Annotated in this window: 105 protein-coding genes and 2 pseudogenes (2 of these 107 only partly in view); 64 read left to right on the top strand and 43 right to left on the bottom strand. The window is 71.3% G+C overall.

The annotated features are described in order from the left end of the window. Window positions 1–632, top strand: partial view of a GNAT family N-acetyltransferase gene (locus ACZ60E_RS00635; protein ID WP_469436574.1) — the 3' portion only. 490 nt of this gene lie to the left of the window's left edge; 632 of the gene's 1,122 nt are visible here — the last part of the coding sequence; its start codon lies off the left edge, out of view; its stop codon occupies window positions 630–632. 75 nt (window positions 633–707) lie between these two features. Here the strand turns inward: ACZ60E_RS00635 and ACZ60E_RS00640 are convergent, their stop codons facing one another. Both ACZ60E_RS00640 and ACZ60E_RS00645 read right to left on the bottom strand, forming a co-directional pair. Further along, complete coding sequence (locus tag ACZ60E_RS00640; RefSeq protein WP_469436577.1) at window positions 708–1,172, bottom strand: hypothetical protein; 465 nt, start codon at window positions 1,170–1,172, stop codon at window positions 708–710. Window positions 1,173–1,250: 78 nt separating this feature from the next. Continuing rightward, window positions 1,251–2,123 carry a SigB/SigF/SigG family RNA polymerase sigma factor gene (locus ACZ60E_RS00645; RefSeq protein ID WP_469436580.1) on the bottom strand — a complete coding sequence of 291 codons (873 nt, stop codon included), beginning with the start codon at window positions 2,121–2,123 and terminating at the stop codon, window positions 1,251–1,253. A gap of 199 nt (window positions 2,124–2,322) precedes the next feature. Between ACZ60E_RS00645 and ACZ60E_RS00650 the strand changes: the two genes are divergently transcribed. Further along, window positions 2,323–3,600, top strand: coding sequence for a phospholipase D-like domain-containing protein (locus tag ACZ60E_RS00650; protein WP_384802916.1), 1,278 nt, complete (start codon window positions 2,323–2,325; stop codon window positions 3,598–3,600). A 135-nt stretch (window positions 3,601–3,735) separates the two neighbouring features. Here the strand turns inward: ACZ60E_RS00650 and ACZ60E_RS00655 are convergent, their stop codons facing one another. After that, the gene (locus tag ACZ60E_RS00655) at window positions 3,736–4,440 is read right to left on the bottom strand and encodes a GAF and ANTAR domain-containing protein (RefSeq protein WP_384802913.1); all 705 of its coding nucleotides are present in this window, start codon (window positions 4,438–4,440) and stop codon (window positions 3,736–3,738) included. Between the two features lie 241 nt (window positions 4,441–4,681). Here ACZ60E_RS00655 and ACZ60E_RS00660 point away from each other — a divergent pair, with 241 nt between their 5' ends. From ACZ60E_RS00660 to ACZ60E_RS00675, 4 genes are all read left to right on the top strand, one after another. Then, on the top strand, window positions 4,682–4,942 hold the full coding sequence (locus ACZ60E_RS00660; protein ID WP_469436586.1) for a WhiB family transcriptional regulator: 261 nt from the start codon (window positions 4,682–4,684) through the stop codon (window positions 4,940–4,942). A 214-nt stretch (window positions 4,943–5,156) separates the two neighbouring features. Continuing rightward, window positions 5,157–5,507: a hypothetical protein gene (locus ACZ60E_RS00665; RefSeq protein WP_469436588.1), complete on the top strand. Its 351-nt coding sequence runs from the start codon at window positions 5,157–5,159 to the stop codon at window positions 5,505–5,507. Between the two features lie 136 nt (window positions 5,508–5,643). Next, complete coding sequence (locus ACZ60E_RS00670; protein WP_469436591.1) at window positions 5,644–6,117, top strand: hypothetical protein; 474 nt, start codon at window positions 5,644–5,646, stop codon at window positions 6,115–6,117. Between the two features lie 121 nt (window positions 6,118–6,238). Further along, window positions 6,239–6,730, top strand: coding sequence for a hemerythrin domain-containing protein (locus ACZ60E_RS00675; protein WP_469436593.1), 492 nt, complete (start codon window positions 6,239–6,241; stop codon window positions 6,728–6,730). A 188-nt stretch (window positions 6,731–6,918) separates the two neighbouring features. Here the strand turns inward: ACZ60E_RS00675 and ACZ60E_RS00680 are convergent, their stop codons facing one another. Both ACZ60E_RS00680 and ACZ60E_RS00685 read right to left on the bottom strand, forming a co-directional pair. Continuing rightward, window positions 6,919–7,374: an ATP-binding protein gene (locus ACZ60E_RS00680; RefSeq protein WP_453792144.1), complete on the bottom strand. Its 456-nt coding sequence runs from the start codon at window positions 7,372–7,374 to the stop codon at window positions 6,919–6,921. Window positions 7,375–7,449: 75 nt separating this feature from the next. Continuing rightward, window positions 7,450–7,623: a CsbD family protein gene (locus ACZ60E_RS00685; RefSeq protein WP_469436596.1), complete on the bottom strand. Its 174-nt coding sequence runs from the start codon at window positions 7,621–7,623 to the stop codon at window positions 7,450–7,452. Window positions 7,624–7,969: 346 nt separating this feature from the next. Here ACZ60E_RS00685 and ACZ60E_RS00690 point away from each other — a divergent pair, with 346 nt between their 5' ends. From ACZ60E_RS00690 to ACZ60E_RS00700, 3 genes are all read left to right on the top strand, one after another. After that, on the top strand, window positions 7,970–8,947 hold the full coding sequence (locus ACZ60E_RS00690) for an ABC transporter substrate-binding protein (RefSeq protein WP_384802896.1): 978 nt from the start codon (window positions 7,970–7,972) through the stop codon (window positions 8,945–8,947). A gap of 408 nt (window positions 8,948–9,355) precedes the next feature. Beyond that, window positions 9,356–11,176: a glycoside hydrolase family 15 protein gene (locus ACZ60E_RS00695; RefSeq protein ID WP_469436598.1), complete on the top strand. Its 1,821-nt coding sequence runs from the start codon at window positions 9,356–9,358 to the stop codon at window positions 11,174–11,176. Between the two features lie 142 nt (window positions 11,177–11,318). Beyond that, a complete protein-coding gene (locus ACZ60E_RS00700; RefSeq protein WP_384802890.1) occupies window positions 11,319–11,840 on the top strand; it encodes a hypothetical protein in 522 nt (173 codons plus the stop codon). Window positions 11,841–11,892: 52 nt separating this feature from the next. On the opposite strand, the gene ACZ60E_RS00705 is transcribed toward ACZ60E_RS00700, so the two are convergent. After that, window positions 11,893–13,302, bottom strand: a complete 1,410-nt coding sequence (locus ACZ60E_RS00705) for a DUF2252 domain-containing protein (protein WP_469436600.1) — start codon at window positions 13,300–13,302, stop codon at window positions 11,893–11,895. A gap of 310 nt (window positions 13,303–13,612) precedes the next feature. Here ACZ60E_RS00705 and ACZ60E_RS00710 point away from each other — a divergent pair, with 310 nt between their 5' ends. The 7 genes from ACZ60E_RS00710 (at window position 13,613) to ACZ60E_RS00740 (ending at window position 20,268) form a co-directional block, all read left to right on the top strand. Continuing rightward, window positions 13,613–14,374: an HdeD family acid-resistance protein gene (locus tag ACZ60E_RS00710; RefSeq protein ID WP_469436602.1), complete on the top strand. Its 762-nt coding sequence runs from the start codon at window positions 13,613–13,615 to the stop codon at window positions 14,372–14,374. 133 nt (window positions 14,375–14,507) lie between these two features. Beyond that, entirely contained in the window at window positions 14,508–15,875 is a 1,368-nt protein-coding gene (locus ACZ60E_RS00715; RefSeq protein WP_469436605.1) for a hypothetical protein, read from the top strand. A 147-nt stretch (window positions 15,876–16,022) separates the two neighbouring features. Then, entirely contained in the window at window positions 16,023–16,478 is a 456-nt protein-coding gene (locus ACZ60E_RS00720; protein ID WP_469436607.1) for an SHOCT domain-containing protein, read from the top strand. Window positions 16,479–16,512: 34 nt separating this feature from the next. Next, window positions 16,513–16,965 (top strand): DUF7144 family membrane protein, encoded by a 453-nt coding sequence (locus tag ACZ60E_RS00725; protein ID WP_469436609.1) that lies wholly within the window; start codon window positions 16,513–16,515, stop codon window positions 16,963–16,965. Window positions 16,966–17,135: 170 nt separating this feature from the next. After that, a complete protein-coding gene (locus tag ACZ60E_RS00730) occupies window positions 17,136–17,825 on the top strand; it encodes a TetR/AcrR family transcriptional regulator (protein ID WP_469436612.1) in 690 nt (229 codons plus the stop codon). Then, on the top strand, window positions 17,822–18,889 hold the full coding sequence (locus tag ACZ60E_RS00735; protein WP_469436616.1) for a threonine aldolase family protein: 1,068 nt from the start codon (window positions 17,822–17,824) through the stop codon (window positions 18,887–18,889). Before ACZ60E_RS00730 ends, ACZ60E_RS00735 begins: the two co-directional genes overlap by 4 nt. A gap of 413 nt (window positions 18,890–19,302) precedes the next feature. Continuing rightward, window positions 19,303–20,268 carry a YihY/virulence factor BrkB family protein gene (locus tag ACZ60E_RS00740; protein WP_384802867.1) on the top strand — a complete coding sequence of 322 codons (966 nt, stop codon included), beginning with the start codon at window positions 19,303–19,305 and terminating at the stop codon, window positions 20,266–20,268. 50 nt (window positions 20,269–20,318) lie between these two features. Here ACZ60E_RS00740 and ACZ60E_RS00745 read toward each other — a convergent pair whose 3' ends face one another. Further along, the gene (locus ACZ60E_RS00745; protein WP_469436620.1) at window positions 20,319–20,681 is read right to left on the bottom strand and encodes a hypothetical protein; all 363 of its coding nucleotides are present in this window, start codon (window positions 20,679–20,681) and stop codon (window positions 20,319–20,321) included. Between the two features lie 160 nt (window positions 20,682–20,841). Here ACZ60E_RS00745 and ACZ60E_RS00750 point away from each other — a divergent pair, with 160 nt between their 5' ends. Beyond that, window positions 20,842–22,125: a PucR family transcriptional regulator gene (locus ACZ60E_RS00750; protein WP_469436622.1), complete on the top strand. Its 1,284-nt coding sequence runs from the start codon at window positions 20,842–20,844 to the stop codon at window positions 22,123–22,125. A gap of 136 nt (window positions 22,126–22,261) precedes the next feature. Next, window positions 22,262–23,905, top strand: coding sequence for a GMC oxidoreductase (locus ACZ60E_RS00755; protein ID WP_384802858.1), 1,644 nt, complete (start codon window positions 22,262–22,264; stop codon window positions 23,903–23,905). A gap of 60 nt (window positions 23,906–23,965) precedes the next feature. Here the strand turns inward: ACZ60E_RS00755 and ACZ60E_RS00760 are convergent, their stop codons facing one another. Both ACZ60E_RS00760 and ACZ60E_RS00765 read right to left on the bottom strand, forming a co-directional pair. Further along, complete coding sequence (locus ACZ60E_RS00760; protein ID WP_384802855.1) at window positions 23,966–24,445, bottom strand: carboxymuconolactone decarboxylase family protein; 480 nt, start codon at window positions 24,443–24,445, stop codon at window positions 23,966–23,968. A 25-nt stretch (window positions 24,446–24,470) separates the two neighbouring features. After that, window positions 24,471–25,544 carry an NAD(P)H-dependent amine dehydrogenase family protein gene (locus ACZ60E_RS00765; protein ID WP_469436627.1) on the bottom strand — a complete coding sequence of 358 codons (1,074 nt, stop codon included), beginning with the start codon at window positions 25,542–25,544 and terminating at the stop codon, window positions 24,471–24,473. Between the two features lie 339 nt (window positions 25,545–25,883). Between ACZ60E_RS00765 and ACZ60E_RS00770 the strand changes: the two genes are divergently transcribed. The 4 genes from ACZ60E_RS00770 to ACZ60E_RS00785 all read left to right on the top strand — a co-directional run bounded on the left by ACZ60E_RS00770 (window position 25,884) and on the right by ACZ60E_RS00785 (window position 29,343). After that, window positions 25,884–26,087 carry a cold-shock protein gene (locus ACZ60E_RS00770; protein WP_107014974.1) on the top strand — a complete coding sequence of 68 codons (204 nt, stop codon included), beginning with the start codon at window positions 25,884–25,886 and terminating at the stop codon, window positions 26,085–26,087. Between the two features lie 316 nt (window positions 26,088–26,403). Further along, window positions 26,404–27,933 carry a DEAD/DEAH box helicase gene (locus ACZ60E_RS00775; RefSeq protein WP_469436632.1) on the top strand — a complete coding sequence of 510 codons (1,530 nt, stop codon included), beginning with the start codon at window positions 26,404–26,406 and terminating at the stop codon, window positions 27,931–27,933. A gap of 122 nt (window positions 27,934–28,055) precedes the next feature. Further along, a complete protein-coding gene (locus ACZ60E_RS00780) occupies window positions 28,056–28,487 on the top strand; it encodes a hypothetical protein (RefSeq protein WP_384802846.1) in 432 nt (143 codons plus the stop codon). 97 nt (window positions 28,488–28,584) lie between these two features. Beyond that, window positions 28,585–29,343: a YqjF family protein gene (locus ACZ60E_RS00785; protein ID WP_469436635.1), complete on the top strand. Its 759-nt coding sequence runs from the start codon at window positions 28,585–28,587 to the stop codon at window positions 29,341–29,343. Window positions 29,344–29,399: 56 nt separating this feature from the next. Here the strand turns inward: ACZ60E_RS00785 and ACZ60E_RS00790 are convergent, their stop codons facing one another. Next, entirely contained in the window at window positions 29,400–31,958 is a 2,559-nt protein-coding gene (locus ACZ60E_RS00790; protein ID WP_469436637.1) for a SpoIIE family protein phosphatase, read from the bottom strand. 463 nt (window positions 31,959–32,421) lie between these two features. Between ACZ60E_RS00790 and ACZ60E_RS00795 the strand changes: the two genes are divergently transcribed. The 5 genes and pseudogenes from ACZ60E_RS00795 (at window position 32,422) to ACZ60E_RS00815 (ending at window position 37,783) form a co-directional block, all read left to right on the top strand. After that, window positions 32,422–32,739 (top strand): hypothetical protein, encoded by a 318-nt coding sequence (locus ACZ60E_RS00795; RefSeq protein WP_384802839.1) that lies wholly within the window; start codon window positions 32,422–32,424, stop codon window positions 32,737–32,739. Between the two features lie 216 nt (window positions 32,740–32,955). Then, window positions 32,956–34,673 (top strand): annotated as a pseudogene (locus ACZ60E_RS00800) (hypothetical protein). A gap of 92 nt (window positions 34,674–34,765) precedes the next feature. Then, the gene (locus tag ACZ60E_RS00805) at window positions 34,766–36,322 is read left to right on the top strand and encodes a hypothetical protein (RefSeq protein ID WP_469436642.1); all 1,557 of its coding nucleotides are present in this window, start codon (window positions 34,766–34,768) and stop codon (window positions 36,320–36,322) included. Between the two features lie 232 nt (window positions 36,323–36,554). Continuing rightward, on the top strand, window positions 36,555–37,217 hold the full coding sequence (locus ACZ60E_RS00810; protein WP_384802830.1) for a YceI family protein: 663 nt from the start codon (window positions 36,555–36,557) through the stop codon (window positions 37,215–37,217). Window positions 37,218–37,336: 119 nt separating this feature from the next. Next, the gene (locus ACZ60E_RS00815) at window positions 37,337–37,783 is read left to right on the top strand and encodes an ATP-binding protein (protein WP_469436645.1); all 447 of its coding nucleotides are present in this window, start codon (window positions 37,337–37,339) and stop codon (window positions 37,781–37,783) included. A gap of 27 nt (window positions 37,784–37,810) precedes the next feature. Here the strand turns inward: ACZ60E_RS00815 and ACZ60E_RS00820 are convergent, their stop codons facing one another. The 6 genes from ACZ60E_RS00820 to ACZ60E_RS00845 form a co-directional block, all read right to left on the bottom strand. Further along, window positions 37,811–39,049: a GDSL-type esterase/lipase family protein gene (locus ACZ60E_RS00820; RefSeq protein ID WP_469436648.1), complete on the bottom strand. Its 1,239-nt coding sequence runs from the start codon at window positions 39,047–39,049 to the stop codon at window positions 37,811–37,813. A 45-nt stretch (window positions 39,050–39,094) separates the two neighbouring features. Continuing rightward, entirely contained in the window at window positions 39,095–39,664 is a 570-nt protein-coding gene (locus ACZ60E_RS00825; protein ID WP_469436650.1) for a TetR/AcrR family transcriptional regulator, read from the bottom strand. A gap of 213 nt (window positions 39,665–39,877) precedes the next feature. Further along, a complete protein-coding gene (gene hemC, locus ACZ60E_RS00830) occupies window positions 39,878–40,813 on the bottom strand; it encodes a hydroxymethylbilane synthase (protein ID WP_469436653.1) in 936 nt (311 codons plus the stop codon). Window positions 40,814–40,867: 54 nt separating this feature from the next. Next, window positions 40,868–41,089 carry a hypothetical protein gene (locus tag ACZ60E_RS00835; protein ID WP_384802817.1) on the bottom strand — a complete coding sequence of 74 codons (222 nt, stop codon included), beginning with the start codon at window positions 41,087–41,089 and terminating at the stop codon, window positions 40,868–40,870. Window positions 41,090–41,374: 285 nt separating this feature from the next. Further along, window positions 41,375–42,034: a fasciclin domain-containing protein gene (locus ACZ60E_RS00840; protein WP_384802814.1), complete on the bottom strand. Its 660-nt coding sequence runs from the start codon at window positions 42,032–42,034 to the stop codon at window positions 41,375–41,377. A 98-nt stretch (window positions 42,035–42,132) separates the two neighbouring features. After that, window positions 42,133–43,749, bottom strand: a complete 1,617-nt coding sequence (locus tag ACZ60E_RS00845; RefSeq protein ID WP_469436659.1) for a sulfite oxidase — start codon at window positions 43,747–43,749, stop codon at window positions 42,133–42,135. A gap of 143 nt (window positions 43,750–43,892) precedes the next feature. Between ACZ60E_RS00845 and ACZ60E_RS00850 the strand changes: the two genes are divergently transcribed. Next, a complete protein-coding gene (locus tag ACZ60E_RS00850) occupies window positions 43,893–44,270 on the top strand; it encodes a DUF952 domain-containing protein (RefSeq protein WP_469436661.1) in 378 nt (125 codons plus the stop codon). Here ACZ60E_RS00850 and ACZ60E_RS00855 read toward each other — a convergent pair. Further along, window positions 44,240–44,845: a CGNR zinc finger domain-containing protein gene (locus ACZ60E_RS00855; RefSeq protein WP_469436664.1), complete on the bottom strand. Its 606-nt coding sequence runs from the start codon at window positions 44,843–44,845 to the stop codon at window positions 44,240–44,242. The two genes, ACZ60E_RS00850 and ACZ60E_RS00855, sit on opposite strands and share 31 nt — an antisense overlap. Before the next feature lie 49 nt (window positions 44,846–44,894). Between ACZ60E_RS00855 and ACZ60E_RS00860 the strand changes: the two genes are divergently transcribed. From ACZ60E_RS00860 to ACZ60E_RS00875, 4 genes are all read left to right on the top strand, one after another. Then, entirely contained in the window at window positions 44,895–45,725 is an 831-nt protein-coding gene (locus ACZ60E_RS00860) for an AzlC family ABC transporter permease (RefSeq protein ID WP_469436666.1), read from the top strand. Continuing rightward, entirely contained in the window at window positions 45,722–46,039 is a 318-nt protein-coding gene (locus ACZ60E_RS00865; protein WP_469436669.1) for an AzlD domain-containing protein, read from the top strand. Before ACZ60E_RS00860 ends, ACZ60E_RS00865 begins: the two co-directional genes overlap by 4 nt. Window positions 46,040–46,135: 96 nt before the next feature. Then, window positions 46,136–47,107 (top strand): pyridoxal-phosphate dependent enzyme, encoded by a 972-nt coding sequence (locus ACZ60E_RS00870; protein WP_469436672.1) that lies wholly within the window; start codon window positions 46,136–46,138, stop codon window positions 47,105–47,107. A 60-nt stretch (window positions 47,108–47,167) separates the two neighbouring features. After that, window positions 47,168–48,712 (top strand): CYTH and CHAD domain-containing protein, encoded by a 1,545-nt coding sequence (locus tag ACZ60E_RS00875; protein WP_469436675.1) that lies wholly within the window; start codon window positions 47,168–47,170, stop codon window positions 48,710–48,712. A gap of 41 nt (window positions 48,713–48,753) precedes the next feature. Here ACZ60E_RS00875 and ACZ60E_RS00880 read toward each other — a convergent pair whose 3' ends face one another. The 6 genes from ACZ60E_RS00880 to ACZ60E_RS00905 form a co-directional block, all read right to left on the bottom strand. Beyond that, a complete protein-coding gene (locus ACZ60E_RS00880; protein WP_469436677.1) occupies window positions 48,754–51,687 on the bottom strand; it encodes a SpoIIE family protein phosphatase in 2,934 nt (977 codons plus the stop codon). A gap of 176 nt (window positions 51,688–51,863) precedes the next feature. After that, window positions 51,864–54,332: a CBM35 domain-containing protein gene (locus ACZ60E_RS00885; protein ID WP_469436679.1), complete on the bottom strand. Its 2,469-nt coding sequence runs from the start codon at window positions 54,330–54,332 to the stop codon at window positions 51,864–51,866. 124 nt (window positions 54,333–54,456) lie between these two features. After that, on the bottom strand, window positions 54,457–55,323 hold the full coding sequence (locus ACZ60E_RS00890) for a carbohydrate ABC transporter permease (protein WP_469436682.1): 867 nt from the start codon (window positions 55,321–55,323) through the stop codon (window positions 54,457–54,459). Then, entirely contained in the window at window positions 55,320–56,258 is a 939-nt protein-coding gene (locus tag ACZ60E_RS00895; RefSeq protein ID WP_453792118.1) for a carbohydrate ABC transporter permease, read from the bottom strand. Before ACZ60E_RS00895 ends, ACZ60E_RS00890 begins: the two co-directional genes overlap by 4 nt. Window positions 56,259–56,277: 19 nt before the next feature. Beyond that, entirely contained in the window at window positions 56,278–57,630 is a 1,353-nt protein-coding gene (locus tag ACZ60E_RS00900) for an ABC transporter substrate-binding protein (RefSeq protein ID WP_469436685.1), read from the bottom strand. A gap of 68 nt (window positions 57,631–57,698) precedes the next feature. Further along, window positions 57,699–58,745: a LacI family DNA-binding transcriptional regulator gene (locus ACZ60E_RS00905; protein WP_469436687.1), complete on the bottom strand. Its 1,047-nt coding sequence runs from the start codon at window positions 58,743–58,745 to the stop codon at window positions 57,699–57,701. An 89-nt stretch (window positions 58,746–58,834) separates the two neighbouring features. Between ACZ60E_RS00905 and ACZ60E_RS00910 the strand changes: the two genes are divergently transcribed. The 5 genes from ACZ60E_RS00910 to ACZ60E_RS00930 all read left to right on the top strand — a co-directional run bounded on the left by ACZ60E_RS00910 (window position 58,835) and on the right by ACZ60E_RS00930 (window position 62,699). Continuing rightward, the gene (locus ACZ60E_RS00910) at window positions 58,835–61,159 is read left to right on the top strand and encodes a glycoside hydrolase family 36 protein (RefSeq protein WP_469438280.1); all 2,325 of its coding nucleotides are present in this window, start codon (window positions 58,835–58,837) and stop codon (window positions 61,157–61,159) included. 122 nt (window positions 61,160–61,281) lie between these two features. Beyond that, window positions 61,282–61,446, top strand: coding sequence for a 50S ribosomal protein L33 (gene rpmG, locus ACZ60E_RS00915; RefSeq protein ID WP_469436689.1), 165 nt, complete (start codon window positions 61,282–61,284; stop codon window positions 61,444–61,446). Between the two features lie 46 nt (window positions 61,447–61,492). Then, entirely contained in the window at window positions 61,493–61,753 is a 261-nt protein-coding gene (locus tag ACZ60E_RS00920; protein ID WP_469436691.1) for a type B 50S ribosomal protein L31, read from the top strand. Window positions 61,754–61,782: 29 nt separating this feature from the next. Further along, complete coding sequence (gene ykgO / locus ACZ60E_RS00925) at window positions 61,783–61,905, top strand: type B 50S ribosomal protein L36 (RefSeq protein ID WP_107014949.1); 123 nt, start codon at window positions 61,783–61,785, stop codon at window positions 61,903–61,905. Window positions 61,906–62,132: 227 nt separating this feature from the next. Continuing rightward, on the top strand, window positions 62,133–62,699 hold the full coding sequence (locus ACZ60E_RS00930; protein ID WP_469436693.1) for a snapalysin family zinc-dependent metalloprotease: 567 nt from the start codon (window positions 62,133–62,135) through the stop codon (window positions 62,697–62,699). A 140-nt stretch (window positions 62,700–62,839) separates the two neighbouring features. Here the strand turns inward: ACZ60E_RS00930 and ACZ60E_RS00935 are convergent, their stop codons facing one another. After that, a complete protein-coding gene (locus ACZ60E_RS00935; protein WP_469436695.1) occupies window positions 62,840–63,322 on the bottom strand; it encodes an ATP-binding protein in 483 nt (160 codons plus the stop codon). A gap of 464 nt (window positions 63,323–63,786) precedes the next feature. Between ACZ60E_RS00935 and ACZ60E_RS00940 the strand changes: the two genes are divergently transcribed. Further along, a complete protein-coding gene (locus ACZ60E_RS00940; RefSeq protein ID WP_469436697.1) occupies window positions 63,787–65,427 on the top strand; it encodes a protein kinase domain-containing protein in 1,641 nt (546 codons plus the stop codon). A 30-nt stretch (window positions 65,428–65,457) separates the two neighbouring features. On the opposite strand, the gene ACZ60E_RS00945 is transcribed toward ACZ60E_RS00940, so the two are convergent. From ACZ60E_RS00945 to ppk2, 3 genes are all read right to left on the bottom strand, one after another. Further along, the gene (locus ACZ60E_RS00945) at window positions 65,458–66,825 is read right to left on the bottom strand and encodes an MFS transporter (RefSeq protein WP_469436698.1); all 1,368 of its coding nucleotides are present in this window, start codon (window positions 66,823–66,825) and stop codon (window positions 65,458–65,460) included. Then, complete coding sequence (locus ACZ60E_RS00950; RefSeq protein ID WP_469436700.1) at window positions 66,822–67,559, bottom strand: ArsR/SmtB family transcription factor; 738 nt, start codon at window positions 67,557–67,559, stop codon at window positions 66,822–66,824. Before ACZ60E_RS00950 ends, ACZ60E_RS00945 begins: the two co-directional genes overlap by 4 nt. 111 nt (window positions 67,560–67,670) lie before the next feature. Further along, entirely contained in the window at window positions 67,671–68,657 is a 987-nt protein-coding gene (gene ppk2 / locus ACZ60E_RS00955; RefSeq protein ID WP_469436702.1) for a polyphosphate kinase 2, read from the bottom strand. A gap of 374 nt (window positions 68,658–69,031) precedes the next feature. On the opposite strand from ppk2, the gene ACZ60E_RS00960 reads away from it, so the two are divergent. Further along, window positions 69,032–70,042 carry an ArsR/SmtB family transcription factor gene (locus ACZ60E_RS00960; RefSeq protein ID WP_384802753.1) on the top strand — a complete coding sequence of 337 codons (1,011 nt, stop codon included), beginning with the start codon at window positions 69,032–69,034 and terminating at the stop codon, window positions 70,040–70,042. A gap of 122 nt (window positions 70,043–70,164) precedes the next feature. Here ACZ60E_RS00960 and ACZ60E_RS00965 read toward each other — a convergent pair whose 3' ends face one another. Beyond that, window positions 70,165–71,349 (bottom strand): PP2C family protein-serine/threonine phosphatase, encoded by a 1,185-nt coding sequence (locus ACZ60E_RS00965; RefSeq protein ID WP_469436705.1) that lies wholly within the window; start codon window positions 71,347–71,349, stop codon window positions 70,165–70,167. Between the two features lie 130 nt (window positions 71,350–71,479). Here ACZ60E_RS00965 and ACZ60E_RS00970 point away from each other — a divergent pair, with 130 nt between their 5' ends. Beyond that, a complete protein-coding gene (locus ACZ60E_RS00970) occupies window positions 71,480–72,559 on the top strand; it encodes a protein kinase family protein (protein ID WP_469436707.1) in 1,080 nt (359 codons plus the stop codon). A 4-nt stretch (window positions 72,560–72,563) separates the two neighbouring features. Here ACZ60E_RS00970 and ACZ60E_RS00975 read toward each other — a convergent pair whose 3' ends face one another. Further along, window positions 72,564–73,175 (bottom strand): hypothetical protein, encoded by a 612-nt coding sequence (locus ACZ60E_RS00975; protein WP_469436709.1) that lies wholly within the window; start codon window positions 73,173–73,175, stop codon window positions 72,564–72,566. A gap of 101 nt (window positions 73,176–73,276) precedes the next feature. Here ACZ60E_RS00975 and ACZ60E_RS00980 point away from each other — a divergent pair, with 101 nt between their 5' ends. The 5 genes from ACZ60E_RS00980 to ACZ60E_RS01000 all read left to right on the top strand — a co-directional run bounded on the left by ACZ60E_RS00980 (window position 73,277) and on the right by ACZ60E_RS01000 (window position 77,796). Next, the gene (locus ACZ60E_RS00980) at window positions 73,277–74,062 is read left to right on the top strand and encodes a cyclase family protein (RefSeq protein ID WP_469436711.1); all 786 of its coding nucleotides are present in this window, start codon (window positions 73,277–73,279) and stop codon (window positions 74,060–74,062) included. Beyond that, window positions 74,059–74,562 (top strand): thiamine pyrophosphate-binding protein, encoded by a 504-nt coding sequence (locus tag ACZ60E_RS00985; protein WP_469436714.1) that lies wholly within the window; start codon window positions 74,059–74,061, stop codon window positions 74,560–74,562. The genes ACZ60E_RS00980 and ACZ60E_RS00985 overlap by 4 nt, the downstream gene beginning before the upstream one ends. A 27-nt stretch (window positions 74,563–74,589) precedes the next feature. Further along, a complete protein-coding gene (locus ACZ60E_RS00990) occupies window positions 74,590–75,702 on the top strand; it encodes a thiamine pyrophosphate-binding protein (RefSeq protein ID WP_469436716.1) in 1,113 nt (370 codons plus the stop codon). A gap of 70 nt (window positions 75,703–75,772) precedes the next feature. Continuing rightward, window positions 75,773–77,095 (top strand): HEAT repeat domain-containing protein, encoded by a 1,323-nt coding sequence (locus ACZ60E_RS00995; protein WP_469436718.1) that lies wholly within the window; start codon window positions 75,773–75,775, stop codon window positions 77,093–77,095. Window positions 77,096–77,148: 53 nt separating this feature from the next. Further along, complete coding sequence (locus ACZ60E_RS01000; protein ID WP_384802726.1) at window positions 77,149–77,796, top strand: CatB-related O-acetyltransferase; 648 nt, start codon at window positions 77,149–77,151, stop codon at window positions 77,794–77,796. Between the two features lie 5 nt (window positions 77,797–77,801). Here the strand turns inward: ACZ60E_RS01000 and ACZ60E_RS01005 are convergent, their stop codons facing one another. Then, window positions 77,802–78,344: a hypothetical protein gene (locus tag ACZ60E_RS01005; protein ID WP_469436719.1), complete on the bottom strand. Its 543-nt coding sequence runs from the start codon at window positions 78,342–78,344 to the stop codon at window positions 77,802–77,804. Window positions 78,345–78,712: 368 nt separating this feature from the next. On the opposite strand from ACZ60E_RS01005, the gene ACZ60E_RS01010 reads away from it, so the two are divergent. Then, window positions 78,713–80,377, top strand: a complete 1,665-nt coding sequence (locus tag ACZ60E_RS01010) for an alkaline phosphatase D family protein (RefSeq protein WP_469436721.1) — start codon at window positions 78,713–78,715, stop codon at window positions 80,375–80,377. A 207-nt stretch (window positions 80,378–80,584) separates the two neighbouring features. Then, window positions 80,585–81,946: a carbohydrate-binding protein gene (locus ACZ60E_RS01015; RefSeq protein WP_469436722.1), complete on the top strand. Its 1,362-nt coding sequence runs from the start codon at window positions 80,585–80,587 to the stop codon at window positions 81,944–81,946. Between the two features lie 135 nt (window positions 81,947–82,081). Here ACZ60E_RS01015 and ACZ60E_RS01020 read toward each other — a convergent pair whose 3' ends face one another. From ACZ60E_RS01020 to ACZ60E_RS01040, 5 genes are read right to left on the bottom strand one after another with little or no spacing between them, the layout of a single operon-like run. Continuing rightward, window positions 82,082–83,191: a serine hydrolase domain-containing protein gene (locus ACZ60E_RS01020; RefSeq protein WP_469436725.1), complete on the bottom strand. Its 1,110-nt coding sequence runs from the start codon at window positions 83,189–83,191 to the stop codon at window positions 82,082–82,084. Further along, window positions 83,188–84,108: a DUF6895 family protein gene (locus ACZ60E_RS01025; protein ID WP_469436728.1), complete on the bottom strand. Its 921-nt coding sequence runs from the start codon at window positions 84,106–84,108 to the stop codon at window positions 83,188–83,190. The genes ACZ60E_RS01020 and ACZ60E_RS01025 overlap by 4 nt, the downstream gene beginning before the upstream one ends. Further along, window positions 84,105–85,154: a DUF6895 family protein gene (locus ACZ60E_RS01030; protein WP_469436730.1), complete on the bottom strand. Its 1,050-nt coding sequence runs from the start codon at window positions 85,152–85,154 to the stop codon at window positions 84,105–84,107. Before ACZ60E_RS01030 ends, ACZ60E_RS01025 begins: the two co-directional genes overlap by 4 nt. Next, entirely contained in the window at window positions 85,151–85,870 is a 720-nt protein-coding gene (locus ACZ60E_RS01035) for a hypothetical protein (RefSeq protein WP_469436733.1), read from the bottom strand. The genes ACZ60E_RS01030 and ACZ60E_RS01035 overlap by 4 nt, the downstream gene beginning before the upstream one ends. A 12-nt stretch (window positions 85,871–85,882) precedes the next feature. Then, window positions 85,883–86,071: a hypothetical protein gene (locus tag ACZ60E_RS01040; protein ID WP_384802703.1), complete on the bottom strand. Its 189-nt coding sequence runs from the start codon at window positions 86,069–86,071 to the stop codon at window positions 85,883–85,885. A 229-nt stretch (window positions 86,072–86,300) separates the two neighbouring features. Here ACZ60E_RS01040 and ACZ60E_RS01045 point away from each other — a divergent pair, with 229 nt between their 5' ends. The 7 genes from ACZ60E_RS01045 to ACZ60E_RS01075 all read left to right on the top strand — a co-directional run bounded on the left by ACZ60E_RS01045 (window position 86,301) and on the right by ACZ60E_RS01075 (window position 94,162). Beyond that, window positions 86,301–87,401, top strand: coding sequence for a hypothetical protein (locus ACZ60E_RS01045; RefSeq protein ID WP_469436736.1), 1,101 nt, complete (start codon window positions 86,301–86,303; stop codon window positions 87,399–87,401). Between the two features lie 107 nt (window positions 87,402–87,508). Next, window positions 87,509–87,934, top strand: coding sequence for a DUF6003 family protein (locus ACZ60E_RS01050; protein ID WP_384802697.1), 426 nt, complete (start codon window positions 87,509–87,511; stop codon window positions 87,932–87,934). A gap of 177 nt (window positions 87,935–88,111) precedes the next feature. Beyond that, window positions 88,112–88,846 carry a (2Fe-2S)-binding protein gene (locus tag ACZ60E_RS01055; RefSeq protein WP_469436740.1) on the top strand — a complete coding sequence of 245 codons (735 nt, stop codon included), beginning with the start codon at window positions 88,112–88,114 and terminating at the stop codon, window positions 88,844–88,846. Further along, the gene (locus tag ACZ60E_RS01060) at window positions 88,843–89,838 is read left to right on the top strand and encodes an FAD binding domain-containing protein (protein WP_469436743.1); all 996 of its coding nucleotides are present in this window, start codon (window positions 88,843–88,845) and stop codon (window positions 89,836–89,838) included. The genes ACZ60E_RS01055 and ACZ60E_RS01060 overlap by 4 nt, the downstream gene beginning before the upstream one ends. Window positions 89,839–89,864: 26 nt before the next feature. Then, window positions 89,865–91,958, top strand: coding sequence for a xanthine dehydrogenase family protein molybdopterin-binding subunit (locus ACZ60E_RS01065; protein ID WP_469436745.1), 2,094 nt, complete (start codon window positions 89,865–89,867; stop codon window positions 91,956–91,958). A gap of 90 nt (window positions 91,959–92,048) precedes the next feature. Continuing rightward, window positions 92,049–92,969: a helix-turn-helix domain-containing protein gene (locus ACZ60E_RS01070; RefSeq protein ID WP_469436747.1), complete on the top strand. Its 921-nt coding sequence runs from the start codon at window positions 92,049–92,051 to the stop codon at window positions 92,967–92,969. 194 nt (window positions 92,970–93,163) lie between these two features. After that, window positions 93,164–94,162: an SMP-30/gluconolactonase/LRE family protein gene (locus ACZ60E_RS01075; protein ID WP_469438282.1), complete on the top strand. Its 999-nt coding sequence runs from the start codon at window positions 93,164–93,166 to the stop codon at window positions 94,160–94,162. Window positions 94,163–94,199: 37 nt separating this feature from the next. Here the strand turns inward: ACZ60E_RS01075 and ACZ60E_RS01080 are convergent, their stop codons facing one another. Then, window positions 94,200–95,930: a PucR family transcriptional regulator gene (locus ACZ60E_RS01080; protein WP_469436750.1), complete on the bottom strand. Its 1,731-nt coding sequence runs from the start codon at window positions 95,928–95,930 to the stop codon at window positions 94,200–94,202. Window positions 95,931–96,102: 172 nt separating this feature from the next. On the opposite strand from ACZ60E_RS01080, the gene ACZ60E_RS01085 reads away from it, so the two are divergent. From ACZ60E_RS01085 to ACZ60E_RS01095, 3 genes are all read left to right on the top strand, one after another. Beyond that, on the top strand, window positions 96,103–97,362 hold the full coding sequence (locus ACZ60E_RS01085; protein WP_469436753.1) for an aspartate aminotransferase family protein: 1,260 nt from the start codon (window positions 96,103–96,105) through the stop codon (window positions 97,360–97,362). A 98-nt stretch (window positions 97,363–97,460) separates the two neighbouring features. Then, a complete protein-coding gene (locus ACZ60E_RS01090; RefSeq protein ID WP_469436755.1) occupies window positions 97,461–98,912 on the top strand; it encodes an NAD-dependent succinate-semialdehyde dehydrogenase in 1,452 nt (483 codons plus the stop codon). Window positions 98,913–99,065: 153 nt separating this feature from the next. Then, window positions 99,066–99,575: a DUF5990 family protein gene (locus ACZ60E_RS01095; RefSeq protein ID WP_469436757.1), complete on the top strand. Its 510-nt coding sequence runs from the start codon at window positions 99,066–99,068 to the stop codon at window positions 99,573–99,575. Between the two features lie 67 nt (window positions 99,576–99,642). On the opposite strand, the gene ACZ60E_RS01100 is transcribed toward ACZ60E_RS01095, so the two are convergent. Further along, window positions 99,643–100,512, bottom strand: coding sequence for a class I SAM-dependent methyltransferase (locus ACZ60E_RS01100; RefSeq protein ID WP_469436759.1), 870 nt, complete (start codon window positions 100,510–100,512; stop codon window positions 99,643–99,645). A 73-nt stretch (window positions 100,513–100,585) separates the two neighbouring features. On the opposite strand from ACZ60E_RS01100, the gene ACZ60E_RS01105 reads away from it, so the two are divergent. After that, a complete protein-coding gene (locus ACZ60E_RS01105; protein ID WP_469436761.1) occupies window positions 100,586–101,065 on the top strand; it encodes a helix-turn-helix domain-containing protein in 480 nt (159 codons plus the stop codon). 114 nt (window positions 101,066–101,179) lie between these two features. Next, entirely contained in the window at window positions 101,180–101,599 is a 420-nt protein-coding gene (locus ACZ60E_RS01110) for an STAS domain-containing protein (protein WP_384802663.1), read from the top strand. A gap of 200 nt (window positions 101,600–101,799) precedes the next feature. Here ACZ60E_RS01110 and ACZ60E_RS01115 read toward each other — a convergent pair whose 3' ends face one another. Beyond that, a complete protein-coding gene (locus ACZ60E_RS01115) occupies window positions 101,800–103,299 on the bottom strand; it encodes a hypothetical protein (RefSeq protein WP_469438285.1) in 1,500 nt (499 codons plus the stop codon). Between the two features lie 167 nt (window positions 103,300–103,466). On the opposite strand from ACZ60E_RS01115, the gene ACZ60E_RS01120 reads away from it, so the two are divergent. Then, a complete protein-coding gene (locus ACZ60E_RS01120; protein ID WP_469436764.1) occupies window positions 103,467–104,717 on the top strand; it encodes a molybdopterin-dependent oxidoreductase in 1,251 nt (416 codons plus the stop codon). After that, window positions 104,684–105,181, top strand: coding sequence for a hypothetical protein (locus tag ACZ60E_RS01125; protein ID WP_469436767.1), 498 nt, complete (start codon window positions 104,684–104,686; stop codon window positions 105,179–105,181). Before ACZ60E_RS01120 ends, ACZ60E_RS01125 begins: the two co-directional genes overlap by 34 nt. A 155-nt stretch (window positions 105,182–105,336) precedes the next feature. On the opposite strand, the pseudogene ACZ60E_RS01130 reads toward ACZ60E_RS01125, so the two are convergent. From ACZ60E_RS01130 to ACZ60E_RS01140, 3 genes and pseudogenes are all read right to left on the bottom strand, one after another. Beyond that, window positions 105,337–105,921 (bottom strand): annotated as a pseudogene (locus ACZ60E_RS01130) (class I SAM-dependent methyltransferase); the annotation flags it as partial. After that, a complete protein-coding gene (locus ACZ60E_RS01135) occupies window positions 105,918–106,535 on the bottom strand; it encodes a TIGR04282 family arsenosugar biosynthesis glycosyltransferase (RefSeq protein WP_469436769.1) in 618 nt (205 codons plus the stop codon). The gene ACZ60E_RS01135 and the pseudogene ACZ60E_RS01130, both read right to left, overlap by 4 nt. Next, entirely contained in the window at window positions 106,532–107,326 is a 795-nt protein-coding gene (locus tag ACZ60E_RS01140) for a glycosyltransferase family 2 protein (RefSeq protein ID WP_469436771.1), read from the bottom strand. The genes ACZ60E_RS01135 and ACZ60E_RS01140 overlap by 4 nt, the downstream gene beginning before the upstream one ends. A gap of 103 nt (window positions 107,327–107,429) precedes the next feature. Here ACZ60E_RS01140 and ACZ60E_RS01145 point away from each other — a divergent pair, with 103 nt between their 5' ends. Further along, window positions 107,430–108,230, top strand: a complete 801-nt coding sequence (locus ACZ60E_RS01145; protein WP_469436774.1) for a response regulator transcription factor — start codon at window positions 107,430–107,432, stop codon at window positions 108,228–108,230. Beyond that, window positions 108,223–109,338 (top strand): sensor histidine kinase, encoded by a 1,116-nt coding sequence (locus ACZ60E_RS01150; RefSeq protein WP_384802645.1) that lies wholly within the window; start codon window positions 108,223–108,225, stop codon window positions 109,336–109,338. The genes ACZ60E_RS01145 and ACZ60E_RS01150 overlap by 8 nt, the downstream gene beginning before the upstream one ends. A gap of 87 nt (window positions 109,339–109,425) precedes the next feature. Here ACZ60E_RS01150 and ACZ60E_RS01155 read toward each other — a convergent pair whose 3' ends face one another. Both ACZ60E_RS01155 and ACZ60E_RS01160 read right to left on the bottom strand, forming a co-directional pair. Beyond that, window positions 109,426–110,436 carry an NAD-dependent epimerase/dehydratase family protein gene (locus ACZ60E_RS01155; RefSeq protein WP_469436776.1) on the bottom strand — a complete coding sequence of 337 codons (1,011 nt, stop codon included), beginning with the start codon at window positions 110,434–110,436 and terminating at the stop codon, window positions 109,426–109,428. Window positions 110,437–110,489: 53 nt separating this feature from the next. Further along, window positions 110,490–111,494, bottom strand: coding sequence for a helix-turn-helix transcriptional regulator (locus tag ACZ60E_RS01160; protein WP_469436780.1), 1,005 nt, complete (start codon window positions 111,492–111,494; stop codon window positions 110,490–110,492). 118 nt (window positions 111,495–111,612) lie between these two features. Between ACZ60E_RS01160 and ACZ60E_RS01165 the strand changes: the two genes are divergently transcribed. Beyond that, window positions 111,613–112,178: the 5' portion of a DinB family protein gene (locus tag ACZ60E_RS01165; protein WP_384803074.1), read on the top strand. 22 nt of this gene lie beyond the right edge of the window; the window shows 566 of its 588 coding nt (coding positions 1–566); its start codon is at window positions 111,613–111,615; the stop codon falls past the right edge of the window.

Below are 112,178 nucleotides of genomic sequence, written 5' to 3' on the forward strand. Positions count from 1 at the left end.
TGAAGAAGGAACGCCGCCTGGGGCGCGACCTGGGCGAGCTGCGGTTCGTCTTCGACGAGCGCGACCCCGCGCTGCTGCGCACGCTCATGGGGTGGAAGTCCGCCCAGTACCGCAGGACCTCACGGATGGACCGCTTCGCGCGCCCCTGGATCGTGAACGCGGTGGAGCACCTGTTCCGGGTCCGTGAGGAGCACTTCACCGGCGTCCTCTCCGTGGTGTACACCGGCGACCGGCCGGTGGCGGCGCACTTCGGTCCCAGGTCGCGCACGGTGTTCGCGGCCTGGTTCACCGCGTACGACCCCGAACTGCGCTACTACTCACCCGGCCTGATCATGCACCTCAGGATGGCGGAGGCCGCGGGCCGCGAGGGCATACGGGTCCTGGACCTGGGTCGTGGCGACAAGGAGTACAAGGACTGGCTCAAGACCCGGGAGCTGCGGGTGGGGGAGGGGTTCGCGACGCGTCCGCACCCGGTGGCGACGGCACACCGGCTCTGGCGCAGACCGGTGCGCGGCCTGCGGAACACGGTGCTGGCCCATCAGGGGCTGAGGGAGCCCGCGGACCGGCTGCTGAAGACGGTCGGCGCGCTGCGTACCTCGGGCTCGGGGCACCTGCGAAGAAACGACGGCTGAGGACCGGGGACCTGCCTGTTCGGTCCCTGAACGTTCCCTGCGCGTCCCGTCGTACGTCTCGTACGTCCGCCCACGTCAGAGGCGGATGTCCTCTGTTTCGCCGAGGGAGCTGTCGGGCTTGCCCAGGGACCAGCCGGAGACGTCCGTGAGCCGCCCTCGCCACAGGGGCATCACGACGGGGCCGCCCGCCGCGACGACACTGGTGGCGTCGCGCAGATGGATCCACTGCGGCAGCCGCTGCGGGACCGGACGCCCCTGCTTGTCGGAGACCGCCTCGTCCACCTGCTCGGGAAACCGCTCAAGCAGCTGAGCGCCGGGTCCGTCGACACCGCGCAGACTGCGCGCCCAGTCGGTCTTCCACGCCTTGTGCGAGATGAGGTCGCCGTAGAGGAGACCACCCCCGATGAGCAAGGTGACCGGCAGCGCCGCCTGCGGGTCCTGACCGACCAGCCGTACCAACATCTGCAGCTGGAGGTCCGGCACGGGCTCGGTCACGATCGGCGCGGCCGATTCCCGGAGCGGATCCTGCTCGTCACTCACGGCCTTGCGTGTCCTTTCGATCCATCACAGATGTCGTTCTTGTCACATGTGTCGAGCCTGTCACCCGTGTCGATCCTGTCAGGCGGCGAGCAGGCCGGCGCGGAGCCGACTCAGCGTGCGCGTCAGCAGACGGGAGATGTGCATCTGGGAGAGGTTCAGCTCGCGGCCGATCTCCGCCTGGGTCATCTCCCGGCCGAAGCGCATCTCGATGATGGTCCGCTCCCGGTCGTCGAGCTGCTGGAGCAGGGGCGCGAGCGTGTGCAGGTCCTCGAAGAGGTCCATCGCCGGGTCTTCCTCGCCCAGGGTGTCCGCGTACTTCGGGCCGCCGTCGCTGGAGTCGTCGTCGCCACCGGGGGTGTCGATGGAACCGGCCACGTAACCGTTGGCGGCGACCAGGCCCTCTATGACCTCTTCCTCGCTGAGGTCCAGGTGGTCGGCGAGTTCCTTGACCGTCGGCGGGCGGTTCAGCGTGGCGGCGAGGGCTTCCTTGCTCTTGGCGAGCGAGACACGCAGCTCCTGAAGGCGCCGCGGGACGTGCACGGCCCAGGTGGTGTCCCGGAAGAAGCGCTTGATCTCACCGACGATGTAGGGGATCGCGAAGGAGGTGAACTCGACCTCGCGCGACAGGTCGAAGCGGTCGATCGCCTTGATCAGGCCGATCGTGCCGACCTGGATGACGTCCTCCATGTCGCCGCTGCCCCGGTTGCGGAACCGGCGGGCCGCGAAGCTGACCAGGGACAGGTTCATCTCGATCAGGGTGTTGCGCGCGTACTGGTATGCGTGGGTGCCCTCTTCCAGCTCCTGCAGCCGGTCGAGGAACAGCCGGGACAGCACCCGCGCGTCCTTGGGGGCGACCTTGCCCCCGTCCTCGATCCACGGCAGGTCGCCCGCGGCCTCCTGCACGCCCGTGCTGCAGTCAGATGCCTCGCGGGTGTTCACGGAGGAAGTCACGGTGCCGCCTTAACTAGAAAGCAAGTTGGTCGTCTCCTGCCCGGCATCCTCAAGAGCATGTCTGCTCAACCCCGGTCAATTACGAAGGCGCCCGTCCATGAGCACCCGGGCTGCCGGAGTACAGTCTGCTCGCCGCGCCCGTGCCGGACCGGGCAGCGCGCACCCTACTGTCTCCTCCCCGTGCCGGCCGGGTGATGCCATGACCAGTACGCAGGACCAGCCGGATACGCGGAACCAGCCCGACACGCGGGACCAGCCGGATACGCAGGGCGAGTCCCGGACGGGGACCCGCACGTCCGGGACCTGGTCGTCGCCGGAGTACGCGCAACGCGCGGAACGGATACGGCGCCGGCTGGAGAGACTCATCGGCATCGCGGCGACCGAGGGCAACTCCCTCACCGCGCTGCGCAACGGAGACGCGATCTTCGCCGCGATGCTGGCGGGGATCCGGTCCGCCGAGCACACCGTCGACATGATGACCTTCGTGTACTGGAAGGGCGACATCGCCCGCGAGTTCGCGCAGGCACTCGCGGAACGGGCCCGGGACGGTGTGCGGGTCCGCCTGCTGCTGGACGGGTTCGGCAGCAGGCTGATCGAGAAGGACCTGCTGGCGGCCATGGAACAGGCCGGGGTGCAGGTGGCGTGGTTCCGCAAGCCGCTCGCCCTCTCCCCGCTCAAGCAGAACCACCGCTGCCACCGCAAGGTTCTCGTCGTCGACGAACGGACCGCGTTCACCGGCGGGGTGGGCATCGCGGAGGAGTGGTGCGGCGACGCGCGCAACGAGCGCGAGTGGCGCGACACCCATGCCGAGGTCCGCGGGCCTGCCGTGGACGGTATCGCCGCCGCGTTCGCGCAGAACTGGGCCGAGTGCCACGAGGAACTCTTCGACGACCACGACCGGTTCGTCGCGCACACCCCCGAGGGCGGGGCCGTGGTCCAGGTGGTGCGCGGCTCGGCCAGCTTCGGCTGGCAGGACATGCAGACCCTGCTCCGGGTGATGCTGGAGTCGGCCGAGGAACGCTTCCGGCTGGCCACCGCCTACTTCTCGCCGGACGCGTTCTTCGTCGAGCTGCTGTGCGCCGCCGCCCGCCGGGGCGTGGAGGTGGAGATCCTGCTGCCCGGCCCGCACACGGACAAGCGGGTCTGCCAGCTGGCCGGCCAGCACTACTACGAGGACCTCACCGCCTGCGGCGTGAAGATCTACCAGTACCAGCCGACGATGATGCACGCCAAGGTCATCACCGTGGACAGGGTCGCCTCGCTGGTCGGCTCGACCAACTTCAACCGCCGCTCGCTCGACCACGACGAGGAGATCATGCTCGCCGTGCTGGACGAGGAGTTCACGTCGACGCTCGACGCCCACTTCGACGAGGACCTGACCGCCAGCACCCTGATCGAGAAGGGCCGCTGGAAGCGGCGCTCCGTCGTGCAGCGGGCCCGGGAGGCGGCCGTCATCCCCATCCGCCGCTTCCTGTGACGGACGGGGATGACAGGGCGGGCAGATCGGACGGCTGTGCCGGATCAGCCGGATCGGGTGGTGTGACCGGACCGGACGGGTCAGCCGGATCGGAGTGGGCGGCCGGGGCGGGCGGATCGCCGGTTCGGCCCGGCGTCAGGCGGGCTTCTCGCCGGTCCGGCAGATCTGGCGGGCGATCTCGCGCAGCTTGACGTTGCGGTCCTGCGACGTCTTCTTGAGCACCTTGAACGCCGAGTCCTCGGTCAGCCCGTAGCGCTCCATCAGGATGCCCATGGCCTCGCCGATCTCGTGCCGCGTCTCCATGGCATGGCTCAGCTGCTGATGCGTACGCGCCGCGGAGAACGCCACGGCCGCGTGGGAGGCGAGGATCCAGCCCGCGCGCCGGGCGGTCTCGTCGAAGACGCCCGGCTTGCGCGAGTACACGTTCAGGGCGCCGAGGTTGTCCTCCTCGGTGAAGAGGAGGAAGCCCATCATGCTTCCCATGCCGAGCTTCCTCAGCTCGGGGGCGAAGCGGGGCCACTTCTTGTTCGGCTCCCGCAGGTCCTCGATGGCGTAGATCTGCTGACGGTCCGTCACCGCGTCGAAGCAGGGGCCCTCCTGCAGGTCCTGCTGGAACCGGTCCGACCGGCGGACCACGTCGCTCGTGGCCGCCAGCGCGTGCACCTCGCCCTGCCGGACCGTGAGAATGCCGGCCTCGTCGCACCCGTCGATCAGGACCTTCGCATGCTCGGCGACGCGGTCGAGGGTGCCCTGGGCGGAGTCCTGCGCCAGCAGATCCCGCGCCATCTCCGCCACGGCGATCGCGAACTGTTCCCAGACTTCCCCCGGCACCTCTGACATGCGTCACCTGCTCTTTTCGTGAAGCATCCCTGGATGCCTCGTGAAGGCCCATCCTGCCATCCGGGCGTCCCCGTCGCGCCGGGCCAGGCCTTTCGGGAGGTCCGGTACGTGATCGCCGGCGTCGTGCGGGGGTCCGGGCAGCACTGTCCCACAAGACTCCTTGTTTCACGGGGGCGGTCAGTGGTGACCCGAAGGGGGACCGACCCCGTGAACAACATCACTGCGACCGAAGGAGGCCCCCATGGAGGGCTGGCGCGAGTCCGCGGAATGCCGCACCGTCGATCCCGACCTCTTCTTCCCCATCGGCAGCACAGGTCCCGCGCTTGTGCAGATCGAGGACGCGAAGTCCGTCTGCCGACGCTGCCCCGTGCGCCAGGAGTGTCTGGACTGGGCGCTCGACACGGGCCAGAGCATCGGTGTCTGGGGCGGAAAGAGCGAAGCCGAACGACGCACGCTGCGGCGCCGCATCCGAAGCCGCACCTCGCGGGACAGCAGCGCGTAGCGAGGGTGATGCACAGGGTGACGCCCTTGGTGTACGTGGTGTACAGGGTGATGTCCGTGGCGCGTGGTGCACGTGGGTCTCATCGACCCAGGACCGACCGCGGGAACCCTCGGAGGTAACTAATCGTCATTACTGACAGGTGTTGCCTGCCGTGACGGGGGCAGATGGGAATGCGGAAGGCAGTTTTCCGCGCCGTACCCAGCGAGGTGAAGCAGTGGGCCCGCAGCAGGACCGAGTACCCGGTCTCGTCGACGACACGAGCGACGAGGTGGTGGAGCCGTCCCAGGACGAGCGCGCCGCCTGGGAGCGGGTACGGCGATCCGCACAGGGAATGCGGCACCACGAAGCGAAGACCGCGTGGGAGGCCGCCCGCAAGGCGGCCGAGGACGGTTCGCGCACCGACAGGGACGCATTGACCGCGCAGGCGGAGGCCGACGAGTGGGAGCGCATCACCGAAGCGCTCTTCGATCACGCCGGGGCGTACGAAAGCGCCGACGACCCCTTCGTCCAGGGCGAGCTGGAAGGCCGCGCACACCATGCGCCCCCGCCGCCCGTCCGCCGGTGAGGAACGGCCCGGGGGAGTGGCCCCGAGCGTCTCCGACCCGCGATGTCAGTGCCCTGAGGAAGAATGCCGAACAGCGAGAACGTCATCGCTCCAGGCGATACGTGATCGAACCCGTCCGTCGAAAGGCCGCCCGCACATGACGCCCACCCCCCGCCTCCGTGCCGTGCCGCGAGCCTCGGACGGAGCGCCGCTGACCCTGCTGCGGCCCGTCCCGCGCACGCCCGCACCCGCGCCGCTCGGCGCCGGCGGTTCCGAGGTGCTGCGGCTGATCACGGTGCAGCGTGTCCCCGTCTGCCTGACCGTGCACGCCAACGGCCGCCGCCGGTACGGATACTGGCAGGCGGCCACGGCGGGCTCCGGGTTCGGAGGCTGTTACGTGGCCCTGCCGACGGAGGAGTGCGACGCGCTGCACGCGGCGGGCCGGCTCGTGCTGGGCGACCCGGTGGTCGACCCCTCGAAGACGACGTATCCGGTGCGTCCCGTTGCCCGTCCTACGACCCGCCCCGCGGTCCGCTCCGTGGTGCGTGCCCCGGCGATGGCCCCGTTGACCGCTCCGGCGGCTACGGCGGCAGCGTCGGTGGAGGTGCCTCGCCGGGCACTCACCGCCTGACGCCGGGTGCGCCGGGCAGGGTGCGTTTCCTCCGGTGCTTTTCTTCCTCGATCGCTGGGGCACACGTGTCGCTGGACTGTATTTCCAGCGAGATTTCCAGCGAGGAAGGCCCACCGCACCCATGCCTGAGACACAAGACGTCGTCGAACTCATACTCGCGGACCACCGGAGGATGGAGGACCTCTTCCGGCAGCTGCGCAGTGTCGAGGCGGACCGGGCGTCCGCGCTGAAGGAGTTCGCCGACCTCCTGATCGCCCACGCGCTCGCGGAGGAGACCAAGGTCTACCCCGCCCTCAAGCGGTACAAGGACATCGACGACGAGGAAGTGGAGCACGGCGAGGAGGAGCACGAGGAGGGCCACAAGGCGCTGCTCGCCCTCCTGGAGGTCGACGAGATCGGCTCCGACGACTGGGACGAGAAGCTCGAAGAGCTGGTGGAAGCCATCGCGCACCACACCGACGAGGAGGAGCGGACCATCCTCAACGGGGCGCGGGAGAACGTCGCCATGGAGCGCCGCGAAGAGCTGGGCGCGGACTTCCTCAAGGAGCGGGTGCACCGGTTGCCGTCCGGCTGTGGGTCCGTCGACAACGTACGCGGCATCCTGAAAAAGTGACTCCTGCGGACGGTTTTCCGTCGGCGGACGGCGGACGGCGGTCGACATCCGACGGTATCCGTCGGCAGTCGGCGTCCGAAGCGTGAAGGGCTGAGCCCTGCGAGCGGCTTTCCGCCTGTATCCGAGGACCGGCTGTACCTGTGGGTGCAGCCGGTTCGACGTGCCTGCCGGACAGGCCCGGCCGGGTTCTACCGGCGCCTGAGCGGGACCACGGCAGTGATGCACTTACCGCCGGTCCGGAGTGCCGAGATGGTGACGTCGCGGGCGAGACGGCAGACGATCGGCCAGCCATGGCCGCCGGGCCGCATGAAGCCCCGCTCGTCGCCGTGCTGCGCCGGCCTGGGGAACTCCTCGCTGCGGTCGCTCACCGACAGCCGCACCTCCTGGTCGTCCAGCGTCACCTCGAACCCGGTGACACCGCCGCCGTGCAGCATCGCGTTGGTCGTCAGCTCCGAGGCGACGAGCAGGGCGTCGCCGATGACCTCGTCACCGTCGAGGGCCTCGCGCCGCCGGGACCGACGGGCCTCCGCGAGCGCGTACCTCACCGCTTCGCGCACCTCGGCCGGACTGCGGGGTCCGGAGGGGGTGGGCCGGGACGGGACGGCCGCCGCGCCGGCGACGGACATCCGGTGCTCCCTGAGCATTTCTCGCTCCTTCGCCTGAAAAAGAAGCAGGCCCGCCGCAAGAGCATGCGACGGGCCCTCCGCATTAGGTGATCCTCAATGCCGGAATGCGTCCTTGGTCTTTTCCTTGGCCTGGCGAGCGTCTCCCTTGGACTGCTCCGCCTTGCCCTCGGCGGTCAGACGCTCGTTGCCGACAGTCTTGCCCAGGGTCTCCTTGACCTTGCCCTTGACCTGCTCGGTCTTCGCCTTCGCCTTCTCGTTCTCGGCCACTGCGGTTCACGTCCTCACTTGTGCTTCGTCGTGCGATCTACTGTTACGGCTGACCGGAGAGAGCCGGTCCAAACGCGGCCGTTCGAGAATTCGACGGCGTACCTCCGAACGGCCGGATCACACGCGTCGAAAGAAGTGGACAGTGAAATCAAGATGCGGTGATCGCGTGAAATCGAAGGGGGCGCGTAAAAGATCTTCGGCGCCCGCCGTCCTGTCGGTGTACTCCGGTCCACGAGGCCGCCCTTGTCCTGAGTGCTGACAGCGCGAAACTAGGCCTGTAGATTCCTGCCGTCACGAAAATGCACAACATAGGCCGAGCCGTAGCACCGAGCTGCAGGAGGAGCCCATGCGAAGGCGCGTTCTCGGGCTGGTCGCCGTGCTGACCACGATCGTCGCCGCGGCCGGGTGCGGCTCTTCCGACTCGGGGGCGGGCGGTTCCTCGTCCTCCGGCGGGAACAAGACCACACGGGTCAAGGTCGGCATCATTCCGATCGTGGACGTGGCCCCGCTCTATCTGGGCCAGAAGAAGGGGTTCTTCGGCAGCCGCGGCATCGAGCTGGACATGGTGAGCGCCCAGGGCGGCGCGGCGATCATCCCCGGAGTGGTGAGCGGCCAGTTCCAGTTCGGGTTCAGCAACACCACGTCGCTGATGGTCGCCCAGGTCAAGGGAGTCCCGGTCAGATCCGTGGTGAACGGCGCGGCCTCCAACGGCAAGGTCGGGGCCGACGTCACCGGGGTGGGTGTCAGCAAGGACAGTCCGATCAAGTCGGCCGCGGACCTCGCCGGGCACACGGTCGCGGTGAACACCCTGCAGAACATCGGGGACACCACAGTCCGTGAATCTGTGCGCGTGGCCGGCGGTGACCCGTCCGAGGTCGAGTTCGTGGAGATTCCGTTCGATCAGATGCCGGCCGCGCTGGACGGCGGGCGGGTGGACGCCGCGTGGATGGGTGAGCCCGCGATGACCATCGCCAAGGGGCAGGGTGCGCGGGTGGTGGCGTCGCCGTTCGCGGAGACGGATCCGAAGCTGACCGTGGCCACGTACTTCACTTCGGCCGAGGTGGTGAAGCGGGATCCGGGGCTGGTGAAGAGGTTCAGCGAGGCGATGGCCGAGTCGCTGAAGTACGCGACGGGTCATCCCGATGAGGCCCGTCAGGTTCTCACGACGTACACCAAGATCGATGGGGATGTTCTGGCGAAGCTCACGTTGCCCGCGTGGCCGGAGGATGTTGACATGCCCTCCTTGGAGAAGTTGGCGGCGCTGGGTGAGGAGGATGGGCTGTTCGGTGACAATAAGCCGGATCTGGAGGCCTTGTTCTCTTGAGCGACCTGGCCTCCCGCTGTTGATCCGGGGGCTCTGCCCCCGGGCCCCCGGGGTGTGTTTCCGCGGCTCGGGGGGGGGGGCTTCCGTCACTGCCTCGGGGGCTCCGCCCCCGGACCCCCGTTGCGCAGTTCCCCGCGCCCCTGAATACCTCGGGTCCGTTGCGCAGTTCCCCGCGCCGCTGAGGTGCCTCGGGCTCCTGGTGCGTAGTTCGCCGCGCCCCGTGCGCCCCGCGCCCCGAAAGGCCCTGCCCCCCGTTGCACAGGTCCCGCGTCCGCGTGATCGGCGAGCTCACCCGTCGTGGGGGAGGCTCGGGTGGTGTTGCGGGGCGATGTTGGCAGGCGCGGGGGCGTGACAAGGTGCCGGGGCATGGGACGCCCGGGGGCGCTCCTGCCGAAGGGAGCTCCGACCATGCGACGCTATCCCCCCATCGCCGACCACGGACTGGTCGGTGATCTGCAGACCGCCGCACTGGTCTCCTCCGACGGCACGGTCGACTGGCTGTGCGCGCCCCGGTTCGACTCGCCCAGTGTGTTCGCCTCGCTCCTCGACCACGACCGCGGTGGTCACTTCACCGTGTCCGCCGACACCGCGCAGCCACCGGTGCAGATCTACCTCCAGGACACCGCGATCCTGGTGACCCGTTTCCTGACGGAGTCGGGCGTGGGCGAAGTGGTCGACTTCATGCCGGTGGAGCGGCCCGAGCGTGCCGTGGGCCGGCACCGGCTCGTCAGGATCCTGCGGGTGACCCGCGGCCGGGTCCGGTTCTCGCTGGAGTGCCGGCCCCGCTTCGACTACGGCCGTGCCGGGCACCGCGTCGGCCTCGGCGAGGACACCGTGCGCTTCGACGCCCCCGGCGCCCAGGCCGTCGTACAGATCGTCGGTCCGGTGCGGTGGAGCGGGGACGGCGACGACGTCCGCGGCGAACTGGCCATGGAGGAGGGGGACTTCGCCGCACTCGTCCTGACGGTGGGCGACGCCGAGGACACCCCCGTACCGCCAGTCACGGCCCCGGACGTCATGGCACTGTTCGAGGGCACCCGGGACTTCTGGCACGCGTGGGTGCGCCGCAGCCGCTACCGCGGACGCTGGCAGGACATGGTGAACAGGGCGGCCATCACCCTGAAGCTGCTCACGTACGCGCCGACCGGGGCGCCCGTCGCGGCACCCACCATGGGACTGCCCGAACAGATCGGCGGCGGACGCAACTGGGACTACCGCTACACCTGGGTGCGGGACGGATCGATGTCGGTCGGCGCCCTGCTGGGCCTCGGCCATGTCGAGGAGGCCCTCGCGTTCCGCGGCTGGCTCGGCGACCGGGTGAAGTCGGGCCGCACGGTCAGCGGCGAACCCCTGCAGATCATGTACCGCGTCGACGGCGACCCCGAGCTGGCGGAGGTGGCCCTCGACCACTTCGAGGGCTACCGGGGATCTGCACCGGTGTACGCGGGCAACGGCGCCGCGGGACAGCTCCAGCTCGACATCTACGGAGAGGCCGTCCTCGCCCTCTCGCACACCGTGCAGGGCACCGGCAACGCACCCCCGTACGACGGCTGGCAGGCACTGTCCGGGGTGCTGGACTGGCTGGTCAAGGCCTGGGACCGGCCCGACGAGGGGATCTGGGAGACACGCGGCGGGCAGAAGGACTTCACCTACAGCCGTCTCATGTGCTGGGTCGCCTTCGACCGGGGCATCCGGATGGCACGCGACTTCGCCCGGCCCGCCGACATCCCGGAGTGGACCACGGCACGCGACGGCATCCTGCGTCAGGTGATGGAACGCGGCTGGAGCACCCGCCGCCAGTCGTTCGTCCAGAACTACGAGGACACCACCCTCGACGCGTCCCTGCTCCTCATGCCCTCCGTGGGCTTCATCGCGCCGAAGGATCCGCGCTGGCTGTCGACCCTGGACGCGATGGAACGGGAACTCGTCTCCGACAGCCTCGTCCAGCGCTACGACCCGCAGGCCTCCCCGGACGGACTGCGCGGCAGCGAGGGCACGTTCTCCCTGTGCAGCTTCCTGTACGTCGACGCGCTGGCGCAGGCGGGACAGCTCGGCCCGGCCAGGTACGCCTTCGACAAGATGCTCACCTACGCCAACCCTGTCGGCCTGTTCGCCGAGGAGATCGGCTCGACAGGGGAGCAACTCGGCAACTTCCCGCAGGCGTTCACACACCTGGCACTCATCACGGCCGCCCTCTCGCTCGACAAGGAGATGGACGCCCTGGGCTGAGCAGGGGGTGGCGTTCGGGTGCCCGGCTGCCGGGGTCGCCCTTGGCGGGTGAGGCGTCGTCCGGGTCCGTCACGTGCCATGGGACAGGACGGCCGGTACGGGCATCCGGGCGGACGCGGTCGTCGCCCGAAAGGAGAGCGAGATGTCCGGTACCGGACACGCCACGCCCCGGGCGGTGCGCAACGCGGAGCGCCGGGCCCGGGCCGACTGCACCGGGGGCGTCTACGGCTCCATGCTCGCCGCCTCCGTGATCATCGGGGCCGGCGCACTCGGGTCGTTCCCGCGTCTTGAGCTGGTGCTGTTGTTGCTGCTCACAGGTGTGGCGTTCTGGGTCGCGCACGTGCACGCCCAGGTGTTCGGGGCGCGGCTGACACAGCGGAGGCTGGACCTCCAGGCCGTTCTGGGGGTGTGCCGCGACGAGTGGCCGATCGTCAAGGCGGCCGTCCCGCCGGCCGCCGCCGTGGCCGTCAGTCCCCTGCTGGGGCTGGGCATCGAAGCCACCGTGTGGTTCGCGCTCGCCGTCGCCGTGGCCGGACAGGTGGGCTGGTCCACCACCGCGGCACGGCGGGGCGGCGCCTCCCGCTCTCTGATGGCCGTCACCGCCGGGGTCAACCTGGTGCTCGGCCTGCTGATCATCTCGTTCAAGCTCTTCCTGACCCATTGATCACACCTCATGGGCGTCCCGGCGCCGTACGACGGCTCCCGCACGCGCGCTCTCAGAGACTTTCGGCGCGGACGCGGCCGGAGCGGACGGCGGCGCCCAGCGCCTCGAAGTCCCGCTCGTTCTGGTCGGCGTAGGCCTGCGCGAACCCGGTGAGCGCGCGGTCGAAGCGATCGGTCCCGCCCAGATAGGCGGCGATGGCCACGGGATCGCCGGAACGGGCGTGCGCCCGCGCCAGACAGGCACCGCACAGCTGCCCGAACAGGCGCAGCAGCCCGGGGTCCATGGTCTCCGGCCGGGCGATGCCCTTCCAGTCCCGCAGCTGCCGTACGTAGAAGTCCCGGCTTCTGCCGTCGAGCCCCACGACGTTCGTCCAGCCCAGGAAGATGTCACTGGTCGTCTGGATCAGGCGCTGTCCCGCCACCACCCGGCGGCCCTGGTTGTCGTAGTGGTTGCCGTTCGTGTGGGCGGCGAGCACCGACTCCTGTGCCTCTTTGGCCTGCAGCAGCAGGGGGTCACCGTCGTCCCTGCCGAGCATCAGCAGGATCCAGCAGCGGGTGCCGACGCTGCCGACGCCCACCACCTTCCGGGCCATGTCCACGAGCCGGTAGTGGCGCAGCAGGTGCCTGCGTTCGGAGGACAGGGTCCGCGCGTACCCCTCCACGACGGTCCGCAGCTCCTTCTCCTCGTCGGCCTCGGAGGTGTCCGTGAGCAGATCCCGCAGCGGAGTGATCAGCGGCGGGTCCGGGGTGATCCGCCTGCCCTCGGCCGTGACCCGGGTGAGCTTCTCGAAGGCCTGGAGGTGGGTGCGTGTCCTGGCCCGCGCCGACGCGTCGGCGGTACGGTGCCTGGCCCGCTTGTCCATCGAGGAGGCCAGCAGCTTCCGCATCCGGTCGACGTCGTCCTGCGCGTACCAGATGTCGAGCGTGGCCATGCCGGCGAACTGGCGCATCCGGTCCCGGTAGGCCCGTACACAGGCCCGTACGACGAGGTCCTGCTTCGTGACGGAGAATCCGTTGGCCCGGGCGGCGATCGCGAAGCTGGCCGCCAGCCGCTTGACGTCCCATTCGAAGGGTCCGGCCAGCGTCTCGTCGAAGTCGTTGATGTCGAAGACCAGATGCCGCTCCGGCGAGGCGAGCAGCCGGAAGTTGAGCAGATGGGCGTCTCCGCAGAGCTGCACGGTCAGGCCGGAGTTCGGTACGGGCCCGAGGTCCGCGGCCATGATCGAGGCGGCGCCCCGGTAGAAGCGGAACGGGGACTCCAGCATGCGTCCGTAGCGGATCGGCACCAGCTCGGTCAGCCGTGAGCGCGACTGGCGCTCTATCACCTCGACGGGGTCGGGCCGTTCCTGCTCGGCCTCGAACCAGCCGTGACACGAACGGGAGGCCCGCTTGCGCGCGTCCCTGCCGTACGCCGCCCTCTCGGCGGGGGGCAGGGAGGCCGTGAAGGCGATCGGTATGGCCATGGCGCGAACCTCCTGAACCGTTCGGACGGTGCTCGGGAGCACCCGTGCCACACGCACCTGTACCGAGCGCCTCCCCCGAGCGCCCGTACCGGGCACCCGTGCCGTCCGTTCCGCCGCACACCGGCGTACGTCCGCGCCCTCCACCTCATCGTCTCCCCGATGGGGCGGGATCACCCGCCGGGGGTGAGCCCGCCCCGCCGGGAGGGCGCGACGCTGACGGTCGCTCCACTGCGCACCGCCCGGGCGGCGGTCCGTCCGCGGCGCTGTCCGACCGCGCGAGAGGGAGCCGAGGAGCCGAGGAGGAGAGGCCATGACCGAGTCGCGTGGTCCGGCATCGCGTTCCGGACCGGCTCACCGCTCCGACGGGGCGGCCCCGGGGACGTCCGCCGATCCGGCGGAGGTGCTGGCGAAACTCGGGCACTCCTGGACCTGGATCCTCGGTTCGGCGGTCGCCACACTCGTGCCGGGCATTCTCGTCCTGGTCTGGCCGGACGAGACGCTGCACGTCCTCGCTGTCCTGATCGGGCTCTACCTGCTGGTGACCGGGGGCTTCCGGTTCGTGGCGTCCTTCGCCCGCGACGACCTGGGCGAACGGCTGCCCGGACTGCTCCTGGCGGTGCTGTACGTCCTCGCCGGGGTGCTCTGCCTGCGGAACCCGCTGCAGACGATCGCCGCGCTCTCGCTGATCGTCGGGGTCGTCTGGCTGGTGTCCGGCATCCTCACCCTCTACACGGCCATCGTCGCCAAGGGCCTGCCCCACCGAGGCTTCCTCTTCGGCGCCGCCGTGATCGGCATCCTCGCCGGAATCGTGGTGCTGGCGCTGCCCACCGAGTCGGCCCGGGCGCTGACCCGGCTGCTCGGCCTGTGGCTCGTCCTGCTCGGACTGGTGGAGGTGGTGATCGCCTTCGCCTGGCGGGCCACCTTCGGCAAGGAGCGCGCCACGCGTACGCGGGCCCCGGCCGGCCGGGCCGAACCGGCGAACCCCACCGGACCCACGGCCTACACGGGCCCGGCGAGCCCCGCAGATCCCGCGAGCCCCGCAGGCCCCGGGAAACCCGCCGGGAGCGACTGACACCTCCCTGCCCTCCTTCGGCGCCGGCCCGCCGCAGCGCCCGTAACCAGGTGCGGCCTCCCCGGCCCGCCGCAGCCTCCGTAACCCGTCGGCAGCGCGTCGCTGCCGGGGCGCACACCTCCGAGGAGGAGCCATGGCCCCCGACGTCCCGGACGGCAACGCCGTACCGTCCCCCTCCGGCGGAGCGGAGGACACCGGTCGTGTCCTGAGCGCCGAGGAACGCTCGGAGTACGAGCGGCTGCGCCGGTCCGCGACCCTGCGTCACCGGCGGACACGCCGGCTGGGCGCGTCGATCCTTCTCCTGGTGGCGCTCCTGCTCGCGCCCCTGGCGGTCGTCTCGGCCTGGGTGCACGACACGGTCTCCGACACCGACCGGTACGTGGAGACCGTCGCCCCGCTGGCCTCGGACCCCGCCGTGCAGAAGGTGGTCATCAACCGGCTGACCGCCCGTGTGGTGGAGCAGGTGGACGTCGAGGCGGTGACGGCCTCGCTCACGAAGGTGCTCGCGGACGCCGACGCCCCACCGCGCGTGGTGGCGGGCTCCGAGGCCCTCACCGGCCCGCTGACCTCGGCGGTACGGACCGTCGTGCGCCGCAACGTCGAACGCGTGGTCACGAGCGACCTCTTCCAGCAGGTGTGGGAGGGCGCGAACCGGCGGGCGCACGCCGCCGTGCTGCGCATGCTCACCGGGGAACGCAAGGGTGCCCTGCGGGCCTCGGGGGACGCCATCGAGCTGGACATCGGATCCGTGGTGGACCAGGTGCGCCAACGCCTCGTCGACCAGGGCTTCGAGCGGGCCGCCCTCATCCCCGACAGCGACCGGACCGTGACCCTGTTCCGGACCGCCGAGCTGGCCAGGGCGCAGGACGCGATGCGGGTGCTGGACATCGTCGGCACGTGGCTGCCCGTGCTCACCATCGCCCTCGCGGCGCTGGCCGTGTGGACCGCTCCCGGACACCGGCTGATGCTGCTGATCACGGCGGTCGGCATCGGTCTGATGATGGTGGCGCTGCTCATCGCCCTGCTGGCCGTGCGCCGGGTGTACCTGGACGCGGTCCCGGTCGCCACGCTGTCTCCGGACGCCGCCGCGGCGATCTTCGACACCTTCGTGCGCTTCCTGCGCGACAGCACGCGCACGCTGATCGTCGTCGCGCTTGCCACGGCACTGGCCGCGTATCTGTACGGCCCCGGGCGGGCGGCCGTCGCCCTGCGCAGCGGGGTCCGGCGCGGCGCGGGTGCCGCGGGGCGGGGGCTCGGCCGGGCGGGTGTGCGCGTCGGTCCCGTGGGGCGCCGGCTGGCCGCCCGCCGCTCGTGGGCCACCGGCATCGTCATCGGGGCGGGTGCCCTGGCCCTCATCCTGTGGAACCACCCGACGGTGGGCTCCGTGGTGCTCGTCCTGGTCCTGGTCCTGGTGGCCCTGGCCGCGGTGGCGGTGCTCGTCGCCGTCGCGGCCTCCGCCCCGCCCAGGGAGGGTGCGGCTTCCGGTCACGCCGCCCCGTGAACCGTGGCCGGAACGCCCCGCCGCCCCTCCCGATCCGTACGTGGCCCGGCCTCTCACCCGCTCCGGGTGAGGCCGTTGGCGCTTTGACCCGGGCACGCTGAAAATGGTGGAAAACGGCTGGGCAAACGCCCAGGACGGAGGAAAGTCATGTACCTCGCCTACGACTATCCGCTCATGAGCGTCTTCTGGTCCATGCTGGTCTTCTTCCTGTGGATCATGTGGTTCGTCCTGCTGTTCCGGATCGTCGTCGACATCTTCCGGGACGACGACATGAGCGGCTGGGCCAAAGCCGGCTGGCTGGTGTTCGTGGTCTTCCTGCCGTTCCTCGGCGTCTTCGTCTACGTGATCGCACGGGGCAAGAACATGGGGCACCGCGAGGTGGCGCAGGCGCGTGCGCAGCAGCAGGCCTTCGACTCGTACGTCCGGCAGACCGCCCGCAGCGCGGACCGGCCGAGCAGCGTCGACGAACTCGCCAGGCTGTCGGAGATCAAGGCCCGCGGCGACATCACGGAGGAAGAGTTCCACCGGGCGAAGGAGCTGGTGCTGAGCGGCTCCGGCACCTCGGGAGGGACGGGCACCACGCATTCGGCGGCCGGTCGCTGACGGCATCGCACGACACTGAGACGAGGTATTCGGTATGACTGCGACACACACCGGTCACACACACGCGCACTCGGGCAAACGGCACTGGGCCGAAGGCCTGACGGTCTTCGCGGCGATCATGCTCATGATCGCGGGTGTGCTCGACATGCTCCGGGGGATCATGGCGGTCGCCGAGGACGACCTGTTCATCAACACCCCCAACTACATCTTCGAGTTCGACCTGACGTCATGGGGCTGGATCCATCTCGGCCTGGGTGCCGTGGCCGTGATCGTCAGCATCGGACTCTTCCAGGCGTCGACCTGGGCGAGGGTCGCCGGCATGGCCATCGGCGGCCTCATCATCATCGGCAACTTCCTCTCCATGCCGTACTACCCGGTCTGGTCCATCGTGATGATCGCCTTCTCGGGCTTCATCATCTGGGCCCTGAGCGTGGTCCGGGAAGAGGACTTCGACGAATCGTTCACCACGCCTCCCCGGAATCTGTGAACGATTTCCGGCACGGGCGGTGAACCGCACGGCCCGGCCCGTGCCGGCGTGGTGCAGCGCTCCCGTGCGCCGTGACCCGGTCGCCCCTGGGGGGAGGCGGCCGGGTCACGTGCGTGCGGGGTGACGCTCCAGGCGGCGCCTCCGATACGGCGTACCGTACACTGACACGCATGCCACGGAACTCCCCGTCCCTGGACCGCGCGACCCCCGACCGGATCGCCGAGGCCGCATTGCGGCTGGTCGACGAGTCCGGCCCCCACGCGCTGACCTTCCGCGCGCTGGCCGCCCGGCTGGGCATCTCCCTCGCCTCCCTCCAGCGCCGCTGCACCGATCTGGCCGGACTGCTGGACCTGTGCACCGACCATCTGGCCGCCCGGCTGCCCGTGATCGAACCGGGCACCGACTGGGCCGAGGCCACCGAGACGCGGTTCGGCGCCCTGTACCGCCTGCTGTCGGCGCACCCGGGCCTGGTCGCGCTGCGGGGCGCCCGCCCCTGGCTCGGCCCGCACCTGCTGGCCCGGCTCGTCGAGCCGCAGCTCGCCGACAGCCTCGCGGCCGGGATGACCCACCGGGAGGCGATCACCGTCTACCGGCGGATCTACCTGCTCACCCTCGGCAGCGCGAGTTTCGTGGACCACCGCGATCCCAAGGCCACCCAGGCGCTCACCCGCACCGCCCTCGCCTCCCTCGACCCGGCGGACCACCCGGCGCTGACCGGCGACGTGGCGGCGATCCTGCCCGTCCTGACCGACCACGAGGTCTATTACGGGGCCCTGCGCCAGCTCGTCACCGCCGCCGACCCGGCGCGGGCGCCCCACCCCAGCACACGACTCACCGGAAAGTCAGGACCCACGGCATGAGCAACAGCACGACCGCCGCCACCGCCACCGCCGCGCGTACCTTCAGCAGCGACAACGCGGCCGGCGCCTCCCCGGAGATAGTCGACGCGGTGGTCCGGGCCGCCGCGGGCCCGGCCTCGCCCTACGGCTCCGACGGCATCACGGCCGGTGTCCGCGGCAAGCTGTCCGAGATCTTCGAACGCGACGTCGACATCCTCGTCGTCTCCACCGGCTCCGCCGCGAACGCGCTGAGCCTGGCCGCGCTCACCCCGCCCTGGGGCAGCGTCCTGTGCCACCGCGACAGCCACATCAACAACGACGAGTGCGGGGCGCCCGAGTTCTACACCGCGGGCGCGAAGCTCGTACCCCTCGGCGGCGACGACGCGAAGATCGACGCGGACGAACTCCGTGCGGCCGTCCGCAACAAGGCCGGTGACGTGCACAGCGTGGAACCCTCCGTGGTGAGCGTCACGCAGTCCACCGAGACCGGCTCCGTCTACTCCCTCGACGAACTGCGCACCCTCGGCTCGATCACCAAGGAGCCGGGCCTGCGGTTCCACATGGACGGCGCCCGGTTCGCGGGAGCCGTCGCGGCCCTCGGTGCCACCCCGGCCGACCTGACCTGGCGGGCCGGGGTCGACCTGCTGTCGTTCGGGGCCACCAAGAACGGCACGATGACCGCCGAGGCGATCGTCGTCTTCGACCGCTCCCTCACCGCCGAACTGAGCTTCCGCGCCAAGCGGGCCGGCCAGCTCGCCTCCAAGATGCGCTTCCACGCCGCCCAGCTCGACGCGTACCTGACGGACGGCCTGTGGCTGCGCAACGCGACCCACGCCAACGCCATGGCCGCCCGCCTCCAGGACGGCGTCAAGGCCATACCGGAGGTGGACCTCCTCGGCGCCGCCGAGGCCAACATCCTCTTCTGCCGACTGCCCCAGCAGGTCATCGAGGGGCTGCTGGCCGACGGCTACGCCTTCTACCACGACCGCTGGGCGCCCGGCGTCGTCCGCTTCGTCACCTCCTTCGCGACGACCCCGCAGAGCATCGACGACCTCCTCAAGGACATCCGCCGCCACTCCGCCTGACCCGGCGGCAGACCGCATCGGAGACGGCGGGAGGCGTCGCTCGGCCTCAGTCGCCGCGGTGACGCCAGTACCAGAAGCCGGCGGCGACGAAGGCGCAGAAGAAGGCGACGGGCAGCACCAGCCCGGGAATGCGGGCCGCGTTCACGAGGCCGCCGCCGAGCGGGCGCGGGGCGATGCGTCGATGGTTCCCATGCGTGTGCGACTCCGCTGTGGTGGGGGTACTGGGTGTGCCGGAGCGCTGTGCGGCGTGCCGGGAACGCGGGAGCCGGCTGGGTTCCGCGCCCGGACGGCGTCGGCCCCATGATGGCGGAACCGACCGGGATCCGGCCCGTTCCGGACGTGGCCGGATGTGTGTGCGATGATCTCCCGTTCGGCTCGGGTCGCCGGACGGACGACTTGAGGAGACATACGCGATGGGTACCGCCGTGCACGTCCCGCAGACCCGGGACATGATCGGGGAGGAACTCTCCGGCGACGAGGCACTCGCCGCGCTGCGCCGCTACGGAGGCCGGCGCCTCCTGGTGGACGCGTTCTCCCGCTTCCGCTACGCCGACGGCTTCACCAACGCGCGCTCCCTCGCCTTCCAGGTGGTCGTCGGCATGGTGCCGTTCACCATCGCCCTGGTGGGGGTCGCCACGACCGTCCACACCGAGAGCATCGGACGGATCATCGAGCTGACCCTCGGCCGGATCGTGCCCGGCGCCAGTGCCGACCTGGTGGAGGAGGCCCTGGACAAGACCGCCCGCAGCGCGGGATCCGGCATCTGGGGCGCCCTCGCGATGTGGCTGGGCCTGGCCTTCGCCGTGCTCAACCTGACCTCGGCGATGGGCCAGGTCGAGCGGGGCGCCAACCGGATATACGGCATCGAGCGCGATCGCCCGTTCCTGGTCAAGTACGGCCGGTCGCTGCTCCTCGCCCTCACCGCGGGCATGCCCTTGGTTCTGGGGTTCCTCGTCCTGGTCGCCGGTGACGCGGTGGGGCAGTCGGTGGTGGAGGCACTCGGCTGGTCCCGGGACGTGCTCGACTGGTGGGGCCCGCTCGAAGTGCCCCTGGGCGTGGTGCTGGTGTGGGTCGCCTCCGCGGTGATCTTCCGCTGGGCTCCGCGCCGGGACCAGCCCGGCTACACCTGGCTGGCCTTCGGCTCGGCGGTCCATCTGGTGCTGTGGGTCGCGGCCACCTGGCTGCTGGCGCTGTACGTCGCCGAGAGCGGGTCGTTCGGTGCCGTCTACGGTCCTCTCACCGCGTTCGTGGCCCTGCTGCTGTGGGCCAACCTCACCGGTGTCGCGCTGTTCCTCGGAGTGGCCTTCGCCGCCCAGCTCGAAGCCGCCCGCGCCGGCATCACCGACGCCGTGGAACCGGACCCGGGCCCCGGCCCCTGAGCCGCGGACGGTGAAGGGCCCCCTGCGGGGCGACGGCGGCCCACCGCACGTCAGCGCCGCTGAGCCGCCGGATTCTCGGTCCGGTGGTCGTAGTACGCCCACACGGAGACCGCCACGACCGCGGTGACCGTGATCGCCACCACCCGCACCACGCCCAAGGTGGCGAAGGCGACCAGACCGGTCGCGGCCGCTCCGCACAGCATGATCGTGCGGCTCTCGAAACGCTGCCGGGGCGTCTGCGGCTCCTCGCGGTCCTTGAGGTCGTGCAGGGCGTCATGGGCCGGATGCCCGGAGCCGCGCCGGGCGCGCGCCCGGTACGCCAGTGCGTAGCTGATCAGCGCGTACAGAGTGAGGGCGCCCAGGGCCCAGAGCAGGCCCTCGGGGTCCGCGCCGCCACCACGTGCCAGATACATGACACATCTCCTCCCGTTCGGCTTCCGGATTCCCCTGAAACCCCGGGGCACGCAGGGTGCGTGTCACGGGCCGATGGAAAAGAACGACGCACAACCCTAGGGACCGACTGGACGGTATGTCATTCTACGGAGCAGCCGAGCCGACGCCCCGGGAGATGTGATGCAGCAAGCCGTACGGTCCCGAGCCGAGCTGGGTCACGGACCGCCGTCCGCCGCGCCGTCACGTGGCCCGAGGGTCCGTTCGCTGATCGACGCCGACGCCCTTCGTGTGCTGCACCGGTCGGCCCGCGTTCTCCTGAACAACCTCCCGGAGCTGACCGACCGGCTGGTGGCGGCGCTGCGGGAACGGGAACCCGCCTACCGCAGCACCCTGGAGAGCGACCCCGCGGGCACCTGGCAGGAGGTGCACCGCTCACTGAGGCACAGCGTCAGCTCGCTCCTCGACCCGAGGAACGCCCGCGACGCCGCACTGCGCTGCTCGTGGAAGATCGGTGCCTCCCGTGCCGAACAGGGGCTGCCGCTGGACGCGTTGCTGCACGCCTTCCGGCTCGGCGGATCGCTGATCTGGCAGGCGCTGGTCGAGGAGACCTCACGGACCGCCCCCGAGGACGTCCGTCTGCTCGTCCATGTGGCGGCCGACGTATGGAACTTCGTGGACGAGCACTGCACCCTCGTGGCGGACGTCTACCGCAAGGTGGAGCGCCAGCACGCCTGGCGCCAGGAGCACCGGGTGCGGCTGCTGACCGCCGCCCTGCTCGACGGTACGAGCCGGATCGCGGACGTCGCCGAGACGGCCGAGGCGCTGGACCTGCCGGAACAGGGCCGGTACGCCGTGATCGCCGTCGCGGGTGGCCGCCAGGCGGGCCGCACCTCCGTGCCCGGCGCCGTCGTCCCGGCCGGGGCCCGCGTGTACTGGCACACGGGGGTGGAGGTCGACCACTGCATCGTCCTGGTGGGCGACGGTGACGGTGACGGAGATCAGGACGAGCTGGCGGTGGGGCTGACCGCGCCCGCCGGCACGAGGGTCGGTGTCGGCCCCGTCGTGGCGGGCCTCGCCGCGGTGGGCGACGCCCGCAGGCTGGCGGACATGGCCCTGAGCATGTGCGCGGACGACGGCGGCACCGTACGGCTGACCGAGCAGTTGCCCGCCGCCCTCGTGATGTCGTGCCCGGAGCTGGGCGGCGCGCTGGCCGAGCGGGTCCTGGGACCGCTGCTGCGTCTGGAGCCGTCCGACCGCGACATCCTGCTGGACACGCTGGCCGCGTGGCTGGACTGCGACGGCTCGGCGCAGCGGGCGAGCGCCCGGCTGTACTGCCATCGCAACACCGTCCTCAACCGGCTGAAGCGGTGCGAGCAGTTGACCGGACGGTCGCTCGCCCGCCCGGCGGACATGGTCGAGTTCAGCCTCGCGCTGACCGCCAGGCGGCTGCTGCGCGATATGTGACGCCCCGTCAAGTACGGGACGTGCGATACGTGATGCCCACTATGTGATCGTTTGAAAGTTACCTCAGGGTATGGCGTGACTTCTCACGGGGGTGCCAGTAGAACCCGTTTCACTCTATGAGAGTGAGGAGCCGCGCATGAACGACGATTCCCCACGTGGGACGGGCCTGAGGGGTGTGTCCCGGCGAAGATTCATCACTGGAACTGGTTCTTTTCTTGGCTCGGCCGCGCTCGCCGGGCAACTGACCCCGGCGCACGCCGCCACCTCGGCCGCGGCGGCGGTGATCGAACCGGGGGCGCATGTGCCCGCCCTCGTGATCGGCACCGGATACGGCGGCTCGGTGGCCGCCCTGCGCCTGGCCCAGGCGGGCGTCGACGTCCACATGATCGAGATGGGTATGGCCTGGGACACCCCCGGCTCCGACGGCAAGATCTTCGCCAACACGACCAGCCCCGACTACCGGTCCTACTGGCTGCGCACCAGGACGAAGCAGCCGCTCAGCAACTTCCTCGGCTTCCCCATCGACAAGGACATCCCCCGCTACACCGGCATCCTGGACGCCGAGGAGATGGGCGGCATCATCGTCTACCAGGGCCGCGGTGTCGGCGGTGGTTCGCTGGTCAACGGAGGCATGGCGGTCACTCCGAAGCGGGAGAACTTCGCCGCCGTCCTGCCGTCGGTCGACGCCGCCCAGATGTACTCCGTCTACTACCCGCGCGCCAACGCCGGCCTCGGGGTCGCCACGGTCGACCCGACCTGGTTCGAGACCGCCGACTGCTACCAGTACGCGCGGGTCGGCCGTAAGCACGCGGAGCGTTCGGGCTTCCCGTTCGTCTTCGTGCCCGACGTGTACGACTGGGACTACATGGAGCAGGAGGCGGCCGGGACCGTACCGAAGTCCGCGCTCGCGGGCGAGATCCTCTATGGCAACAACTACGGCAAGAAGTCCCTGCAGAAGACCTATCTGGCCAGGGCGAAGGCGACCGGACGGGTCGCCGTCTCACCCCTCCACAAGGTCACTTCGGTCGCCCCGGCCTCCGGTGGCGGCTACACGGTCGTCATCGACCAGCTCAACACCACCGGCGGCACCACGGCCACCAAGACCGTCACCGCCGACCGGGTGTTCTTCGCGGCCGGCAGCGTCGGCACCAGCAAGCTCCTGGTCAGGCTGAAGGCAACCGGCGCCCTGCCCGGCCTCAACAGCGAGGTGGGCAAGGGCTGGGGCGACAACGGCAACGTGATGTGCGGCCGCGCCAACCATCTGTGGGACCCCACCGGCGCCGTGCAGTCGTCCATCCCGTGCTCCGGCATCGACAACTGGGCCGCGGGCGGCGCGTTCGCCGAGGTGGCCCCGCTGCCCACCGGCATCGAGACCTATGCCTCGTTCTATCTGTCGATCACCAAGAACCCCAACCGCGCCCAGTTCTCGTACAACGCGGGGACGGGCAATGTCGACCTCAACTGGCAGACGGCCTGGAAGCAGCCGTCCATCGACATGGCCAAGACGATCTTCGACAAGATCAACGCCAAGGAGGGCACGATCTACCGGACCGACCTGTTCGGCACCTACAAGATCTGGGGCGACCACCTCACGTACCACCCCCTCGGGGGAGCGGTGCTCAACAAGGCGACCGACAACTACGGCCGCCTGCAGGGACATCCGGGCCTGTACGTCATCGACGGCTCCCTCATCCCGGGCAACACCAGCGTCAACCCGTTCGTCACCATCACGGCGCTCGCCGAACGCAACATCGAAGCGATCATCGCCGCGGACCTGTAACGACGTCCGGGGTGAGCGGCCGGGGCCGCCCGGACCACCGGACGGCCCCGGACCGCCGGCTCAGTGCCCCGGCAGGACGCACATGGCGTCGAGCCCCAGCACGCGGTTGAGCCGTCCGAACGCCAGCCACGATCCGAGACTCATGGTGAGTTCCACGATCTCGGCCTGGCTGTAGTGCGCGGTCATCCGGTCCCAGAACTCCTCGTCGAGGCCGTGATGGTCCAGGGTGTACCGCTCCGCGTACTCGGCGGCGAGGCGGGTGCGCTCGTCGAAGGCGTCGGTCGTACGCCACTTCGCCACCGCGTCGGCGAACTCCTCCTCGACCTTGAGCCCGTCCCGCTCGGTCCGCCAGTCGAGGCAGAAGAGGCAGCCGTTGATCTGCGCGATCCGCAGCCGCGCGGCCTCGAACTCGCGCAGCCCCAGGGTCGTATGGGCGTAGACGGCCAGCGAGAAGTTCGCGGCGGCGGGCCCGATACCGGGGACGAGGTCGCCCCACACGTACTCGATCGCGTTCCTGCCCTCGGGAATGTCGACGTTCATCCGGGACTCCTTCGCGTGCGCGGTGTCACTTCCTGCCGAGCCTTCCGGCCGCCGGAAGCAGCGGGACGTCGAGCGCGTCGTACAGTCCTGGCTCCGCGGCCACGAGCCACTCGATGGCGCCCACCAGCCGGCCGACCGCCGTGGCGTTCCCGCCCGCGGACCGGTTCTCGCCCTCGTCGGTCGCCTCGACGGTGATCTCGATCCGCGGGCGGCCCTCGATGATCACGCGATGGGCCCCGTCGCCGTTCGGCGGAACCGGCCAGTCCGGCGCGCAGGACGGATGGATCCGGGTGACGTGCTCGATCACGATCCGGGGCTCGCCCCCGACGATCCCCTGCACCTCGAAGCGCACCGCGCCCTGGGTGCCGGCCTCGAACTCGCCCATCGTCCGGGTGCTCACGGTGGTGTCGAGCGGGCGGCGCTGCAGGGTCTCGCGGATCTCGTCGATCTCGACGCCGAGCGCGCGGGCCATCAGCCGTATCTGCCCGCCCCACACCATGGTCGGGATCGACGGGGCGAGCATCAGCGGCTCGTAGTCCATCGGCTGCCCCATCCCGACCAGGAACCGCACCGACTCCTCCTGCTCGTACGTGGAGTAGTCGAAGACCTCCTGGCAGCGGATGCCGTCGACGGCCGTGCCGAGACCGCTCATCAGCAGGGGCAGGACGTCGTTGCCCCAGCCGGGGTCGACGCCGGAGACGAACAGCGACCCGCCGCCGTCCGCGACGGCGGCCAGTACGGGGTCACGGAACTCGGGCGGGGCGTTGCGCTGGTCGTAGAGCGGATAGAGGGACGGTGTGACGACCACGGCGCCGCCGCGGATCGCCCTGCCGATGTCGGCCAGCGCCTCGTCGGGCCGGATGTCGCCCGAGGCCGCGTACACGACGGCCCCGGGGGCCGCGGCCAGTACGGCCTCGATGTCGTCGGTCGCCGCGACCCCGAGTCCCCGGCCGAGACCGCCGAGCTCGCCCGCGTCGCGTCCGACCTTGTCGGGGCTGTGGACGAGCACGGCCGCGAGATCGAGCGCCGGATGGGCCTCGACCGCACGGATCGCGGCGCGGCCGACATTGCCGGTACCCCAGACCACCGTGGGAATCATGCGCGGAGCGTAACCTGACGAGTCGTCAGTTTCCATAGTCCTGCACGGACCTCGCCCGCCACTTCGCGCGGCGCGCTCCCGCGAGGGCTTCACGGGTGCCGGATGTCCGTAGGTAACGGTTTTCCGGCGGTGCCGCCGTGCCGTTGCCTGACGGGCCCTCCGTGATAGTCTTGATCGAGTTGCAGTTGTAGTTCCCGCACACTTCAAGTGCCGCAGGCGAATTCGTATTCGTCGGGCACTTTTGTATTTCCGGCGTTCCATTCCGGACGGGGTCAATTGCGGCGTCACAGGGGTCCACACAGTGCGGGCCCCCGGGTACTGCCCCGAAAGGGATATGACATGGCTAGTGGAACCGTGAAGTGGTTCAACTCGGAAAAGGGCTTCGGCTTTATCGAGCAGGACGGCGGCGGCCCCGACGTCTTCGCCCACTACTCGAACATCGCCACCCAGGGCTTCCGCGAGCTCCAGGAAGGCCAGAAGGTGACCTTCGACGTCACGCAGGGCCAGAAGGGCCCGCAGGCGGAGAACATCGTTCCTGCCTGATGTTGTAGCGCACAAGGCAGCTGGGGTCCCACTTAGCGTGGGGCCCCAGCTTGTTGCTTTTTCAAAGGCCTGGGGGACCGCCCCGCGGGCCCACCGACGGCCGGTCCGGTCCACGCGTTCTCCGCACCCCCGATCCGGCCCTTTGATCCGCCCCGTTCTCCATTCCGGGGATTCCCGCCGCCCGACACCGTCTCCCGGTGTGCCGAGTCGGCTGGGCAGGCCTGCTTTTATCTTGCATCCGGCTCGTTCTTGCAATTCGTTCGGCTCGTACACGCCGAGAATTCCTCGATACGTGCCATATCGAGGAAGGTTCTTCATGAACCGCTCAGCTCGTACGAATGATCGTTTCTCAAACAACCGCAAGGACGGCTTCGGCGGCTCCGACCGCGGTGGCCGGTCCCGCTCGCAGAGCCAGGGGCGCCCCGTCGGCCGCTCCGGCGGCAGCGGACGGCGGCCCGCCGCGTTGCAGGGGGAGTTCGCGCCGCCGGCCACCCTCACCCCCGCTCTCCCGGCGGTGTCGACCTTCGCCGAACTGGGCCTGCCCGCCGAGCTGCTGGAGACGCTCACCGGCCTCGGCGTGGTGGAGCCCTTCCCGATCCAGGCCGCCACGCTGCCCAACTCCCTCGCGGGCCGCGACGTGTTGGGCCGTGGCCGCACCGGCTCGGGCAAGACGCTCGCCTTCGGCCTGGCCCTTCTCGTCCGCACGGCCGGACGGCGTGCCGAGCCGAAGAAGCCGCTCGCCCTGGTCCTCGTCCCCACCCGTGAGCTGGCCCAGCAGGTCACCGACGCGCTCACGCCGTACGCCAGGGCGCTGAAGCTGCGGATGGCCACCGTGGTCGGCGGTATGTCGATCGGCCGGCAGGCCGGTGCGCTGCGTTCCGGCGCCGAGGTCGTCGTCGCGACCCCCGGCCGTCTCACGGACCTCGTCGAGCGCAAGGACTGCCGTCTGGACCGGGTCGGCATCACGGTCCTGGACGAGGCGGACCAGATGGCCGACATGGGCTTCATGCCCCAGGTCACCGCCCTCCTCGACATGGTGAAGCCGGAGGGGCAGCGGATGCTGTTCTCCGCGACGCTGGACCGCAACATCGACCTCCTGGTCCGCGGCTACCTCCACGACCCGGTGGTCCACTCGGTCGACCCGTCGGCCGGTGCCGTCACCACGATGGAGCACCACGTGCTGTACGTGCACGGGGCGGACAAGTACGCCACCGCCACGGAGATCGCCGCCCGCGACGGACGCGTCCTGATGTTCCTCGACACCAAGCACGCCGTCGACCAGTTCACCAAGCACCTGCTCGGCAGCGGTGTGAAGGCCGGGGCCCTGCACGGCGGCAAGTCGCAGCCCCAGCGCAACCGCACCCTGGCCCAGTTCAAGAGCGGCGCGGTCACCGTGCTGGTGGCGACCAACGTCGCGGCCCGCGGCATCCACGTCGACGATCTCGACCTCGTCGTCAACGTCGACCCGCCCGCCGACCACAAGGACTACCTGCACCGCGGCGGCCGTACGGCCCGCGCGGGCGAGTCCGGCAGCGTCGTCACGCTGGTCATGCCCAATCAGCGCCGCGACATGACCCGCCTGATGTCCGACGCCTGTATCCGCCCGCAGGTCACCCAGGTCCGCTCCGGCGAGGCCGAGCTGAGCCTTATCACCGGCGCGCAGAAGCCCTCCGGTGTCCCCGTCGCCGGGAGCGGGCAGACCGCGGAGCGTCCCCCGCGCGGCGGCGCCCCCTTCCGGGGCATGGGCACCCGCCCGGGCCGTGCCGGTGGCGAGTCCCGCAGGACGGCCGAGGCACGTCAGACGGCGGAGGCCCGCAAGGCCGCCCGGATCCGCCGGGGCGCGTGAACCTGGCGGTCGAAACGCACGTTTGTACGAGGGGCGGGCGCTTCGAGCGGCGGCGAGCGCGGAGATCCACCATTCTGGACGCAGATGCGATCACATTGCCCACATTGGGGAAGTCGAGTCCCATGACTGAATCAGAGTTTCCGCCGGAAAGCCGCCCCGTGGACCTGTACCTCGATCTGCTGCGTGTCCGTATGAACCCGACGGACTACGCGATGCTGCTGCGCATGGTCGAACCCGTCCTCGAAGCGATGCAGGAGCAACGCGCCGGACCCATCGAGCTGAGCCTCGACGGCGAGGAGGGCTCCAAGGTCTCGCAGGAGGTCCGTGACGAGGCGTCCCTCGTCGTGGCGGTCGCCGTCACCGGGCGCATGGACAACCAGATCGTCGAGATCGAGACCGAGGAGGGCGGACCCGTCAGGGTCGTGACCGACTCGGGTACCGCGGCCGATCCCGCCCGGTGCCAGGAGATCGCCGACTTCATCGGGGAGCGCCAGCGTCAGGACGAGGAACTGCGCGGCATCGCCGAGGTGAGCGGTCTGCCCACCGACGTCTGACGTCGGCTGTCCCGCACCGCACCCGTCCCGTGCCAGACGCGTCACACGGCACGGGTTCTCGCCGTGCGCGGAGCACGGCCCTGCGATGCTGGCGCCCGTGTCGATCACTTCGTCAGCGCCGGAACCCATCACGCCCGACGCCCCGGTCCTCCTGCGCCGCCCCCTGCTCACCCAGGAGTGGCTGGACCTGACCTTCGTGCACTGGGCCGTGGATCCGGCGGCCGTGGCGGGCCTGCTGTCGGCCGGAACCGTCCCTGACACCTTCGACGGCGTCACCTACGTCGGTCTGGTCGCCTTCCGTATGCACCGGGTGGGCTGGCTGAGACTGCCCGGCGTGCCCTACTTCGGCTCCTTCCCGGAGACCAACGTGCGGCTGTACTCGGTCGACGCGTACGGGCGGCGCGGTGTGGTCTTCCGGTCCATGGACGCCTCCCGGCTCGTACCGGTGCTCATGGGCCGCCTCGGCTTCCGCCTGCCGTACGTGTGGTCCCGCATGTCCGTGCGGACCGGCGAGGACACGGTCGCCTACGCCAGCGCGCGGCGCCTGCCGGGCCCGCGGGGCGCCTACAGCCGCCTGGTCGTCAGGCCGGGGGAGCGGATAGCGGAACCCACCGGCCTCGAACACTTCCTCACCGCCCGGTGGGGTATGCACAAGCCGTTCTTCGGCGACGCCGGATTCCTTCCGAACGACCATCCGCGCTGGCCGCTGCACCGCGCGACGCTGGTCGAGTGCGAGGAGAACCTCATCGGCTCGGCCGGTCTGCCGGCTCCGACGGGCGAGCCGGTGAGCGTGCTGTACTCACCGGGAGTGCCCGTACGCCTCGGCCGCGCGACGACGGCCCCGCCACGCCGATGAGGGCCGGTCCCGGAGCGGATGACCGGGCGGTCAGCGGCGAACGGGCGGGCGGGCGGTCAGCGGTGGCGGTCGGGCTTCGCGCGGCGGGCGGCCAGCAGGAGCGCTATGTCGTCCGGGCGGTTGGCCACGTGGCGGGCCTTCGCGGTGAGCCGGTCGGCGACCCCCGCGAGCGAGCGGCCCCCGGGGCGGCCGGCGGGGGAGCCCGCCCGGGCCAGGGCCACGCGCAGCGCGGTGATCCCCTCGTCGATGTCGACGCCGGGCGTCTCGACCAGGCCGTCCGTGTAGAGCGCGAGGATCGCGCCCGGCTCCAGGTGCAGTTCCGTCACCGGGTACTGGGCCTGCGGATCCACCCCGAGGACGACACCGCCGGGGATCTCCAGGACATGCGTGCGGCCGTCCGGGAAGCGCAGGATCGGCGGCGGATGACCGGCTCTCGCCACCCGGGCCTGACCGGTGAGCGGATCGAGACGGATGTAGCAGCAGCTGGCGAACAGACCGGGGTCGAGGTCGATCAGCAGATGGTTGGTGCCGCTCATGACCTCGTCCGGCGGCCGGTCACCGAGCGCGAAGGCCCGTACGGCGCTGCGCAGTTGACCCATCGTGGCGGCGGCCTGGACACCGTGCCCCTGGACGTCGCCGATGACCAGCGCGAGCCCGTCGCCCGACTCGACGACGTCGTACCAGTCCCCTCCCACCTCCATCCCCTGCGTGCCCGGCAGATAGCGCCCGACGGTCTCCACCCGCGGATGGGCGGAGAGGCGGCGGGGGAGAAGCGCCTGCTGAAGCCCGCGGGCGAGGGCGGCCTCGGTGTCGTAGCGCTGGGCCTTCTCCATGGCGTGCGCGATCAGCCCGGCCAAGGCCGTGAGCACCGTACGTTCCTCGGTGCTGAAGCCGCGGGGGCGGTCGAAGCCCAGGATGCAGGAGCCGACCGGACGCCCGGAGGCGATCAGGGGCAGGAAGGCACGGGAGCCCTCGGTCGCGTCGAGGGGGACGCCCGGGTAGGCGGTCGCGAGCTGCTGCATCGACTCGAAGAAGAGCGGGCGGCCACTGGTGAGGGTCTCCACCCCCGGCAGCCGCGCGTCGAGGCCGACGCCTTCGAACGGCGCGAGGAACCCCTGGGGGAAGCCCGTCTCCCAGGCCAGGTAGAGGTGCCGGTCCTGGAGCAGATAGATGGCGAGCCGGCCGCCCCCGAAGGCGGGCAGCAGCTCCTGCATCACGACCGCGGACACCTGGCGCGCGGTGACCGCCTCGGTCAGCGCGATCGCGAGGACGATCGGGCGGTACAGCGGCGCCATGGAGGTGACCTTGGCGGCGGCCCCGTCGGGCAGGGGCACACCGGCCGCCGCGGACCCCTCGGACGGCGGCGCGAGTCCGGGAACCGGGTCGGCCATCCGGTTGGCGGGTACGACGGTGCAGGTCAGGATGTCGGGCCCGGGATAGACGGAGACCGCGAGCCAGTCACCGCCCCCGTGGAACTCCGGGGCCGGGTCCTCGCCGTACCGCAGGGGACGTACGACGTGGAAGTGCACCGGCTCCAGCGACAGCAGCGCCTCGCGCAGATGGTCCTCGTAGGCGGAGCGCTCCAGCCACGGCACCTCCTCGCCCAGGGGACGGCCCAGGAGCCGCGTCCGCGGGCGGCCCAGGAGCCGGGCCGCCTGCTCGTTCGCGTAGACGATGAGCCCCAGCCGGTCGAGGCAGAACACCCCCTCGGGGAGCAGATCGGCCGCTCCGTCCGCCGCCGACCCGATGTCCGGGTCGAGGACGAGGCCGCGGACCGCGCACGGCCCGGGCGAGACGGCCGTGTCCTCCGGATTCCACAGTTCCAGCAGCCGCAGGCTGCCGTCGGACGCGTGCACCGGCAGGGGGAGGGGTGGTGGTCGGCCCGCGGCGGTCTCCCGTAAGGCGGTCAGCATCTGAGGGGAGTCGGCGGCGGCCACGGCGTCCGCGAGCGCCTGCGGGGTGTCCGTGCATCTGCCCGGCGCCACACCGAGCAGGGCGTGCAGACGGCTGTCCGCGGTCACGACGTCGGACACCGGGTCCCAGGTGAACCGTCCGATGCGCCCGGAGGGAGGATGCGTGGCCGGTGGCCGTACGCAGAGCGGTTCGCCGTCCCAGGCGATGTCCGTCTCACCGTCCTCCTCCAGCTTCCACAGGGCCTGGCCCAGGTCTTCGGCCAGCTGCGCCATGCGGTCACGGTCGGGCAGGACCTCGGTGGCGTCCGAGGCGGAGGGCCGCAGGATGGTCAGTACGCCGTACGTCGTCGACCTGCCCACGACCGGTACGTACAGGGAGCCGAACTGGAACGGCAGGCTCGCCGCGAACTGGGGATAGCGGCGCATCGTTTCTGTCGCGTCCGGAAGCACCACCTGGACGCCCAGCCGGAAGGCGTCCGCCACGGGGAACCTGCGGTCCACGTGCAGCCGCCACCAGGGGCGGAACAGCGGTCCCGGCAGCCCGGAGAGCACGGCGAGCCGCAGCAGGCCCGGTGTGCCGGAGCGCAGGTACACACCGCCCGCGAAGCCGCCGGCCGCGCTGATCGCCTCCGTGGTGATCCCGGTGAGCAGCGGGTCCAGGCGTCCGGGGATCCGGGTCTCGTGCTCGGCTCTCCCAGTCATCGGCCCTACCTCGTCCGTGCGCCGCCCGGGTGGCTGACACAGCAAGAATGCGCCACGAGGCCCCCCGCCTGCACCCGGGAGAGGCACTGTGCGCGTGAATTCGATGAGGCTACCGGGGTGTACGCGAACCGTGGGCGTCCGGTGGGGACTGCTGTTCCCCGATTCACCCGGCCCTGGCACCGGACCACACGAGGTACGGGCAAAAGAGGCTGGTCGGGTGCCTTGTCGGCCCGCCGCGCGGAACAGTCCGCATTTCCCGCCGAAGGAGGGGAACGTGGAACGTGGATCACATACGAGCCGGGAGAGGTGGACCGGAACAGCTCATGGAGCAGAACACGGAGCGGATCCGGTCGAGGGAGCGACCACATGGGATCAGGACAACCGCGGAGTTCGTCGCGGACTGCCTGCCCCGTGCGGCCCGAACCCGCCCTCGACGACCCGGCGCAGCCTCGTAAGGAGTCCCATGACCACGTACGTCATCACCGTCCCCGGCACGTTCGTCAACGGCGTCGAGGACGCCGCGCGCGCCGACATCGAGCGCAGGCTCCGTCCCAGGGACCCGAAGAACACGGACCTGGGGGAGAGCGAGGAGCTGAGCCTGCTGACGGTCGAGGAGGGCGGCATGTTCTCCGCCCGGATCGAGGTCGAGGCGGCGGACCAGGCGAGCGCCGAGGCCGAAGCGGTCCAGCTGATCTCGCGGGCCCTGCGCGACAGCGGCTTCCCCGAGAAGGACGCTCCGCTGGGCCCGGCCTTCGTGACCGGCATCGACCGCGAGTTCTGAGCTTGCGCGTTCTGAGACCGCGAGTCCTGAGGGCAGGAGTCTTGAAGGCGGGACAGCCGGTTCCGGTCCGTCCCCGGCACGACGGGGGACGGGCCGACGGGGGACGGACCGACCGCGGCACTCACCGGGAAGCGGGACAAATGCGCGCGCATCACCTCTAGGCTCGGAGCCACACAATCTTCGGGGGCTTCGGCCGCGCACGCGCAGGAGTTGCGGATGGACTACTACGACCTCGGTACCCACGGCCGCATGGTGAGCACCGAGTCCTCTCAGGCCCAGCTGTGGTTCGACCGCGGGCTGGTCTGGTCGTACGCCTTCCACCACGAGGAAGCCGTCGCCTGCTTCGAGGCCGCCGCGGCGGCGGACCCCGACTGCGCCATGGCCCACTGGGGCATCGCCTACGCCCTCGGCCCGAACTACAACAAACCCTGGGAGTTCTTCGACGGCGAGGACCTGGTCCGTACCGTCGACCGTACGCACGCCGCCGTGGAGCTCGCCCAGGAGAAGGCGGCCGGCGCCACCCCCGTCGAACAGGCCCTGATCGGCGCGCTGCGCGCCCGCTATCCGCAGGCGAAGGCCGTCGAGGACTGCTCGGTGTGGAACGAGCCCTACGCGGACAGCATGCGCGCCGTGTACGCACTCGCCCCGGACGACCTGGACGTCGCCACGCTCTACGCCGACGCGCTGATGAACCTCACCCCCTGGCAGCTGTGGGACCTGCGCACGGGCGAGCCGGCCGACGGCTCGCGCGCGGCGGCGGCCAAGGAGGTGTGCTGGAGCGGGCGCTCGCCACCGACGCGGGAGTACGGCACCCGGGGCTGCTGCACCTGTACATCCACCTGATGGAGATGTCCTCGGTCCCCGAGACCGCGCTGCCCGCGGCGGACCGGCTGCGCGGTCTGGTGCCCGACGCCGGCCACCTCCAGCACATGCCCACCCATCTGGACGTGCTGTGCGGCGACTACCGGCGCGTGGTGGCCGACAACGGCACGGCGATCGCCGCCGACGAGAAGTACCTCGCACGGTCCGGGGCGATGAACTTCTACACGCTGTACCGCTCGCACAACTACCACTTCAGGATCTACGGGGCCATGTTCCTCGGGCAGTCGAGGACCGCACTGGAGACCGCCGCCCAGCTCGAAGCCTCCATTCCGGAAGAGCTGCTGCGGGTGCAGAGCCCGCCCATGGCGGACTGGCTGGAGGGCTTCCTCGCCATGCGGGTGCACGTCCTGATCCGGTTCGGCCGCTGGGCCGACATCCTGGAACTGCCGCTGCCCGCCGACCCGTTGCTGTACTGCGTGACGACCGCGATGCGCCACTACGCCCGCGGGGTCGCGTACTCGGCCACCGGCCGGATCGCCGGGGCCGAGACCGAGCGCGCGCTGTTCAGGGAGACGGTCACACGCGTTCCGGAGACCCGGATGCTGTTCAACAACACCTGCGCCGACATCCTCGCGGTCGCGTCGGCGATGCTCGACGGCGAACTGGAGTACCGCAAGGGGAACTTCGAGGCCGCCTTCGCCGCCCTGGAACGGTCGATCGAGCTGGACGACAACCTTCCGTACGACGAGCCCTGGGGGTGGATGCAGCCGACCCGGCACGCGTACGGCGCCCTCCTCCTCGACCAGGGACGCGTCGCCGAGGCGGAGGCGGTCTACCGGGCCGACCTGGGACTCGACGACACACTGCCCCGCGCTCTGCACCACCCCGGCAACGTCTGGGCCCTGCACGGATTCCACGAGTGCCTCGTCCGGCTGGGCAGGGCGGGGGAGGCGCGGATCGTGGCCCAGCAACTGAAGATCGCCGCGGCCGTGGCGGACGTACCGGTCGAGGCGTCGTGCTTCTGCCGCCTCGCCGCCGACGCGCCCTCCGTCGACGCGCCCTTCGGGACCGCAGAACCCGTCAACGGGGCTCCTGGCGCGGGTTGTTGCTGACGGGTCGCCGCTTCCTCTTGTCGCCATCTTATGGCTGACCGTACGCTGACAAGTCATAGAACTTCGGACGTGATTGACCGGGGGAAACCGTCATGTCCTGGCAGCACCATGACTTCAGCGACGGATTCGTCGTACCGCCGATGCCGACCGCGCCACCGCCCGCGCCCGCGGACGGCTGGAGAGCCGCCGGAGTGGCGCTCCTGAACCTCAGCGGAATGGGCCTCGGGTACGCGCTGGTGCGCCGCTGGTGGCTGATGGCCGCCTGCTGGGTCGCGACCGCGCTCCTGCTCCTGGTGGCGCTGCCCGCGGACCCGGACGGTGTGCCCGGCGGAGCCCTCGTCGCGTACGTCGTCCTTCTCGCGCTCGCGGCCGTCCACGGTGCGGTCGTGGGGCTGCGGACCCGGCTGATGTGGCCGCCGGCGGCCTGGGTCGCCGTCGTCCTCGGCATCGTGCTCCTCGCCGTGCCCGCAGGAGGTGTCGCCCTGTACGGCGGCGCACGCGACGAAGCCACCGAACAGATGCTCCTGGACCGCCTGGAGCGCGCGGACAAACTGGTCCGGGCGGCAGGAAGGCAGCAGTTCGGGAACGCGGAGTCCGACTACCGCAGGGCCCTGACCGTCTACAGCGGTCTGCGCAGCGACCACCCCGGCTCGCGGGCGGCCGAGCGGGTCCCCGACCGGCTCAAGACCTACTACACCACCGTCGCCTCCGCCTACGGGGAGAAGAACTACTGCACCGCGGTGGCGCCCCTGAAGTACCTGCGCACGGTCCCGCGCACCATGGACGAGAAGGACCTCGGCACACTGGCGAAATGGCCCGACGACCGGCTGGCCACCTCGCTCTACGAGTGCGGCGCGCAGTCCCTGTCCGGCGGATCCGCGGACTGGGCGACGCACTACGGCGAACTGCTCAGGACCTTCCCGCAGTCCGAACAGAGCGCGAAGGTGGGCCCCTCGGTCGGGACGGCCGTCGACAAGGCCGTGAAGGACGTGCGCGGAGACGAGCCCTGCAAGGCCGTCGAGCGCCTCGAATCCCTCAACTCCCAGATCGTCGGACTGCCGGGAGAGGACGCCGGACAGACCCAGGCCCTCACCAAGAACGCCGACCGCGCGGAGAAGAGCGCGGAGGCGGGTACGTACGACTGCGGAGTGGACCAGTACAAGGACGGCAGTTTCGCCGAGGCCGTCACCACCATGAACGACTTCGTCAAGAACGCCGGTGGGCACAAGAACGTGGCCCGCGCCAAGAAGATCGTCATCGCCGCCGAGGTCGCCCAGACCGTGCCCGCCGCGGGCAAGCGCCTGCCGACCACGGCGTCCGGTGGCAACATCTCCGTCACCGTCAAGAACGACAGTCCCGACGACATCACCGTGCTGTACACGGGCCCGGTGACAGGCAGCTTCACTCTCAGGGCCTGCGGGAAGTGCACCTCCTACTCCCTGACCAGCACGATCACGCTGGGCTTCAAGCCGTGCAGCGACAGCGGCAAGAACTACCCCCAGCGGACCATCCGGCTGCCCGTCGGTACGACGTACTTCGTGCACAAATCGAAGAGCGGTCTCGGAAAGTCCCCGGCCTCGGACACCGCCAAACTGTCGTCCGGCTACATCTACACCGAATGCGCGTACACGACGAAGTACGGCTACTGACCCGACATCAGAAGGGCGATATGCGCTGGGCGCCTGAATTGCGCTGATCCCGGGGCGGATCCGTGCGGGCCAGGCACTCAGTGCCTTCTGCGGGCCTGGTGACAGGTGTGTGGATTCTGTGACCCATTGGCCGGGCGAGGATGCCGGGCCAATCGGCGGGTACGAATCCGGTAAACTCGTGGATCTTGGTTTGGCTTGCATACATATCTATTGCGCAATAGCTGGGTGAGTCATGAATCTTTTTAATCGAGGTGCCTCTCCGCGTCGCTCGGCCACCCTCGTCGAACCGCAACGGCCCGACGGGCCACCCGATTTCCCCCCGGTCGGCCAGTCGGAACCGGACCTGAGAACCCTGACCGGTAACTGGGTCATCGACCCCGCGCACAGCCGGATCGGCTTCTCCGTCCGGCACGCCATGGTCACGACCGTGCGGGGCGCCTTCACGGACTACCAGAGCCGCCTCTTCTTCGACGGCCGCGACCCGTCCCGCTCGGGTGCCGAGATCATCCTGTCCACCGCCAGCGTCGACACGGGCGTGGACCAGCGCGACAGCCATGTGTCCGGCCGTGACTTCCTGGACTCCGGCGCCTATCCGCACATGCGCTTCCTCAGCACCGCCGTGAAACTGGCGGCCCCCGACGTCTACCGGATGACCGGCGACCTCACCATCAAGGACATGACGCGTCCCGTCGTCCTCGAACTCACCTACATCGGGTACGTCACCGACCCGTTCGGCTACGAGCGCGTCGGCTTCGACGGCACCACCACCATCAACCGCTCCGAGTGGGGCCTGACCTACAACACCAGGCTGGCCGAGGGCGGCGCCATGGTGAGCGACAAGGTCCGCCTCCAGCTGGACATCGCGGCCATCCGCACCACCCCGCAGCCCGGCTGAACATCCGACGGACGCCCTCGCGCGGCCCCTCGATGCCTGGTTGCATGCCTGGTTGCGTGCCTGCCGGGTACCTGGTTCGTGGACATGCAGGTACGGACCGCGGGAACAGGAGTGATTCGGTGGGGGTCAAGGCGATGGGCTGGGCGCATTCGTTTCCGGTGTCGGGCGGTGTGCGCGCCGGACGGGAGTGGACGCGGGAGCATCTGGAGTCCCTGCAGTGGACCGCGGACGAGCCGGACACGGTGGACGCCGTCGTGCTGACCGTCTCCGAACTGCTCACCAACGCCCACATCCACGCGCGCAGCGACGCGCATCTGGTACTCACCTGGGACGGCGACTGCCTCCATGTGAGCGTCCACGACGAGGACCCGACGCTGCCGCGACAGCGGGACCCGGAGTCCGGTGACGTGTCCGGCCGAGGGGTGGGGATCGTACGGATGCTCGCCGACGAGTGGGAGATGCGCTGCCAGCGGCACGGCAAGGTCGTGACCGCCTGCTTCCGCCCGGCCGGTGCCGACGCGGGGGACGAGCATCTGTGGGGTGACCGCGCGGGCGAGGACCGCTGAGGTCTCGGCGACGGCCGTTGCCGGGTGTCAGGCCTCGTGCGGCGCGAAGGCGCCTTCGGCGGTGAAGACCTCTGCCGCGAAGCGTTCGCCGATACGGCGATGGGTGGCCGCGTCCGGGTGGAGCGCGTCGGGCAGCGGCAGTTCGGCGAAGTCGGCCTCGCCGTAGAGGCGGAGCCCGTCCAGGTGGTGGAGGTTCGGGTCCTCCTTCGACCGCTGGGCCACGATCCTGGCCAGCTCGTCCCGGATGACGCGCAGCGTCAGTTTCCCGGCCGCCGTCTCCGCCGGATCACCCATGGCCACGAACTTCAACAGGCCCTCACTCATGTGGGCCAGGTCCGGGGCGCTCGGACCGGGAGTGTCCTCGTGGATGGGGCACAGGATCGGCGAGACGACCAACAGCGGTGTGTCCGGGTGGCCTTCGCGGATCGTGTCGAGGAAACCGTGCACGGCCGGGGTGAACGCCCGCATGCGCATCGCGTCGGCGTTGACCACGTTGATGCCGATCTTGACGCTGATCAGGTCGGCGGGGGTGTCCCGGAGCGTGCGGGCGGTGAACGGGTCGAGCATCGCGCTGCCGCCGAGGCCCAAGTTGATCAGCTCCACACCGCCGAGGGAGGCGGCGAGGGCCGGCCAGATCGAGGTCGGCCCGGCGGCGTCGGAACCGTGGCTGATGGAGCTGCCGTGGTGCAGCCACACCCTGCGTCCCCGGTCGGTCGCGGGCTCGACCGGGGCGTCGGTGCGCAGGGCGACCAGCTCGGTGGTCTCGTTGTGCGGCAGCCAGATCTCGATGTCCTTGGCGTCGCCGCTGTTGCCCTTGGGCAGGTCGGTGAAGCGGACGGTGCCCACCGGGCCGGTCCGCAGTTCGGCGCTGCCCGTGGTCATGTCGACGGTCAGGGTGTTGCCGTCCCGCACACTGCCCCGGTCGGCCAGGACCCCGTCGACGAGCAGTTCGTACACGCCGTCCGGGCGGGGCGGGGCGCCCGTGTAGACGCGCTTGGTGGGCAGCGTGTCCAGTTCGACGGTGGTGGCCCGGGTGCGGAAGGCCAGCCGTACGCCCGAGGGCTGGGACTCGGCCATGGCCAGCTGGCCGTCGGCGTACTGGGCGCGGACCCAGGCGGGCAGCCGGTGCGGCAGCACGCCGTGCTCGGTGCGTTCCAGGTCGAGGGCGCCTCGGAGGAGGTCCGCGGTGATGGGCGTGGTGATCCAGTCGGCTGAGCCGTCAGGTGTGCTGTCGGTCGGGGTGGCTGAGGTGTTCTCGCTGCGCATGGCTTCGACCTTGTCGATTCGGGGGGGCTTGCCGGGCGGGACTGCCTACTGGGCGGGCCAGTTCCGCAGGAGTGCGTCGAGGGCGTCGAGGATCCTGGTCCAGGTCTCCTGGGAGTCCGGGGCGCTGTGGCTGAATCCGCCGCTCAGCTCCAGGCTGACGTAACCGTGGAAGACACTGCCCAGGAGGCGGACCGCGTGGGTCTGGTCCGGTTCCGTGAGGTCGTAACCGCGCAGGATGGCCCGGGTCATCTGCGCGTGCCTGCCTCCGGCGCTGGCGGCGGCGGCCTCGGGGGTGAGCTTGAGCTGGGCGGCGGCGTAGCGGCCGGGATGCTCTCTCGCGTAGTCGCGGTAGACGTCCGCCAGGGCGATCAGGGCGTCCTTGCCGGCGCGTCCGGCCAGGGCGGTGGCGCCTCGGTCTGCGAGCTCTTCCAGGGCGAGCAGGGCGATGCCGGTCTTGAGGTCCTGGGAGTTCTTCAGGTGCGAGTAGAGGCTGGCCACCTTTACGTCGAATCTTCTGGCCAGGGCGGAGACTGTGACCTGGTCGAAGCCGGCTTCGTCTGCGAGGTCTGCGCCTGCTTGGATCAGGCGCTTTGTCGTCAGGCCTGCGCGGGCCATGGGGGTCCTCCCGTTTGTAGGGCTCGATTATGCATTTACCTAAAAGGTTTAGGCAAATGGTCGAGCCCTACAGGGAGGGGGTGCCTCCGGCGGGGGTGTTGTCGGGTGCGGGTCGGTGGGGGCTGAGCGCGCAGTTCCCCGCGCCCCTAAATGCTGAAAGCCACAAGATTGCGCCGTTCCCCGCGCCCCTGGCCGGTCGGCTGCCCCCGCTTGTCAGTGGGGGATCGTGTCGATCAGGTCTCGGGCGCCCTGGCGTAGGAGGGCTACTGCCACTGAGGTGCCCAGGGTGGCGGGGTCCAGGCGGCCGGCCCATTCGTGGGCGTTGAGTTGGGTCTTGCCGTCCGGGGTGAACACGCAGGCGCGCAGGGACAGTTCACCGCGCGGCTCCGCCGTTGCGAAACCGGCGATCGGCGAGTTGCAGTGGCCCTGGAGGACGTGCAGGAACATGCGTTCGGCGGTGGCCTCGCGATGGGTGGCCGGGTCGCCGAGCGCACTGACGGCGTCGATGACCGTGGTGTCGTCCTTCCTGCACTGGAGGGCCAGGATGCCCGCGCCGATCGGCGGCATCATCGTCTCGGGGGAGAGGATCTCGGTGATCACATCGGTGCGTTCGATGCGCTCAAGGCCCGAGACCGCGAGCAGCAGCGCGTCCGCCTCACCGGCGGCGAGCTTCGCCAGGCGCCGGTTCGCGTTGCCCCGGAACGGCACGCACTGCAGGTGCGGACGGGAGGCGGCGAGCTGCGCGACACGGCGTACGGAGGAGGTCCCGATCCGTGTGCCGGGCGGGAGTTCGTCGAGGGTGAGCCCGCCCGGGTGGATCAGCGCGTCCCGGATGTCGTCCCGCTTGAGGAACGCGGCGAACATCGTGCCCGCCGGAAGCGGGCGGTCGGCGGGTACGTCCTTGACGCAGTGCACCGCCAGATCGGCCTCGCCCGCGAGGAGCGCGGCGTCGACCTCCTTGGTGAACGCCCCCTTGCCCTCGACCTGGGAGAGGTCGCCCATCCACTTGTCGCCGGTCGTCTTCACGGGGACGACCTCGGTACGCGTTCCGGGGTGGAGCGCGGCCAGTTCGGCCCGTACGCGCGCCACCTGCGCCAGGGCCATGGGCGAGTCGCGGGAGACGATGCGGATCAGCTCGGGAGCGTGCATACGCCCCACGATAGACCGTGCGGCACACGGGAAGTGCGCCTTGCCCGTACGGGCTCAGCGGCCGGGATGATCCGGGTCGTCCTCGGCCGACGGCAGGACGTTGGAGCCCTCGGCCCAGTGGTTGACCCAGCCGCAGTACGAGCACGCGTAGCGGTTGTTGAGGCCGCTCACCTTGGCACCGCACTGGCGGCAGTCCGTCGTGGTGATCTCCGCGCCGGGCGACGCGGCCGTGGCGGCGTCGCGTGGCCCGGATTCCGGAGACCGCTCCTGCGTCATGCAGGCAGAGTACCCGCGGGTGCCGGATCCACCGGAAGGGTCATCACACCGGGCGGCACGTCGGTCATCACAACGGACACCGGGCAGGGGTGGGGGGGGCGCGGGGGGGCGCCCCCCCCCCCCCCCGCCCCCCCCCCCCCCCGCCCCCGGCCCCCCCCCACGCCCCCCGCCCCGGGGGGGGGGGGGCGCCCCCCTCCGGCCCCCCCCACCCCTGTCTCCTCCCCGTCACGGGAGAGCCCGGCGGCCGGCCGCCGTCCCCAAAGGGCGGCCGGCTGGGAAGGTCCGTCAGCTGGTGGGCATCAGGACCGTGTCGATGATGTAGACGTTGGCGTTGGCGGTCTTCACGTTGCCGCAGACGACCTTCGCGGAGTCGTTCACCTTGTAGGACTCGCCCGAACCGGAGGTCGTCAGCTTCGACTTCTCCAGCGTCGGGAAGGAGCCGTTCTCCAGGTCCTTCGGAGCGAGCTTCTGACCCACGACGTGGTACGTGAGGATCTTCGTCAGCATGGCCTTGTCGGCGAGGACCTTGTCCAGGTCGGCCTTCGGGATCTTCGCGAAGGCGTCGTTGGTCGGCGCGAACACCGTGATGTCCTTGGCGTTGTTGAGGGTGTCGACCAGACCGGCCTTCTTCACGGCCGTCACCAGGGTGGACAGGGCCGGGTTGTTGGAGGCGGCCGTGGCGACCGGGTCCTGGGCCATGCCGTCGAACGAACCGGAACCGCTCTTCGGGACCGTGGCACAGCCCGGACCGAACGGCTCGTCCTTCGAAGCGGTGTCGCCCGAACCGGCCATGCTGTCGTCGGACTCGGTGGCGGCGGCCGACGCCTTGCTGGAGGAGTCCGACTTGGCGGAGTCGCTGCCGCTGTCGGAGCAGGCGCTGAGGGACAGCGGGAGAACGGTGGCCGCGGCCACGATCACGGCGATACGGCTGATGCGAGTGTTCATGGTGTTTCTCCTATGAGTTGACACAGCCGTGGCTGCGTTCATTCGGGGGTGGGAAATGTGGCTAGGGGCGGGGGGACGGGGGGAGTTGGCTCTGGGTGTCACTCGACGGTCACCACGACCGAGTGCCGGCCGCTCGCGCCGTCGGGGACGGTTCCTGTGCGCTTCTCGGTCTGCACCGTGCCGGTGCGGTCCGTGGCCCGGACGGTGAGGGTGTGACCGCCCTCGGTGGCCGGCCAGTCGTAGGACCACTGACGCCAGGTGTCGCGGGAGTCCTCGGCGGCGAGCCGGGCCTCCTGCCAGGGGCCGTCGTCGACCCGGACCTCGACCTTGTCGATGCCGCGGTGCTGTGCCCAGGCGACCCCCGCGACCATGACCGAACCGGCCTTGGGGCGGGCGAACGGCTTGGGGGTGTCGATCCGGGACTGGGTCTTGATGGGTGCCTGCCGCGCCCAGTCCCGCTTGACCCAGTAGGCGTCGTAGTCGTCGAACGAGGTGAGTTCGATGTCCTTGATCCACTTGCAGGCCGAGACGTAACCGAACAGGCCGGGCACCAGCATCCGGACCGGGAAGCCGTGGGCGAAGGGGAGCGGTTCCCCGTTCATCCCGACCGCGAGGAGTGCGTCGCGGCCGTCCATGACGTCCTCGACCGGGCTGCCGATCGTCATGCCGTCGACGGAACGGGACACCAGCTGGTCGGCACGGCCACCCTTGGAGGGCGGTTTCACCCCGCACTCGGCCAGCAGGTCGGCGAGCCGTACGCCGATCCAGCGGGCGTTGCCCACGTACGGGCCGCCGACCTCGTTCGACACGCAGGTGAGCGTGATGTCGCGCTCGATCAGTTCGCGCCGCAGCAGGTCGTCGAAGGTGAGGGTGACCGGTCGGGTGACCCCCTTGCCGTGGATCCGCAGCTTCCAGGTGGTCGCGTCCACCTTGGGCACCACGAGTGCGGTGTCCACACGGTAGAAGTCCTTGTTCGGGGTGGTGAAAGGACTCACGTCACGGATCCGCAGCTGCGCGCCCTTGGGAATCGCGTCCGCGCGGGAGGCCGGGGCGGGCAGTACGACGTCCGCCCGTGAGGCCGCCGCTTCGCGGCTCTTGGAACCGCTCAGGGCGCGGCCCAGCAGTCCGGTACCGGCCGACGCGGCGGCGGCAGCGGTCGCCAGGATCACGAAGCCCCGGCGGTCCCAGCCGTCGTCACGGGACGAGTCGTCCCGCGCCGATCCGGTCTCGTCGGGCGCCCGGCCCCGGATCTGGAGCCTGCCGATCAGGAAGTACAGCAGCGCCGCCGCGACCACCGCGCCCACCACGGAGGGCAGCGCGTCGGTGATGCCGGTCGAGTCGGGCCGGCTGAGCGCCGCCGCCGCCCCGACCACACCGAAAAGCAGAACTCCGGCGGCACCGGTCCGCCGGTACCGCAGAGCGAATACACCCAGTGCGATCGCGAACAGCACCAGTGCGGCAAGAATCCCGAGCTGCAGGACCAGTTTGTCGTTGGTGCCGAAATTCCGGATCGCCCAGTCCTTCACGGGCGTGGGAGTGCGGTCGATCGCCGCACCACCGACCGCGATGACGGGACCGGCCTGCGGGCGCACCCCCGCGGCCACCAGTTCGGCGACGGCGAGCGCGGCGAAACCCGCCAGCAGGCCGCTGAGCGCACCGAGCGCCGGCCGCACCAGCCTGCGGGTAATTCGCGTTTGCTTCTTGTCGTCCGTCACGTGGGGAATCCGGTCCTGAATGCTGCGCGGATTGGTCGATCACCCGATCCGGCGCACTTCTTTTTCAGACCAATCCGCGGGCTCCCCGGCTACGGATTAAGCAAATTTAGGTCTGCGGATTTCCGCTGTTGTATAACCGGATCATGATCTATCACGTAGTGCCGCTCGGTGAGTGGAGCGCCCGCCCCGAGGCCCCGTACGCGCCCGCTTCCCTTGCCCGGGACGGTTTCATCCACTGCGCTCCCGACGAGGAGACCGCGCTGGCCGTCGTGAACGCCTTCTACCGGGCCTCGCCCAGGCCGCTGCTCGCGCTGGTCCTCGACGAGGCCCGGCTCACGGCACGGCTGGAGTTCGAAGCGGCGGACCCCACCCCGCCGCCCGGCGTCGGCGGGGACGTCCTGTTCCCCCATCTGTTCGGTCCCGTGAACCGGGACGCCGTCGAGCGCGTCCTGGAGATCCGGTGGGACGACGACGGCCGGGCGGTGGGCCTTCAGCCCCGGGAGCCGCGCGAGCGTTCGTAGTGCCGCCGCACCCGCTCACGGTTGCCGCAGTCGCCGGACCGGCACCACCGCCGGGTGTGACTGCGGCTGCGGTCGAGGAAGAACCACCCGCAGCCCGGCCCCTGGCACCGCCGGATCGGGGCCGGCGGCCCGGACAGCAGCTCCGTGGCCTCCAGCGTCAGTAGCCGTACGGCGTCCATCGGGCCCGTGACGTCCAGCTCGGGGCGCAGGGGCAGGGCCGACGTGAACTCCGCCCGCTGCCAGGCGTCCAGGAAGAAGCCGCGCACCACGGCCAGGTCCTCACGGCGGGGCGGGCGGTCGTCCACCGCGGAGTCGAGCAGTCGGTGCAGAGCCGTCCTCAACCGCCGAGCCGCCCGCAGCGCGTCCGCGGCGGAGTCCGGGTCCTCCGCGGCGGCGGCCAGGAGCGCGTCGACCCGGTCGGCGGTCAGCAGGCCGCTCGCGCCCGCCCAGGTGAGGAGCGCCGCGGGATCGGACACGTGGTCGGCCGTACGCCGTTCGTCGAGCCGCCACGCGATCGTGTTGGCGAAGTCCAGCACCACGTGACCGCCGATCAGTGCCGACGCGGTCGTTTCCATGCCACGCATTCTAATACCCATAGATGCTGATGACTGTTAGCCTCGTGATATGGACCGGTCACCTCCGCAAGCCAAGGGCTCCGAACCGGCGCCGACAGCGACGGCGTCGGTCCAGGGGACGGCCGGTGACTCCCGTCGGGAGGGTTTCGTCGCGGGCATCAAGGTCGGTACGGGCCTGGCCGCGGCCGCTTTCGTCCTGGCCGTCACCTTCGGAGCGTTCGCCCGCACGGAGGGCTGGGGAGTCCTCGCCCCCATCGTCTGCTCCCTCGTCGTGTTCTCCGGGTCCGCCCAGTTCGCCCTCGCCACCGCGCTGGCGGGCGGCGGTGGAGTGCCGACGGCCATCGCGGCGGCGGCGCTGATCAACGGCCGCTTCATCCCGATGGGCGTGGCCGTGGCCAAGGACCTGCGCGGTGGCCGCATCCGCCGGGCACTGGAGGGCCAGGCCGTCGTGGACGGCTCCTGGGTGGCCGCCCATCTGGGCGGTGGCCGCTTCGACCGCTGGAAACTGTTCGGCGCCACCGCCGTGCAGTGGCCCGCATGGGTGGCGGGCACCGCCCTGGGCGTCGTCATGGCCCCACCGGAGAGCCTGGTGGAGTCGCTCGGCCTCGATCTCGTCTTCCCGGCCTTCTTCCTGCTGCTCCTGCTCGACGAGCTAAGGGGGTCACAGGCGGCACGCGGGGCAGCGGCGCTGGGCGCGTGCCTCGCCGCCGTGCTGGTCATCTGGGTACCGGCCGGTCTCGCGCTGCTGGGGGCGAGCGCGGCGGCCCTGCTCGGGTTGCGCAAGGGCCTCGTACCGCGGGACACGCGGGATGCGAGGGATACGCGCGGCACTCGCGACTCGCACGGCTCTCGCGACACGAAGGAGGCGGGCGGATCGTGAACCAGTGGCATCTGTGGTCGGCCATCATCTGCGTCGCGCTGATCAGTTTCGCGTTCAAGGCGGCGGGGCCCGCGGTCCTCGGCGACCGGCAGTTGCCCGCGGCGGCGCGCGGTGTCATCGCGCTGCTCGCGCCGGTGCTGCTCGCCGGACTCCTCGTCGTCGACGTGGCGGGCCCGCGGTGGACGGCGCTGGACGGACCGCTGCTCCTCGGACTCGCCACGGTGGTGGTCGCACGGCTGTCACGGGCACCGATGCTGCTCGCGATCCTCGCCGGCATGGCCGCCACGGCGCTCATCAGACTGGTGTGGGGCTGACGGACCGCCCCGACGGACCGCCCCCGACCGTAGAACTCTCCCTGTATCAACACCTATCGACGTATCAACACCTATCGACATCACGGAGCCGCCGGCATGTCCGAACCGATCACCCCGCTCTCGCTCGGCACCTGGCCCACCCCGGTCGAGCCGATGCCCAGGCTGGCGGCCGCACTCGGTCTCGGGCGGGACGACCTGTTCATCAAGAGGGACGACCTCACGGGACTCGGTGGCGGCGGCAACAAGATCCGCAAGCTGGAATGGACGGTCGCCGAAGCGCTCGCGAACGGCGCCGACACGCTCGTCACCACCGGTGCTCCGCAGAGCAACCACGCCCGGCTCACCGCCGCTGCCGCCGCCCGCCTCGGTCTGCGCGCCGTGCTGGTGTTCCCGGGCGAACGGGGGACGGCCCGCTCCGGCAATCTCGTACTGGACGCGTTCCTCGGTGCCGAGATCGTGTTCAGCGGGGTGACGGGACAGGAGGCGCTGGCGGACGCCGCCTCGCGGGTCTGCGACCGGCTGCGTTCGGAGGGGGCACGCCCGGCGCTGCTCCCGTTCGGCGGTTCGAGCGCGCTGTCGGCCCGCGGTTACGTGCGCTGCGGCGAGGAGTTGATGTCCCAGGTCCCCGGTCTGCGGACCGCCGTCGTCGCCCTGGGGTCCGGGGCCACGATGGCCGGCCTCGTCGCGAGCCTGGGCGTGGAGCGCACCCTCGGCGTCGACGTGGGAGCCGTGGACGACGCCCGCCTGCGGGTCGAGTCGTTCGCCGTCCCGCACGCCCCGGACGTCCGCGCCGACGATCTGCGCATCGACCGCGGTCACATCGGCGCCGGCTACGCGAGCCTCGGCAGGAGCGTCGAGGAGGCGATGACACTGAGCGCCCGACTGGAGGGAGTCGTCCTCGACCCCACGTACACCGGGCGTGCGATGGCGGGACTCGTCGCGGCGGCCCGGCGCGGCGAGATCGTTCCGGGTGACCGGACCGTCTTCCTCCACACCGGCGGGCTCCCCGGGCTGTTCGGGCACGCGGAGGCGCTGGCGTTCGCCGACGACATGCACCGGACCGGCTGAATACGGGGTGGCTTGTCCCGAGTCGTGTTTCGTTCGGCGGATTGTGTCTACCGGTACTACATGGTCCAGTCGATGCGAGAGACAGAACGAAAGTACGAGGTTCCTTCACCCGCGGACACCTCCTGGCTGCCCGAGTTGGAGCGTGTGGACGGGGTCGCGGCCGTCGTCGACCGCAGCCCCGAGGAGTTGGACGCGGTCTACTACGACACCGACGATCTCCGCCTGTCCGGTTCCTCGGCCGTGCTGCGCCGCAGGACCGGTGGCACCGACGCCGGTTGGCATCTCAAGCTGCCGCTGTCGGGCGACAGCCGCGAGGAGATCCGCTCGGCCCTCACCGACACCGTCCCGGACGCCCTGCTCGACCTGACCAGGTCCCGCACCCGCGGGGCGGAGCTGACCCCGGTGGTCCGTATCCGCTCAACACGCGAGGTACGCCACCTCGTTGACGCCGACGGCACGACGCGTGCCGAGCTGTGCGTCGACTCGGTCCGCGCGGAGTCCCTGCGCGCCGACGGCAGGCATGCGGCGTGGAACGAGCTGGAGGTCGAGCTGGCCGAGGACGCCGACCCCGCCCTCCTCGACGCCGTGGAGAAGAAGCTGCGCAAGAAGGGGATCGCGCGGGCGCACTCCCCGTCCAAGCTGGTCCGGGCCCTGGACGAGACCGTGACCACCACGGCCGAAGCAGCCGCCGCACCCCACGGGTCCGCCGGCCCGGACGACGATTCTGCGGGCGCCCAGGTCCTCGCGTACGTGCGGGAGCAGATCCGCGCCCTGACCGCCCTCGACCCGGCCGTGCGACGCAACAGGCCCGACTCGGTGCACAGGATGCGGGTCGCCTGCCGTCGTCTGCGCAGCTGTCTGCGGTCCTACCGGTCCGTCCTCGACCGCGACGTCACCGACGTGGTCCGCGGCGAACTGAAGTGGCTGGCCGGCGAACTGGGCGCCGAACGCGACCAGGAAGTACTGATGGAGCGGCTCAGCGGCGAGATCGAGGCCCTGCCGGAGGAACTGGTCCTCGGCCCCGTCGGAGCACGGCTGCGGGTGTGGAACGTCGTCGACAGCACGGAGTCCCATCTGCGCAGCCTCGACGCGCTGGGCTCGCGACGCTACCTCGACCTGCTCGACTCCCTCGCCGTGCTGCTGGAGCACCCGCCGCTGCGGGCCAAGGCCGCCAAGGACGCCGAGCAGGTCATGGCCAAGGCCGTCCTCAAGGAGTACGGGCGACTGGACGCGCGCATGACCGACGCCCTGGAGCTGTCGCCCGGCCCCGAACGCGATGTGGCCCTCCACGAGGCCCGCAAGGCGGCCAAGAAGGTCCGCTACGCGACGGAGGTGGCCCGTCCGGCCCTGGGGAAACCGGCGAAGAGCCTGGGTAAGCGGGTCAAGGCGGTGCAGAAGGTCCTCGGCGACCATCAGGACAGCGTGGTGGCCCGGGTTGCTCTCAGGGACCTCGCCGTCACCGCCCAGACCGCGGGCGAGGCCGGCTTCACCTGGGGCCTGCTGTACGGCACCGAGCAGGCCCGCGCGGAGAACAGGGAACGGGAGCTGCCCGCGGTCTGGGAACTGGCTTCGGATCCCGTCACGCGCGAGAAGATCGGCCGATAGGAAACCCCGACAGCGGAACCCGCGGCAGAGCCCCCGTGCCGCTACGGGCCCGTGCCCCCGGCGGAGGTGCCGGAATCCCCGGACAGCAGGGCGTCCAGATCGTCCACGAACAGGTCCGGGTCGAACGTCAGGCCCTGGGCGTCGGGCGCCGGGTCCGCGTCGCCGTCCGGGCCGAGCAGCCCCTGCTCGGTCCAGATGCACTTGCCCGTCCGCGTGTACCGCACCCCCCAGCGCTCGGAGAGCGCCGTGACCAGCTGCAGTCCGCGCCCTCCCTCGTCGCTCTCGGAAGCGCGGCGGATCCGCGGCATGGTCAGGCTGCCGTCGAAGACCTCGCAGATCAGCTCGGCGCCGTACAACAGCCGTAGCCGCACGGGTCCCTTGGCGTGGCGGACGACATTGCCCACCAGCTCGCTGACCAGGAGTTCCGTGGCCGGTACGAGGTCGTCCAGGCCCCAGTCGGCCAGTTGTCCGCGGACATGGCGGCGGGCCTGGCCGGCCGCCTTCGGGTCCTTGGGGAGCGGCCAGGCCGCCATCCTGTCCTCGGGCAGCGCGTGCAGACGGGCGACGAGGAACGCCGCGTCGTCGGCCGCCTGCTGGTCGGCCGGCAGCAGACCGGCCGTCAGCGTGTCGCAGAGGCGCTCCAGATCCGCGTCGGTGCCGTCCTCGTGGGTGGTGTGCAGGAGCCGCGCCAGGTCGGCCATCCCCGCGTCGATGTCCCGCTTCGCCGACTCGACCAGGCCGTCGGTGTAGAGCACCAGCAGACTGCCCTCGGGCACCGTGATCTCGACCGTCTCGAACGGCGGCTTCGCCGCGCCCAGCGGCGGATCGGCGGCCGGCTCCGGGAAGTGGACGCTGCCGTCGGGGTGCACCAGGGCCGGCGGCGGATGGCCCGCACGGGCGATGGAACAGGTCCGGGTGGTGGAGTCGTAGAGCGCGTACAGACAGGTGGCGTACGACTCCTCGTTCATGCCGCCGACGATGTCGTTCAGGTGGCTCATGATCTCGTCGGGGGGCAGTTCGAGGTCGGCCAGGGTGTGCACGGCGGTGCGCAGCCGGCCCATGGTGGCGGCCTCGGGCAGGCCGTGGCCCATGACGTCGCCGACGACGAGGGCGACCTGGCCGCCGGAGAGCGGGATGATGTCGTACCAGTCGCCGCCCACGTCCATGCCCTGGCCCGCGGGGAGATAGCGGGCGGCGGCCGTGCACGCGGCCAGTTCGGGCAGCCCCTGGGGGAGCAGGCTGCGCTGGAGTTCGCGGGACCGGGCGTGTTCGGCGTCGTACAGCCGCGCCCGTTCCAGGGCCTGGGCGACGAGGGCGCTGATCGTGGTCAGCAGGGTGCGTTCCTCGTCGGTGAGCAGGCGCGGCCGGTCGAAGGAGATGACGCATACGCCGAACGTGTGCCCGGACGCGGCCAGCGGCAGGAACGCCCAGGCCTGTTTGCCGGCCCGGGTGGGCATGTCGACGCGGGTCGGCGAGTGCGCGGCGAACTCCGCCGCGGAGGACAGGAACAGCGGGGTGCCGGACATGATCGGCTCCCAGGCCGGGTCGCCGGGGCCGCGGGGGCGGCTGTCCAGCTGGGCCAGGAACTCGTCCGGGTAGCCGACGGATCCGACGTGGTGGAGCCGGTCGCCCTCGACGACCTGCATCAGCAGCCCGGTGGCGGCGAACGGCGGCAGCACGCGCCGGGCGACCGCCTCCACCACGTCCTGGGTGGTCGTCGCCTTGGCGAGATCCGTGGTCAGCTCAGCGATCCGGGCCGCCCGTTCGGCCGTGGCGAGCTCGGCCGACCGGCGTTCCTCGGCCTGGCGCCGTTTGTCGGTCACGTCGGTGAAGTAGAGGGTGCGGCCGTCGGGTCCCGGGACCAGCCGCAGGTGGTAGAGGGTCCCGGTGTCGGGCGTGCGGACGTCGAAGCCGACGGGCGTCTCCTGGGCCGCGGCCTCCCGGCAGCGCGCCTCAAGGCCGGGGATCCGCCGGGCGGAGGGGAGGTCCCACAGGACGCGCCCGAACAGCTCCTCCTCGGAGAAGCCCAGGGTGCGTTCGGCCTCCAGGTTGGCGAAGGTGATCCGCCACCGCTCGTCCACGGACAGGAAGCCGTCGCTCATATGGCGCAGGGCCCGGCTGAGGGCGTCACGGGCGGTGCGGGACTCGTTGCTCTCCCAGCCCACGCCGATCATCCGCAGGGCCTCGCCCCCGTCGTCGTACGTGGCCCGGCCACGGGCCCGGGTCCAGCCGTACGAGCCGTCCAGCCGCCGTACCCGGTACTCGGCCTCGAACACGGTGTGGTCGCGGATCGCCCGCTGCGCCGCCGCGAGCGTGAAAGGCAGGTCGTCGGGGTGGACGATCCGCATCCAGTTCTCGATCCGCCCGGTGAAGTCGGCGGGCCTGGTGCCGTACAGCTCCAGGGCCGCCTCGTCCCAGATCAGCTCGCCGGTACGGATGTCCCAGTCCCACGAACCGACGCTGACCTCCTTGAGCGCCTGCCGCAGACGTTCCCCGTGCAGCTCGGTGTGGACGGGCCCGGACGGCATCGGCGCCTGGAGGATGCGCTCCTCGGCCCAGCCGACGACGGCCCGCAGGAAGTCCCACTGCTCGGGGGTGGGTTCGCCCCGGTCGCCCGTCAGCAGGGTGAGCGCGCCGATGCGGCGGTTCTCGCTGGACACCGGCAGGGCGGCGAGACCGGACCCGGTCCGGAAGGCGTCGCCGGAGCCCCTTGGGACCCACACGCCGTTGCCCTGGTGGAGTGCCAGGGCCGGGGCGGACGGCCCCTCCTGGTCGACGATCTCCCATGAACGGGTGAGGGCGGACGGCAGGCCGACCGCCGACACCAGCCGCAGGGCGGACATGGGCCCGCGCAGGTGGATCGCCCCACCCAGCGCGCCCAGCTCTCCCATCGCGTGCTGGAGCGCCAGCCGGAAGACCTCGCTTTCCGTGGCACCGGGGGCCACCGTGCCGAGAAGATCCAGCCGTGCGTTCATATTGCGAACCTTAACGCTCCGACCTCACCTGAAACCTTGCTTCGCAGGTCTCTTACGCCGGCCCCCGGCAGGACAGCCCCGAGGGTGCCCTGAAGGGGCGCGGGTAACGGTGTGACAAGCCACGACGCACCCGCGCCCAAGGAGCCGGCCTCCCGGTGGAGCCACACGCGGAGCGCTCAGCCGACGACGCGGCCCAGTTCGATCCGGTCGATGTCCGGTGCCCAGGCGCTCGCGTTCGCGAAGGTCACCTTGTTGGAGCCCTTCCTCAGGTCCACGGGGATGCTCAGCGTCCAGTAGTCGTGCCATCCCCAGGTGTTCTTGAAGGTGGCTCTGACGGGAGCGGCGGTGCCCACCGTGATGTCGGCCGTACGGGACATGATGTCCGTGTTGTAGGCGTGGCCGTTGTCGCGCCGGTCGTTGTGCGCGTAGTGGACGACCAGGACATGGCGGCCGGCCTTCGGGGCGTCCACGGTGAACTCGGCGGTGCTGGACGCGCTGTTGCCGAGGTCGCCGATGTACGAACCGGCGGAGGCGTACGCGGAGTCGACGAGCCTGGCCCCGCCCGCCAGGGTCGCCGAGGCACCCTCGTAGGAGAGCGTGCCGATCGTCGAACCGGCCCCGGAGACGTCGAGCGAGCGGACGGCGGCCTGGTGGGCCGTGGCCCGGACGCGGTTGTTGCCCGCCACGAGATACAGCCGCAGTGGCTGTCCGGGCGCAGCCGTCACCGTCTCCCCGTGCAGGTCGAGCCGGACCGCCGCCGAGGCCTGCGGGACCACCGTGTAGTACCCGTCGCGGGGTGCGTAGACGTCGAAGACGGCCTGGTCGCCCGCGCGCAGGATCAGGGCGCCCGTGCCGACACCGGCGGAGGAGGAGTAGTCGAAGGACGGCTTCCCGCCGAGGTCCGCCAGCGTGGCCTCGTACGAGGCGGACGGCTCGGCGGCGGTACGGGCGGTCAGGTCGACGCGGTCGAGGGTGACCTCGGCGTCGCCCTTGGCCAGGGTCAGGACATGGGTGCCGGCGGACAGCTCGACGGTCAGGTCCTTCTTGGCGCGGTAGGTCCAGTTCTCGGTGGAGGGATAGCTGACCGTGACCGGGTCCCGGCCGTCGACCGACAGTTTCTGCGTGGCCGGTGTCCCGGACTGGTTGCCGTACAGGATCGCCAGGTCGTACGTCCCCGCCTTCGGGACCGTCACCGTGAAGTCGACCTTGCTGGTGGCCGTGTTGAGCGAACCGACGTCCTTCGTCCCGGAAGCCGCGTAACCGTTGGCGTTGCCGACCGTGCCCTGGGTGTACACCTGACCGCCGGTGATGGCCGCGTCCTCGGCCTCGTACGAGCCGGTCCACGGGACGACGGGGGTGGACGGGGTGTCCGAGCCGCCCGGCGTCAGGACGATCCGGTAGGCGGACATCTTGTGCAGGCCGCGCAGCGGGACGGTCACCGAGCCGTCGGCCGCCACCTGGACCTTCGTCCGTGCGAGCACGCGCGGCGCCGCGTGCCGGCCCTCGTAACCGGACCAGGCGGCCTCGGCGACGGTCGCGGTGACCGTGCCGCCGAAGACGGACCGCGAGACGTTCCGGACCACGACGTCGGAGTCACCGGCGGAACCGCCGAGCAGGACCTGCGCCTGACGCCTCGTCGTGTCGTACGAGGCCAGGCCCTGAAGGGTGTCGATCGTGTTGGCCTGCGGAGGGGTCACCTTGACGGTGTCGCCGGTGAGTCCCGCGTACCAACGGAAGAACCACCAGCCGCCGTTGGGGATGTTCGAGCGCACCACGTTGCCGTCGAGGTTGCCGGCCGCGTCCCAGTAGGCCTGGTTGGCGTACACCTTGTTCCGTTCGAACATCGATACCCACTGGGCGAGTTGCCCGGGCACCGACAGGTCGCGGCGGTTGGCGTACTCGTCGATATTGATCTTCAGCGGTGCGATGCCGAGGCCGCGTTCGACGGAGCGGTAGGTGTCGTAGTGCCCCTGGAAGTCCCGGAGGGAGCCGGAACCCAGCTCGTGCCAGGTCATGACCTGGGGGAGCACGTTCTCCCGTTTCGCGAAGGCGAGGAAGTCGGTCAACAGGCGTGTGTGGTACGCGGATTCGTTCGGTCCGGCGATCCTCGCATCGGGGTCGACCGCGCGTATTCGCCGGTACACCGTCTTCCAGTCCTTGAAGAACCGGTCGCGGTTGGTCTCGTACTGGGCCTGGTCGGAGGTGCCGAGGTTGTACCAGATCTGGTCGGGTTCGTTGAAGGGGATGTAGACGAACCGCTCGCTGTTGGGGTCCGCCGCCACCTCCTTCACGATCTTGTCGACCTTGGGCAGATAGTCGTCGATGCCGAGATCCTCGTACGGCCACTTGGCATAGATGTCCTGCATCATCACGTTGATCTCGCCGCCGCCGTTGCGGAAGAACGACCTGGAGACCGTGAGCGCGTCCCCGTTGGGATGCTGGGCGCCGCCCTCCGGCTTCTGCGAGATGCTGGTGATCTTCAGGGGTGCCAGCGCGGCGTCACTGGGCACGCCGTCGTCGCTGAGCCCGTACAGCGTGCCGTTGGCGCCGCGCATCACCGGGCCCTCGGAGGCGGTCAGATCGACGGTGACGCGCTGCGGCGCGGCGGCGGCCGTGGCCCCCGACGCGGGAAGGGTGCCTGCCATGGTGCTGACTCCAAGTACGGCGGTGAGCAGGGCGATCCGGGTGCGGGACCCGCTGCGGGATCTCGTACGAAGGGGAGTGGGGGAGGGGGTGCGGGTGGGGGTGATCACGCGGTCGGACCTCCGGTCATTTGACGGCTCCACTGGTGATTCCGGACACGATGCTTCGCTGCGCCACCAGGAAGATGGCGACCATGGGCAGGCTCATCACCACGACGTACGCGAAGACGAGATGCCAGTTGTTGAGGTAGAGCTGCGCGCTGGCGACCTTGTAGAGGTTGAGCGGCAGGGGCGCCCGCTCTCCGCCGCCGAGGACGAAGAAGGCGTAGAAGATGTCGCTCCAGGCGTAGAGCGTCACCATGATCGTGGCGGTGGCGATGACCGGTCTGAGCAGCGGCAGCACGATCCGCAGGAAGATCCGCAGCGGCTTCGCGCCGTCCATCCGCGCGGCCTCCTCCAGCTCCGGCGGGACGGCCCGGATGAAGCCGGTCATGAAGAAGATCGACGTGGAGAGGTACATCCCGGTGTAGACGGCGATCATGCCGGGCCGGGTGCCCGCGAGACCGAGCTGCCGCAGCTCCATCACGACGGTGATGACGGCGGGCGGCAGCAGCAGCCCGCTGATGCACAGCGCGTACGCAGCCGACACCAGCTTGGACTCGCGGCGCGCGAAGACCCAGGCCGCGCCGGCGCCGAGAACCAGCACGAGGACGACCGAAGGCACCACGACCAGAAGGGAGTTGAGGAAACCACGCAGCATCTCGCCCTGGCCGACGGCGTCTTCGTAGTTGGCCGCGGGCTGCCACTGCCGGGGCAGGTCCAGGTTCGGCCGGACGGCCTCGGCCTGCGGCTTGGCGGAGGTGACGGCGACCAGCCACAGCGGTACGCCGACGGCGAGGGCGGCGAGCAGCAGGACGAGCGCGGGACGGCCGTAGCGCCACACGGGACGCGTGGCGGACGGACGCCTGACGGCATGAACCACCCCGGTGCTCACAGCAGTTGCTCCCTTCGGCGCAGTCCGACGACGAGCGGGATCGCGACGGCGACCACGACCAGGAAGAGGACGAGACTCATCGCGGAGGCCTGGGCGTAGAGGCCCTGTCCGAAGATCCGGAACATGTAGATGTTGAAGACCTCGGTGGAGGCGGCCGGGCCGCCGCCCGTGGTGGCCTGCACGATGTCGAAGGTGTTCATCGAGCCGATCAGCGCCGTGGTGACGTTGAAGGTGACGGCGGGTGCCAGCATCGGCCAGCGGACCGACCGGAAGGTCCGCCACGGCCCGGCGCCGTCACACTTCGCCGCTTCCAGCATCTCGCCGGGGATGCCCTTGAGTCCGGCCAGATAGATCAGCATGGACAGGCCCATCCACTTCCAGCCGTGGATGACGGTGACCAGGACGAGCGTCCAGGTCGTCGAGCCCAGCCAGGGGATGTCGGTGCCGAGGACGCCGTTGACCGCGCCGTCCTGGTCCAGCAGGGCCTGGAAGACATAGCCGGTCGCGAGCGCCGAGATCAGCACGGGCAGGAAGAAGACGGCCCGGAAGAACCGGTTGAAGCGGCTGTCCGCCTCCAGCAGCAGCGCAAGGGCCAGCCCGAAGCCGTTCTGGAAGAGCGCGGCCAGGACGGCGTACAGGAGGGTCGTGCGGATCGCCCGCAGCAGGGAGCCGTCGTCGGCGATGGTCCTGAAGTTGTCGAGGCCCGTGAAGGCGATGTCCGGGTGGTACGAGGACCAATCGGTGAACGGGTAGTAGAAGTTGAGCAGGTTCGGCACCAGGAAGAAGGCCGTGAAGACGGCGATCGCGGGGAGGGCGAACCACCACGGATGGTGGACGGCGTTGCGGGACAGCCGCCCCGCTCTCCTCTCCCCGCTCTTCCCGGCGGGCGCCGGATGTCGCGCGCGCCCACGTGTGCGTACAGCCGTGTCCGCCATCAGAAGCCCCTCAGCGTCGTCAGCGTCCCTGGGATCTCTGGAAGCCGGGTGCGCCCTGGGCCTTGGCCACCTGGGTGAACTGGTCCTGGATCGCCTGGGCGACCTGCCGCGGGTTCTTCTTCCCGTAGATCATGTCGGCGAGGTACAGATGGGTGTCGGGGGCGACGATCGCCTTGGCCTGGAAGACGCCGATGGCCGTGGGCAGCGCCTCGACCTGGGCCGTCGAGGCCTGGGGGAGGCCCGCGGGGGTCGGCACGGACGGCTGGACCGAGGGGATCTTCATCGCCTTGATGTAGTCGGCGTAGTCGGGGCCCAGCCAGAAGGCCATGAACTGCCGGGAGGCGTTCTGCCGCTTCTCGTCACCGGTCCTGAACGCCACGACACCGTTGGTCTGGTCGGGCGAGTACATGCCGGTGGCGGAGGAGTTGGCGATCGGGAACCAGCCGATCCTCTCGTCGATCTCGGCCGTGGAGTACTTGGCCTGCAACTGGCTCTGGAAGGACGTGACGTTGAGGACCATGCCGGACTCACCCTTCCAGAGGGAGTCGGCCTGCCCGGTGAAGGTGCCGGTCCGGTAGTTCTTCTGCGCGAGCCCCGCGTCGAGCAGCTTCTCCTTGTACTTCTTGATGGCGCCGACCACCACCGGGTCGGTCCACTTCTCCTTGTTCTCGTTGAGGCCGGCCCACCACTCCTTGTCGAGATCGGTGAGCTGGACCTGCATCTGCCACTGCATGGGCCACTTGTCGCCGCCCGCCTCGTAGAAGCCGGCCGCGTCGGTCCTGTCCCTGACGGTCCGGCCGAGCGCGAGCAGTTCGTCGTACGACTTCGGGAAGTCCTTCTCGGAGAGCCCGGCCTCCTTGAAGACGTCCTTGTTGTAGTAGACGCCGAGCATGGCGGGACTGGTGACGATCGCCGCGTACCGCTTGCCGTCGATGACACCCAATGACTGCTCCGTGTCGCCGAGTTCGGAGACCCACTCCTCGCCGTCGAGGGGGAGCAGGTTCTGCTTCGGCTGGATGAACGGCAGCGTGGAGACGGACGGCTGCCAGAACATCAGGTCCGGCTTGTCGCCCGAGGCGAGCTTGGTCGGCACGTTCTGCTCGTACAGGTCCGGGACGGCCTGTGTCCCGACCTGGGCGCCGGTGGCCTTCTCGAAGGCGTCGACGACCTGCTTGGGCGCGTTGAGCGTGTTCTGCGCGGTCCACATGGTCAGCTTCACGCCGTCCAGACGGGCCGTCGGGTCGACCTTCGCCTGCTTGCCGTCCGGACCGGCCGGGGAACCGGAGTCCCCGGCGGTGGGGTCACTGCACGCGGTGGCGGACAGGGCGGCGGCGCATATCAACGCCAGCGCGGGCAGGGCTCTTCTCTTCATGACGTGCCTTTCGCGAACGGGGCTCGGGTAGGGGCATCAGGAAGCGGTCCGGCGCGGGCGGCACACGGTCATGGGCGCCCGGGCGGCGGCCCCGAGCTCTCCCGCACCACCAGCTCCGGTACGGAGACGGGGTGCGGGCCGACCTGCGCGGACTCCTCCAGCACGGAGTGCAGGAGACCGAACGCGGACCGCCCGAGGCCGGTGAAGTCCAGGCGTACGGTCGTCAGCGACGGGGTGAGGAAGGCGGAGTGCGGCGCGTCGTCGAAGCCGGCCACGCTCACGTTGCCGGGCACCGACCGGCCCTTCTCGTGGAGGGCGCGGATCACGCCGAGCGCGAGGTCGTCGTTCCCGCACAGGATCGCGGTGACGGCAGGGTCCCCGGCGAACTTCCGGCCCGCCGCATGGCCGCCCGCCGGGCCCCAACTCCCCTGTACGGCACGGGGTTGCGGGGCTCCGGCCTCCTTCAGTGCCTGTTGCCAGCCGGAGGTACGGGCGCTGGTGCGCCGGGTGCTGGAGGGGATGGCGACGTAGTGCACGGTCTCGTGGCCGAGGGAGAGCAGATGGCGGGTCGCCTCGTAGGCGGCCTCGCGGTCGTCGGTCCACACCCAGGGGCGGTCGCCGCCGGGCGGCCGGGCGGGGGTCTCCACCACACCCACGACCGGCAGTCCCTCGGGTACGGCCCCCAGGGCGCGTACACCGGCCGGATCGTACGCGATCACGATCAGACCGCCGCCGGTGTCCGCCGCCCGCTGCACCTGCGCGGCGACCTCGGCCCCGTCGGTACCGTCCGGCGATTCGAGGACACCGATCCCCACGGCGTACGAGGAGGCGCGGGCCGCCTCCTCGATGCCCTGGAGGATCGAGGCGTAGCCGTAGTGCGTGGTGTTGGCGGTCAGCACGGTCACGGCCCTGCTGCGCCCGCTGGCCAGGGCGAGCGCGGTGGAGCTGCGGCGGAAGCCCAGTTCGTCGATGGCCGCGAGGACCCGCTCCCGGGTGGACGGCTTGACGCTGGGGTGTCCGTTGATCACCCGGGAGACGGTCTGGTACGAGACACCGGCAGCGGTGGCGACGTCCCTGATGCTCACCGAGCGCCTTGTGTGACCGGTCACATTCATGCCAGGATTGTGACCGGTCACATGGGGCTCGTCAAGAGTCCGTAACCATGGATTCACGCGACCGACTCGGACGGCTCTCGGGGGCGGTCATGGTGCCCTCAGGGGTGACCGGGGGCGGTCATGGAGAGGGAGAGACGTTGACCGATACGTCGGACACGGTGGGTGCGGCGGGTGCGGGCCGCACGGGCGCTCGGCGGACGATCGCCTGGGGGCATCGGGCGCTGGAGGCGGAGTTCGCCGTCGGACCCGACGGAGACCTGCGCATGGTCCGGCTCGCGCGCCCCGGTGACCAGGCGCCGACGTCCGGCGCCGACGCTCCCCTCCCGCTCGTCGAACTCACCGCCCTCGGCCACGGAAGCGGCTGGTCGGGACCGCGCTTCACCGGCACCGCCCTCGGCCCGCGTCTGCGCCACCGCTCGCACACCACCGAGGAACACGACGGCTGGACCCGCCTGACCGTCGAACTGCACGACCCCGGAACCGGGTTGACCGCCTTCGCCGAGCTGTCCTCACCCCTCGGTCTGCCCGTGCTCCGCTCCCGCGTCCGGCTGCGCAACGACGGCTCCGCGCCGCTCGTCGTGCAGTCCGTCAGCAGCCTGCTGCTCGGCGCGCTCCCGCCGCCCGGCCGGCTCGACGTCCACCGCGCCCGCAACGATTGGCTGGCGGAGGGCCGTTGGTACGCGGAACCGCTGAGCGACTCCGTCGCCGACATCAGCGTCGACGTCCACCAGCACGACAGCCGGGCCGCGCTCTCCCTCACCGGGCGAGGCAGTTGGTCCAGCGGCGGCCACCTGCCGATGGGCGCCCTCGCCGAACGCGGCGGCGGCCGGGCCTGGTTGTGGCAGGTGGAGTCCCCGGCGGGCTGGCGCTGGGACGTGGGCGAGCGCGACCACGGTACGTATTTGGCGCTGAACGGGCCGACGGACGCGGAGCACCAGTGGCGGGTCCGGCTCGAACCCGGCGACGAGTTCACCACCGTGCCGGGCGTCCTTGCCCTCGGCGCGGGGCTCGGCTCAGGGACCGGCTCCGCGCCCGGCTCCGCGCTCGATGACGCCTTCGGCGCCCTGACCTCGTACCGCCGTGCCGTGCGTCGCCCGCACCCCGACCATGTCGCGCTGCCCGTCGTCTTCAACGACTACATGAACACGTTGATGGGTGATCCGACGACGGAGAAACTGCTCCCGCTGATCGACGCGGCGGCCTCGGCCGGATCGGAGTACTTCTGCATCGACTCCGGCTGGTACGACGACAGCACGGAGGGCTGGTGGGACAGCGTCGGCGAGTGGCTGCCCTCGTCGCGCCGCTTCCCCGACGGCGGGATCCACGCCGTCCTGGACCGCATCCGGGAGCGCGGCATGGTGCCGGGCCTGTGGCTGGAGCCCGAGGCCGTGGGGGTACGCAGTCCGATCGCGTCCGAACTTCCACCGGAGGCCTTCTTCCAGCGGGACGGCGTACGCCTGGTGGAACAGGGCCGCCACCAGCTGGACCTGCGGCACCCGGCCGCGCGGGCCCACCTCGACAAGACGGTCGACAGGATCGTCGGCGACTGGGGCGTGGGCTACCTCAAACTGGACTACAACATCCTGGTCGACCCCGGCACCTGCGGGCCCGACGACCTCTCGCCCGGCGCGGGGCTGCTGGGCCACGCCCAGGCGTACCTCGACTGGCTCGCCGAGGTGCTCGAACGCCACCCGGCCCTGGTCGTCGAGAACTGCGCCTCCGGCGGGATGCGGATGGACGGGGCCACGCTGGCGGTCACCCAGCTCCAGTCCACCAGCGACCAGCAGGACCCGCTGCGCTGCCCGCCGATCGCCGCCGCCGCGCCCACGGCGGTCCCGCCCGAGCAGGGTGCCGTCTGGGCCTACCCGCAGCCCGCCTTCGACGACGGCCTCATCGCCTTCACCCTGGGCGGGGCACTGCTCGGCCGCGTCCAACTCTCGGGCCACCTGGACCGGATGTCGGACCACCAACTCGCCCTCGTACGGGCCGCGGTGGCCGTCTACAAGACGATCCGCGGGGACCTGTCCGAGGCCCTGCCGTTCTGGCCGCTCGGTCTGCCGGGATGGACGGACGAGTGGACGGCCGTGGGCATGCGGGTGCGTGGAGACCGTACGGCGTATGTGTCGGTCTGGCGCCGGGGCGGAGGCGGCGGAGAGGGCGCCGAGGGCGTGGACAGCGGGGAGGGTGGGGTGCTGCTTCCTGTCGGGCATCTGGCGGGCGGGGGACGGGAGGTGACCGTGGAGATCCTCCATCCGGCGCCGCCCTCGTCCTCGTCGCGCTCCGTGGGTTCCGCCGGCTCGGTGCGTTCGGTCGGTTCGGCGGTCTGGGATGAAGGCGGAGGCGGAGGGGGAGTGCGGGTCACGTTGCCGCGTACGCCCGGTGTGCTGCTGATCCGCCTCACGGCGACCCCGTAGCCGGCGTGCCGGGCCCCCGGCGGAAGGGGGAATACATCCGCCGGGGGCCCGGTTATACGGCTCGTGAATGACATGGCCCCATCAATTGAGGTGGGTGTCCGGGGGTGTGAAAGGAGGCGTTCATGGCTGCCAGAGGTACGCGTCCGGTGGTGACGTTGAAGTCCACGGCCGGAGCCGGTGCGACCTATGTGACGCGGAAGAGTCGCCTGAACGACCCCGACCGTCTGGTCCTGCGCAAGTACGACCGGGTGGCGGGGGAGCACGTTCTCTTCCGCGAGGAGCGATGAACCAGGCCGTCGCCCTGCGGCGTACGGCTGTAAGGAAGGAAACCCCATGAAGCTCGGTATTCATCCCGTGTCCCGCCCGGTCGTCTTCCGTGACCGCGCTTCGGACGCCACGTTCCTCACCCGTTCGACCGCGCCCTCGGCGACGACGATCGAGTGGGAGGACGGCACCACGTATCCGCTGATCGACGTGGAGGTCTCGTCGGCCAGCCACCCCTTCTACACGGGAACCGCGCGGGTCGTCGACAGCGCGGGCCGGGTGGAGCGGTTCGAACGGCGGTACGGCCGCACGGCATCGACGTCCCGATGAATCGATGACCTGATGAGGAGAACACAGTCATGAAGGTGCGCAAGTCGTTGCGTTCGCTGAAGTCCAAGCCCGGAGCGCAGGTGGTGCGCCGGCGGGGCGTGGTGTTCGTTATCAACAAGAAGGAACCGCGTTTCAAGGCCCGTCAGGGCTGACGCGGCGCGGCACACAGCAGGGCCCGGCCCCCGGAGAGGGGGGCCGGGCCCTGTCCGCGTCACGGTCGGTCCTGGCGCCCGGGCCTTACGCGGCAGCCCGGCGTCCGGGCCGTACGCGGCAGAAGGCGGCCGGATTGACGGATTGGCGTCCGTCCTCGCTGGGCAGGGAGCCAGGGAATGTCATGTCATGTGCACGACTACCTTCCCCCCCCACAAGGAGGTCGACCATGCACGTCCGTAAGCTGACCAGTGGACTCGCCGCCGCCCTGGCGGTCACCTTTTCCCTGCTGGGTGGCCAGGCCGTGGCCGCCCCGGCCCCGGTCGCGGACCACCTCGCCGCCGCCCGGGTCGTGACCTACGACGCGAGCGGTTCCGCGGAGTTCAGGACCGCGGTGGACCGAGGCGCCACGATCTGGAACGAAAGCGTCGACGCCGTCGAACTGCAGCCCGTCGCGTCCGGACAGCGCGCCAACATCCGGGTCCTGGCGGACAACGGCTGGCCCCGCGCCCTGACCACCTCGCTCGGCAACGGAACCGTCTACATCGGACGGCAGGCGGTCGATCAGGGCTACAACACGATCCGCATCTCGTCCCATGAACTGGGGCACATCCTCGGTCTGCCGGACCGCAAGCCCGGCCCGTGCACCAGCCTGATGTCCGGTTCCAGCGCGGGTGTCGCGTGCACGAACCCGTACCCGAACGCGGCCGAGAAGTCCGAGGTCGAGGGCAACTTCGGCGGTGAGCTGGCGCGGACGGCCGGAGCGGTACCGGTCGGCGTCACGATCGTGGACTGACGCGACGCGCGCCGAGTCTCTGGACGCGCGCAACGTCGCACGAGAGCGGCCGTACGCCCCGGAAGCGGATCTCGCGTTCCGGGGCGTACGAGCCCGATCCGAGGTTCCGATTCGACGTGCTGGTCCGCCCGGGGCGCCCGTCAGCGGGTGTCGACGTCGGCGCGGGTGACGGCGTGGGTGTCGGCGAGCAGCCCGATCCGCGCTGTGATGTGTTTGCCGACCGGCTCTCTTCGGACCTCGAAGCCCTCGCAGATGGCCATGACGATCTCCAGGCCGTGCTGGCCCACCCGGCCGGGGTCCGCCGCCCGGGCCACCGGCAGGACCGGATCGCTGTCCCAGACGGCCACTTCGAGCAGGTCGCCGACGATCCGCAGAGCGAGCAGGACCGGCCCCGGCGCGTACTTCAGGGCGTTGGTGACCAGCTCGCTCACCACCAGCTGGGTCAGGTCCATCGCCCGGGCCGTGACGGGCACACCGTGTTCGGCCTGGGCCTGCGACAGGAAGTCGGCCGCGAGATGACGGGCCTCGGCGATGCAGAGCGAATCGCCTTCCAGAGCAACAGTGGTCTCCATACGGCCACGCTGCGGCGCCATACGGCCTCCGCCCTTGATCAAAGATTCCATGCAGTCCGTCCTCACCTGCTGCTCGCCCGCATGTACCCCCTCTTTCGCAACCTACGCATCCGCTGTCGGCGAAATTCGACCGGCTGTTCCGGCGGCGACTTCGAGGCGGAACCGAGGATCCGGCGCCGGGTTCACACGTCGGCTTCATGCGTCGGCTTCATGCGGTGAAGCCGAGGTGGAGCCGCGGTGGAATATCGGTGGGAGTAAGCCCGGGGGGCGCGGGTAGTGGCCCCATGTCGCGGGAAAGCGGGACGTGGAGCCTGGGGAGGTCACACGTCCCGCTTTCCCGCCGTTTTCGTGTGTCCGTCCTCCGCTCGGCGATTTTTCCGAGGACGCCCCCGGGACAAGGCGCGGCAGGCGCATCGGCCATCGGCGATGGCACGAATCGCGAATCCTTTGAACACAGGACATGGCCCTCTGCGTATTGCTGGTGACCGGGAGCAAGGCTTCAGCGAGGGATGGGCATGGGCAACGCGGGTGCCGCTTCACAAGAGTTGGTCGCCGGAAGGTATCGGCTCCAGGAGGTCGTCCACCACGAAGTGGGCTGCGTCTGCTGGTACGGGGAGGACATCGAGTACGCCCGCCCGCGGCTGCTGACGCAGACGCAGCTTGCGCCCGATCCCATGGAGGACCGGGCCGGGCCGGCCGTCGCACGGATCACTCACGCGTCCGACGTCATGGGACTGCGGTGTCCGGGCGCGGTGGCGAGCGTCATCGACGTCGTCGAGGAGAACGGCAGCCTCTGGACGGTCGTCGAATGGATCGACGGCATGCCCCTGGGCGAGTTCCTCGACCAGTACGGGCCGCTCGACCACGCGCGGGCCGCCCGTATCGGGCTCGACATCCTGGGGGTGCTGGAGTCCGCGCACGGCGCTGGGTTCGTGCACGGCGAGCTGAGCCTGGGCCAGGTGTTCGTGCGCGACCACGGCGGCGTGGCCGTCTCCGGGTACGGTCTGGCGGGCGCCGGTCCCGGGGCACGGCTCGGCGCACCGGCGTACGCGTCCCCCGAGCAGGCCCGTGGCGAGGCCTACGGTTCGCCCGCCGACCTGTGGGCGCTGGGCGCGCTGCTCTACACGATGACCGAGGGGCGCCCGCCCTTCCGTGACCGCGGCCAGCCCGAGGCGACCCTCAAGGCGATCGTGAGGCTGCCGCTGCGCAGCCCGCGGCACGCCGGCCCGCTCGCCCGGATCATGCAGGGACTGCTCCGCAAGGACTCCCGCGAACGGCTCACCGGGCCCGTGGTCCGCGACGCCCTCGTCCGTATCGTGAACGACGACCCCGCCGCCGCGGAGGCGTCGCTTCCGCAGTCGCGGCCCTCGGTCCACCGCGTGATGAGCCTGGCCCGGGGGAGAAAGAACCTCGGCCGTGCGGCGCTCATCGGGACCGCGGTCGCCGCCGTCGTCGCGGTGACGATGACCGCTCTCGCCGCGACCGGCGACGGTTCGGGCGACGACGTCTCGGCGTCCGACGCGACGGCCTCGCGCCCCGTCCCCGTACTCCCGACCGCCGACACGGACGGAGCGGGTACGCCGCCATCCGCGTCCCCCACAACCTCCCCCTCCGAGTCCCCTTCTCCTTCCTCCTCACCGTCACCCTCCCCTTCTTCCCCCGCTTCCTCGTCCTCGGCCGCGGGGAAGCTTCCGGCGGGCTTCCGTGCCTACACGGCGTCGGAGGGCTTCGCCATCGCCCTTCCCAAGGGCTGGCAGAGGCTCAGCACGAAGCGCGCCGAGGACGGCTCGTACCGGGTCGTGTTCGGCGCCGACGGCGATCCGCGGGAACTGGCCGTCACCTACAGCACGCGCGTCGGCTCCGACCCGGTGGCCGTGTGGCGGGACACCGTCGAGCCCTCGCTCCAGAAGGAGCCCGGTTACGACAGGCTGGGCGCGATCCGCGCGACGACCTACCAGGGCCGCAAGGCCGCGGACATGGAGTGGGTCGACGAGTCGGAGGGCACGCGCGTGCGTACCTTCGGCCGTGGGTTCCTCATCGGGGGCGGCGAGGGTTTCTCGATCCGCTGGGAGACACCGGCCGCCGACTGGGAGGAAGCGGACAACCAGCAGGCACTGAAAACCTTCCTGGCAACTTTCCGCGGCCTCCCGAACTGACCTGTCACCCCGCCTGATCACCCCGACCGGTCAGCCCGACGGATCCCGCACGAGACCGCTTGCGCGCTCGCGTGCGTCCTCGCGGGTGCGGTCCATGGCACGCCATTCGGGTCGCAGTCCGGTCAGGCTCGTGGTGAGGAAGTACGCGATCCCGCCGGTCAGCAGCACCGGTGCCAGTCCGACGGCGGCCACGGCCGCTCCCGCGATCAGCCCGCCGAGGGGGATGCCGGACCAGGCGAGCGAGTCACCGAGCGCGTTGACCCGGCCCAGCAGCGGGCGTGGAATGCGCTCGAAGAAGACGGCGCCGATGATCGGGTTGATGAAGCCCGCGCCGAACCCGCTCACGGCGAAGACGACGAGGACGGCACCCAGCGGCGCGCCGGAGGCGAGCACCAGGAACTTGGGTGCCCCGGCGACAAGGAATCCGATGAAGAACACCGCCCTGCGCCGCAGCCGGTGTGCGATCGCCGCGGCCAGGAGGCTCCCGGCGATCGCCGTGATGCCTGCCGTACTGCCCACGAGGCCGATCCCGGTCGGCCCGTATCCGGATTCCTCGGCCCAGACGGGAACGAGCACCGCGGAGAAGCCGGCGTCCAGGAGGTTGGTGACGCCGACCATCACGATGAGGGCGAGGAGCAACGGGTCGCCGCGCAGGAAGGTCCAGCCCTCACCGAACCGCTGCCAGTAGCCCGGTTCCCCGGGTCCTGCCCGTGACGACTTCGGTGACCCCTTCGGGGAGCTGTCCGGCGACGGGATCTCCTCAGCGGCATGCCCCATGTGCCTCGGCAGCGCCAGCGCGATGATCACCGATCCGGCCGCGAAGCAGGCCGCGTTGACCGCGAGGCCCGTCAGGGGACCGACCAGCGCGATCAAGGTGCCGCCGGCCGCCGGGCCGACGGTGGCGGCGAGTCTCTCGATCACGCCGGACAGCCCTGTGGCCCGTTCCAGCGGAACCCGGCCGCGCTCGGCCGCCTCGGGCACCATGACCTCCTTGGCCAGGTCGCCGGGGCCCCGGGCCGCGCCGATCAGCACCACCAGGGCCAGGAGCACGGGAAACGAGAGCAGGCCCGAGGCGTGGAGGACGGGGACGGCAGCGGCGGCGGTCGCGCTGGCCAGGTCGGCGGTCCAGGAGACGACCCGTGGGCCCGCCCTGTCCACCATGGGCCCGGTGAGCGCCTTGACCAGCACGTAGGGGGCCATCTCGAAGAAGGCGACCAGTCCGGTGCGGGTGGCGCTGCCGGTCGTGACGAGGACGAACCAGGGCAGCGCGATGCCCGATATCCGCGTACCGGTCAGCGAGACCGCCATGGCCGCGAGTACTCCGCCCAGCGGCCGTAACGCCCGCTTGCCCGGTAAGTGGTCCGTGTCCGAGCCCCCGTCAGGGGCGGTGCCCGTCACGGCTTCTCCGGGGCCGGGGCGGGGGCCGGGGCCGCGGCGGGGGCAGGGGCCGGAGACTGGGCCGGGTTCGGGGTCGGGTTCAGGTCCGCCTCGGACGTGGCCGGCTCCGGCAGCAGGTGGGTGATCACGGAGAACCGTTCGGCTCCCTCCGGGGCCGATGCCGCGGCCTCGGGTGTGTCCTGGCGGTAGCGGCCGACGACACCCCGCAACTCCTCGTAGAGACCGGCGGCTTCCTCGGGGGTCAGCCGCAGGGCCCAGTCGCTCATGTCGAAGGCGTCCCGCCACGCGTGGGGCATGGTCTGGAGCTCGCCCAGAGCCCGCTCCGTGCGTGCGGTGTGGACGGCGGCGACGGACTGCAGATAGGCCAGCGTCGCCTCGGGTTCCCGCTCGGCCAGCTCGCGGTCGTTGAACCACGTCCTGCTGTGCGCCGACCGCCACCAGCGTTCCCGCGCGTTGCCGCGTTCCGCGTCCTCCTCGACGAGACCCGCGCCTCCGAGCTGGCGCAGGTGGTAGCTGGCGGTGCCGGAGTTCACTCCCAGGCGCTCGGCGAGGCGGGTGGCCGTCGACGGGCCGTGCTTGCGCAGCAGCCCCAGCAACTGCACCCGGACCGGGTGCGCGAGGGCCCGTAGCCCCTTGGCATCCAGAACGACCGTGTCCTGATGGGCACTTGGACTTGGCCTCTCGGGTGCCTCGGGTGCCTCGGCTGTCTCGGGTGTCGTGTCGGGTTCAGGCATACCGCGCACCCTAGACCGCAAAGAGTCCTTCGCAAAGACTTGTTCGCGAAGAACTCTTTGCGGTTAGGGTCCGTCCCTGCTTCCTCGCCCCCCGAGCCGCCGCGCCCTCCCCTAGGGATGCCGGCCAGGGCCCTCGGGGTGGGGAGTCAGTGGGGTGGGGGAGAGGTCCGTTGGTTCCTCGTCGCTCTCCAGGAGGGTGTTGGCGGAACCGATGATCCGTGGATCGGCCGTGCCGACGGCCTTCTCGTCCTTCGCCGTGTAGTCGCAGAGCAGCAGCAGATGGCGCATGGCTTCGAGGCGGGCGCGGCGTTTGTCGTTGCTCTTCACCACGGTCCATGGCGCGTACGGCGTGTCCGTCGCGCGGAACATGTCGACCTTCGCCTCCGTGTAGGCGTCCCACAGGTCGAGGGAGGCCAGGTCGGTGGGGGACAGTTTCCACTGCCGGACGGGGTCGACCTGGCGGATGGCGAACCGGGTGCGCTGCTCACTGCGCGACACCGAGAACCAGAATTTGATCAGCACGATGCCCTCGTCGGTGAGCATCTTCTCGAAGATGGGCGCCTGCGTGTAGAAATGCCGGTACTCGGCCGGGGTGCAGAAACCCATCACGCGTTCAACCCCGGCCCGGTTGTACCAGGACCGGTCGAAGAAGACGATCTCGCCGGGGCCCGGGAGATGAGGGACGTAACGCTGGAAGTACCACTGCCCGGCTTCCTTCTCGGTGGGCTTGTCCAGCGCCACCACATGGGCGCTGCGCGGGTTCAGACGTTCGGTGAACCGCTTGATGGTGCCGCCCTTGCCCGCCGCGTCGCGCCCCTCGCACACCACGACGATCCGCCGGCCGGTGTCCCGTACCCACTTCTGCAGTTTGAGCAGTTCGATCTGCAGGATCCGCTTCTGCCGCTCGTAGGACCGCCGGCGCAGCTTCTCCTCGTACGGGTAGTTCTCGCGCCAGGTGTCGAGGGGCTTGCCCTCGCTGTCCAGGAGGACAGGCTGCTCGGGTCGCTCCTCGTTCACCAGCAGTCCGGCGAGCAACTCCGTCTCGGCGGACGGTTCTTCTCCGCCGTCGGAGGCCGGCACGTTCAGAGGATCAGCCACCTGTGGTCCCTTCGTAGCCTGGCGGCAGCGCCCGCCGACGGACCGGCGTACGAGTCCCGCCTCCGTCAGAATGGCATGCGGGCGAGCGCCCGGCGCCGTGCGGAACGGTCAAGGCCGCCCGTCCCGGACGTCCGTGTGCCCAGTACCCCGCCGACGCCCTCCCTCACGGCGGGATCCACTGCCGGGGCCCGCCGCTCGCAGACGACGGCCCGCACTGACGACGGGCCGCACTGACAACGTGCCGCGTTGACGACGGGCCGAACGGATCCGGCCAATGCACGCCCGGTTCCCGGCCCCCGTGCAACTCCCCTCTCGGCTGACGGCTCTTAAGTGGGTACGGGACGAGTCACGTAAGGAACGCACACGGGGGAACCATGCTCAAGTTCCACTTCACGGACGCGGATATGGCCCGTATCCGGATGGCGGGCGGCCCGGATCCCATGTGGGAACTGCTGCTCAGCCTGCATCTGCTCGGCGGGAACGACGGATCGGTCGTCTTCGGGGCGTGGAAACGGCGGATCCGCAACCGCCTGCCCGGCAGCACCCGGCTGCTGTTCGATCTGGCGCCGCCCCGGGGATATTCAGCCGACTTCCTCACCCCGGCGCCCGATCGAGGGGGACTCGAAACGGGGATCGACGCCGTCCTGTCCACCCCGCGCGGCGGGCTCAGACGGGACATCGCCCGGCTCGCCGCGGCCCGGAACCTCGGGGCGCGAACCCTGTCGCTGGCCGAGGCGGGCTCCGACGCGATGCGCAGCCTCGGCACGGCCATGCGCGGCTACTTCGACATCGCGCTGCGCCCGTACTGGGCCGAGGTGCGGAACTCGATCGAAGCGGATCGCGCCGTCCGGGTGCGGGCGCTCCTGGACGGCGGCACCGAGGGCATGCTGTCCACCCTGCATCCCGCCCTGCACTGGCAGCCCGGTGTCCTCACGGTGGCCAGCGCCTACGACCGCGACATCCGTCTCGACGGCCGCGGTCTGCTGTTGCTGCCCTCCTTCTTCTGCTGGCGGGCGCCCATCACGCTGCGCGATCCCGGTCTTCCTCCCGTGGTCGTCTACCCGGTCTCCCATGACCTCGGGTGGTCGCAGGCCGACGACGGCAGGGGCCGTGAGGCCCGGGAGGCACTGGGCGCCCTGCTCGGGAAGACCCGCGCCGAGGTGCTGGCGGCCGTCGCGGACCACGGCGGGTCGACCAGCGATCTGGCCCGGCGGCTCGTGGTCTCCGCGGCGTCGGTCTCGCAGCATGCCGCGGCGCTGCGCGACTCGGGCCTGATCGTCACGCAGCGCCGCGGGCAGAGTGTGCATCACAGCGTCACCCCTCTCGGAGGCGCGTTGCTGGACGGCCACCGGCAGATTCCGCAGGCGCCCCTGCACAGGTGTTAGTACGTGCGTAGGTGCTCTTGCATGAATAGTCGGGTGCAGGCGTTGCGTACGTGCGTGGCGGCCCGGGTGACCCCGTCTGCGTTCGTCCGGGTTCGTCCACGGTCGTCCGCGGTCGTACGCCGTCAGTTCGCCGCGACTGTCTCCGGTGAAGGAGCACGGTTACCGTGCCAGTCCAGGATCAGGACCGTGGCGTCGTCGCTGAGGTTGCCCCGGCAGGCTTCCGCGACTGCGGCCGTCAGCGTCCGTACGGCCTCCCGGGGGTGCAGCGCGCGGGTGTCGTGGACGACCCCGGCCAGATCGACGGCGGCGGCGCCGCGGTCCTGCATGCCGTCGGTGAGCAGTATCAGCCGGTCCCCGGCCCGCAGATCCAGTTTCTGTTCGCGGTAGGGGATCGGCGCCGGCACGCCGAACGGCAGATTGACGGCGAGCCGGACCTCCTCGACCGCCCCGTCGCGCAGCCGCATCGGCCAGGGATGACCTGCGTTGACCAGTCGGCAGACACCCGACGCGAGGTCGATGCACAGCAGTTGCCCGGTGGCCAGACCCCGGCTGTGCTTCAGCAGCGCCTGGTGGGCCTGCTGGGCCTGTCCTACCGGGTCGCAGCCACTGCGGCGGGCCCCACGCAGCGCACCGAGCAGCAATGTGGCCAGCAGGGCGGAATCGGTGTCGTGGCCCATGGCGTCGGTGATCGACAGATGCAGCGTGTCGCGGTCCAGGGTGTAGTCGTAGGTGTCGCCACCGATGTCGTCGGCCGGGACCAGCCCCGCGGCCAGCGTGAACTGCGACGACTCGCAACTGGACGCCGTGGGCAGCAGCTGGTGCTGGATCTCCGCCGCCAGGCTGGCGGCGGTGGTGCGCCGGCGCAGGTGGTACAGGTCGGTGAAGCGGCGGTCCGTGACGATGATGTACGCCAGCGCGTGTGCCGCTTCCCGCACCTGTCTCAGTACGTTGTCGTCCGCGTGTTGCAGGGTGACTTCGAGCACGCCGATGCAGTCCCCGCGGTTGGACACGGGCGTGATGATGCGTTGGTTGCCCTGACTGTCCGCCTCCACGTGCTGGCGCTGGCTCCGCAGCACCATGCCGTGCACACTGCCCTCCAGGTCGATCGGCTCGGTCCGCTCCGCGTCCTCGGCGACCGGGGTCAGCCGTACGAGCCGATGACCGATGAGGTCGACGAACAGGAACGAAACGTGCTCCGCGCCGAAGCGCTTCTGCAGGTTGCGTGCCACCACGTCGACCGACTCTCCGGGTGGCGCGGCCTCCGCAGAGGCCAACAGCTCACCCAATTCCAGATCTCCACCATCCACGACGACCTCCCATCGGATTCCGTTCCTTCTGCCCCGACTTTCCTGGACCTCACTTAATGTGACGCGTATCGGGGGTGTGTTCGAACACGCGTCCGAGGCGCATTTGGGATCATTCGGAGCGGAGTCGGTTGTGAAACGTGGCGGTACGGGCCGGAGTGCGCGGCTCACGGCCCATGGAGCCGTCTCCACGGCCCTGTCCCTGCTCAGTGACCCTGCGCTCCAGAGAATCCTGGACGCCGCCGGGACGACCGGTACCGGTATCGGAGGCAGGACGACCCTGCTGGAGGTCGCCGGAACGCGGGTCTTCGTGAAGCGGGTGCCCCTCACCGACCTCGAACGGCGACCGGGCAACGTACGCTCCACGGCGAACCTGTTCGAGCTGCCGCTCTTCAGCCAGTACGGGGTCGGCGGGCCCGGGTTCGGGGCCTGGCGGGAACTCGCCGTGCACCTGATGACGACGAACTGGGTGCTCGCGGGCGAGTACGACGGCTTTCCCCTGACGTACCACTGGCGGATCCTGCCGGACTCGGCGCCCCTGTACGAGGAACTGGCCGACATGGAACGGGCCGCCGCGAGCTGGGGCAGCGGCGGATCAGTCGTACGCCGCCGGATCGACGCCCTGCGGCACTCCTCGGCGAGCATCGCGCTGTTCCTGGAGTACGTCCCGCAGAACGTGCACCAGTGGCTGGGGCAGCAACTGGCCGCCGGTGACGAGGCCGCCGACCGGGCCTGCGCCCTGGTGGAGCGCGGCCTGGAAGCAGGTACCTCCTTCATGAACAGCCGGGGCCTGCTGCACTTCGACACCCACTTCGAGAACATCCTCACCGACGGTGAGCGCCTCTACTTCGCTGACTACGGCCTCGCCCTCTCCTCCCTGTTCGAGCTGACGGGGGAGGAGCGCGCCTTCTTCGACCGGCATCGGAGCTACGACCGCTGCTACTCGGCCGGCTATCTGGTGAACTGGCTGGTCGCCACCCTGTACGGGAGGGACAGGCGCGCGGCGCAGGTGCGGGCGTACGCCGAGGGCGAGCGGCCCACCGGAGTTCCGGCGGGGGTCGCGGCGGTCCTCAGCCGCGACGCGCCGCTCGCCGCGGTGATGGCGGACTTCATCCGCCGGCTCACGGACGAGAGCAAGCACACGCCGTACCCGCTCAAGGAACTCCAGCGGATCGGTGCGGTCCGCAGTGCGTTCGGCGGCTCACCGGCGTGAGCCGTCAGGCCGGCAGCCACTTGCCGAGGGCGTCGATGAGCCGGTCGAGGGCCGGCCGCTCGGCGGAACGGTCCGTGACGACCGTACGGCCGTCGAACCGCAGCGTGTACTGGAACAGATCGGCCGCGCCCCTGTCCACGGTGGACGCGGGCACGTCGTCCAGCGCCGGGTCCCCGAGCAGCGTACGCAACCGCGTGAACTGGGCCGCGCTGCTGCGGCGTACCTCTGTGTCGCCCTTGTCGCTGGTGCGGACGGTGCCGTCGCCGCGCAGGATCACCTCCTGCTGAACACCGGCGAAGCCGCCGGTGACGGTCATGGTCACCAGCTTCTGCCGCTGTCCTGCGGTGGGCACCGGGGACGGGCTCGCGGAGGGCGGGGCCGTCACCGAGGCGGAAGCAGCGTCCGTCGCCGAAGGGGGCGAGGTCGGGGTAGGGCTGGGGGGTTCGCCGGACGGGGAGGCGGAAGGAGAAGCCGTGGCGCCGGCCGAAGAAGCGGTCGTGCTGCCGGCCGAAGGTTCCGACGACCGCGCCGCGTCCTCGCCGCCGTCTCCGGAACAGCCGGCCAGGCTCAGTACGGTGGCCGCGAACACGGCCGCCGCCGTCGTACTCCTGGGCATCGCGCGCACTCTGCCTCCACCCGCTTTCCGCTCGTCGGACCGGGGCGACTGTCGGTCCCGGCTGCCATGCTGTCAGTTCTTCCGTGATACGAGGAGGCCGCATGTCCGAGCCGTCCGTTCTCGCCGCGCTGGTGGCCGGGTTGCGAGGAGGGTCCATCGAAGTCGTCGACCTCACCTCGCCGTTGTCGTCGTCGACCCCGGTGCTTCAGCTGCCGCCGGAGTTCGGCCAGACCCAGGTGTTCACCCTGGAGGAGATCAGCAGGTACGACGACCGGGGGCCGGCCTGGTACTGGAACAACTTCCGCAGCGGCGAGCACACGGGTACCCATTTCGACGCCCCGAACCACTGGGTGACCGGCAAGGACCTCGCCGACGTGGCGTCCGTACCGGCGGGGCGGCTGATCGCGCCCGCCGCGGTGCTGGACTTCACCGCCGAGGCGGCCAAGGACCCGGACTTCCTCGTGGAGGTGGACCACGTGCGGCGATGGGAGGCCGAGCACGGGCCGCTGCCCGACGGCGGCTGGCTGTTGCTGCGGACAGGGTGGGACGCCCGCTCGCACGAGCAGGAGGCGTTCCTGAACGCCGACGAGAACGGCCCGCACACCCCCGGTCTGTCGCCGGAGTGCGCCCGCTGGGTGGCCGAGGAGTCGCCGGTGATCGGCATCGGCGTCGAGACGGTGGGCACCGACGCCGGACGCGGGCACACCTTCGACCCGGCCTTCCCGTGCCACTCGTACCTGATGGGCAGTGACAAGTACGGGCTCACCCAGTTGCAGAACCTGGCGGCGCTGCCCCCGACCGGCGCCGTCGTCGTCGCCGGACCGCTGCCCATCGTCTCGGGCTCCGGATCCCCGGCCCGGGTGCTCGCCCTGGTGGAGCACTCATGAAGGTCGCGGAGGCCGTCGGACGCGCGCTGTACACGGCCGGGGTCGGCCAGGTCTTCGGCGTCGTCGGATCGGGCAACTTCCATCTGACCAACGCCATGGTCGCGGCGGGAGCGCGGTTCGTCGCCGCACGCCACGAGGGCGGCGCCGCGACGATGGCCGACGCCTACGCCCGCACGAGCGGCACGGTGGCCGCACTGAGCGTCCATCAGGGACCGGGCCTCACGAACGCGATGACCGGCATCGCCGAAGCGGCCAAGAGCCGTACGCCGCTGCTGGTGCTGGCGGCCGAGGTGACCGAGCAGAGGTCCAACTTCCACATCGACCAGGCGGCGCTGGCCCGGGCGGTGGGCGCGGTCCCGCTGCGGATCACCTCGGCCGACCACGCGGTGGAGCAGGCCTGCGCGGCGGTCGCACGAGCCGTGCACGAGCGGCGGACCGTGCTGCTCAACGTGCCCCTGCCGGTGCAGTCCCTGGACGTTCCCGAAGGTGCCCTGGCATAGGCGGCACCACCGCGGGAACGGGCGGCGGTGCGGCCGTCGCCGGACGACGTGGCGGCGTTGGTGCGCGTCCTCGAAGAGGCACGGCGACCGCTCTTCGTGGCCGGCCGCGGAGCACGCTCACCGGGAGCACGGGCCGCGCTCGAAGCACTCGCCGACCGTTACGGGGCCCTGCTGGCGACGTCGGCCGTGGCGCGCGGCCTGTTCCACGGCAACCCGTGGTCGATCGACGTGTCCGGAGGCTTCTCGTCCCCTCTGACGGCCGAACTGATCGAGGCCGCGGACACGATCGTGGGCTGGGGCTGCGCCCTGAACATGTGGACGATGCGGCACGGCCGGCTGATCGGCGCCGGCGCGACCGTCGTACAGGTCGACGACGACGCGTCGGCGCTCGGCGTACACCGGGAGGTACGGCTCGGCGTCACCGGCGACGTGGAACTCACCGCCCGCCACGCCCTGGAGACCGGCGGCACCGCGGAACGGCAGGGCTACCGGACGGCCGACATCGCCGAGGCCATCACCGCACGCGTGCGCTGGCGGGACGTGCCGTACGAGGACGACAGCAGCCGTGAGCGGATCGACCCGCGCACGCTGAGCATCGCCCTCGACGACATCCTGCCCGCGGAGCGCGTCATCGGTGTGGACTCCGGCAACTTCATGGGCCACCCGAGCATGTATCTGTCGGTGCCGGACGAGAACGGCCTGTGTTTCACGCAGGCGTTCCAGGCGATCGGCCTGGGCCTCGCGACCGCGATCGGCGCGGCCCTCGCACGGCCGGACCGGCTCGCGGTGGCGGCGCTCGGCGACGGCGGGGCCATGATGGGCGCCGCGGAGTTCGACACGGTCCGCCGGCTCGGACTGCCGATGGTCGTGGTCGTCTACAACGACGATGCCTACGGAGCGGAAGTACACCACTTCGGACCGGACGGACACCCCCTGGCGGCGGTCGAGTTCCCGCCGACGGACATCGCCGCGGTGGCCCGGGGCTACGGCTTCGAAGCGGTGACCGTGCGCACGCCGACGGACCTGAAAGCCGTCGAGGACTGGGTCGCGGGACCCCGGTCCGCCCCCTTGCTCATCGACGCGAAGGTCACCCGGGACCACGGGTCGTGGTGGCTCGAAGAGGCGTTCCGAGGCCACTGACCGGACACGCACCCGGGCTGCGGAAGCGCAACCCCACGGCATCTCATGCGTCTCCCTTACAGGGGGTGCCATGGGGACGGAACAGCAAATCGCCTATTTTCTAGGAGAGTTGAGGGACGCCAACCCGCACAGCGACTCGCACGCCAACCCGCACACCGACCCGCACGCGAACCTGGAGCGACGTGCGGCGGCGGCGAAGGGCCTCGGCAGGATCGGCCGACCCGAGCACGCCGGAGCCCTCGTCGAGGCTGCCGACGACCCCGTACCGGCGGTGCGCGCGGCGGCGGCCCTGGGACTCGGCCGACTCGCCCGACTCGGCCGCCCGAGCGTACCGGCGGCGGGCGGCACCGTACTGCCGGGGCTGATGCGTGACACGGACCCCTGGGTGCGCCGCCGGGCCTCGGTCGCCGCGATTCGGCTGAAGCTGACGGGCCCGACGGTCACGGACGCGTTCGTGGACCTGCTCGACGACCCGGACCACCACCTGCGGATCAACGCCCTGGACGGCCTCAACGCGTTGGGTGTGACGGGCGATGTCGCGGCGCTGGCACGGCTGCTCGGCGATCCGGAGGGCGCGGTGTGGGGACGCGCCTGGAAGCTGCTGTACCGGTTCCGCGACGACCCGGCCGTCCACGCGGAGGTGATCCGCACGGCCCGGGAGGGCGAGGGCGCCGCCAGGGCGCAGGTCCTGGAGATGCTGCCGAGGGACTGCACAGAGCGGTTGCTCGACTCGCTGCTCACCGGACTGCGCGACCCGTCCCCCCAGGTGCGGTACGCGGTGGCCCGACGGCTGCTGGACCTGAAAAGTCACTCGGCGCGGGACGCCCTGGTCGACACCCTGCGGACGGAACGGGACCCGGAGGTCGCGGGCCTGCTGCTGAGCGGACTCGGGTGGCACGGCGAGCGGCGGGTGACCGACCTCGCGGTGCGATGGCTCGGCGACACCCGGGCCGGACGGGATGCCGCGACCGCTCTCGGACACCTCGGCACCGGGACCGCCGTGGAGCATCTCCGCAGAGCACTCACCGACAGGGCGCTGCCGACGAGCACCAGGGGAGCCGCCGCGGTGGAGGTCGGCAGGGCGGGCAGACGGGACGCGGTGTGGCTGCTGCTCCCGCTCCTCGACGACCCCGGAGCCGAGGTGCGCGCGGGAGCGGTGGACGGCCTGGGCGCACTCGTCCACGACGGCCTCCGCTTCTGGGAACGCCGCCCCGTGGCGGAAGCGCTCACCGCCCACCTCGCATCCGAAAGGGACGACACCTGGCGCACCTGCAACGCACTCGACGGCCTGAACGAGGCGCTCCCCGCCCTCCGCCGCCTGGCGGACGAGGCCGCGTCTGATGAGGTCCGGGGGGCCGCACGCAAACTTCTGAACGCGGCCGAAGCCGACTGACTTGCGTGCGCGATCATGGGGCCCGTCATCGACATATGAGGAGTTGATCCGTGATGCCGGCCGTTCCCGCCGATCCCGATGTGGTGCATCCGATGCCCGAGCAGCCCCGGGTGGTGCTCCTGCGGCCCTTGGTCACCTCGCCGTTGATCGAGGTGGGGGAGTACTCCTACTACGACGATCCGGACGACCCGACGGCCTTCGAGACCCGCAATGTGCTGTATCACTACGGGCCGGAGAAGCTGGTGATCGGCAAGTACTGCGCGCTGGGCGAAGGCGTGCGGTTCATCATGAACGGGGCCAACCATCGGATGGACGGTCCCTCCACGTTCCCCTTCCCGATCATGGGAGGGGACTGGGCCGAGCACTTCGACCTGATCACCGGGCTGCCGGGCCGGGGCGACACCGTGGTCGGCAACGACGTCTGGTTCGGATACCGGACCATGGTGATGCCCGGGGTCCGGATCGGGCACGGGGCGATCATCGCCTCCGGGGCCGTCGTGGTCGACGACGTGCCCGACTACGGCATCGTCGGCGGCAACCCGGCCAAGCTCCTGCGGCGCCGGTACGCCGACGAGGACATCGCCCGGCTGCTGGCTCTCGCCTGGTGGGACTGGCCCGCCGAGCACATCAGCGGGCACGTCCGGACCATCATGTCGGGCAGCATCGACGACCTTGAGGCCGCGGCTCCGGGCGCGGCCTGAGCCGCCTAAGCCTGGGAGCAGCCGGACCCCTCGGCGGCGCCGCCGTTCCTGAGCGCCGCGTCCATGGTGGTCAGGCGCCGGTGCTGACGGGAGCTGTTGATGATGCTCCAGCCGGTGAAGGCCACGGCGAACAGCGAGAAGCCGATGGCCTGGCGCTCCTCGCCGGCCAGGGCCGACAGGGCGGTGATCGAGCCGAGGACGACCGTGACGAGGACGAGGGCCGCAACGCGGTGCCGTGAACGGTACAGGCGCCGGTCCACCAGTCCGCGCATGGCGTCGCGCTCCGCCGGATCGGCGGGCACATCACCCCTGCGCACCTTGCGTTCCAGCGCGACGAGGTTCTCCGTGCCGCCGACCGCGCGCTTCTCCTCGCGCCGGGCGGCGAGCACCACGACGACGACCATGACCGAGATGAGGGCCGTGCGGATCACGGCGGAGAGGACCGAGGACTCCGGGAACAGGAGCACCACCAGGGCGCTGGCGATGACGGTCGACAGGGTGACTTGCAGCCACACGTGCTTGCCGAGAAAAGTGGTGAAGCGTTCCATGGTCCGTCCCCCGCGGTCGGATCGATTCCGGTTGATACCGGTCGTTTCCGCCCTGGACGCGGACCCGTCGGCGGACGGTTCCGGTCCGTGGGGCCAGGGCGACGGCGAGGAGGACCCCGGGTCGCCGCACCATCGTCCGCAACCGGTCAAGTCCGGCACGAAAAACGGATGGTGACGGTCCGGATGGCTGGACGGCCCGGGGCTGTCCCCTCGTGTGCGGCGCGAACGCCCCGCCATCTCCACGATTGCGGCATTTATGCGCTTTATCCGTTTAACATGCGGTGATCCACTTCCGGCGGCCCTGTGACCTGGTCGCACGCAGCCGGTGGGTCCGTTGTGCGTGTCGTCAACCGTGAGAGGAGGCCTCCATGGCCCCGGCAGGCCGTCACAGAGCGCTGACGCAGGACACCTCGGCACGACACGACCCCGAACTGCGCGCCGCCGCAGGGCATTTCGGGCGCCGCCGGTTCCTCACGGTGACCGCCGCAGCCGCCGCCCTCGCCTTCGGCACCCAGCTGCCGGCCCGGGGCGTGGCAGGCACCGGGGAACTGGACGCGGCGAGGATCCCCACCGATCCGTTCACGCTCGGCGTCGCCTCGGGAGACCCGCTGCCCAGCTCCGTGCTGCTGTGGACCCGCCTCGCGCCCGCCCCGTACGAACCGGGCGGCGGGCTGCCCGGGCAGTACGTGGCCGTCGAGTGGGAGGTGTCCACCGACGAGTTCTTCGCCCTGACGGTCCGCAGGGGCACCGCCGTCGCCTTCCCCGAGTACAACCACAGCCTGCACGTGGAGGTCGAGGGCCTCGAAGCCGGCCGGGTCTACTACTACCGGTTCAGGACCGGGACCTGGATCAGCGATACCGGCCGGACCCGTACGGCGCCCGCCACCGCGGCCGCCGTCGCGAAGCTCACCTACGCGGCCGTGGCCTGCCAGGCGTACCACGACGGGTACTTCACCGTGCACCGCCATCTCGCCCAGGACGACGTCGACGTGGTCTTCCACCTGGGGGACTACCTCTACGAGTACGCCGTCGACTCCGTGGGCGGCGCGCGCGACTACAAGGACCGGAAACTGCCCGACCTCTACAACCGCGAGACCAAGACCCTCGACGACTACCGGCTGCGCTACGCCCTCTACAAGAGCGATCCGGATCTGCAGGCGGCGCACGCGGCGCATCCCTTCGTCGTCACCTGGGACGACCACGAGACCGAGAACAACTACGCGGGCGCGATCAGCGAGAACAACGACCCGCCGCAGGAGTTCCTGCTGCGGCGCGCGGCGGCCTACCGGGCGCACTGGGAGAACCAGCCCCTGCGCAACGCCCAACTGCCCAACGGCCCGGACGCCCAGCTCTACCGCCGGCTCCAGTGGGGCACCCTCGCCCAGTTCGACGTCCTCGACACCCGCCAGTACCGCTCCGACCAGGCGTACGGGGACACGCTGCACGCCCCCGGTCCCGAGACGGACGACCCGGAACGCTCCATCACGGGGGCGGCGCAGGAGAAGTGGCTGATCGACGGCTGGCGTGCCTCGCAGAACCTGTGGAACGTCATGGCGCAACAGGTGTGCTTCTCGCAGCGCAGATTCGATGTCGGCGCCGAGGCGCGGACGTCCATGGACGCCTGGGACGGCTACCGTGCCTCGCGCCGACGCGTCCTCGACGGCGCGGACTCCGCCGGAGTCGACAACCTGGTCGTCATGACGGGGGACGTGCACGTCGGGTACGCCTTCGACATCAAGGAGGACTTCGACGACCCGGCGTCGAAGACACTGGCCACGGAGATCGTCGCCACCTCGGTCACCAGCGGCAAGAACGGCGCGGACAGGCCCGGCAACTGGGACACCTACCTCAAGGCCAACCCGCACTTGAAGTTCTACAACGGGCGGCGCGGTTATGTGCGGGTCGCCCTGGACACTACGAAGGCCCGGGCCGACTACCGGACCGTCTCCGCCGTGACGACACCCGGCGCACCGATCACCACAGCCGCGTCCTTCGTGACCGAGGCGGGCGATCCGGGCCTCAAGGCCGTCTGACGAGCGCCGTCCGCCCTACCGCCGCCCTTCCCGCGAACGATCGCGGACGGTCGCAGGACATCAGTACCCGGACAGGGTGCTCCCCGGCATCCGGTACTCCGCCGGGCGGGTCCTTCACGTCGTCCGAAGTGCCGAACCATCCGAATCCGAACATTTTCTGAGTCCATGTCGGCAAGGTCTAGATACCCGAGAACGAGGAGTCACCCGATGGTCCCCAGACACGCCGGCCGAGCCGCCCGGACCGCCCTGACCGTGTTCGGCGCAGTCGCGCTCACCGCGCTGCCCGCAGCCGCGGCCGCCGAGCCGCCCGCGCCGGCGCCGTCCTCCGCGCAGACGCTCGGCGCCGACCGGCCCTCGGCCGTCGTGCTGCGCGCGATGCAGCGCGACCTGCGGCTGACGGGCCCACAGGCCAAGGCGCGGCTGGTGAACGAGGCCGAGGCGGGCACCCGCGCCGGCCGGCTCCAGAACGTACTGGGCAAGCACTTCGCGGGCGCCTGGGTGCACGGCACGACCTCCGCAGGACTGACCGTCGCCACGACCGACGCCGCCGGTGTCGCCGCCATCAAGGCCGACGGGGCGCAGGCGAAGGTCGTCAAGAACGCGCTGAAGGACCTGAACACCGCCAAGTCGAAGCTGGACGCCGCCGCGGCGGGTAAGTCCCTCGACACGCCCGTCCGGTACGTCGACGTACGGACCAACCTCGTGACCGTGCAGGCGACGAGCCGCGCCGCCGCCGACAAACTCGTCGCGGCGGCCGGCATCGACCGGCGGCTCGTGGAGGTCAAGGTGTCGGCGGACCGGCCGCGCGCCCTGCACGACGTCCGGGGCGGCGACGCGTACTACATCGACGACAAGGCCCGCTGCTCGGTGGGCTTCTCCGTGACCAAGGGGGAGCAGCAGGGATTCGCCAGCGCAGGGCACTGCGGGAAGGCGGGCGCCAAGACCACCGGCTTCAACAAGGTCGCCCAGGGCACCTTCGAGGCCTCGGTCTTCCCCGGGCAGGACATGTCCTGGGTGAGCGTCAACAGCGAGTGGACCGCCACACCCGCCGTCAAGGGCGAGGGTGACACGAACGTGCAGGTCGCCGGCTCCGTACAGGCGCTGGTGGGTGCGGCGATCTGCCGATCCGGCTCGACCACCGGCTGGCACTGCGGCACGATCGAGCAGCACGACACCACCGTGAGCTACGCCGAGGGCGACATCAACGGAGTGACCCGTACGACCGTGTGCGCGGAACCGGGTGACTCCGGTGGCTCCTACATGTCCGGCACCCAGGCCCAGGGCGTCACCTCCGGAGGCAGCGGCGACTGCAAGTCCGGCGGCATCACGTTCCACCAGCCCATCAACCCGCTGCTCACCACGTACGGTCTGACGCTCAAGACCGTCCCCGGCCAGAGCGGCACGCCCGCCCCGGCGGACGGCCGGACGGTCGGCTGGACCACGGGCCGGGTGTACGAGACCGGGACCCGCGTGACCTACGACGGTGTCTCGTACCAGTGTCTGCAGACGCACCAGGCGCAGGGAGCGTGGCAGCCCCGCCTCACGCCGGCCCTGTGGCAGCGCCTCTGACGGTCACTCGGCCGCGGCGACGCGGCGTCACGTCGGCGCGGGGTGCCTGTCTCCGGACACGGCCCTCGCGCCTTCGTGTGCGCCCGGTGCGGCCTGTGCCCGGCGAGCCCGACGCGAGAGGGATGCGGCCGGGTCTCACATCCCGGCCAGCAGCCCGTACGCCGTCGCCACGAAGGTGTCTCGGGTCCTGAAGCGGCGGGTGCACACGGCGGCCAGGGCCGTTCCGATGTCCGGCCTGAAGCCCAGGAAGGCCTGCTGACCGAGTGTGGCCCCCGAGTGGAAGTACATGGGGCCGTGGCCGGTGGGGTGCTGGAACCAGGCGACCGTGTGCACATGCCGGTGCCCCCACCCGCGCCGGAGGACCGGACGGCGTACCGCCCGCAGCGCGTCGGCCAGGGTGGCGTCGGCGGGAGCCGGGCCCGACGGTTCCAGGTGTGCTTCGAGGAACGTCAGCAGGTCGGGCGGGGTGGCCCGGACGGCGCCGGCCGACTGGAATCCGCCGACGGTCAACGGGGGTGTGGGCGTGGTGCCGTCGGCGCGGTGTCCGGTGGCGTCCTCGGCCGGCCCGCCGGGGCAAAGGGTGGTGCCGCTCAGCCCGAGAGGCCGCAGCACCCGGCCGCCGAGCAGGTCGTCCCAGGGGGTCGCGGTCGCCGCGCTCAGGGCGTGGCCGAGCACGGCGACACCGTAGTTGGAGTAGTGCCAGCGGGTGCCGGGCCGCCGGTCCCGCCGACGGCGCAGAAAGGCGTCGACCACCCTCCGGTCCGGATAGCCGGCGTACGGGTTGGTGTGCCAGGTGGGCAGGGCCCGCAGGAAGAAGTCGGCGGGCAGGGCAGGCAGTCCTGAGGTGTGGGTGACCAGGTGCGCGAGAGTGACGGGGTCCCGGCCCGCCGGGCGGGCCGGATCCAGGCAGACGGCGGCCGGTTCACCCGCGGACAGGGTGCCCGACTCGGTCAGCTGGGCCAGGAGCAGCCCGGTGAACGTCTTGGAGGCCGAACCGATCTCGTAGCGCAGTCGGTCGCGGGGAACGGACGGAGGCGTCCCGGTGCCTCCGCAGCGGACCGTGCGGTGACCGTCCCGGGAGAGGGCGAAGACGACGTCGGGCGCGTCGACGGCGGCGACGGCGTCGTCGAGCAGTTCCGGTACCGTCCCGCCGTCCGGGAGCGGCCGCGTCGAGGGGCGGGCCGGCGGGGGTTCGCCGGTGAAGCCGAGGGGAACGCCCGGCCAGGGCTCACGTCGTGGTGTCATGCCGGTGCGTGGGCGAGCTGCGTCAGCGCGCGGGACGTGGCCAGTACGGAGGCGAACGCGGCCACCAGCGTCGGGTGGTAGACGAGGTCGAAGATCTCTTCGCGGTCGCCCTCGGGCATGGTGCGCACGGCGGGCATCGCCCCGTCGGGCTGCTGGGCGGCGGCGAAGCCTTCCCAGGCCCGCTCGTCCAGGGTGGGGCGCGGCAGACAGGCGTCGACGACGAGGAGTTCGCCGAGGAGGTCCCAGCGCTCCAGGTCGAGCCAGTCGTCGAGCCAGACCGGCAGCCAGGTGGCGAGGTAGTCGGCGAGCGCGGGCGGCAGTCCGGCCGTGTTCTCTCCCCAGTCGGTGAGGTGGAAGACGGTGTGGGTGATGTCGTACGCGATGTGTCCCTCGACGGTCCAGGGTTCGGGGGTGCGGCCGAGCCACGTCATGCTGAGGACCTCGGACTCCGGCGGCCGGGGTGACAGGCCGAAGCGGCGCTGGAACGCGGACAGGCCGAGGCGGCGCACCGGCGGCACCTCGTAGGCGGCGAAGCTCTCCAACCGCTGGTTGAGGCGGAAGGCCTCTTCGATCCCGGGGTGGCTGTATCCCAGTTCCTTGAACGGGAGATAGACCTCGAACGGGATGGGGGAGAGGGGCTCGATGCGCTGGCCGCGGACCAGCATCCGGCCGCCGTCCAGCGTGTCGCGCCACGCGTGGTCGAGCAACTGCCGTGCCAGCTGGGCCTGTCGGGAGCCGGCCACGCCTTCGCGGAACAACACCTTGCAGATGAGGGCCAGTTCGCCGACCGGCTTGAAGCGTTCGAGGAAGCCGACCTCCGGGTCGACGTCCTGTTCCAGGCGGAATCCGTCCCGGTGGGCGTGCAGCCACTCCAGGGCGCCGGTTCCGACCGTGTGGATGAGGCGGGTGCTGGTCATCTCGACACTCCTCGCCCACCCCGGCCCGGATGCGCCGCGTGCTCGAAGGCACGTGCCTTCTCCGGCTCCACGCCGTCGTCGGCGCTCGCGCGCAGACGGTGGGTGGTCAGCACGGCGGCGAAGGCCGTCATCAGGGTCGAGTGGTAGCAGCGGATGAAATCGTGCGCGGCCGGCAGACCGTCCCGTCCGGAGCCGGAACCGGAGCCGGAACCGGTGTCAGTGCTGGTGCTTGTATCCGTTCCGGTGCCGATTTCGGGGACGGCGCCGGACGCGTCCTGTGCTCGTGCGAGCTTCGCCCAGGCCTCCCGAAGCATCGGCCGGTCCGGTGGGCCCGGCAGGCTGCCTGCCACGGCCAGCAGTTCACAGCTGAGGTCCCACTGCTCGGCGTCCAGACAGGTGTCCAGCCAGGGCGGCAGCCACAGCCGGAGATAGCCGTCGATCCGCGGGGGAACGTTCCGCGGAGTCAGGCCCCAGTCGGTGAGGTGGAAGACCACATGGGTGAGCGTGTAGCCGGCGGCCCGTTCGAACGTCCAGGGCTCCGGCAGACCGCCCAGCCAGGTGCGCGACAGCGCCCGTCCCATGTCGTCCCGTTGCGGGATGCCGCTGCGCCGGAGGGAGTTGAGGACGCTGAGGCGCCGGTTGGGCTCCTGCTCCGTGAGCTGCCAGCCACGGGTGCGGGCCACCGTCGCGACGGCCTCTTCGTAGCCGGTGTGGCGCAGCCCGGCCGACGCGAACGCCGCGTAGATCTCCAGCGGATACGTGGCGAAGGGTTCCAACCGCTGCAGTTCCAGGAAGAGAGAGCCCTGCCCGGTCTGGTGCCAGGCGAAGGTCAGCAGGTCGGCGGCTGCCACGTGCAGCGGGTCGGTGGGCTCGGTGTGCCGGCGGACGCTGACGCACACCTGCGCCAGTTCGCCGAGGGGCTTCCAGGTGCGGTTCACATGGCCGTGCTCGGCGAGTGCGTCGTCGCCGAGCTCGAACGCGCCGCGGTGGGCGGACACCCAGGCCAACGCGGCCTCGCCCAGTTCCCGGACGTCGCGCGCCGTCACACCCGTACTCCGGCGCGCAGCAGTCGTGCCGCCTCGACCTGCAGTGCCACGCGTGGATCGTCGCAGCCCATCTGTGCCACGAACTCAAGCCCTGACTCCAGCCCGAGGGTGTCCGGCACATCGTCGAGGAGGACCAGCCAGCGTCCCGCTCCCGCCGCCTGGAGCCAGTCGCGGCGACGCACTGCCCGGACGAATCCCCGGGCGACGTCGACGGGGCGGCCACGGGCCACGCGGGTCACCGCGCAATCCTCGCCGGGGACCGCGAGCGGGGCCAGCACGGCGAGTTGGTGGGTCAGTGACTGCCACGAGGCGTTGTCGAGCCAGGTGGCGTCGAGTTCCGCGTCGCTGCCCGGCATGCCGTCGGGGGAGCCGAGGGACGCGTCAAGTCGCTGAAGTGTCCGCTCCATGGCCCAGTGACTCCACACCGAGGTGGGGGAGGCGTCCGGGGGAGGCGGGTAGGCCCGCACGGCCCTGCCGAACACGGCGAGGTCGTCGGGCTCGGACGGCGTGCGGCGCAGGACGCTCGGCAGGGCGGCGTCGGCCCCCACCACCCGCAGGGCGGCGAGGGTGATGCCGTCCGCGGCTTCGGGGGTGCCGACGCCCGGGACGCTGCCGGTCAACCGGAACGGGCCCCCGCTCCGAAGAGCGGAGACCAGTTCCGACGTGAGGCCCTGCACCGCGCCCGCGAGGCGGGTCGAAGTGCCTGACTGCTCCATGTGAGTGTCCCGTCAGCCCTTCTTCGGCCGCGGGGTCGGAGGCGACAGGAGCACTGCGCCCTGTCCGGCCGCCAGCGCGAGGGCCGCACATTCGCGGCTGTCGCGGAAGGTGCCGTCCGCCTCGGTCGGGTCGAGAGCCGCCTCGATGTCCAGGCCCTGGACCTCGGTGAGCTCGTCGGTCAGAAACTCGGTCGAAGACATACCACTATCCCCTTTGCGAGAGACATGTTCTTCTCGGTTCTCGAAGGTACGAGTGACCGTTATGTCCAAACGTATTCATAGAAGTCGCATTTGTCTCTTCGGTAGTTCTTTCAACTTCTCCCGCCTCACGCCCCACCTGCCGGATCCCGGCAACAACCGGCGCGTCACAGGGCCCAGTTCACTCATGTTCTTCCGGCTCCCGCCCCATGAGAATGTGCTGGTGACGCGCGTGAGCACCGAAATATCCGCTGAAGTACCGCCTGTAGTACGGCGTTCAAGGAACCGTGGGCAGCTGATCGGTGCCGCGGTCGTCGCCGCCGTGTGCACGCTGGCGGCGGCATGGCTGCTGCTGATCAGCACACCCGCGGCCCTCGGCGAGGGGCACGCCTTCAAGACCGCGTCCCGCTGCGCCCCGGACGACAGTCCCTCCGGCAGCGGCGCCTCCGACGACTGCCTGCGGACCGTGAGCGCACGCATCGACCACACCGAGCACGTACAGGGCCGTAAGACACCCTCGTACCGCCTGTACGTCGTGGAGGCGGACGGCACCGAGGGCCGTGCCACCCTCGGAGGCGATCCCTCGCACCGCCCGGTCGCCTCCCCCGGAGCGGACGTCCGGGTCACCTACTGGCGGGGACGGATCCGGTACGTCGACCTCGCCACCGGGCGCAAGTACTCCCACGCTGACCCGCGCGACGACTACAAGGTCGTCGCCACCCCGGGCCTCGCCATCGGCTTCTACGGCGCGGGCTTCCTCTGGTGCTGGTTCTGGATGGCACTGCACTCCCGGGTGGCCAGGAGGGCGCACCCGTGGGACATCGGCCTGCCCTTCCTGGCAGCCGTCTGCCTGGCACTCGTCGGCGCGCTCGCCCCGTGGGCCACCGACGACATGGGAGCGGCGCTCCTTCTCGTCGCACAGGCCACCGTGGTCGCGGTCGCCGTCTGCGTGGTGACCGCCGTGTTCCTGCGCCGACGCACTCGAGGTGACGACACCGTCGACATGCCGCCCTCCGTACCCACGGAGGAGCAGCACTTCCCGGGCCGGATCGTGGGCGAGGTCCCCTACGCCGAGCACGGCACCCACCTGCTGGCCGCTGCCGGCCTCCTGGCGACGACCATGGGCCACCCGGGTGCGGCCCACCGCCGGGCGGTGCCGCGCACCCTGACCCCGCTGCGCGTCCGTCATCCGTACTGGTCCGACCCCTCGCCGCCCGGGCTCCGGGGCCGGACCTGCGTCCTGGAGTGCGAGGACGGAGGTGTACCCGTACTGATCGTCACCGACCGGCAGCGCATGCCGTGGGTGCTCGGGGCCCTGACCCCGCGACCGTGAACCAGCCGGTGATCGTCGGCCGGGCCGGCCGGTCCGAAGAGCGGCGGTAATCCGGAGGCGGCGGGGTAGAGGGAAGTCGACCGAACCCCGTTGAGAAGGAGCCGAGGATGACCGACGACGCCTACCTGTTCCTGCTCGACGACGCGGCCGTGCGGCTCGGCGTGCCCCCGGCCGCCGTCGGTGACCTCGCCTGCATGGAGACTCCCGCGGTACGAGCATGGCTGGACGCCCAGGGAACGACGGCGACCGCGCCGGAGCTGCGCCTGCTGCCGCCGGAGGAGACGGACTCCGTCCCCGAGGGCGCGGAACGGCTGCCGGTGCCGCTGAGCGACGAGGAACTGAGCCGGGTGCGCGGACGGACCGGTCCGGAGGCGATCGCGCGGATCGAGGAGCAGTTGCTGTCCTATCGCGACATCGCGGACGGCCGGGACGAGCTGATCGGACGGGCGCTGGCCGCGGGTGTGGCACCGCACCGCATCGTGGAGCTGACCGGCGAGGACCCGGCGACGGTCACGGCCGCGGCCGGCGGCTGACAAGGGTCGGGGATTGGGCCGCCCGAACGCCCCCTGCGCACGCCCTCCCGCACGCCCTCCCGCACGCCCCCCCGTACGCCTCCCCGTACGGCTCCGACGTGCGGGGAGGTCCGGCGGGCCGCAGCCTGGACACGTGAGCTGCGTGGTCCGGAGTGCCGTCGGAAGGTCATGAACAGCATGGGCAGCCCGAGAAACAGCCCGAGAAGCAGTGCGGACAACAGCCTGAGCGGCAGCCCGACGAACGGCTCGGCCGCGGACGACGGGACCGGCCGCCCGGACAGCCCGGGCGCCGCCCGTCGGGGGGAACGCATCCCCTCGTCACCCGATCGCCACCACTCCGAGGTGACGCTGCGGGTGAACGGCAGACCGCGCACGCTCGTCGTCGACCACCGTTCCGTCCTGCTGGACGTGCTGCGCGAGCAGCTCCACCTCACCGGTGCCAAGAAGGGCTGCGACCACGGCCAGTGCGGTGCCTGCACGGTCCTGGTGGACGGCCGCCGCGTCAACAGCTGTCTGCTGCCCGCCGTGGCCCAGGACGGCTGCGACATCATGACGGTGGAGGGACTCGCCGCCGATGACGACGTCGACGGCGATGACCACAACGACGGTGATGACCGCGTCGAGGGCGGAGAACGGCCGGCGGACGGCGAGCTGCACCCCCTGCAGCGGGCCTTCATCGACCGCGATGCCTTCCAGTGCGGCTACTGCACACCCGGACAGCTCTGCAGCGCCGTCGGCGCGATCGCGGAGGCCCAGTCCGGCCACCCCTCGCACGTGACGGACCCGGGCACCCCGTCCGGGGAGCCCATGCCACTCGGTCCCGACGAGATCCGCGAGCGGCTCAGCGGCAACCTCTGCCGCTGCGGCGCCTACCCCAACATCGTGCGGGCCGTCGAGGACGTGATCCGGTGAAACCCCTCGCCTACGCACGCGCCGGCAGTGTCGAGGAGGCCGCAGAGCTGTACGCGGCCCACCCCGGCGCCCGCTATCTCGGCGGCGGCACCAACCTGGTGGACCTGATGAAACTCGGCGTGGAGGAACCGTCCACGCTGGTCGACGTCAGCAGGCTGCCCCTGGACACGGTGGACGAACTGCCCGACGGATCGGTACGGATCGGCGCCACGGTCCGCAACAGCGACCTCGCCGCCCACCCCACGGTCCGTGACCGCTATCCGGCGCTCTCCCAGGCACTCCTGGCCGGGGCCTCCGGGCAGCTGCGCAACGCGGCCACCACCGGCGGCAATCTGCTCCAGCGCACCCGCTGCCCGTACTTCCAGGACACCGACAAGCCCTGCAACAAGCGGGTTCCCGGCTCCGGTTGCGGCGCCCTGGACGGCGTACACCGTGATCACGCGGTGCTCGGGCACTCTCCGCAGTGCATCGCCACGCATCCGTCGGACATGGCCGTGGCACTGGCCGCCCTGGACGCGGTGGTCGAACTGCACGGGGCCGACGGGCCGCGGACCGTTCCTGTGGCGGAGTTCCACCGGCTGCCCGGGGACCGTCCCGAACAGGACACGATGATCCGCCCCGGTGAGCTGATCACCGGTGTGGTCCTGCCGGGTGCGACGGCCGGGCTGCCCTCGCTGTACCGCAAGGCCCGCGACCGGGCCTCGTACGCCTTCGCCCTCGCCTCTGTCGCCGCGGTGCTCGACGTGGAGGACGGTGTCGTCCGGCGGGTCGGCCTCGCCTTCGGGGGAGTGGCCCACCGGCCCTGGCGGGCCAGGATCGCGGAGGAGGCACTGCTGGGCGCGGCGCCGACGACGGCCGCGTTCGAGCGGGCCGCGGACCTCGAACTCGCCGCCGCCCGGCCGCTGCGCGACAACGGCTACAAGGTCCGGCTGGCCCGCAATCTCGCGGTGGACGCCCTGCAACGGCTCGCGCCGCCCACCACCAGCACCTGACCGGAAACCCAGCAGAAGGAGCAGTCATGGCCGACACCGGCACCGCGCTGGGCGCGCCCGCCGAGCGCCGGGAGGGCCGGGACAAGGTCACCGGCAGGGCCCGCTACGCCGCCGAACAGACCGATCCCGGCAGGGCCCACGCCTGGCCGGTGGTCGCCGGGATCGCCCGCGGGACAGTCCGTACCGTCGACGCGGACGCCGCCCTGGCGCTGCCCGGGGTCCTCTCCGTCCTCACCCACGAGAACGCGCCCCGGCTCGCCCCCGCCGACGATCCCACGCTCTCCGTGCTGCAGGACCCGCGCGTGCCGCACCACGGCTGGTTCGTCGCCCTGGTCGTCGGCGAGACCCTGGAGGCTGCCCGCGCGGGCGCCGCCGCGGTCCGGGTCGCGTACGACGTGGAGGAACACGACGTCACCCTGACCGACGACCATCCCGAGGCCTACGCGCCCGAGAAGGCCAACGGCGGTTTCCCGGCACGCCGCGAACAGGGCGACCCCGAGGGCGCGTTCGCGTCCGCCGAGGTCCGCGTCGACTCCCGCTACCGCGTACCGCCGCTGCACAACCACCCCATGGAACCGCACGCGGCGACCGCCCGCTGGGACGGCGACCGACTCGTCGTGCACGACTCCAGCCAGGGCGCCACGACCGTACGCGCCACCCTGGCCTCACTGTTCGAGCTGTCCGAGGACGACGTCACCGTCATCAGCGAACACGTCGGCGGCGGGTTCGGATCCAAGGGCACCCCGCGGCCCCATGTGGTGCTCGCCGTGATGGCGGCACGGGAGACCGGACGCCCCGTCACCGTCGCGCTGCCCCGGCGTTTCCTGCCCGCCGTCGTCGGTCACCGGGCGCCCACCCTGCACCGGCTCCGCCTGGGCGCCACCGCGGACGGCACCCTCACCTCGTCCCTCCACGAGGTCACCACCCACACCTCCCGCATCAAGGAGTTCGTGGAGCAGGCCGCCGTACCCAGCCGGATCATGTACGCGGCACCCCACCGGCTCAGCTCCCACCGGGTGGTGCCGCTGGACGTGCCCAGCCCGTCCTGGATGCGCGCACCCGGCGAGGCACCGGGCATGTACGCCCTGGAGTCGGCCATGGACGAACTCGCCCTGGCAGCGGGCCTGGACCCCGTGGAACTGCGCATCACCAACGAGCCGGACACCGAACCCGACAGCGGCAGACCGTTCAGCAGCCGTCACCTCGTCGACTGCCTGCGGGAGGGCGCGCGGCGCTTCGACTGGGCGGCACGCGACCCCCGTCCCCGGTTCCGTTCCGAGGGCCCGCTCCTCGTCGGCACGGGGGTGGCCTCCGCGACCTATCCGGTGATGGCCAGTCCGGCGCGGGCGGAGGCGCACGCGACTCCCGACGGCGGTTTCGTCGTCCGCATCAACGCCACCGACATCGGCACCGGCGCCCGTACCGTCCTCGCCCAGGTCGCCGCCGACGCACTCCGCGTCCCCCTGGACCGCGTACGCGCCGACATCGGCAACAGCGACCTGCCGTCCGCACCACTGGCCGGCGGCTCATCCGGTACGGCGTCCTGGGGCTGGGCCGTCCACGAGGCCTGTACGCGGCTGGCGTCGAGCCTCGCCGAGCACACCGGCCCCCTGCCGTCCGAAGGGCTCCGGGCGCTTGCGGACACGGCGGGCACCGCCGACGCCGACAGCCCCTACTCCCGGCACGCCTTCGGCGCGCACTTCGCCGAGGTCACGGTCGACACGGTGACCGGAGAGGTCCGGGTACGCCGACTCCTTGGCGTCTATGCCGCCGGACACATCCTCAACGCCCGTACCGCGCGCTCCCAGTTCATCGGCGCCATGACCATGGGCCTGGGCATGGCGCTGACCGAGAGCAGCACCATGGACGCCGCGTCCGGCGACTTCGTGGAGCGCGACCTCGCCGCGTACCACGTCCCGGCCCATGCCGACGTGCCCGACATCGAGGCGCACTGGATCGACGAGGACGACCCGCATCTCAACCCGATGGGCAGCAAGGGCATCGGCGAGATCGGCGTCGTCGGCACGGCCGCCGCCATCGGCAACGCCGTCCACCACGCCACGGGCGTCCGCCACCGCGAACTGCCCCTGACCCCGGACCGGGTGCTCGCGGGCCTGTAGACAGGCCCCTCGGGCTTGCAGGCAGACCCCGCCGATCCCTACCCCGGCGGGGTGAGGCGCCGACCGGCGGCGGTCCGCATACTCGGTGTCATGAACAAGCACGACGGGCACCTCGCCGAGTTCCTCCAGGCACGCCGGAGCCAACTGCGCCCCGAGGACGTGGGGTTGCGGACCTACGGCGAGCGGCGCCGCGTGCCGGGGCTGCGCCGGGAGGAACTCGCGATGCTCGCCGGCATCAGCGCGCCCTACTACACCCGCCTGGAACAGGGCCAGTCGCGCAACGCCTCACGCGAGGTGCTGGACGCCGTGGCGAGCGCCCTGCGACTGGACGACTCCGAGCGCGCCCATCTGCACACCCTGGCCAGTGCGCCCAGGCGGCGCGGGCCCGGCGCACGGCCGCGTCCCGAACGCATCACTCCCGCGACCAGTGCCCTGCTGGCGGCCGTCGACGGCACCCCCGCCGTCGTGATCGGGCGCCGCAGCGACGTCCTGGCCTGGAACCGCCCGGGGCACGGGCTGTTCGCGGGGCACCTCGATCCGGACAGCCCGGACGATCCCGGCAGCGCGGGCGGTCCGGGGCGTCGGCCGAACATGGCCAGGCTGGTGTTCCTGGACGCGCACACCCGGGACCTGTACACCGACTGGCCCGCCAAGGCCAGGGCCGTCGTGGGCAATCTGCGGCTGACGGCCGGACGGTACCCGGACGACCCGCTGCTGGCCGCGCTGATCGGTGAACTGACCATGCGCAGCCGGGAGTTCGCCACGATGTGGGCCGACCACCGGGTGCTCGCCTGCGATGTCGCCGACTACGAGATGCGCCATCCGCTGGTCGGGACCCTGACCGTCACCCAGCAGACACTGCAGAGCCCCCAGGGGGACGGACCGTCCTTGGTGGTGGCCACCGCCGACCCCGGCTCCCCGTCCGCGGCGGCCCTGGCGCTGCTCGCCCATGCCACCGCACCCCGGGACGCGGACCGGCCAGACCACGCCGCCGAGTCCCGCACGGCCTGACCCGCCGACCCCGCTGACCGGCTGACCTGTTGACCCACTGACCCGCTGACCTGCACCGCCTGACCCGCGCTCTTCGCGGGGCGGTCGCACCCTCACGCCCTCTCACCGAGGCGCCCTCGACCACGGCGCCGCACCGCGGCTGCCGCATGCCCGAAACCAGAGAAGGAACCATGACGAACCGCACACCGAACCGCATGTCGAGTCCCACGTCGAACCGGCGTGTCAAGACACTCATGGCCGCCGTCGCGGTGGCCGCCGCCACCCTCGCCTCGGCCCTGCCGGCCGACGCCACCCCCACCCGTACCACCCGCGAACCGCTGACCGACGTACGGATCGCCACCCACTTCGACGTGTCCGCGGGTCAACTGCCGGAGAACATAGCCCTGTTGCCCGACGGCACCGCGGCCGTCACCTTCGCCGCGAGCCGTCAGGTGGCCGAGGTGAGCCCCCGGGGCGCGACCCGCGTCCTGGCGACCCTGCCCGCGCCCGCCGACGGCGGAGTCCACACCCCCGCCCTCGGCTTCCCGCTGGCCACCGGCATCGCCCGCACCCCGGACGGCACCCTGTACGTGCTGTACGCGACCGGAACCGCCGACCTGACAGGCTTGTGGCGGCTGCGCCCCGGGAAGGCCCCGCAGCGCATCGCCGCACTGCCCGAGGACGGACTGCCCAACGGACTGGCCCTGGACGAACGCGGCAAGAACCTCTACATCACCGACTCGGTGCTCGGCACGGTGTGGACCGTCCCCGTCACCGGCGGCACCCCCACCGCCTGGTCCGCCGCACCCGAACTCGCCCCGGCCGGCTTCCTCGGAGTCAACGGGGCGAAGGTGCACGACGGCGCGCTCTGGGTGACCAACCTCGACAAGGGCACGCTCCTGCGTATCCCGATCCGCCCGGGAAACCGCGCGGGCACCCCGCAGATCAAGGCGTCGGACCCGGACCTGGTCGGAATCGACGACTTCGCCTTCACCGGACACGGCGACGACGTCCTGGCCACGCTCAACACCACCAACAGGGTCGTGCGCATCCGGCCCGACGGCACCCGGACCACCGTCCTGGACACCGCCGACGGACTCCAGAACCCCAGCTCCGTGGCGCTGCGCGGCAAGGAGGTGTACGTGCTCAGCGCCGCCTACGCCACGGCCACCGACCCCAACCTGCTGCGCGCACGCCTGCGCGGCCACCTGTAGAGCCCGGCCGTGCTCGACGGCGGAGCGGCGACCGGTCTCAGGTCGCCGCTCCGCCCTCCCGCAGGACGTCGAGGGCCGTGAGGGCCACATGCAGTCCGGTACGCCGCTCACCGGATTCGAGATCGCAGTCGAGCAGCCGCTCGATGGTGCGCAGACGCTGGTAGACGGTCTCCCGGGACAGCCCGCCGAGCCGGGCGGCACCGGTCTTGCTGCCCGCGGCGTCCAGATAGTGCCGCAGGGTCCTCAGGAGTTCGGTGCCGTGCCGGACGTCGTGGTCGATGAGCCGGCCGAGCTGCCGTTCGGCGTACTCCTGGACACGGGTGTCCTCGCGCAGCGCGTACAGCAGGCGGCGCAGTCCGATGTCGGACAGTTCGTTGTACGACCTGCCCGTGGTGAGGGGCCGGCCCGGACGGGTGGCTTCCGCGACGCGGGACGCCTCACGGAAGGAACGGGCGGTGCGGGCCAGGTCCATGACCTCGGAACCGACGCTCACGACGGCACACGGATCCACCTCCAGCGCGGTACGGCCCAGTTGCTCGACGACGGACCGCCACGGCTGGGACGGGCGCAGGGCCAGCAGGATGCCCAGCCGCGCGGGCGCCAGTACGCCGACCAGCGCGGCTGTGCCCGTCGTCCGGAGCTCCTGGGACAGACGGGCCTCCAGACCGGTGCCGTCGACGGGCGCCCGGGTGTCCATCAGGACCGCGAGGAAGACGGTGCCCTCGGTGGGCAGGCCCAGCGCGGCGAGGCGCGCGCGGGCGTCGGCGGGGGAGCGGTGGCGCTGCTCGACGAGGTCGCGCAGGGCGCTCCGGTGCGCTGTGCGCTCCCAGGGCGTGGTGTGGATGAGGCGGGCGATCGTCAGGGCCATCGCCGTCCGCTCCAGGACGGTGACGTCCTGCGGCCCGAACACCGCCGACGGCGCCGGGGGCGGCAGCATGGCGACGCGTCCCCAGAGTTCGCCCTGATACTCCACGGGGGCCACGAGCCAGCCCTCCGGGCCGGTCACTTCCGGACCGGTCACCTCCGAGCCGGTCACTTCGGGGCCGGTCACCTCCGGACGGGCGGTCCGGGGGGCCTGCTCATGCTGCGTCGCCCTGGAGCGCTGCTCCCAGCCGGTCAGTGCCTCGTCCACCGTGCTGCCGGACGGCTCGCAGAGCAGCGCCTGATGCACCAGGTTCTCCAGGACGACCGTGCGGCCACTCATCTGCGCCGCCGCGCGGACGACGTCCTCGGGTCCGGCGCCGCGCAGCGTCAGGGCGGTGAACGCCTCGTGGATGCGCTGGGTCCGGCGCACGGCGTCCGCCTGGCTGCCGAGGATGAGGGTGTGGACGACCTGGGTCACCTCAAGGAAGTTGACGTCCTCGGCCAGGGTGACGAGCGGCAGGCCACGGACGCGGCACGCCTGGATGAGCGGGCCGGGCGGGCGGTGGTAGCGCCGTACGAGTTCGATGACCAGGGCCGCGGCCCCGACGTCGGCCAGCTCGTCGACGTAGCGGCGTACGCCCGCCGGGTCCTCGGGCAGCGGCATACCGGTGGTCAGGACGAGTTCGCCGCCCTTGAGGAAGGAGGCGGGGTCGGTGAGTTCGGTGATGTGGACCCAGCGGACCGGCCGGTCGAGGCGCGTCGCCCCGGCGACCACCTCCGGTCTGCCCGCGGCCAGGACGGGCAGGGCCAGGACGTCGGCGACGGTGAGCGCGCGGCCCGCGGGAGCTGTGCCCGGCGGCCCTTCGGCCAGCGACGTCCGGGGCGTTTCGGCGTACTCGCTCATGGTGCGTGCCTGCCCGCCCGGACCCTGTGACAAGCGTGGCTGACCTGCGCACGGTTGACACAACGTCCGAACCCCGCCGCCGTGCCGGACAGTTCACGCATTGCCGCCTGCCGCCCCGGTCGAGATGCTCGCCCTTCCGGAGCAGACGACGACGCACGGCCGGGAGACGCACATGACCGCACTGTCGCCGCACCTTCGCCAGGCCACTCCCGTGGTGGCCGTCCGGGGAGAGGGCGTCCACCTCTTCGGTGAGGACGGCCGCCGCTATCTCGACTTCACCGCGGGCATCGGTGTCACCAGCACCGGACACTGCCACCCGAGGGTCGTCGAAGCCGCCCAGGAGCAGGTGGGCACACTGATCCACGGCCAGTACACGACGGTCATGCACGAGCCGCTGCGCCGGCTCGCCGACAGACTCGGCGAGGTGCTGCCCGCCGGCCTCGACAGCCTGTTCTTCACCAACTCCGGGAGCGAGGCGGTGGAGGCCGCGCTGCGGCTGGCCCGGCAGGCCACCGGCCGCCCGAACGTGCTGGTCTGCCACGGCGGATTCCACGGCAGGACCGTGGCCGCCGCCGCCATGACGACGTCCGGCACCCGTTTCCGCTCCGGGTTCTCCCCGCTGATGAGCGGCGTGGTCGTCACCCCGTTCCCGACGGCCTACCGGTACGGCTGGGACGAGGAGACCGCCACCCGCTTCGCCCTCCAAGAGCTCGACTACACGCTCCAGACGATCTCCTCGCCCGCCGACACGGCCGCCGTCATCGTCGAACCGGTGCTCGGCGAGGGCGGTTACGTCCCCGCGACCCGCGCCTTCATGGAAGGGCTGCGGGAACGCGCCGACCGGCACGGCTTCCTGCTGATCCTGGACGAGGTGCAGACGGGGGTGGGCCGCACCGGCCGGTTCTGGGGACACGACCACTTCGGTGTCACCCCCGACATCCTGGTCACCGCCAAGGGGCTGGCCAGCGGATTCCCGCTGTCCGGCATCGCCGCCTCCGAGGAACTGATGGCCAAGGCATGGCCCGGCTCGCAGGGCGGCACCTACGGCGCCAACGCGGTGGCGTGCGCCGCGGCCTGCGCGACCCTCGACGTCGTACGCGACGAGAAGCTGGTCGAGAACGCCGAGGCGATGGGGGCACGCCTGCGCCGGGGCCTGGCTGCGGTGGCCGACCGGACGCCCGCCATCGGGGACGTGCGCGGCCTCGGGCTGATGCTGGGCAGCGAGTTCGTCGACGCGGACGGCGGCCCCGACCCCGGGACCGCCTCCCGCGTCCAGCGGGCCGCCGTCGACGAGGGCCTGCTCCTGCTGCTGTGCGGCGCCTGGAACCAGGTCGTCCGCATGATCCCGGCGCTGGTGATCGACGAGACGGCGGTGGACGCGGGCCTTGAGGCGTGGGCGGCGGCGGTGGAGGCCGGTACATCACCGGCCTAGACCGCCGCCGCTGAAGGACCGGCCCCGGCCCGTGCCTCCGGCTCGTGTACAGCCGCACGCCCGCCCCGCCGCCGATCGATCGACTCAGGAGCGACACCATGACCGACACCCCGACCGACACCCCGACCCGGTTGTTCATCGGCGGCGCCTGGGTGGATGCCGCGGACGGCGCCACCCTGCCCGTCGACGACCCCGCGACCGGTGAGATCCTCTGCCATGTCGCCGACGGAGGCCTCAAGGAGGCCAGGCTCGCGGAGGACGCCGCCGTACGGGCCCAGGAGGCCTGGGCCCGTACCGCACCCAGGGCCCGCAGCGAGATCCTGCGCCGCGCACACGAACTCGTCCTCGAACGGACCGACGAACTCGCCCACCTGATGACCTCCGAGATGGGCAAGCCGCTCACCGAGGCCAGGGGAGAGGTGGCGTACGCCGCCGAATTCCTCCGGTGGTTCTCCGAGGAGGCCGTACGCGTCGACGGCGGCCACGGCACGCTGCCCGACGGGCGGCACCGCATGCTGCTCTCCCGCCGCCCCGTCGGCCCCTGTCTGCTGATCACCCCGTGGAACTTCCCGCTGGCCATGGGCGCCCGCAAGATCGGCCCGGCGATCGCTGCGGGCTGCACGATGGTGCTCAAACCGGCTCCGCAGACACCGCTGTCCAGCCTCGCGCTGGCCGCGATCCTCCAGGAGGCCGGGCTGCCGGACGGCGTCCTGAACGTCGTCACCACCTCGCGCGCCGGCGAGGTCTGCGAGCCGCTGCTGCGCGGCGGACGCATCCGCAAACTGTCGTTCACCGGCTCCACGCAGGTGGGACGGCTGCTGCTGGCGCAGTGCGCGGACGCTGTCGTACGCACCTCGATGGAGCTGGGCGGCAACGCGCCCTTCATCGTCTTCGGCGACGCGGACCTCGACAAGGCCGTGGACGGCGCGATGACCGCCAAGATGCGCAACATGGGGGAGGCGTGCACCGCCGCCAACCGCTTCTTCGTGCACCGGTCGGTGGCCGAGGAGTTCGGTGAGCGGCTCGCCCGGCGGATGGGGGCGCTCGTCGTGGGCCCGGGCACGCGCGAGGGAGTCGACGTGGGCCCGCTGATCGACGCGAAGGGCCGCGCCAAGGTGGAGGACCTGGTCGCGGACGCGGTGGAACGCGGCGCCCGGGTGCTCGTCGGCGGCCGTACGCCCGCGGGACCGGGGTGCTTCTATCCGCCGACCGTGCTCGCGGACGTCGACCCCGGCAGCCGTCTGATGGACGCGGAGATCTTCGGCCCGGTCGCCGCGATCCTCACCTTCGACGACGAGGACGAGGTGGTCCGCCGCGCCAACGACACCCCCTGGGGGCTGGTCGGTTACGTCTTCACCGAGGGCCTGGACCGCGCCCTCCGCGTCAGCGAACGCCTGGAGGTCGGCATGGTCGGCCTCAACACCGGCCTGGTCTCCAACCCGGCGGCCCCCTTCGGCGGAGTCAAGCAGTCCGGCCTGGGCAGGGAGGGCGGCAGGGTGGGCATCGACGAATTCCTGGACTACCAGTACGTGGCGATCCCCCGTACATGACGGGGTGCCCCGAAAGGGGCGCGGGGAACTGCGCGCCCAGCCCCGACGAACCCGCAGCTGGACACACACCCCAACTCGCCCGGCGGGCCGCAGGCCGCACGCCGCCGCAGGCCCGGGGCCACATGCCGCCGCCCACGGCGGCATGATGACCCCATGACCGCCCTGCGCATCCGTATCGAAGCCGTAGACCTCCCCGGCCGCACCCACCCCGTCCCCATCAGCCGCAACGGCCCGGAAGAGCCCCGCGAGATCTCCGTGGCCGTACAGCGCCGGAGCAGGCCGGGCGAAGTGCTCGACCCCCACCCCGGGGACGCGGAGTCGGCGACCTGGACCCTGGAGTGCACGGCGACGCCGACGCCGACCGGCACCGACGTGCAGGGCCCCTACGTGCAGGACCGCCTGGGCCGCCGCTTCGTCTACCTGTCCTGGGGCACGGTCGACGAGGAGGGTGTCTTTTCGATGTTCCGGCGCGCCAAGCTCATGCTCGACATGGTCCCTACGGACGTACTCGCGGAGGCCGCCCGTGAGGGCGTACTGGTGGCACGTCTGGGCCTGACCGACCCCCAGGGCGGCCCCCTGTGCGCACGGGTCGTCCCTCCACACGTCACCTGGACCGCCGAACGCGACATCTGCGCGCCGCCCGTCGTCGCGCAGGACGCCTGATCGCGGGACGCCGTCGCGGATCCCGTCTGCCCGTCCGGAGGCCGGGCGTCCGGGTGGGAGCGGTGGCCTACGCCCGCGCGCCGACCGTCCAGCAGGCCGCGGTGAAACGGACCTCGGCACCCCGGACGTACGGGTCGAACGCGGCGCGGACCGTTTCGACGAGGTCCGTACGGGTCCGCTCGTCCGCCTCGCGCAGGACCAGGCCGAGCGGTCCGAGCCGGGTGAAGTAGGGGACGAGTTCGCTCTCGGGCAGGGTGCAGTCGACGTCGAGCGGCTGGATGTCGACCCCGGTCCAGCCGCTCTCCTCCAGGACGCGGCGCACCCTGTCGGGATCCGCGAAGGCGAACTGGCCGGGCTCGTCGGAACGGCGGGCGGGCAGGTCCGGCAGGAACGGTGCCGCGGCGCGTTCGGCCGTCGTCATGAACGGATTCTCCGCGGGGCCGCGCCAGGTGATGAACCTGAGCCCGGCGTCGTCGCGCACGGCACGCCGCAGATTGGTGAAGGCCTTGACGGAGTCGTTGAAGAACATGACTCCGAAACGCGAGACCACCAGGTCGAAGCTGCCGGGCTCGAACGCGTGATCCTGCGCGTCGGCGAGCACGAACGAGGCCGCCCGCGTGCCCTCCTCTCCGCCCTCCTGCCCGGCGCGTGTCCGGGCGACCGTGATCATCGGCTCGGAGAGGTCGACGCCGACGCAGCGCCCCCGCGCGCCGAGCCGCCGCGCGACGGCCAGCGTGGTGCTGCCGGTGCCGCAGCCGACGTCGAGCACCCGGTTCGCCCGTTCGGCGACGGCCGCCTCGACGAGAAGGTCCTCGAAAGGCCTGAACAACTCGTCGAGCACCGCCCGGCTCTCGACCCATGCGCGGCCGGCGGTCCCGTTCCAGCGGGCCGCCTGCTCGTTGTCGGTCCCGTGCGTGATGTCGATGCCCCTGTCCATGGTGTCTCCTGTGCTTGTCTCGCCCGGATGGAGATGACACCGTGCTACTTCAAGTCGACTTGAGGTCAAGAGCATGCCGGAACTGGACATCGCAGAGGTGGCGCACCGCGCCGGGGTGCCCGCCTCGACCCTGCGGTTCTACGAGGAAAAAGGCCTGATCACCCCGACCGGCCGACGGGGTCTGCGGCGTCAGTACGACCCCGCCGTGCTGGAGCGCCTGTCGCTGATCGCGCTGGGCCGCACCGCCGGGTTCTCGCTCGACGAGATCGCCCGCATGTTCGCGCCGGACGGGCAGCCGCGCATCGACCGGCAGTTGCTGGTCGCCCGGGCGGACGAGCTGGACCGGACGATCCAGGAGCTCGCTGTCCTGCGGGACTCCCTGCGGCACGCCGCGGCCTGCCCCGCGCCGAGCCACGTCGAATGCCCCACTTTCCGTCGCCTCCTCAGGGCCGCGGCGGCTGGTGTAGTCGGAGCGCCACGGAAGAGAACACCGAAGGGGGCACCGAAAAGGACACCGGGAACGCCACGGAAGCAGAGTCCCGGCCAACCGTGATCCACCGCGCGGAGCGAGTTTCGCCCCGCGCCGTTGCCCGCTCGAATGCGGGGCACACGCACGCGTACGGGTACGTGCCACAGGGCGCCCGTGGCATTGGAACCGGGAGGTGTGATGTCCACGAAGACCCACCGCCTGACCATCACCCAGATAACCGAGGGCGAGCACTGCGCGGTCCTGCGGATCAGCGGCGAACTCGACCAGAGCTGCGAGGAGTACTTCCTGGGTACCCTCGCCGCCATCGTCGACGCGGGACGACGGCACCTGGTGCTCGATGTGACAGCGCTCGTCTTCTGCGACTCACGTGGGCTGAACTGCCTGCTCGCGATCAGATGGCTGCTGAAACGCCTGGACGGTCGGCTCATCCTGGCCGGAGCGGGCCGCAGACTCTCCGAATTGCTCGTTCAGACGGGCAGTACGGAGCTGCTGCCCGTCCGCCGCGCGGTCGGGCCGGCCCTGCTGGAACTCCCCGAGGCCCATCGCCCCACCTGGCCCCCCACGCCCGATCCCGACGACAAGCGAGGCGACGAGTGAGGACCGGGGGACGGACGGGCAGGGAGGGGGCGTCCACCGCATCGGCCGGACGCAAAAAACGCCGGGCCCGCCACTACGGGGGGAAGTGACGGGACCGGCTGAGGTACAACCTGCCACACCCGCGCGGGAAAATACGGTTCTTTGGGCGGCGGGCGAGCAAAAGAATCGTGACGGTGTCCTGACGACGGGCACGAGGGCGGTCACCAACCGGTCAGCAGCAGATGGTTGAGGAGCAGGGCGAGTACGGCCTGGGCGCCCAGCCAGGCCCGGGGACGGCTGAGCAGCGCGCATGCCGGCAGCAGCCACATCGCGAAGGGCAGCCAGATGCGTTCGGTCTCGGCCTTGCTCATCCCGGACAGGTCGGCGATGAGCAGGGCGAGCAGCCCGCACAGGACGAGCAGGGCGAGCCGGGCCCGAGCGCCGGCCCGCAGCGACGCGCCGCCTGTCTCCGGAGACTCGACGCCGACTGCCGGAGACCCGGCGCCGGGCACTCGACGTACGACCCCCGGCTCCCGGTCCTCGCGGTGGGGCAGCAGCCCGTGGCGTCCACGGACCAGTGCGACGGCCGCGCGCCGGAGCCCGGCCGCCGTCGCGAGACCCGTGATGAGGACCGTGCACGCGAGGTTCGCCCACACCCAGTAGCCGTAGGGCCGGATACCGCCCGCGCCGTCGTAGTAGCGCGCGACCAGGAGGTGGTACGCCTCCCACCAGTCGAACCCGGCCGGCGTGAACGCCACGGGGACGACGGCGAGACCGGCGACCAGGAAGGCGGCGCGGGAGACGAGGCAGGGGAGCACCCGGACCCGGCTCCGCCCGAGGAACAGCACGCCCGCACCGATCACCGCCATGAGCGTGAGCCCGTACGAGAGGTAGCAGGTCAGGCCGAAGAGGAGGCCGGAGGTGAAGGCGGTGGCTCTGGCCCGGGGGCCCTTCGGTGTGGTCACGGCGAGTGCGAGTGCCGCGATCGACCAGGCGGCGACCGCGGCGAAGTACGCGTCGGCCGACGTGCCCATCCACACCGCCGCCGGTGCGAGCACCAGGAACGGTGCCGCGCGCCGCGCCGACTCCTCGTCGGCGAGCCTGCGCACGGTCACCAGTACGGCGACGCAGGCGGTGGCGCCGACCGTGATGCACCAGGTTCCGGCCCAGCCGCCGCCGCTCAGCCCGATCCGGTCGAGGAGGACGAAGGTGAGGGAGGCGGCGGGCGGATGTCCGGCCACATGCGGCGGCCAGTGGTCCGGTGAGTCGAGCGGGATGTGGCGGGTGAAGTCCCGCAGGGTCGCCGGGATGTCGTGGAAGCGGTCGATGACCTGGAGGTACTCGTAACGGGTGGTGAGCCGGGCGGCCACGCCCCGGTGCCATCCGTCGATCAGGGCCAGCGACCAGATCCAGGCCATGGCACCCGCCCAGGAGGCGCCCAGCAGCGCACGCCAGGGCAGGCGCGCGGCGAGGACGGGACCGTACGCCACGACGCCCAGCGCGACCGCCACCGCGGCCGGGGTACCCGGTCCGATGTGCGGGTCCCAACTCGCCCACAGCGGCGGCCAGTCCGCGAACAGGGTGTGGTCGGTCTGCTCGATGTGGCGGCCGATCAGCACGGCCGCGAGGACGAGGAGCAGGGCGGCCGACGCCGTGGCCAGGTCGCGCAGGGTCCGGCCGCGAGGAGTCCGGCTGCCAGGAGTCGGGCTGTCAGGAGTCAGGTCACGAGGATCGAGGGCGCGCGACGTCGGGTGTCGCAGAGGGGAGCGGATCACACGGGAACGCTAGGGCGGCAGGAGCCGATCCGGGTCGCCCGCCCTGCGGACGTCAGCGTTTCGTCATGGTTCGCAGGCCCTGCCCGGGGCCCTTTCCTGCCTACGGTCGGGCCATGCGCGACCACTCCCCAAGGCTTCCCACCTCACCCGGTTTCTGGCGCAGTCCGCTGCGCGGTCCCTGGTTCACCTCGGTACTCGGCCTCGTCCTGCTCGTCGGCATCACCGTGCTGTTCGTGACAGGTCTGCTGTCCTACGCCGCCTACAACCCCGGCCTGTCGCCGGTGAACGACAAGACCCCGGACAAGGGCATCCTCGGTTTCTACCTCTTCGCGTGGCCCACCGGCCCGTACTGGCTCTACCGCCTCACACAAGGGGTTCACGTCACGCTCGGCGTCACCCTGATCCCCGTGCTGCTGGCCAAGCTGTGGTCGGTGGTGCCGAAGCTGTTCGCGCTGCCGCCGGCCCGTTCGCTCACCCATGCGCTGGAGCGGATCTCGTTGCTGCTGCTGGTCGGGGGCGCGCTGTTCGAGTTCGTGACCGGCGTGCTCAACGTCCAGCTCGACTACCTCTTCCCGGGGTCCTTCTACCCGCTCCACTTCTACGGCGCATGGGTGTTCTTCGCCGCGTTCGTCACCCACGCCGTACTGAAGACACCGGCCGCCGTACGGAACGTACGCCGCATGCGGCAGGGCCAGGAGACAGCGGACGGAGGGGAGTTGGTCTCTCCCCGGCCCGATCCCGCGACCGTCTCCCGGCGTGGGGCGCTGTGGTTCGTCGGCGGTGGATCCCTGCTGCTGTTCGGGACGACGGCGGGGCGGAGCTTCGACGGGCCGCTGCGGCGCACGGCCCTCCTCGCGCCGCACGGCGGAGCCGACCCGGGCAGCGGCCCGAACGGCTTCCAGATCAACAAGACGGCCGCCTACGCGGGCATCGACGACGCGGAGACGGGCGAGGACGCATGGCGGCTCGTCGTCACGGGACGGACGGGCACGGTCCGGCTGAGCCGGACCGAGCTGCTTCAACTTCCGCTCCACAGCGCGTCGTTGCCGATCGCGTGTGTCGAGGGCTGGTCGACCTCGGACCAGTGGTGGCGCGGTGTGCGGCTGCGTGACCTCGCGGCGCTCGTCGGCCACGACGGCGATCCGCCGGACGTCCTCGTCGAGTCCCTCCAGCGGCACGGCTCCTTCCGCCGCGCGGCCCTGCGCGCCAACCAGGTCGCGGACCCGCGCTCCCTGCTCGCCCTGCAGGTCAACGGCGAGGACCTGAGCCCGGATCACGGCTACCCGGCACGGATCGTCGTGCCCGCCGCGCCCGGTGTGCTGAACACGAAATGGGTGGCCCGTATGACGTTCGGAGACCTGTGATGAGGAAACCGCCCAGGGGGACCATGCAACTCCTGCTGCTCGCCTGCTCGTTCGCCCTCGCGGGCTATGCCGGCGTACGGCTGCTCGGCGACGACTGGCTCGGGGTGACCCTGTGGTTCGTGGGGGCGGCCCTGCTGCACGACTTGGTGCTGCTTCCGTTGTACGCGGTGGCCGACCGCGGGGTCGTCCGGGTGTTCGGCGCGGCCGGCCACCGGGAGCGGACGATGTACGTCCGTGTCCCGGCGGCCCTGTCCGCGCTGCTCCTGCTGGTCTGGTTCCCGCTGATCGGCGGTCAGGTGGACCGGCGGTACCGGATGGCGACCGGGCTGCCCGCGGACGGCTTCCTCGGCCGCTGGCTGCTGATCACCGCCGCCCTCTTCGCCGGGTCGGCGCTGCTCTTCCTGCTGCGCCTGAGGCTCCGGCTGCGCAGGGCGACGAAGGACCGTCCGCCGGTCGTCCACTGATCGACGGCGGTCCAGCCCGCGCGGGTCGCGTGCCGGATCAGGGCGCGCGTCCCGATCCGGGCCCAGGGGAACGGCGTACCCGGTGCGGCGGGAGTGCCGGGGCCATCGGCGTCGCGCGCGTCCGTGATGTGTACACGGACGCGCTCGTCGACGTCCATCGGCACGGTCTCGGCGATCAGCAGCCCGGCCGGGACCAGCAGGTCGGCCAGCCTGGCGAGGAGCGCGCGCGGATCGCCGCCGATGCCGATGTTGCCGTCGACGAGGAGTGCGGTGTCCCAGCGGCCCTCGGCGGGGAGCGGCTCGAAGACGGAGCGGCGCAGGGCGGTGCCGCCGAGCCGCGTGGTCCGGCTGACGGCCGCCGCGCTGACGTCGATGCCGAGGACACGCCGTCCCTGCCCGGCGAGTTCCGCGACGAGCCGGCCCGGGCCGCAGCCGATGTCGAGCACGGAACCCTCGCACCGGCCCAGGATCTCCAGGTCCACCGCGTCGGCGCGGGCACACCAGCGTTCCACTTCCAGCGGCAGCAGCCAGCCGTCGGCCCGGCGCAGGAAGAGGGGACCGCGGCCGGTGCGCAGCGCGCGGGTGTACGGGTCGGCGCCGGCCCACGCGGGCTGGGCGGGCGGTGGGACGAGGTCGCCCGACGGGAAGTCACTCACCGGGAAGTCGTCCTCCGAGGAGTCGCCGATCGGGGATTCGTCCACCGTGGATCCGTGCACGGATCCGTTCATGGGTCGGTTCATCGTCCGGCGACCGCCGTGAGTCCGGCGAGACGGGCGGCGAAGCGGCCCCGGGGTGCGAGCGCGGCGACCGCCTCGGCGTCGGCGGCCGTGTCGACGTCCCGCAGCGGCGGCAGGTCGCGTACGCGCAGCCCGGCGGAGATGAGCCGGCCGCGCTGCACGGCCCCGGTGGTGGGCGTCGACATCGGCACCCCGCGCAGCAGTCGCGGATCGGGTTCGGCCAGCCCCAGCGCCCAGAAACCGCCGTCCTCGGCCGGGCCGAAGACGGCGTCGCAGTGCGTGAAGTCCACGCCGAGCAGGGCCGGTGTCACCTGGGGTGTGTCCATTCCGATGAGCAGCGTGGGTCCGTCACAGCCGGCGAAGGCCGCGGCCAGCCGCTCGTCGAGACCTCCACCGCACTGCGGTACGACGTCGAAGCCGGGCGGCAACCACGGGCCCGGCGCCCCTTCCAGGACGAGCACCCGGCGGGTGGCGGGCGTGGCGGCCACGGCGTACAGAGTGTCGGCGAGTGCCGCCTCGGCGAGGGCGGCGGCCTCCACCGGGGTGAACGGCGGAGTGAGCCGGGTCTTGACCCGCCCCGGCCGCGGCTCCTTGGCGATGACGAGCAGTGTGGTCATCGGGGGGTGCCTCCTTGGGCGACTTGGACTGAGGCTGGGTTCTGGTCTTGGGCTGGTTTCTGGACCTGGTCCCGGACCTGGGCCAGGGCTGCGTCCGAGGTGGGGGATGCGGGTTCGGCCAGTACGCGGCTCATGTCCCGGACGGCCTGCCAGGTGCCGAGCCAGGTGCCGGTCACCTTGGAGGCGCCCGTACGGGGCAGATAGGGCACGTCGTGCTCGGCGATCCGCCAGCCCGCGTCGGCGGCGCGCACGACCATCTGCAGCGGATAGCCGCTGCGCCGGTCGGTGAGCCCGAGAGCCAGCAGGGACTCGCGGCGGGCGGCGCGCAGGGGGCCGAGGTCGTGCAGCCGGAGCCCGGTGCGGCGGCGCAGCAGCCGGGCGAGCGCGAGGTTGCCTGCCCGGGCGTGGGCGGGCCAGGCGGACCGGCCTTGCGGGCGGCGTCTGCCCAGTACCAAGTCGGCCTCGCCTGAACGTACTTGGCGTACGAAGGGGAGGAGGAGCGACGGATCGAGCGAGGCGTCGCAGTCGCAGAAGCAGACGATGTCGGCGGTGGCGGCGGCGAGCCCCGCGTGGCAGGCGGCCCCGAAGCCGCGGCGCGGTTCGTCGACGACGTGTGCGCCGAGAGCGCGGGCGATGTCGGCCGAGCCGTCGGTGGAACCGTTGTCCACGACGAGGGCCCGCCAGCCGGGCGGGATGCGGGCGAGGACCCAGGGCAGGGCCTCGGCCTCGTTCAGGCAGGGGAGGACCACGTCGACAGGAGGTGGGGCGGGAGGGGTTGTCACGCCCTTCACCCTACGAACGCGAAATGCGCATTTCGGGCATCGGGTCCTTACGAAACAGGGACGTCGGGGTGCGGGGGCGGCACGGGGGACAGCGCGGTGCGAGGCTTGGCGCATGCACCAGCCGCACGAACCGACACCGGCTCCTCGCGCCGCCCCGCAGACCGCCCGCATCCTGGTGGTCGACGACGACCCCACCGTGGCCGAGGTCGTCTCCGGATACCTCGACCGGGCCGGATACGGCGTCGACCGGGCCGGCGACGGCCCCGACGCGCTCGCACGCGCCGCCGCGCACTGGCCCGACCTCGTGGTCCTGGACCTGATGCTGCCCGGCATGGACGGCCTGGAGGTGTGCCGGCGGCTGCGCGAGCGCGGACCCGTGCCCGTCATCATGCTCACCGCCCGTGGCGACGAGGACGACCGCATCATGGGCCTCGAAGTGGGCGCGGACGACTACGTCACCAAGCCGTTCAGCCCGCGCGAGCTGGTGCTGCGGGTGGAGTCGGTGCTGCGCCGCACCCGGCCCGCCGTCGCCGCACGGCCACTGAGCGCGGCCGGGCTGACCGTCGACCCCGCCGCCCGCCGCGCCTCCAAGCAGGGCACGGAACTCGCCCTCACCCTGCGGGAGTTCGACCTGCTGGCCTTCCTCCTGCGGCACCCGGGCCGCGCGTTCGCCCGGGAGGATCTGATGCGCGAGGTGTGGGGGTGGGACTTCGGGGACCTGTCGACCGTGACCGTCCACGTCCGGCGGCTGCGCGGCAAGGTCGAGGACGATCCGGCGCGGCCCCGGCTGATCCAGACGGTGTGGGGCGTCGGCTACCGCTTCGACCCGACCGCCGACGCACCTGCCGCTCCCGCCGACGCACCCGCTCCCGCCGTCGAAGACGGCCCCCAGGAAGAGGCCGACCATGAGTGACATGCTGCTGATCGCCCTGTACGCCTTCGCGGGTGCCGCGGCCGCGGGGCTGGCCGGAGCGGGTGCGCTGCGCCTGATCAGGCGCCGTTCGCTCACCGTGTCCCTCGCCGTGGTGGCCGCCGTGGCGGTGACCGCGATGCTCGCCGGAACACTGGCCGTGGCGCAGGCGATGTTCCTGTCCGCACACGATCTGAGCGTGGTCACCACGGTCGTCGCGATGGCGGCCGTCGTCTCCATGGTCACCGCACTGCTTCTCGGCCGCTGGGTCGTCGCCCGCAGCCACGAACTCGTCGTGGCCGCCCGCTCCTTCGGCGACGGCGGCGACTTCACCGCCCCCGACGCCCCCGCGACCGCCGAACTCGCCGCGGTCAGCCGTGAACTGGCGGCCACCAGCGCCAGACTCGCCGAGTCCCGGATGCGCGAGCGCGCCCTGGAGTCCTCCCGCCGTGAACTCGTCGCCTGGATCTCGCACGACCTGCGCACCCCGCTCGCCGGGCTCCGCGCGATGTCGGAGGCGCTGGAGGACGGCGTGGCCGCCGACCCCCAGCGCTATCTGCGCCAGATCCGTACCGAGGTCGACCGCCTCAACGACATGGTCGGCGACCTCTTCGAACTCTCCCGCATACACGCCGGAACGCTCGCCCTGTCCCTGTCCCGCATGTCGCTGTACGACCTGGTCAGCGACGCCCTCGCCGGAGCGGACCCGCTCGCCCGCCGGCACGGGGTACGGCTGGTGGGCGACCTCGTCGAACCATTGCCGGTCGAGGTGGACGGCAAGGAGATGAGCCGGGTCCTCGGCAACCTCCTGGTCAACGCGATCCGGCGCACCCCGGCCGACGGCACGGTCGCGGTGGCCGCCGCCCGTTCGGCCGACGGAGTCGTGCTGTCCGTCAGCGACGGCTGCGGGGGCATCCCCGAGCAGGACCTCCCGCGCGTCTTCGACACGGGCTGGCGAGGCTCCGACGCCCGCACGCCCCCGGCCGGAGCCGGCCTCGGACTCGCCATCGTCCAGGGCATCGTGGAGGCCCACCGGGGCCGCGCCACCGTGCGCAACATCTCCGGCGGCTGCCGCTTCGAGGTGACCCTGCCCGCGGCGGCCGGAACGTGAGAGCGGACCTCGACCCACCGGATCGGCAAGCAACGTGAACGGTCGGCCAATCACGTGGGCGGTCGACCGGACACCTCGGTGACGGACTCACTCGCCCCGCAGGCGCGCCACCGCGAACTCCCGCATGCCCTCGCTGAATCCGACCTCGGGTTTCCACCCCAGCCCGGTCCGCAGCCGGGACGAGTCCGCGGTGATGTGCCGTACGTCCCCGAGCCGGAACTCCCCGGTCACCACGGGCGCGGGCCCGCCGTACGCGTCGGCCAGCGCCCGCGCCATCTCGCCGACCGTGTGCGGCTCCCCGCTGCCCACGTTGTACGCCGTCAGCGCGCCGCCCGCCGCATCCGCCTCCAGCGCCGTCACATTGGCCGCCGCCACATCCCGTACCTCCACGAAGTCCCGCCGCTGACCGCCGTCCTCGAAGACCCGGGGAGCCTCACCGCGGGCCAGCGCCGAACGGAAGAAGGACGCGACACCGGCGTACGGGGTGTCGCGGGGCATCCCGGGCCCGTAGACGTTGTGGTACCTCAGCGAGACCGCCGTACCGTCCGTCGAACGCGCCCACGCGGCGGCCAGGTGTTCCTGCGCGAGCTTGGTCGTCGCGTACACGTTGCGGGGGTCGGCCGGGGCGTCCTCGCCGACGAGACCGGGCACCAGGTCCGCTCCGCAGGACGGGCAGCGCGGCTCGAACCGGCCCGCCGTCAGATCGGCGGCCGACCGCGGCCCGGGGCGCACCCCGCCGTGCCGCGCACAGGAGTACCGGCCCTCCCCGTACACGACCATCGACCCGGCCAGGACGAGCCGCCGCACCCCGGCCTCGGCCATCGCCGCCAGGAGCACGGCGGTGCCGAGGTCGTTGTGGGAGACGTACTCGGCCGCGTCCGCGACGCCCTTGCCCAGGCCGACCATCGCCGCCTGGTGACAGACCGCGTCGACCCCGGAGAGGGCCGCCGACACCGCGCCGCGATCGCGGACGTCACCGCCGCCCGCTCCCCGTACGGCACGTACGTCGAACACCACGGGCTCGTGCCCGCCCGTCCGCAGCGCCTCGACGACATGGGACCCGATGAACCCGGCACCGCCGGTGACCAGTACTCGCATGCGCCGAACCCTAGGTCCGCTCCCTGCCCGGGAGCAGGGGTACGCGCCCCACGTCACCGGTCCGTAAGAGGTCGCTCCCGGCCGGCTGCGGCGTCGGCGTAGCGGCGGGCCAACAGCGCGAACGCGTCCTTGAGTTCGGCGGGGCCCACGACCTCGACGTCGGCGTCGAAGCGGCCGACGGTGGCGGCCAGGCCGACCCAGGACCACGAGCCGAGGGTGACCCTGCAACGCTCCGGCCCGAGCGCCTCGACGACTCCGTCGTGCACGTACGGGGCCACGTCGGAGGCGGGCTTGGCGAGGATCACCTCGCCGCGGCAGGGCCAGTCGCCGGAGCCGTCGGAGCCCCGGAACCTGGCAGCCACGAAGGCGGCCACGTCACCGCCGGGGAGTTCGCGCGGGACGAAGCGGGGGCCGGTGGGGATGCGCGGGGTGATCCGGTCGGCGCGGAAGGTCCGCCAGTCCTCGCGGTCCAGGTCCCAGGCGACGAGATACCAGCGTCCGCCCCAGGTGACCAGGTGGTGGGGCTCGACCCTGCGTGGGGGTGCCGGGGACTCCGGAGCCGCCGCAGCCGCCGGGGTGTAGTCGAAGCGCAGTACCTCACAGGCGTGGACGGTCGCACCGAGGGTCAGGAGCACACCGCTGTCGAGCTGGGGCGCCGGCCGGGACACGGGCCGCTCGACGGCGGTGACCTGAAGGGTGTCGATCCGGCGGCGCAGCCGCGCGGGCATGACCTGCCGCACGGTGGCCAGCGCGCGCACCGACGCCTCCCCGATCCCGGCACCGGACACGGTCGCGATCCGGAGCGCGACGGCCAGGGCCACGGCCTGCTCGTCGTCGAACAGCAGCGGCGGCAGCTCCGTACCGGCGTCGAGGCGGTATCCGCCGTCCGGCCCCTTGAAGGCGACGATGGGATAGCCGAGTTCGCGCAGGCGGTCGACATCGCGCCGCACGGTGCGCGGACTGATGTCCAGCCGCTCGGCCAGCAGCCCCCCGGGCCAGTCCCGGCGCGCCTGGAGCAGCGAGAGCAGGGACAGCAGTCGCGCTGAGGTTTTCGGCATGGCTCCATGGTGCACGGAGTAGCGGACACTTCCTGACCGCTTCTCCTGAGATTGTCTTCCTGTGCCCGACAGAGACAGCCGGAGCGCGAACCCCGACGAGAAGAAGGACGCGATCACCATGACCGACGTGACCGCCACGACCACCCCCCGGCCCGACCTCGACCCCGAGCGGAGCGACCTGCTCGCCGAACTCGCGACCGTCCGGTCCGCTCTGACGGCCACGGCCCGCGATCTCAGCGACGAACAGGCCGGCCAGAGCCCCACCGTCAGCACGCTGTCCCTCGGCGGGCTGATCAAGCATGTCGCGGCCATCGAGGAGAGCTGGCTGCGCTTCGTGACCGAGGGCCCCTCCGCGATGTCCTTCGCCCTGCCGGACGGTGTCACCTGGGCCGACTTCGCGGCCGGTACCGCACGTGAGTTCCCGCAGTGGGCGATCGACCACCAGAACAACTTCCGGATGCTGCCCGGCGAGACGCTGGCCGGGATCGTCGAACGGTACGAGCAGGTGGCCGCCAGGACCGAGGAGATCGTCGCCGGTCTGCCCGACCTGTCCGTGACGCACCCGCTGCCCGAGGCGCCCTGGAACGCGCCGGGGTCGGTGCACAGCGCCCGCCGGGTGCTGATGCACGTCATCGCGGAGACCGCCCAGCACGCCGGCCACGCGGACATCCTGCGCGAGTCGCT

The sequence above is a fragment of the Streptomyces sp. NPDC102514 genome (assembly GCF_055584525.1).

Bases quoted from the DNA above. Each gene is read 5' to 3' on its own strand.
- ACZ60E_RS01110 (WP_384802663.1), top strand. From the start codon at position 101,180: ATGTCCACGAAGACCCACCGCCTGACCATCACCCAGATAACCGAGGGC.
- ACZ60E_RS00820 (WP_469436648.1), bottom strand. From the start codon at position 39,049: ATGCGCAGCGAGAACACCTCAGCCACCCCGACCGACAGCACACCTGAC.
- ACZ60E_RS00850 (WP_469436661.1), top strand. From the start codon at position 43,893: ATGATCTATCACGTAGTGCCGCTCGGTGAGTGGAGCGCCCGCCCCGAG.
- ykgO (WP_107014949.1), top strand. From the start codon at position 61,783: ATGAAGGTGCGCAAGTCGTTGCGTTCGCTGAAGTCCAAGCCCGGAGCG.
- ACZ60E_RS01135 (WP_469436769.1), bottom strand. From the start codon at position 106,535: ATGACCACACTGCTCGTCATCGCCAAGGAGCCGCGGCCGGGGCGGGTC.
- ACZ60E_RS00730 (WP_469436612.1), top strand. From the start codon at position 17,136: ATGCCACGGAACTCCCCGTCCCTGGACCGCGCGACCCCCGACCGGATC.
- ACZ60E_RS00980 (WP_469436711.1), top strand. From the start codon at position 73,277: ATGTCCGAGCCGTCCGTTCTCGCCGCGCTGGTGGCCGGGTTGCGAGGA.
- ACZ60E_RS00740 (WP_384802867.1), top strand. From the start codon at position 19,303: ATGGGTACCGCCGTGCACGTCCCGCAGACCCGGGACATGATCGGGGAG.
- ACZ60E_RS00765 (WP_469436627.1), bottom strand. From the start codon at position 25,544: ATGATTCCCACGGTGGTCTGGGGTACCGGCAATGTCGGCCGCGCCGCG.
- ACZ60E_RS00770 (WP_107014974.1), top strand. From the start codon at position 25,884: ATGGCTAGTGGAACCGTGAAGTGGTTCAACTCGGAAAAGGGCTTCGGC.
- ACZ60E_RS01020 (WP_469436725.1), bottom strand. From the start codon at position 83,191: ATGACACCACGACGTGAGCCCTGGCCGGGCGTTCCCCTCGGCTTCACC.
- ACZ60E_RS00855 (WP_469436664.1), bottom strand. From the start codon at position 44,845: ATGGAAACGACCGCGTCGGCACTGATCGGCGGTCACGTGGTGCTGGAC.
- rpmG (WP_469436689.1), top strand. From the start codon at position 61,282: ATGGCTGCCAGAGGTACGCGTCCGGTGGTGACGTTGAAGTCCACGGCC.
- ACZ60E_RS01015 (WP_469436722.1), top strand. From the start codon at position 80,585: ATGGTCCCCAGACACGCCGGCCGAGCCGCCCGGACCGCCCTGACCGTG.
- ACZ60E_RS01040 (WP_384802703.1), bottom strand. From the start codon at position 86,071: ATGTCTTCGACCGAGTTTCTGACCGACGAGCTCACCGAGGTCCAGGGC.
- ACZ60E_RS01155 (WP_469436776.1), bottom strand. From the start codon at position 110,436: ATGCGAGTACTGGTCACCGGCGGTGCCGGGTTCATCGGGTCCCATGTC.
- ACZ60E_RS00880 (WP_469436677.1), bottom strand. From the start codon at position 51,687: ATGAACGCACGGCTGGATCTTCTCGGCACGGTGGCCCCCGGTGCCACG.
- ACZ60E_RS01035 (WP_469436733.1), bottom strand. From the start codon at position 85,870: ATGGAGCAGTCAGGCACTTCGACCCGCCTCGCGGGCGCGGTGCAGGGC.
- ACZ60E_RS00745 (WP_469436620.1), bottom strand. From the start codon at position 20,681: ATGTATCTGGCACGTGGTGGCGGCGCGGACCCCGAGGGCCTGCTCTGG.
- ACZ60E_RS01085 (WP_469436753.1), top strand. From the start codon at position 96,103: ATGACCGCACTGTCGCCGCACCTTCGCCAGGCCACTCCCGTGGTGGCC.
- ACZ60E_RS01120 (WP_469436764.1), top strand. From the start codon at position 103,467: ATGCGCGACCACTCCCCAAGGCTTCCCACCTCACCCGGTTTCTGGCGC.
- ACZ60E_RS00920 (WP_469436691.1), top strand. From the start codon at position 61,493: ATGAAGCTCGGTATTCATCCCGTGTCCCGCCCGGTCGTCTTCCGTGAC.
- ACZ60E_RS00675 (WP_469436593.1), top strand. From the start codon at position 6,239: ATGCCTGAGACACAAGACGTCGTCGAACTCATACTCGCGGACCACCGG.
- ACZ60E_RS01005 (WP_469436719.1), bottom strand. From the start codon at position 78,344: ATGGAACGCTTCACCACTTTTCTCGGCAAGCACGTGTGGCTGCAAGTC.
- ACZ60E_RS00885 (WP_469436679.1), bottom strand. From the start codon at position 54,332: ATGGCAGGCACCCTTCCCGCGTCGGGGGCCACGGCCGCCGCCGCGCCG.
- ACZ60E_RS00930 (WP_469436693.1), top strand. From the start codon at position 62,133: ATGCACGTCCGTAAGCTGACCAGTGGACTCGCCGCCGCCCTGGCGGTC.
- ACZ60E_RS00705 (WP_469436600.1), bottom strand. From the start codon at position 13,302: ATGGCCATACCGATCGCCTTCACGGCCTCCCTGCCCCCCGCCGAGAGG.
- ACZ60E_RS00725 (WP_469436609.1), top strand. From the start codon at position 16,513: ATGACTGCGACACACACCGGTCACACACACGCGCACTCGGGCAAACGG.
- ACZ60E_RS00825 (WP_469436650.1), bottom strand. From the start codon at position 39,664: ATGGCCCGCGCAGGCCTGACGACAAAGCGCCTGATCCAAGCAGGCGCA.
- ACZ60E_RS01000 (WP_384802726.1), top strand. From the start codon at position 77,149: ATGCCGGCCGTTCCCGCCGATCCCGATGTGGTGCATCCGATGCCCGAG.
- ACZ60E_RS00700 (WP_384802890.1), top strand. From the start codon at position 11,319: ATGTCCGGTACCGGACACGCCACGCCCCGGGCGGTGCGCAACGCGGAG.
- ACZ60E_RS00660 (WP_469436586.1), top strand. From the start codon at position 4,682: ATGGAGGGCTGGCGCGAGTCCGCGGAATGCCGCACCGTCGATCCCGAC.
- ACZ60E_RS00760 (WP_384802855.1), bottom strand. From the start codon at position 24,445: ATGAACGTCGACATTCCCGAGGGCAGGAACGCGATCGAGTACGTGTGG.
- ACZ60E_RS00790 (WP_469436637.1), bottom strand. From the start codon at position 31,958: ATGACTGGGAGAGCCGAGCACGAGACCCGGATCCCCGGACGCCTGGAC.
- ACZ60E_RS01095 (WP_469436757.1), top strand. From the start codon at position 99,066: ATGACCGCCCTGCGCATCCGTATCGAAGCCGTAGACCTCCCCGGCCGC.
- ACZ60E_RS00710 (WP_469436602.1), top strand. From the start codon at position 13,613: ATGACCGAGTCGCGTGGTCCGGCATCGCGTTCCGGACCGGCTCACCGC.
- ACZ60E_RS00975 (WP_469436709.1), bottom strand. From the start codon at position 73,175: ATGCCCAGGAGTACGACGGCGGCGGCCGTGTTCGCGGCCACCGTACTG.
- ACZ60E_RS00870 (WP_469436672.1), top strand. From the start codon at position 46,136: ATGTCCGAACCGATCACCCCGCTCTCGCTCGGCACCTGGCCCACCCCG.
- ACZ60E_RS01075 (WP_469438282.1), top strand. From the start codon at position 93,164: ATGTCGAGTCCCACGTCGAACCGGCGTGTCAAGACACTCATGGCCGCC.
- ACZ60E_RS00805 (WP_469436642.1), top strand. From the start codon at position 34,766: ATGTCCTGGCAGCACCATGACTTCAGCGACGGATTCGTCGTACCGCCG.
- ACZ60E_RS00795 (WP_384802839.1), top strand. From the start codon at position 32,422: ATGACCACGTACGTCATCACCGTCCCCGGCACGTTCGTCAACGGCGTC.
- ACZ60E_RS00835 (WP_384802817.1), bottom strand. From the start codon at position 41,089: ATGACGCAGGAGCGGTCTCCGGAATCCGGGCCACGCGACGCCGCCACG.
- ACZ60E_RS01145 (WP_469436774.1), top strand. From the start codon at position 107,430: ATGCACCAGCCGCACGAACCGACACCGGCTCCTCGCGCCGCCCCGCAG.
- ACZ60E_RS01050 (WP_384802697.1), top strand. From the start codon at position 87,509: ATGACCGACGACGCCTACCTGTTCCTGCTCGACGACGCGGCCGTGCGG.
- ACZ60E_RS01100 (WP_469436759.1), bottom strand. From the start codon at position 100,512: ATGGACAGGGGCATCGACATCACGCACGGGACCGACAACGAGCAGGCG.
- ACZ60E_RS01025 (WP_469436728.1), bottom strand. From the start codon at position 84,108: ATGACCAGCACCCGCCTCATCCACACGGTCGGAACCGGCGCCCTGGAG.
- ACZ60E_RS00910 (WP_469438280.1), top strand. From the start codon at position 58,835: ATGGTGCCCTCAGGGGTGACCGGGGGCGGTCATGGAGAGGGAGAGACG.
- ACZ60E_RS00895 (WP_453792118.1), bottom strand. From the start codon at position 56,258: ATGGCGGACACGGCTGTACGCACACGTGGGCGCGCGCGACATCCGGCG.
- ACZ60E_RS00715 (WP_469436605.1), top strand. From the start codon at position 14,508: ATGGCCCCCGACGTCCCGGACGGCAACGCCGTACCGTCCCCCTCCGGC.
- ACZ60E_RS00860 (WP_469436666.1), top strand. From the start codon at position 44,895: ATGGACCGGTCACCTCCGCAAGCCAAGGGCTCCGAACCGGCGCCGACA.
- ACZ60E_RS00755 (WP_384802858.1), top strand. From the start codon at position 22,262: ATGAACGACGATTCCCCACGTGGGACGGGCCTGAGGGGTGTGTCCCGG.
- ACZ60E_RS00960 (WP_384802753.1), top strand. From the start codon at position 69,032: ATGCTCAAGTTCCACTTCACGGACGCGGATATGGCCCGTATCCGGATG.
- ACZ60E_RS00695 (WP_469436598.1), top strand. From the start codon at position 9,356: ATGCGACGCTATCCCCCCATCGCCGACCACGGACTGGTCGGTGATCTG.
- ACZ60E_RS00655 (WP_384802913.1), bottom strand. From the start codon at position 4,440: ATGTCAGAGGTGCCGGGGGAAGTCTGGGAACAGTTCGCGATCGCCGTG.
- ACZ60E_RS00935 (WP_469436695.1), bottom strand. From the start codon at position 63,322: ATGGAATCTTTGATCAAGGGCGGAGGCCGTATGGCGCCGCAGCGTGGC.
- ACZ60E_RS00680 (WP_453792144.1), bottom strand. From the start codon at position 7,374: ATGCTCAGGGAGCACCGGATGTCCGTCGCCGGCGCGGCGGCCGTCCCG.
- ACZ60E_RS01125 (WP_469436767.1), top strand. From the start codon at position 104,684: ATGGGTGGCCCGTATGACGTTCGGAGACCTGTGATGAGGAAACCGCCC.
- ACZ60E_RS00900 (WP_469436685.1), bottom strand. From the start codon at position 57,630: ATGAAGAGAAGAGCCCTGCCCGCGCTGGCGTTGATATGCGCCGCCGCC.
- ACZ60E_RS00995 (WP_469436718.1), top strand. From the start codon at position 75,773: ATGGGGACGGAACAGCAAATCGCCTATTTTCTAGGAGAGTTGAGGGAC.
- ACZ60E_RS01055 (WP_469436740.1), top strand. From the start codon at position 88,112: ATGGGCAGCCCGAGAAACAGCCCGAGAAGCAGTGCGGACAACAGCCTG.
- ACZ60E_RS01065 (WP_469436745.1), top strand. From the start codon at position 89,865: ATGGCCGACACCGGCACCGCGCTGGGCGCGCCCGCCGAGCGCCGGGAG.
- ACZ60E_RS00690 (WP_384802896.1), top strand. From the start codon at position 7,970: ATGCGAAGGCGCGTTCTCGGGCTGGTCGCCGTGCTGACCACGATCGTC.
- ACZ60E_RS00985 (WP_469436714.1), top strand. From the start codon at position 74,059: ATGAAGGTCGCGGAGGCCGTCGGACGCGCGCTGTACACGGCCGGGGTC.
- ACZ60E_RS01150 (WP_384802645.1), top strand. From the start codon at position 108,223: ATGAGTGACATGCTGCTGATCGCCCTGTACGCCTTCGCGGGTGCCGCG.
- ACZ60E_RS00905 (WP_469436687.1), bottom strand. From the start codon at position 58,745: ATGAATGTGACCGGTCACACAAGGCGCTCGGTGAGCATCAGGGACGTC.
- ACZ60E_RS00950 (WP_469436700.1), bottom strand. From the start codon at position 67,559: ATGCCTGAACCCGACACGACACCCGAGACAGCCGAGGCACCCGAGGCA.
- ACZ60E_RS00650 (WP_384802916.1), top strand. From the start codon at position 2,323: ATGACCAGTACGCAGGACCAGCCGGATACGCGGAACCAGCCCGACACG.
- ACZ60E_RS00670 (WP_469436591.1), top strand. From the start codon at position 5,644: ATGACGCCCACCCCCCGCCTCCGTGCCGTGCCGCGAGCCTCGGACGGA.
- ACZ60E_RS00735 (WP_469436616.1), top strand. From the start codon at position 17,822: ATGAGCAACAGCACGACCGCCGCCACCGCCACCGCCGCGCGTACCTTC.
- ACZ60E_RS01160 (WP_469436780.1), bottom strand. From the start codon at position 111,494: ATGCCGAAAACCTCAGCGCGACTGCTGTCCCTGCTCTCGCTGCTCCAG.
- ACZ60E_RS01070 (WP_469436747.1), top strand. From the start codon at position 92,049: ATGAACAAGCACGACGGGCACCTCGCCGAGTTCCTCCAGGCACGCCGG.
- ACZ60E_RS00720 (WP_469436607.1), top strand. From the start codon at position 16,023: ATGTACCTCGCCTACGACTATCCGCTCATGAGCGTCTTCTGGTCCATG.
- ACZ60E_RS01010 (WP_469436721.1), top strand. From the start codon at position 78,713: ATGGCCCCGGCAGGCCGTCACAGAGCGCTGACGCAGGACACCTCGGCA.
- ACZ60E_RS00840 (WP_384802814.1), bottom strand. From the start codon at position 42,034: ATGAACACTCGCATCAGCCGTATCGCCGTGATCGTGGCCGCGGCCACC.
- ACZ60E_RS01080 (WP_469436750.1), bottom strand. From the start codon at position 95,930: ATGAGCGAGTACGCCGAAACGCCCCGGACGTCGCTGGCCGAAGGGCCG.
- ACZ60E_RS01090 (WP_469436755.1), top strand. From the start codon at position 97,461: ATGACCGACACCCCGACCGACACCCCGACCCGGTTGTTCATCGGCGGC.
- ACZ60E_RS00875 (WP_469436675.1), top strand. From the start codon at position 47,168: ATGGTCCAGTCGATGCGAGAGACAGAACGAAAGTACGAGGTTCCTTCA.
- ACZ60E_RS00775 (WP_469436632.1), top strand. From the start codon at position 26,404: ATGAACCGCTCAGCTCGTACGAATGATCGTTTCTCAAACAACCGCAAG.
- ACZ60E_RS00750 (WP_469436622.1), top strand. From the start codon at position 20,842: ATGCAGCAAGCCGTACGGTCCCGAGCCGAGCTGGGTCACGGACCGCCG.
- ACZ60E_RS00780 (WP_384802846.1), top strand. From the start codon at position 28,056: ATGACTGAATCAGAGTTTCCGCCGGAAAGCCGCCCCGTGGACCTGTAC.
- hemC (WP_469436653.1), bottom strand. From the start codon at position 40,813: ATGCACGCTCCCGAGCTGATCCGCATCGTCTCCCGCGACTCGCCCATG.
- ACZ60E_RS00940 (WP_469436697.1), top strand. From the start codon at position 63,787: ATGGGCAACGCGGGTGCCGCTTCACAAGAGTTGGTCGCCGGAAGGTAT.
- ACZ60E_RS01105 (WP_469436761.1), top strand. From the start codon at position 100,586: ATGCCGGAACTGGACATCGCAGAGGTGGCGCACCGCGCCGGGGTGCCC.
- ACZ60E_RS00810 (WP_384802830.1), top strand. From the start codon at position 36,555: ATGAATCTTTTTAATCGAGGTGCCTCTCCGCGTCGCTCGGCCACCCTC.